We start from the raw sequence: 115,343 nt of genomic DNA, 5'->3' as shown, positions 1-115,343 counted from the left end.
AACTGCTCAGATTGCTTTAGAAACGATGGCAGGTAAAGGAACAGAGATTGGTCGCACATTTGAAGAGCTTGCAAAAATTATGGATGGGGTTACTTTGAATGAAAAATTATCTGTCACTTTCGATACTTGTCACACAAATGATGCAGGATACGATGTGAAAAATGATTTTGATGGTGTAATGACTGAATTTGATCGAGTAATCGGGCTGGATCGCTTAAAAGTGTTGCACATCAATGATTCTAAAAATCCACAGGGCTCACATAAAGATCGTCATGCAAATATTGGTTTTGGAACGATTGGCTTTGATGCGTTGAACACAATTGTTCACGATTCTCGCTTTGAACATGTATCAAAAATTTTAGAAACACCTTACGTTGGAAAAGATAAAAAGAAAGCTTATGCACCGTATGGTAAAGAAATCACAATGTTCAAAGAACAAAGATTTGAGCCAACTCTCTTTCCAGAACTACTTGAAGAAGTATAAACTCAATTGTAAAATTATAAAATAGATAGTATGAAACAAAAAGAATCCGCAAAATCAAACGATTTTTGCGGATTCTTTTTTGTGATTTAAATGAAGCATTGTGACAAATTTCAAGATGTTGAAATTTGGTCGTAGCTAAATGTTTTGTACTGTAACGCTTTGCGCTACAACCTCATTTACGGTGTTCCCCAAGCAACTCCTCGAAATAGCTTGCACTCACTTCAAAATGTGAAGAACTATTTGAGTGACTGCTCGCTATCTTGTCGGAGCTGAACGCTTGGCGCCACAACCTCATTTACGGTGTTCCTAAAGCAGCTTCTTCGGCAATAAGCCCACCTTTCATAAAAATATGCGAAACTATTTTTAGAAAAGTTTCCTTATTGCTTGAAGCTGAACGCTTTATACCACAGCCTTATTATCCTTCTTCTTGCATAACTTCTTTTAGATATTGTTCATGTTTCTTGTTTCCTTGATACAATTCAATGATGGTCCAAGCTAGCAATAACAGGACTGCCACAATAATTGCATAGGCAATATTGTCAGCCAACGAGATTTCTGAAATCGTTGCTTGGCTACCAAAGAAACTTTCGATTTGTCCGGGTAATCCTCGTAAATTGAGATAAGTCAGACTAATGACAGAAAACCAACCTAAAATTTTGATTACGAATGAATTTTTGAATTGTTTTCCCATTTCTACTTGACTATTAGTCATCATCAATAAAGGAATCATTGAGAATGGTAAAGCAAAAGCCAAGAAGACTTGTGATTCATTCATCAGATTATTTAATGCTTCATGTTCAGCAATGGCACTTTTTCCGCTAGTTAACATGACACAGATCAGAACAGGAATAACTGAAAGTAAACGAGTTACTAAACGACGCAACCAAACTGGAATACGCATATGGATAAAACCTTCCATAATAACTTGTCCAGTCAAAGTACCCGTAATCGTTGAGTTTTGACCAGAAGCAAGTAGGGCAACCGCAAATAAAGTAGAAAGTATTCCTGATTTTGCAACTTCACCCAAAATCCCATTACTCATCGTGGCCGGATTTGATAAGGCTTCATAAAGGCCAAAGAAAGAGGGATCTTCTACAGTTCCAGTTTTGAAAACAGCAACACCCATAATCAATAGAAGAGCGTTAACAAGAAAGGCCATGGATAATTGAATGTTAGAATCCCAAGTAGTAAAACGCACTGCACGAGCTACATCTGCGTTGTCATCATGGTTGATTTTTCTTGTTTGTGAAACAGCTGAATGGAGATATAAATTGTGTGGCATCACTGTTGCTCCAATGATACCTAAAGCACCAGTCAATGGTGTCTGTCCACCAATTGCAGGACTGTCAGCAAAAGTGTGACTGTTTGGAATGAAGCCTGCAAATAGAGCTTTCCAATCGGGATCAGACAAAGCAACTTGATAAACGAAAACGAATAAAATCACTAAAATCAAGCAAACAACAATTGCCTCAATTTTTCGAAAACCAACTTTCGTTAACAATAAAAGTAAGAAGACATCAAAAACAGTAATGAAAACAGCAACGACTAATGGAATTCCAAAGAGAAGATACAGAGCAATTGCTGCACCAATGACTTCAGCAATATCAGTTGCCATGATAGCTAATTCTGTCAGTACCCAGAGGATAATACCTAATGTTTTACTGGTACGAGCTCGAATGGCTTGTGCTAAGTCCATTTGGCTAACAATACCTAATTTGGCTGCCATGTATTGAAGAAGCATGGCAATCAAACTTGACATTAAAATGACTGACATGAGTAAATATTGAAAATTTTGTCCACCTGTAATAGAAGTTGACCAGTTACCTGGATCCATATAGCCAACAGCTACTAAAGCGCCAGGACCTGAATAAGCAAGTAAAGTTTTGAAAAAGCCTTTTCCCTTCGGCACTTCAACTGTACCATTGACTTCGGCCAAGGATAAGCCGTTTGTATGTTCAATTAAACGGTGTTTATGTTGGTTTGAATTTTCCACAATCAAACCACCTTTCTGTTTTGATTTTACGACTACATTTTACACCTAATTAAATAAAATTCAAGAAAAAAATTCGGTTAGCCTAAAATTAATAATAAGGCGCACCTTCTTAGGGGAGGATGGGAAAAATCCGAAAGAAAATGGGTGTACAAGGAATTTTTATCCAATTTTTTACGTATTATTCAGAAAACAGCTTTTCTTTTTATAAAATCTTTAGTAAAATGTTTTATTGAGAGCAATTCGGAAAAGGAAAGGAGAGATTTACATGGTATCAACAGGTATTGTCGTACTTATCGCTGTAATCGCGTTACTAATCGGCGCAATAGGTGGATTCTTTTTTGCGCGCAAATATATGCAAGACTATTTAGAAAAAAATCCTCCCGTTAATGAGGACATGTTACGATCAATGATGATGTCAATGGGGCAAAAACCATCTGAAAAGAAAATTCGTCAGATGATGCAGCAAATGAAGAACCAAGGCAAAAAATAGGTTCTCCTTCCAAAATGACACACGTTAAGCGGGCTGATTTTTTTCAGCCTGCTTTTTTTGATTGCAGTTGTTAGAAAATTCAGATAATTAAAACTGGATGCTCTTGAGAAAAAACAAAGGAGGCATAAAATGTCGATTTTTAGAAAACTTGGTTGGTTTTTTAAACAAGAAAAAAAGCATTATTTCGTAGGCGTATTCTCGTTGATGATTGTTGCACTTGTCCAACTAGTTCCACCAAAAGTCATCGGACTAATCATTGATGAAATCGCAGATAAAAAAATTTCATTGTCGACGATTGCCTTTTGGATTGCCATCTTATTAGTGGCAGCCGTTCTTCAATATCTTTTTCGTTACATTTGGCGTATGAACATTTGGGGAAGTGCCGCACGACTTGAGAAAGAGTTGCGTCAACGTTTATTCAAGCACTTTACTAAAATGGATACCCTCTTTTATCAAAAATATCGAACGGGTGACCTGATGGCACACGCAACAAATGATTTAAATGCAATCCAAAATGTGGCTGGTGCAGGAATTTTGACTTTTGCAGATTCAGTAATCACTGGAGGTGCGACAATCATTGCGATGATTTTATTTGTTGATTGGCGACTGACGCTGATTGCACTGATTCCGTTACCGTTGTTGGCTGTAACGTCGCGTGTATTGGGTACCAAGCTTCATGATGGATTTCGTGAAGCACAAGAAGCCTTTTCATCGATTAATGATAAAACACAAGAAAGTATCACGGGGATCAAAGTAATCAAAACGTTTGGTCAAGAACAAGAAGATTTGGTGGATTTTGAAACAAAGATTGCAGAGGCAATTGAAAAAAATAAACGAGTGAATTTTTTAGATGCCTTGTTTGATCCATTTATTACACTGATTATTGGTATTTCTTATGTTTTGACGATTATTCTTGGAGGAAAATATGTTTTAGAAGGAACGATTACAATTGGCCAGTTGGTTTCTTTCATTAGTTATATTGGGATGCTGGTGTGGCCAATGTTTGCGATTGGACGTTTATTCAATGTGTTGGAAAGAGGAAATGCTTCTTACGATCGTGTAAACGAGCTACTACATGAGAAAACGCATATTGTTGAGCAAATAGGCGCCATTCAAACACCAGCCAAAGGTGAGTTGACTGTTGCAATTGATTCATTCAGTTATCCTGAAGAACAAGGACCTGCATTAGAAAAAATTGATTTTACAGTTCATGAAGGGGACACTTTGGGGATTGTAGGAAAAACAGGTGCTGGGAAAACAACGATTCTTAAACTTTTGATGCGTGAGTACGACCAATATCAAGGAAAATTGATGATTGGTGGAAAGGATATCAAAGAGTACTCTTTGGATGCTTTATTGCAATCAATTGGCTATGTTCCACAGGATCATTTCTTATTCTCCATGACGATTCGTGAAAATATTCGTTTTTCTAATCCAGCATTGCCAGAAGATGCAGTAGAAAAAGCTGCAACTATGGCATTTATTAATAATGAAATCAAAGAGTTACCAAAAGGGTATGACACATTGGTTGGTGAACGTGGCGTGTCCTTGTCAGGAGGACAGAAGCAACGAATTTCCATTGCACGAGCATTAATTCAAAATCCAGAGTTGTTGATTTTAGATGATGCGTTATCGGCTGTCGATGCTAAAACAGAAGAAGCGATTCTTCAAAATTTAAAGTCGAATCGTAAAGAAAAAACGACAATCATTGCTGCCCATCGCTTAAGCAGTGTGATGCATGCCAAAGAAATCTTAGTTATCGATCAAGGAAAGATTGTAGAACGTGGAACACACGAGGAGCTATTAACGTTAGGTGGCTGGTATCAACAAATGTGGGACAAGCAACAACTAGAAGCAAAAATTGAGGGAGGTGAGGCGTAATGGACGAAAATTATCAATCGGAATGGACCAAATCCATTCCTTTAAAAGAACAGAAACAGATTATCAAGCGATTGCTGGTTTTTGCCAAACCATTTAAGCAAACATTCATTGTGGCTATCTTATTTGCGTTAGGTTTATCTGTTATTAATGTCATTTTGCCAAGAATCATCCAGTCGTTTATGGATAACCATTTAGCAAATCAATCAGCGACAACCCAAGTCATCTTGTTTTTTGCGGGGTTGTATTTATTCGGAGTTATTGTCAAAAGTATTATCTGGTTTTTCCAGTGGTATTTATATTCAATGGCTTCATTAAAGACCTTCCAGCATATTCGGGTAAAACTATTTGAAAAGCTTCATACATTAGGTATGCGCTATTTTGACCAGACACCAGCAGGTTCAATCGTGTCGCGTGTCACGAATGATACGGAAACATTATTTGAATTCTGGTATGTATTCTTGATGATTCTGACGGGAATCTTTGCAGTGATTTCTTCATTAGTTGCAATGATTCAGATCAATGTGAAAATTACACTTTGGACATTAATCTTTTTACCAATTTTAGGTGTAGTTATTTGGTATTATCAAAAATTCAGTTCTCGGATTTATCGGAACATGCGTGAAAAACTGAGTCAGTTGAATACCAAGTTAAATGAATCAATTTCTGGAATGAAAATCATTCAGCAATTTCGGCAAGAAGCTCGTTTGGCCAATGAGTTTGAAGAAGTAAATGATGATTATTTGGCGACTCGCTATGCGATGATCAAAACGAATTCAATTTTGTTGAGTCCAATCATCAATTTTTTATATGCGTTAGCGATTGCGCTTGTCTTAACTTTATTTGGGATCGATGCCCTACACTCTCCAGTGGAAGTGGGATTGATTTATGCGTTTACGACATATGTTCAAGGTTTCTTTAATCCAATGTCACAAATGATGGACTTTTTAAGTGTCTTTACCGATGGAATCGTTGCTGGAAGTCGAATCTTAAAAATTATGGATACGACAGAATATGCGCCACAACAAGAGGAACATGCCAGCGGTGAAATTATCAATGGCAAAATCGAATTTAGAAATGTTAGTTTCTCTTATGATGGAAAAAACAATGTTTTAAATAATATTTCGTTTGTTGCAAATCCTGGTGAAACAGTGGCTTTAGTTGGACATACCGGTAGTGGGAAAAGCTCAATCATCAATGTTTTGATGCGCTTTTATGAATTTTATGAAGGTGAAATTTTGATTGATGATCGTGACATCCGATCTTATCCAATCAATGAACTTCGAGAAAAAATGGGGTTGGTTCTCCAAGACGCATTTTTATTCTACGGCGACATTGCTGGGAATATCCGAATGTTTAACGACAAGATCACAGATGAACAAATTCGCGAAGCGGCTGAGTTTGTCCAAGCGAATCGATTTATTGATGACTTGCCGCAAGGGTATCATTCGAAAGTGATTGAACGAGGCGCGAGTTACTCCAGCGGGCAACGCCAGTTGATTACTTTTGCACGGACGATTGTGACAGATCCTAAAATTCTTGTGTTGGATGAGGCGACAGCAAACATTGACACGGAAACAGAGGGTTTGATTCAAGAAGGTTTGGCTAAAATGAGGCAAGGACGAACAACAATCGCTATTGCTCACCGACTGTCGACCATTCGTGATGCAGAACTTATTTTAGTTTTAGATAAGGGGAAAATTGTTGAACGGGGAAATCATGAAGAACTGTTACAAATTGGCGGTTTATATGCAGATATGTATCAACTACAAAGCAGTTAACCAATAGTAAAAATAAAGCAAGCAATGAAGAGGGCCTAAACAGGTCCATTCATTACTTGCTTTTTTTATTGCAAAAAAGAAACATTTTTTGCGTAAAGGATCAATTGGGTAAAAAGGAATCCTTCACTTGAAAGTTTTCCCCGTGGTTCTCTTGCATGATCGCAGAGCTGATTGGACGTTTATCAACTTTTTGTCCAACAGCGATCAGATGGTTCAAGTTTTGTTGATAATTTTCAGCAAAGACACAGCCATAAAGTACATCTAGCAAATAGCAGATTGACGTATTGATTGTAAAATTCCCGATTTTTGAATAGAGTCGTTCCCGAGTTGTCAAACGTAGGACAACGGTACTTAAAGTGGAAAGACTGGACTCGCCGATGCTGGTCAAAGCTAAAATTGGCACATTTTTTTCGCGTAAAATGTGCGCGGTTTTTAAAATCATCTGATTCTCACCAGTATAAGAAATCAGTAAAGCACATGTGTCTTCATCACAGTTATACGCTTCATAAGATGATTCACCAAATGTGGTAACAATATGAACATCCATTTTGATACGTTTCATTTTTAAAATGAAGTCTTGGGAGATTAATGTATTGGCATTGCTGGCAAAAATGACGATTTTTTTTGCTTTGAGTAGTAACTGTTTTGCTTGTTGTAAGTCATCATGATGAATCAATGAAAGCGTATCTTGAATCGTTGTTTGTTCCAAAGAAGCTAATTTGTTTGCGATTGTCATGATTCCTTCCTCACCTGTAAAAGGCAGATTGGCATCAACTTCTTGAAAGTTTCTTTCTAAATATTCAGCTTCAGCTAAAAAAGTATCACGTAATTCAAGCCAGCCATTGAATTCCAGTTTTTTTGCCACGCGAATCAAAGTTGAAGGATGAACGAAAGATTGATTCGCAATTTCTTGAATCGTCAGTTGCGCAACTTGTTGCGTGTTCTCAAAGAGGAAGTGAACAACTTGTGTTTCGGCAGGTGAAAAAGTAGTTTGTTTGATTTTTTCTCGTAAAAGCATCGAACGCCTCCTTTTTACATGAATTATATCTTTTTTGTGAATGGATTGTAAACGTTTTTAAATTATTCTATAGAGAAATCAGTAAAGTTTAAGAAATATTAAGCGCTAGACAAAGTGATATTTACAAAATAAACCAAAAAAACCTCGATTTTTGTAAATGATTCTGCAAAATCAAGGAGGTGTCTTGAGAATTTCTTTTACAAAAATGATAATGAAGATGTAAACAAAATTGAAGGAGTGAGCACATGACAAAAGGAATCAAGATTGCGACGATTGGCGGCGGCAGTAGTTACACCCCTGAATTAATGGAAGGCTTTATCAAACGCTATGAAGAATTACCAATACGTGAAATTTGGTTGGTTGATGTTGAAGCGGGGAAAGAAAAACTAGAAATTGTTAGTAAAATGGCCCAACGGATGTGGGATGCAACCCCTTATGATGTGAAAATCTATGCGACACTTGACCGTGAAGAAGCGTTAAAAGATGCCGATTTTGTAACAACTCAATTTCGAGTGGGGCAACTAGATGCACGTGTGAAGGATGAACGAATTCCTGCTTATTATGGCATGATTGGTCAAGAAACAAATGGCGCTGGTGGGATGTTTAAAGCTTTTCGTACCGTTCCTGTGATTTTGTCTGTGGTTGAAGACATGAAACGTTTATGTCCGAATGCATGGCTCATCAATTTTGCGAATCCAAGTGGTATGGTAACGGAAGCAGTTGTTCGTTATGGAAAATGGGATCGGGTCATTGGTTTATGTAATGTGCCTGTTATGGCGATGATGACTGAACCAGAAATGCTGGGTGAAAAGAAAGAAGATTTGATTTATAAATTTGCAGGTTTAAATCATTTCCATTGGCATAAAGTTGCAGATAAAACGGGGAAAGACATCACAGATCGCCTGATTGACCGACTTTATGATGAAGATAATGGTTTGCCAAAAAACATTTTCGATATTCCATTTTTCAAAGAACAATTAAAACAAATGCAAATGGTTCCTTGTGGCTATCACCGTTATTATTATCGCGAAGAAGAAATGCTAGCTCATGCACTGGAAGAATATCGGACAATCGGTACTCGTGCCCAACAAGTGAAAGAAACAGAGGCAGAGTTATTTGAGCTTTACAAAGATCCAAAACTTGACCATAAACCTGAGCAGTTACAAAAACGCGGAGGCGCTTATTATTCAGATGCGGCTTGTGAAACGATTGCCTCAATTTATGGAAATAAAGAGACTCAAATTGTCGTTTCCACGAAAAATGAAGGTGCTGTTCCTGATCTGCCAGCAGATTGTGTCGTAGAAGTAACTGCTTATGTTGGTGCTCAAGGTGCGCGAAATGTTGCCTTTGGTTCATTAGCACCAGCTGAAAGAGGTTGGTTACAAGTAATGAAAAATATGGAATTGTTAACCATTGAAGCTGCCGTAACTGGCGACTATGGAACGGCATTACAAGCATTTACAATCAATCCGTTGGTGCGTTCAGGAGAAACAGCGAAACGAATCATGGATGAACTGTTTATTGCACATCAAGAGTATTTACCACAATTTAGTGAAACAATTGAACGATTAAAACAAGAAGGCATTGAGGTACAAGATGAAGTAGCTCGTGAGTTAGACGCAGTGAAAGTTTGAGGGGAATCGTCATGACGAAAAAAATTGTCTTTTTAGATGTAGATGGAACGCTAGTGAATTACGAAAATGATTTGCCTGAGTCAGCCATCAAAGCTATTCAAGAGACACGAAGAAAAGGAAATTTAGTTTTTACCGTAACGGGTCGCAGTAAAGCCGAGATGTATCAAGATATATTGGATATTGGCTTTGACGGGTATATTGGCGGTAATGGGAGCTATATTGAGTTTGAAGACAAAGTGCTAAAAGAAGCGACCTTGACCTTGGAAGACACAACTAAAATTGTTGATTGGCTAAAGCAAAAGGGCCTGGAATTTTATTTGGAAGCTAATAGCGGACTGTACGCTAGTGCCTTTTTTGAAGACCGTGGTGAAAAGACGATTCAAGAGTATTCACAACGAAAAGGGAAAGGACAGGCGACTGTTCGAGAAGTTTTTCCAGAGATGCTCTTTGGCGCAGACCTATACCGAGAAGATGTGAATAAAATCAGTTTTATCTTGGATAGCTATGAAGACTATTTAGAGGCAGTAGCAACCTTCCCAGAATATAAGCTTGGTACTTGGGGCGGCGCTGGTGAAACAGCTTTGTTTGGTGATATTGCACTAAGTGGTATCAACAAAGCAGTAGCAGTAGATGAACTATTAACTCATTTGCATATTGCTATAGAGAATAGTTTCGCATTTGGTGATGCGAAAGTTGATATTCCGATGCTAGAGCATTGCGGCACTGGGATAGCGATGGGGAATGGTGGCCCAGAAATCAAAGAAATGGCTGATTACATTACGGAATCTGTTGATAATGATGGCATTTGGTTAGCATTCAAGCATTTTGAACTGATCTGAGAACAAGAAGACAAGATGATGAATGGAATAGTTGAAAAGAAAAGGGGAAAGACAAATGGGTTTTAGAAAAGATTTTTTATGGGGTGGCGCAACAGCTGCCAATCAATGTGAGGGTGGCTACGATGAAGGTGGACGTGGCCTAGCTAATGTGGATGTGGTACCAATTGGTGAAGATCGTTTTCCAGTTATTACAGGTCAAAAATCAATGCTTGAATTTGACGAAGAACATTTTTATCCAGCAAAAGTAGCAATTGATATGTATCATCGTTATAAAGAAGATATTGCCTTATTTGCAGAAATGGGCTTTAAAACATATCGTTTATCAATTGCTTGGAGTCGGATTTTTCCAATGGGTGACGAAAAGGAGCCAAATGAAGAAGGACTAAAATTTTACGAAGATGTGTTTAAAGAATGTCAAAAGCATGGTATAGAACCACTAGTGACAATCACTCACTTTGACTGCCCAATGCATTTGATTAAAGAATATGGTGCATGGCGTTCACGTGAAGTAGTTGGTTTCTATGAAAATCTATGCCGAGTTATTTTTAACCGTTATAAAGGGTTGGTTAAATATTGGCTAACTTTTAATGAAATCAATATGATTTTACATGCACCGTTTATGGGCGCAGGTCTTGTTTTTGAAGAAGGTGAAAATGTTGAACAAGTAAAATATCAAGCAGCACATCACGAATTAGTAGCAAGTGCAATTGCAACAAAAATTGCGCACGAAGTGGATCCAAATAACCAAGTAGGTTGTATGTTAGCCGCAGGTGCAAATTATCCATACACATGTAAGCCAGAGGATGTGTGGGCATCACGCCAAGCAGACCGCGAAAATTATTTCTTTATTGATGTTCAGTCACGTGGAGAATATCCTGCTTACGCATTAAAAGAAATGGCACGTGAAGGTATCGAATTAAAAATGGAACCTGGTGATTTGGACTTACTTAAAGAACACACGGTGGACTTCATTTCCTTCTCTTATTACTCTTCTCGTGTATCGACAACAGATCCTAAATTATTAGAACAAACTGCAGGAAATATTTTTGCTTCTGTTAAAAACCCTTATTTAGAAGCAAGCGAATGGGGTTGGCAAATTGATCCATTAGGGTTAAGAATTACAATGAATGATATCTATGATCGTTACCAAAAGCCACTTTTTATTGTTGAAAATGGCTTAGGTGCGGTAGATGAACCTGATGAAAATGGGTATGTTGTTGATGATTATCGCATTTCTTATTTAGCAGCTCATATCCAAGCAATGAAAGATGCTGTTGAGTTAGATGGAGTAGATTTATTGGGCTACACGACTTGGGGCTGTATCGATTTAGTATCAGCCGGAACAGGTGAAATGAAAAAACGCTATGGCTTTATCTATGTAGATCGAGATAACTATGGTGAAGGAACGTTAGCCCGTACGAAGAAAAAATCATTTGATTGGTATAAAAAAGTAATTGCCTCAAATGGTGAAGACTTAGCGAATGAATAATTAACTGAAAAGTCTATTGTTTTTGCGCCTTTTGTTCGAGTATAATGTACATATTCGAAAAGGTAAGCAGAACAATAGACTTTTTTTGATGTTGGCTGTAAAGTAAGCTTACTTGATTTTAAACGGAGGAATGTACATATGTATGATGTAATTGTCATTGGCGCAGGCCCTGCTGGAATGACAGCTGCCTTGTATGCTTCACGCTCAAATTTATCAGTTGTGATGATTGAGCAAGGCGCGCCTGGTGGTCAAATGAATAACACAGCAGAAATCGAAAATTATCCAGGATTTGAGTCAATTATGGGCCCTGATCTTGCGTATAAAATGTATGAAGGCGTCTCAAAATTTGGTACAGAAAATGCCTATGGGATCGTCCAAGATATCAGAGATCATGGTACGTACAAAGAAGTCATCTGTGAAGATAAAACGTATGAAGGAAAAACAGTCATCATTGCTACTGGCTGTGTCCACCGTAAACTTGGTGTTTCTGGTGAAGAAGAGTATGCAGGTCGCGGCGTTTCTTACTGTGCAGTGTGTGACGGTGCGTTTTTCCGTAATAAACGATTAGTTGTGATCGGTGGTGGAGATTCTGCAGTTGAAGAAGCGATTTACTTAACGCAATTTGCTTCTGAAGTTGTGATCGTTCATCGTCGTGATGAATTACGTGCGCAAAAAATTATCCAAGAGCGTGCCTTTGCCAATGAAAAAATTTCATTTGTTTGGGACACAGTTGTTGATGAAATCATTGGAAATGAAATGGTGGTAACAGGTGTTAAAGCACATAATGTGAAAACAGGGAATGAAGTAGCTTTAGCAGCTGACGGTGTCTTTATCTATGTTGGTCTTGATCCACTAACAGATCCGTTCAAACAAGCTGGCTTAACCAATGCCGCTGGTTGGATTCCAACTGATCAAGAAATGAAAACGAATATGCCAGGTGTTTTTGCTGTAGGGGATGTGCGTGAAAAAGATTTACGACAAATCACGACAGCAGTTGGTGATGGTGGGATTGCTGGGCAACAAGTGTTCAAGTATTTAGAAACTTTAGCAGAATCCACTACACAAGCATAAACTTATTATGTTAACAAAATAAAAAAGCTCAATCAAAAGTGTATCCTCATTTTTGGTTGGGCTTTGTTTTTATTTATCCATTGAAAATCCTAACTGATATCATTTTTTCTCGTTGTGACTTTCATCTAATCTTAGTGAATGCTATACTAAAACAGAATTCATATTTTAGAAAGAGGTGTTATTTTCATGTCTTGGGAACAAGTTTATGAACAATGGGCAAATGAAGTGAACCTAGAAGAAAATTTAAAACAGCAATTAACTGTATTGAGTCAGGATTCTAAACAATTAGAAGATGCTTTTTATACGCCTTTAGGATTTGGTACAGCAGGAATGCGTGGTATTTTAGGCCCTGGTATTAATCGTATGAATATTTACACAGTCCGCCAAGCAACTGAAGGACTCGCTCGTTTTATGGATGCACAAGATCCTGAAACAAAACGTCGTGGTGTAGCAATCGCATATGACTCACGTCATCAATCACCGGAATTTGCAATGGAGGCTGCGAAGACCTTAGCCAAGCACGATATTCCATCTTTTGTTTTTGAAAGTTTACGACCAACACCAGAATTATCTTTTGCTGTTCGTCACTTGAATGCGTTTACTGGCATCATGATTACGGCTTCTCATAATCCTGCTGCTTATAATGGTTATAAAGTTTATGGTGAAGATGGTGGACAAATGCCACCAGCAGATGCCGATGCATTGACTAAATATGTACGTGAAGTTAGCAATCCGCTGAAAGTCGAAGTGATGTCAGATGAAGAAGTGGAACACAGTGGTCTGATTTCAATTATTGGCGAAGAAGTAGACAACGCCTATTTAGCAGAAATGAAGGCTGTAACGATTGACCACGAATTGATTGAAGAAATGGGTAAAGACTTAAAATTGGTTTATACACCTCTTCACGGAACCGGGAAAATGTTAGGCGAAAAAGCCTTAAAACAAGCTGGTTTTGAGCAATTTGTTTTGGTGCCTGAACAAGCCATTCCAGATCCTGATTTTACAACGGTTAAATCTCCGAATCCGGAAGAACATTCTGCTTTTGAATATGCAATCCGTCTAGGTGAAAAAGAAGGCGCTGATTTGTTGATTGCAACAGATCCAGATGCCGATCGTCTTGGTGCTGCCGTTCGTTTACCTGATGGTTCGTACGAAGTATTAACAGGAAACCAACTTGGCGCAATCATGATTCAATACATCTTAGAAGCACATCAAGCAAGAAAGACGATGCCAGCGAATCCAGCGGTGTTGAAATCGATCGTATCAAGTGAATTACCAACTGCAATTGCAAAAAACTATGGTGCAACGATGTTCAATGTGCTAACTGGGTTCAAATTTATTGCTGAAAAAATCCAACAGTTTGAAGAAGACCATTCACATACATTTATGTTTGGCTTTGAAGAAAGCTATGGCTATTTAGTTAAACCATTTGTACGTGATAAAGACGCAATCCAAGCATTAGTTCTATTGGCAGAGGTTGCTGCTTTTTACAAGAAACAAGGAAAAACATTGTATGATGGGTTACAATCAATTTTTGAAACGTATGGTTACTATGCAGAAAAAACGATTTCTGTTACCATGAGTGGTCAAGAAGGATCAGCTAAAATCGCAGCGTTAATGGAGAAATTCCGTCAAGAAGCACCAACTGAATTTGCAGGTGCCAAAGTATTGCAGACAGAAGACTTCAAGAAATTAACAAGAACAGATGCAGCTGGAAATGTTGAAGCATTAACAACACCACCTTCTGATGTCTTGAAATATATGTTAGAAGAACAAGGTTGGGTAGCAATTCGACCTTCTGGTACAGAACCAAAGATCAAATTCTACATTGGAGTTAAAGGAAACTCGCAAGACGATGCTGAAGCAAAAATTGCAGCTTATGAAGCAAGCATCCAAGCAATTACAAAAGACTAAGGAATTTGAGACTGACGGAAAAAGTGGTAAACTTTAGAAGTCAGTCTTTTTGGATAGTTGGAGGTGAAGCCTTTGTCAGAGGTTCAAGGAACAAAAATTGAAAAGATCAGTCAGCTATTTAAAATGTTAAGCGATCCAACACGTTTAAAAATTTTATTGTATCTAAAAAATGGTGAACAAAATGTGACAGCTATCAGCCAAGCGGTGGAAATGGAACAATCAGCTGTTTCGCATCAGCTGCGATTACTCCGAGAAAATAAAATCGTTCGTTCTCGCCGTGAAGGAAAAGCAATCTTATATGTGCTGGATGACTCCCATGTTTTAGATATCTTAGAGCAGACTGTCAAGCATGTGGAGCATGACTAAGTCAGAAAACAAAAAGTATTTGAAACAGTAATCCAGTCTAAGAAATAAAAGCCAAATGATTTTGCTCGAAAAAAGGTGAGCCCAAACCGTTATCGGATGTGGGCTCACCTTTTTCGTTGGTGCGAATTAAAATAAGAATCAGGGAATCAATCGGAAGTTTCAGAAGACTCTGTTCCATAATAGCTGTGGTCTTCTAATTCAAGTGCATTTAAAATCAGAGAAGCAGTTTCTTCAATAGAAAGCGAGGCGACATTGATTACTACACAGCCCAGTTTTTGATAAAGATCATTTGCGAAGTCTAATTCTGCACGAATCTTTTCAATATCAGAATAAGCAGTATCTGGATTTAACCCATAAGAGCGCATGCGTTCCTTACGAATGCTGTTTAAAATATCGGGATCATTGGTTAGACCGACAATTTTTTTAGGATCTACTTCCCACAATTGCTTTGGAATATGTGCTTGTGGAATCAAAGGTAAATTTGCAACCTTTAAATTTTTGTTGGCTAAAAATAGACTCAAAGGTGTTTTGGAAGTACGAGAAACGCCAAGCAAAACAACATCTGCTTCTAAAAATCCTCGAGGGTCTTTACCATCGTCATATTTCACTGCAAATTCCATTGCTTTGATGCGTTTGAAATAGTTTTCATTCAACAAATGAAGTGCGCCGGGTTGACGCGTTGGTTGAATCCCGGTTCGTCGTTCGATTTCGGCTACAGGTGGCGTCATGATATCAAAGCTGAACAATTCGTTTTCATCACAAAATGTTCGAGCTGTGTCGATCAATTCTTGATTGATCAAGGTGTGGAGAACGATGGCTTGTTCTGTCAAGGCATCATTTAATGCATTGAGTAAAGTTTCTTTGTCAGTGACAAATGTTCGACGAAATAAATTGAATTCGACACTTGGATACTGAGCCATTGTTGCTTGTGCTAATTTGGTTGCTGTTTCACCAGCAGAATCAGAGATGACAAAAAAAGTAACTAATTCAGTTGAATCTGAAGCCATAAGAAAAACCTCACTTGCTTTTTTTTTTGCTTTATTATACCATACTCTGGAATACGTACTTCGTAATCGTTTTGATTTGGAGGAAGAGGAATGAAAAAGCAAACATTAATTGAACAATCTTTGGAAACACTCAAAAATAACGGATTTAAATACACGAAAAAAAGAGAAGCTTTGTTGACTTACTTGGTAAAGCGTAATCGCTATGTCTCTGCTAAAGAAGTCTTTGACTATATGAACGAAACATTCAAAGGTGTAAGTTACGATACGATTTACCGCAACTTGCATGATTTTGCTGAACTTGATTTATTGGAAGAAACCGACTTGAATGGGGAAATGAAATTCCGCTTTCATTGTTGTCAGGGCGAAATCGGTCACCATCATCATTTTATCTGCACTGTATGTGGGAAGACGAAAGAAATCCATATGTGCCCAATGAACTATTTTGAAGAACAACTTGGTGGGTGCACGATTGAAGGTCACCGATTTGAAATCTTTGGGCGTTGTGAAGATTGTCAATGATTCGATAAAATAAAATAACAACTAATAAATCAAAAAAAAAGAAAGAATCCCTTGACGGTCAAAAGAGCATTAGCTATAATGTTTAAAGGACAGTTTGTTTTTTGGGATAATTATTTCAATAGCACTACGGTTACTTTTTAAGCTCGGAGGGAGGGAATTAACATGTCAAAAACAGTCGTTCGCAAAAACGAATCACTTGACGATGCTCTTCGTCGCTTCAAACGTTCCGTGTCAAAAGCGGGTACTTTACAAGAATCTCGTAAACGTGAATTCTACGAAAAACCAAGCGTGAAACGTAAGAAAAAATCTGAAGCAGCTAGAAAACGCAAAAAATTCTAGTTCTTTGATGAATTGGAGCTGGTAGTGTGTCACTACTAAGTAGATTGAACGATGACATGAAAGCAGCGATGAAGGCAAAAGAGAAAGAAACTTTGCAAGTCATTCGTATGATTAAGTCATCAATACAAAACGAGCAAATCAAAGTAGGCCACGACTTGACGGAAGATGAAGAATTAACAGTGTTGTCTCGTGAGATGAAACAACGTCGTGATTCTTTACATGAGTTTGAGCAGGCAGGACGCGATGATTTAGCTGATAAAGTAAAAGGCGAAATTGTAATTGTCGAAAAGTATATGCCAGAACAACTTTCTGATGATGAAATTCGACAACTTGTTCAAGACGCTATTGCACAAACTGGTGCTTCATCTGTTAAAGAATTTGGCAAAGTAATGGGAGTTATCATGCCTAAAGTCAAAGGAAAAGCAGACGGAAATCAAGTAAATGCAATCGTAAAAGAACTATTACAAGCTTAATTTTGTAATCTGAACCGCAGACAGAAATGTTTGCGGTTTTTTTCTGTTGTTTGAGTTTGAAGAAAAAGGTGTGTCAACGCCCCGCTTTTTATTTGCTATATAGTTTTCTATGAGTGTGGTAAAATAGACAAGAAATGAAAGAGATAAAGGAGATGTCTATTTTTGACAGAAGAGTCCATTTCTTTAGAGATTAGATTAACAGCGGCTGACGATGCCAGCTTACTTTTTGGTGCGCATGATAAACACATCAAACTTATAGAAGATGCAACCGACACCGTTATCAATACGCGTGGTGAAACAATTCAACTAATTGGAACAAATGAACAAGTGAAATTGGCTAGTTCAGTTATCCGCACACTACAAGAACTGATCAAACGCGGAATCCATATCAGTACACCAGATGTGGTAGCGGCGATAAATATGGGGCGAAAAGGTACCTTAGATTACTTCATCGAGATGTATGAAGAAGAAATTGTGAAAGACAGAAATGGTAAACCTATCCGGGTAAAAAATAGTGGACAAAAGAAATACGTTGAGTCCGTCAAACACCATGACGTCGTTTTTGGTATTGGACCTGCTGGAACTGGGAAGACTTTCTTAGCGGTTGTGTTAGCAATTGCCGCATTAAAAAAAGGCGAAGTCCAAAAGATTATTTTGACTCGACCAGCTGTTGAAGCAGGAGAGAATCTGGGCTTTTTACCCGGGGATCTGAAAGAAAAAGTTGATCCTTATCTACGTCCTGTTTATGATGCACTTTACCAAATCTTCGGGTTGGAACATACGAACCGTTTAATGGAACGAGGCGTAATTGAAATTGCACCTTTGGCGTACATGCGTGGTCGAACATTGGATGACGCATTTGTTATTTTAGATGAGGCACAAAATACGACTGTGGCTCAAATGAAGATGTTTTTGACTCGTCTTGGTTACCAATCGAAAATGATCGTCAATGGAGACACTAGTCAAATTGACTTGCCGAGAGGGACATTGAGTGGCTTAGTTCATGCTGAACGTACGTTGAAGCAAATCAAAAAAATTGATTTTGTTAATTTCGAAGCCAGCGATGTTGTGCGACATCCAGTAGTTGCTGAAATTATTCAAGCGTACGAAAAAGCCGATCTTCATCAAGAATAAGCTTTGCTTAGGAGGATAAGCACATGTTGAATAAAACAATCCAGCAACTGCAAGCAAAATTAGGAAAAGTGTTTTTGCCCTTGCTGTTAGCTGTGTTTTTTGTGATCGTTTGTGGGGTGACTTTTAGTAGTGTCAAACAAAAAGCAAACGATTTTAGAGAAGGACAAGTAGCTGAAGAAAGTATTCGTGCAACCAAAACGATTGAGAATACAGAAGAGACCGAGCAAAAGAGAAAATTGGCAGCCGAAGCAGTCACACCAGAGTACACCTATCAACAAGATTTAGCAGCTGATCAAAATGACCGAATCAAGCAACTGTTTGATTTGATTAACAAAACAAATGATACAATCGACAAGGCGTATGATGAGAAAGTCAAAAAGGCCAGTGACGATGCTAATATTCCTAAACCAACGATTGATGAAAGAATTGCAGCACTGAAGAAGAATTTTGAAACAGTGAACGTAGAAGATGTCGCGTTTTACCAAAAGTTACCTAGCAATTTTTATACACTCATTTTCGGTATGACAGAGGATGAATTGTCGACTGTTCGTGATGAAAGTCTGAAATTAATCGATGAACAAATGAGTAAGCAAGTAAGAGAAAGCGATGTTGACACATTTAAGCAAGAGGCACAGGATAAAATCCAATATCTCAATGTTACCTCTGCGCAACAACAAGTACTGAACTACTTGGTGGATCAAGGAATCGTAGTGAATGATGTTCTTAATGAGAAGAAGACCGAAGAACTGAAAGCTACTGCACGGGAAGCTGTTCAGCCTGTAATGATTTTCCAAGGAGAAATCATTGTACGCGAAGGAAATCAAATTGATGCAGCCGCAATGAAAAAATTAGAATTATTGGGACTAACCAATCAAACAACTTCGATTTTTCCGCTAGTTGCAATGATTTTAGCCGTGTTGCTTCAAATTGTTGTTTTGACTTACAATTCATTGCAATTTCAAGATTCAGATAAACGGACGGAATATGTGTTGTTTTATGTAACAGCAATGTCTTTAAGTATTATCATGATGAAATTTTTCCAATTATTCCAAACGGAACAAGCAACTTATATCCCGTTGTTTTACCCAGCGGCGTTTACCCCATTGGTCTTAAATTTCTTCCTTAATCGAAGAGCCGGGATTATGGCAGCACTTTTCCAAGCGGTAACAGCGTTATTTATCTATTATGGTTCTATTGGGACAAATACCTTAACCGTGTTATTAGTTTCGTATCTGTTTTCTGGTTTGATGGGGACAATCGTTCGTCGTCAACGAATTTCTGAACAAGGATTACCAGCGGTTTTATGGGTAATTATCTTCCCAACGTTGATGAATATCATCTTGATTGTTTATCAAGGTATGAGCTTTAGTGATGGAACAACTTGGTTGACTTTAGTTTGTGGTGTAACAGGTGCACTGTTATCTTTCTTATTAACGATGGGCTTGCATCCTTACATTGAATTAATGGTGACAGATGATAGTGTGATTGTCTTAAATGAACTAAGTAACCCAAATCATCCACTATTGAAACAACTATTAGAAGAAGCGCCGGGAACGTATCATCATAGTATGATGGTAGCTAATCTAAGTGCAAATGCAGTAGCAGAAATTGGTGGTCGCTCGCTATTAACCCGAGTGGCTTGTTACTATCATGATATTGGTAAAATTAAACATGCTAGTTTTTTTGTTGAAAACCTACCGTCTGGTGCTGAAAATCCACATAATTTCCTGTTGCCAGAAGATAGTAAACAAATTATTTTTGGTCATGTGACTGATGGTGCTAAAATTTTAGAAGAATATGGTATGCCTGAAATGGTCATTGACATTTGTAACCAACATCACGGAACGACATTGATGCGGTATTTTTACGTGAAAGCAAAGGAACGTAACCCTGAAATAACAGAGGAGCAGTTCCGCTATCCGGGGCCAAAACCACAAACAAGAGAAGCTGGGATTGTCAATATTGCCGATAGCTGTGAAGCAGCTGTACGTGCAATGGATCATCCAACAGGTGAAAAAATCGAACAATTTGTTCATAACTTGATTGCAGAACGCATTTCAGATGGTCAGCTAGACGAGACAGGTTTAACATTGAAAGAAATTCGCAAAGTTGAGAAATCATTGATTAGTGGATTAAGTAGTACGTTCCACTCGCGAATCAAGTATCCAAAAATGAAATCAGAAGCTGAAAAATTAAAAGAAGAGCAAGCACAAACACAAGAATAATCTAAAAAGTGAGTAAAGAAAGAAGCGATGACTAATGGATATTACATTCATGGATGAAACAAACAAAGTACCTGAGGAGAAGATGCAAGAAATCGACGAACTACTCCAGTTTGCAGCCGATTATTTAAAATTGCCTGAAGAAACTGAAATGTCAGTGACTTTCATGGATAATGATGCGATCCAAGTAATCAATCGTGATTATCGAGGAAAAGATGCACCAACTGACGTCATTAGTTTTGCTTTGGAAGAAGAAGGCGAAGACGAGATCCCAGTTATTTTTGAAGATGGAGAGAATCCAATGCCACGTGTTCTTGGCGACATTATGATCTCAATCGAACGCGCTGCAGAACAAGCAGAATCATATGGCCATTCATATGATCGCGAATTAGGTTTCTTAGCAGTACATGGTTTCTTACACATCAACGGGTATGACCACATGACCCCTGAAGACGAGAAAGAAATGTTTGGGTTACAGAAAGAGATTTTGGATGCTTATGGACTTAAAAGATAAACAGGTTGAGAAGAATAAACATTTTATGACTTCTGTGGAATTTGCCATTCAAGGAGTAAAAACGGTTTTTGATGAAGAACGCAACATGAAAACTCATGTTGTGTTCGGCATCTTTGCATTGATTGCTGGCGTTATTTTTCAGCTTAGTCAGAATGAATGGCTGTGGCTGTTTTTAGCTATTTTTTTAGTGTGGATTGTTGAAATTTTAAATACTGTTTTTGAAAATGTTGTCGATATGTTTACGGACTTTCATTTTCACCCGATCGGGAAAAAAATTAAAGACATGGCTGCGGGAGCGGTTTTATTGACGGCTTGTTTTGCGGTGATCGTAGGTTTGATTTTATTTGTTCCCAAAATTTATCAATTATTTTTTTAAAGAAGAAGGAGAAACAATATGCCAGAACATAAATCAGGATTTGTTGCCATTGTTGGACGCCCTAACGTTGGTAAGTCAACACTTTTGAATCGAATCGTTGGTCAAAAAATTGCCATCATGAGTGACAAAGCACAAACAACTAGAAATAAAATCCAAGGAGTCTACACGACACCAGAAGCACAATTGATTTTTATTGATACGCCAGGAATTCATAAACCCAAACATCGCTTAGGTGACTTCATGGTCGAAGCAGCTTACAGCGCACTGAAAGAAGTAGATGCTGTATTATTTATGATTAGTGCGGATCAAAAGCGTGGCCGTGGGGATGATTTTATTATTGAACGACTAAAAAATGTAACATCACCTGTTTATCTAGTTATCAATAAAATTGATAAAATCCATCCAGATGAGTTGTTAAGTATTATCGAAGATTATTCTTCACAGATGCCATTTGCTCAAGTAGTGCCGATTTCTGCAACTGAAGGAAACAATGTGGATCGTTTGATGGAAACTTTAGTGGATGAAATGCCAGAGGGTCCGCAATATTTCCCAGAAGATCAAATAACAGATCATCCAGAATATTTTGTTGTTTCAGAATTGATTCGAGAAAAAGTACTGGTATTGACTCGTGACGAAGTTCCTCATTCCGTAGCAGTCGTTGTTGATTCGATGAAACGTAATGAAAATGATAAAATTCAAATCCAAGCAACGATCATTGTTGAACGTGATAGCCAAAAAGGAATCATCATTGGCAAAGGCGGAAAAATGTTGAAACAAATCGGAACAAAAGCGCGTAAAGATATTGAAAGTTTACTCGGTGATAAAGTTTTCTTGGAACTTTGGGTAAAAGTTCAAAAGGATTGGCGTGACAAAAAAGTCTATCTCCAAGACTTTGGTTACCGTAAAGACGAATACTAAAATCAGTAAAAAAAACGGATCTGGACAGGTAGCAATACTTTTTCCAGATTTCTTTTTTTGAGGAGGGGAATCGATTGAGTCAATTGGTTGAATCAAAAGGCTTGATTATTTCTAGTCGCAACTATAAAGAAAAAGATAAATTGGTCAAGATTTTTACAGAATCAGCGGGGAAAATGATGTTTTATGTCAAAGGTATCCATCGACAAAACCAGCCATTAGCACCTGCTATTCGACCGTTTACTCAAGCTGTTTATATTGGCACCTTTAAAAGTGAGGGTCTATCTTTTATCACGAGTGTCAAAGATGTTCATGCCTATCGTAAAATTCAAGAAGATATTTTTTTGAGTGGCTATGGGACTTATTTGTTAAGTTTGGTTGATGCAGCAATTGAAGATCACCAATATGATCCGAATCTTTTTCATTTTACGCAACAAGCGTTGGAAAGAATGAATCAAGGAGACGATGCAGAAATCATCACCAATATTTTTGAGATCCAAATCTTACAACGATTTGGGATTGCACCGATTTGGACGCATTGCGCGGTTTGCGGTGAAACACAAGGAAAATTTGATTATTCTTCAAAATATGGCGGTGTGATTTGCGAACGTCATTGGTCCCTTGATCCAAGAAGGTATCACGCGGATCCTCGAGCTGTTTATTTTGCACGTATGTTTTCTGCTATTTCTTATGAGAGAATCAACGGAATCCATTTAAAAGAAGAAACGAAGCAAGCGATTCGTCAATTGATTGATCAGCTTTATGAAGAATATGTGGGGATTCATCTTAAAAGCAAAAAATTTATTGATCAAATGAAATCATGGGAGCATGTGCTCAAACCATTAGAGAAAAAAGGTGACGCCCCAGCTACTGAGCAAGAAGAAGTAGCTGAGGAACCCGAGTCACCTTTGTCAGCTGATCCTACAGATCATGAGTGAGCCGAGAAAAAAAGAAATTTAATTGGTCAATAAAAAAATTTGACAAAAGAGTAACGAAACGGCTATTATTAACCGTAGATAAAAATAGTACGTTGATCAAGAAGAGTAAAAAATACGTGGGTAAAAGCGAGTTCGGGAGAGTGTGAGCCGAATACAATCGATTTTTGAAGTGGCGCTTGGGAGTACGTGAAACGAAGCTGCCGAATGTTTATTCGGAAGTAGGGTGGAACCGCGAATTTATTCGTCCCTATGTCTGTAGTCAGACATAGGGACTTTTTGTATTTTTAGGAGGAAATCAAGATGCAATTTGACATGGAAATTCCGGCAACAGAGTTTAAAGAAAACCGAATCAAAGTTCTTTCGAGTGTCGCATTGGCAGTCAGCGTTGTTGATGACCAAGAACAAGTGAAAGAAAGCTTTACCACCAGACCAGAAGAAACGATTTATTCAATTGCTGCAGAATTAGCTGAGACAGACGTTGTTCGTGTGAAATTGATTCCAGGTTCAGTCGTCGCATTTTATCCAGTCGTGCAAGCTTTGTAAGAAATGAAAGGGGTACTATACTATGAGTAAAAAATTAAGCGTTCAAGACATGATTTTAACATTACAAAAATTTTGGGCATCAAATGGTTGTATGCTAATGCAAGCCTATGACACAGAAAAAGGTGCCGGAACAATGAGTCCTTACACATTTTTACGTGCCATTGGACCAGAACCTTGGAATGCGGCTTATGTGGAACCTTCACGTCGTCCAGCAGATGGTCGCTACGGTGAAAATCCAAACCGTTTGTATCAGCATCATCAATTTCAAGTCGTGATGAAGCCTTCACCAGAAAATATCCAAGAATTATATTTGGAAAGTTTACGTTTATTAGGCGTTGACCCACTAGAACACGATATTCGCTTCGTTGAAGATAACTGGGAAAATCCTTCAATGGGTTGTGCTGGTGTTGGTTGGGAAGTTTGGTTAGATGGAATGGAAATCACACAATTTACGTACTTCCAACAAGTAGGTGGCTTACCATGCAAACCAGTAACTTCAGAAATCACTTACGGGTTAGAACGTTTAGCTTCTTATATCCAAGAAGTGGAAAGTGTTTATGATCTTGAATGGTCAGCAGGCGTGAAATATGGTGAGATTTTCAAACAACCTGAATATGAGCACTCAAAATATTCATTTGAAGTCAGTGACCAAGAATTATTGTTACAAAATTTTGATCGTTTTGAAAAAGAAGCGAATCGTTGTATTGATGAAAACCTTGTTCATCCAGCATATGATTACATCTTAAAATGTAGCCACACGTTTAATTTACTTGATGCACGTGGCGCTGTTTCAGTTACAGAACGTGCTGGCTATCTTTCTCGAATCCGAAATATGGCTCGTGCGGTAGCAAAAATCTTTGTTGCAGAACGTGAAAAACTAGGGTTCCCACTATTGAACAAAAACACAGCAAATCCAGAAACAGTTAAGGAGGCTGAATAAGATGGCAAAAGACTTATTATTAGAAATTGGACTAGAAGAAATGCCCGCTCATGTAGTAACACCAAGCATGAAGCAACTAGAAGAAAAAACAGCAAAATTTTTAGATGAACATCAATTGACTTATGATTCAATCGAAACATTTTCAACACCGCGTCGTTTAGCAATCAAAGTAGTAAATGTTCCTGAACGCCAAGCAGACAGTGAAGAAGAAGTCAAGGGACCAGCAAAAAAAATTGCATTAGATGCTGATGGAAATTGGTCAAAAGCAGCCGAAGGGTTTGTTCGTGGGCAAGGACTAACAACAGCTGATATTACTTTTAGAGAATTAAAAGATGTTGAATATGTTTATGTTACAAAATACACGCACGGAAAACCTGCAATTGAAGTTTTAGCTGGGTTGGCAGATGTAATTAAAAGTTTAACTTTCCCTGTAACAATGCACTGGGCAAATTTTGATTTTGAATATATTCGTCCAATTCATTGGATCGTTGCGTTGTTAGATGATGAAGTCATTCCATTTAGCGTATTAGATGTTGAAACAGGTCGTACTTCTCGTGGACATCGTTTCTTAGGCGAACCAATCACTTTTGACCATGCGAAAGAATATGAAGATAAATTGAATGAACAGTTTGTGATTGCTTCACCACAAAAAAGAGAAGCAATGATTGTTAGCCAAGCACAAAAACTAGCAGAAAAAAATCATTGGGTAATTGACCTTGATCCAGAATTGCTTGAAGAAGTAAATAACTTGGTAGAATATCCAACTGTTTTTGCTGGTGATTTTGAAGAAAAATATCTTTCTGTACCAGAAGAAGTCTTGGTAACTTCAATGAAAGAGCATCAACGTTACTTTGAAGTTCGAAATGACCAAGGAATGTTATTACCTCACTTTATTTCCGCTCGCAATGGAGATGCTGTCAAATTAGACAATGTTATTAAAGGAAATCAAAAAGTATTGACTGCACGTTTAGAAGATGCTGAATTTTTCTACAATGAAGACAAGAAAGTTTCAATCGCAGAAGACGTAGAAAAACTGAAATCAGTTACTTTCCATGAAAAAATCGGTAGCATTTATGAAAAAATGCAACGTGTTCAAATCGCTGCCCGCATTATTGGGGAAGAAGTTGGGTTATCTGAATCAGAATTAACAGACCTTCAACGAGCTGCCGAAATTTATAAATTTGATTTAGTGACGAATATGGTCGGTGAATTCCCTGAACTGCAAGGAATCATGGGTGAAAAATATGCGTTACTTGAAGGTGAAAAACCTGCAGTTGCGAAAGCGATTCGTGAACACTACATGCCAATTTCAAGCGAAGGTGAACTACCAGAATCAGTTATTGGTTCGGTTTTAGCAGTTGCAGACAAGTTAGATAGTATCTTTTCTTTCTTTGCTGTAGGAATGGTACCAAGTGGATCAAACGATCCATATGCTTTACGTCGCCAAGCTTATGGTGTGGTTCGTATCGTTGAATCAAAAGGATGGAGCTTCCCGTTAGCTAAATTGCAAGAAGTTATTGATGAAGAAATCAGTAAAGATCTAACACGTTTTGGAATTGACTTAGCCAGTGGTCAAGGCGAAGTTCTTTCATTTATCAAAGGACGTCTACGCCAATTATTAGTCACTAAAGAAATTCGTCACGATGTGATTGACGCAGTATTGAATGCGGAACAAAAAGATTTAACAAAAGTCTTTAGCGCAGCACAATTATTTAAAGAACATTTGAATGATGCAGATTTCAAACCATCTATGGAAGCTTTGACACGTGTCATCAACTTAGCGAAAAAAGCAGAAACAACAGAAGTTGGTGTAGTAGACCCCGCATTATTTGAAAATGAAGCAGAATCAGCATTGAATGAAGCTGTGAATGAGTTAAAAGCTAATTTTGCAACACAAACATTAGGTGAAAGCTATGAAAGCTTAGTCCAATTGCGCCCATTGATTGAAGAATATTTTGATCAAACAATGGTTATGGCGGAAGATCAAGCAGTACGTGCCAACCGTTTAACTCAATTGAAAGAAATTGCATTTATGGCGTTGTCTTTGGCAAGCTTGGATAAGATTATGACAAAATGAGGTTGTGGTACCAAGCGTTAAGCTTCAAGCAATAAGAATACTTTTCTAAAAATAGTTTTCCATATTTTAAGAAAAGAGGACTTATTGCCAAAGAAGCTGCTTGGGGAACACCGTGAATAAGGTTGTGGCGCCAAGCGTTCAGCTCCAAAAAAATAATGAGCAACTGACAAAAATAGCTTTTCATGTTTTTGGACAGTTATGAATTATTTTGAGGAGTTGCTTGGGGAACACCGTGAATAAGGTTGTGGCACCAAACGTTCAGCTTCATTGAGATAGCGGGCCCATACTTTTTCAAAAAAATAAGTTTATTTAGAACTGAGACAATGAAATTTGTCTCAGTTTTTTTGCATTAGAAGCCATTATCAAGCAATAAGTGTCATAATTTTATCAACTGGTATCAGTCTGGTACTTTTCTGAAATGAAAAAAAATCCTTGATAATACTGATAATGTATAATTTTTTTTAAAAAAAGGTTTGACAAAATAGAGAAATATTTTTATTCTTGTCATGTGGTTATAACCAGTTAGAGGAAGGAAAAAATAATGGAGAGCTCAAGCAAAGGAAAATCATTATACTATCAACTTGTTGATGTATTAAAAGATCGAATCGAAACGCAGATGACAGCACACGATCAACTGCCATCTGAACGAGAATTATGTCAACATTACGGCGTTAGTCGCACGACTGTTCGCTTAGCTTTACAAGAATTAGAAACACTAGGTTGCATTTATCGCCGCCATGGTAAAGGTACATTTGTCTCTGATCTATCTGTGAAATCATCCAACTTAGCTGGAGCATACAGTTTTACAGAAGCAATGAAAGAATTAGGCAGACTACCTAAGACAGTTATTTTAGAATTTCGTCAAATCGAAGCAACAAAGAAAATTGCCCAAGCTTTGAATATAATGCTTGGTGAACCAGTGTTTAAAATCAAACGATTACGATTGGCAGATGCAGAACCCTTGATGGTAGAACGTTCTTACTTGCCAGTTAAATTATTTATGAATTTAGATTTACCGTTACTTGAAAGTAAACCCTTATATGATGTTTTCTCACAAGACTACAATCAAATCGTCCAGTTTGCAGATGAAGAATTTTATGCGAGCATCGTTCAAAAGAAAGACGCCGATTTATTACGTATCGCAGATAGTGCACCTGTATTACATTTGATTCGGTCGACGTACAATCATAAAAATGAAATTATCGAATACACAGTCAGCGTTGCCAGAGCAGATCAGTTCCATTATAAAATTCGGCACGTACGTAGTAATTAAGGAGGAAGTCAAATGCTTGAACAAAAAACAAAGTTGAAAGAGCTAGGTGCAGCAATCACGGCTAGTGAAATTCAACAGCAACCAGAATTATGGCAAGAAACCGTTACAATCATGAAGGAAAAAAAAGAAAAACTCAAAGAATTTTTTGAAAAAATGGATGAAGCAGCAGACGGAAAACGTATCCGAGTGATTTTCACTGGAGCGGGAACGTCTCAATATGTTGGAGATACAATTGTTCCTTATTTGAATGGACATGGTGAAACACAAAAGTTTATTTTCCAAAGTATTGGAACAACTGATATCGTTGCTGCACCACAAGATTATTTAATTCCAGACGAACCCACATTACTTGTATCGTTTGCACGCAGTGGGAATAGCCCTGAAAGTTTAGCGGCAGTTGAGCTCGCAAATCAAGTTGTTTCGACGATTTTTCATTTAACGATTACTTGTGCAGCAGAGGGAAGTTTGGCTAAAGCAGCAGAAAAAGATGCAAACAACTTTTTATTATTGATGCCTGAAAAATCAAATGATGCTGGTTTTGCAATGACTGGAAGTTTTACGTGCATGATGTTAAGTGCCTTACTGATTTTTGATCAAACACCGGATGAAACAAAGGAAAAATATGTAACCGTTTTATCAACGCTGGGTAAGGATATCTTAAACAGAGCAACTGAGATTAAGGAATTGATTTCGCCAGATTTTCAAAGAATTGTTTATCTAGGATCAGGTAGCTTAGCAGGTTTGGCAAGAGAAGCACAACTTAAAATTTTAGAATTAACTGCGGGAAAAGTCGCTACTAGTTTTGATTCTTCCATGGGTTTTCGTCATGGACCTAAATCATTTGTAAATGACGAAACGCTCGTCTTTGTATTTGTCAACAATCAGCCTTACACACGAACCTATGATTTAGATATTTTAGAAGAAATTCACGGAGATAAAATTGCGAAACAAGCGATTGCGATTGCTCAACCTGGAAAAATAAACTATTCTGGTCAAACTTTCCAAATCGAAGCAACTGAAATTCGTTTGCCTGATGGGTACCTATCTTTAGCGATGATCTTAGTTGCACAACTGATTGCATTGTTGACATCCATCAAAATCGGAAATACCCCAGATACTCCTTCACCAAGCGGAACCGTTAATCGTGTTGTTAAGGGAGTAACGATTCACGACTATCCAGGAATTTAAAGAAAAGAGGAGAAAATAAGTGAACTTGACAACAGAAAAACAAGCAGCAATGAATCGATTATCCACAGAAACCGGGAAAATCAGTGCATTAGCAATTGATCAACGTGGTGCACTGAAAAAAATGATGAATGCACTAGGAATGGATGCGACAGCAGAACAAATCAGCGAATTTAAAACCCTCGTTTCAAGTGAACTGACACCTTTTGCTTCTGCTATTTTGTTAGATCCAGAGTATGGCTTACCTGCGGCAAACGCTCGTGACGAACAAGCAGGCTTGTTATTAGCTTATGAAAAAACGGGGTATGATGCGACGAAACCAGGGCGTCTACCTGATTTGCTCGAAGATTGGTCTGCCTTACGTTTAAAAATAGCGCAAGCAGATGCTGTTAAATTCTTACTATATTATGACGTAGATGAAGACCCAGCAATCAATCATGTAAAACATGTTTTTGTCGAACGTTTAGGAAGTGAGTGCGCAGGAGAGGATCGTCCTTTTTACTTAGAATTGGTTTCTTATGATGCAACAATTACAGATAGTAATTCAATTGAATATGCGAAAATCAAACCCCATAAAGTCATTGAGATGATGAAAGAATTTTCACGGCCAAACTATAAAGTGGATGTATTAAAAGTCGAAGTGCCTGTCAATATGAATTACGTTGAGGGGTTTGCTACTAGCGAAACATGCTACACACAAGTTGAAGCACAAGAATTCTTTAAAGAGCAAAGTGAAGCAACGAATTTACCATTTATTTTCTTAAGTGCAGGAGTGTCAACGAAATTATTCCAAGAAACGTTGGTCTTTGCCCACAAATCTGGTTCGGACTTTAACGGTGTTCTTTGTGGCCGAGCAACTTGGAAAGACGGTGTAAAAGCCTATGTTGAGAGTGGTCGAGCAGGCGCAATTGATTGGTTGCAAACGACTGGTCGGGCAAACATCGAGGAATTAAATGAAGTTGTGGAACAAACAGCGACACCTTGGTATGAAAAAGCATAACAGTTTCATTTTAATTGAAGGAAAAGTAAGCGGTTTCGATTGCTTTTTATAGTAACATCACATATTTAAAAATAGAAGGGAACGAAGCAAAATGGCAATTATTGGCGTACGGATTGATGGCAGACTGATTCATGGACAAGTAGCGAATTTGTGGACAACAAAATTAAATATTACGCGAATCATGGTAGTGGACGACGAGGTAGCAACGAATGCAATCGAAAAAAGTGGTCTAAAGCTTGCTACACCAGCCGGGGTAAAGTTAAGCGTGTTACCAGTAGAAAAAGCAGCAACTAATATTTTAGCTGGAAAGTATGATTCGCAACGATTGCTGATTGTTGCAAAGAAGCCAGATCGTTTATTGAAGTTAGTTGAATTAGGCGTTCCTTTAACAGAAATCAATGTTGGCAATATGTCTCAAACAGATGAAACTCGATCGATTACTAAGTCAATCAATGTTGTAGAAGAAGATGTGTCCGTATTTAAGCAGTTGGCAGCCAAAGGTGTACACCTGATTGCCCAAATGGTCCCAAGTGACAAAGCCGAAGACTTTATGAGTCTGTTAACAAAATAGGAGGAATAATTCATGGATATTCAATGGTGGCAGATCTTATTATTATCATTATACGCAGGCTATCAAATTTTAGATGAGTTACAAATTTATTCGTCAATGAGTGCACCCGTGTTTGCAGGTTTATTTGCAGGTTTAGTGATGGGTGACTTGCAATCCGGTCTTATTATTGGTGGTAGTATGCAGTTAACAGTGTTAGGTGTTGGGACATTTGGTGGTGCCTCTAAGATTGACGCAAACTCAGGGACGATTTTAGCGACGGCATTCTCTATCTCGCTTGGAATGAATCCTGAGCAAGCGATTGCAGCAATTGCTGTGCCGGTAGCTAGTTTGATGATCCAATTAGATATTTTAGCTCGCTTTGCAAATACGTATTTTGCACATCGAATTGATCGACATGTTGAAACAATGAATTATAAAGCAATTGAACGAAACTTCTTGATGGGTGCCTTACCTTGGTCACTTTCTCGATTAGTTCCTGTCTTCTTAGCTTTGGCTTTTGGTGGCGGCTTAGTTGAAAATGTTGTTGGTGTGTTAAATGGTGACCTAAAATGGCTAGGTGATGGTTTGTCTGTAGCCGGAGCTGTTTTGCCAGCAGTTGGGTTTGCTATCTTATTACGTTATCTACCTGTTAAGAAACATTTTCCATATCTTGTTTTAGGTTTCACGATTACTGCATTGTTAGCAACACTTTTCTCAAACGTTCAATTACTTGGAACAAGTGTCGCAAGTGTAGTGAAAGAAATGCCAGGAACGTTTAACTCATTACCAATGTTAGCTGTTGCTTTGATTGGATTTGCATTAGCAGCAATTAGTTATAAAAATGGTCAGAACAATCACAATCAAAAACCAGTAGCAAGCGAGCAAGTAGAATCAGCTGAGGGGGAAATCGAAGATGACGAAATCTAATTATAAATTGACAAAGGAAGATTTTAAACAAATCAATCGAAGAAGCTTATTCACCTTTCAACTAGGTTGGAACTATGAACGGATGCAAGGTTCAGGTTATTTGTATACGATTTTACCTCAACTTCGTAAAATTTATGGTGATGATACACCTGAATTAAAAGAAATAATGAAAACGCATACGCAGTTTTTTAATACGTCAAACTTCTTTAATACGATTGTAACTGGTATCGACCTTGCAATTGAAGAGAAGGAAGGCATTGCAGCAAAACAAACCGTTTCTGGGATGAAAGCTGGGTTAATGGGACCTTTTGCCGCAATTGGTGACTCGATCTTCGCAGCACTTATTCCAACTATTTTTGGTGCATTGGCTGCGAACATGGCAATCAATGGAAATCCAGCGGGTGTTTTCATTTGGATCGCGGCTCAAATTGCAGTCATGGTCTTTCGTTGGAAGCAATTGGAGTTTGCCTATAAGGAAGGAATTTCCTTGGTAACAACAATGCAATCGCGGCTCACTGCGTTAACTGATGCAGCAACTTTACTCGGTGTCTTCATGGTGGGCGCTTTAGTAGCAACGATGGTCAATGTAAAATTTTCTTGGGCACCAAGCATTGGTGATGTGACGTTAAACATGCAAAATAATATTGATATGATTTTACCTAAGCTTTTACCAGCAGCAATCGTTGGTGGTGTGTATTGGATGTTAGGTAAGAAAAATATGACATCTACACGCGCTATCTTTATTGTTTTGATTGTCTGTGTTGCGTTATCAGCCCTTGGTGTGATTTCAAAATAATGGGGTGTAAGAAATGAGTCAAGAGTTAGTTTTGATTAGTCATGGTCAATTATGTGAAGCCTTGAAAAAAAGTACAGAAATGATTATGGGACCACAAACAGCAATTCATACGGTGTCGTTGTTAGAATCAGATGGAGTAGAAGACTTTAAAGAAAAATTTTTACAAGTCACAGATGAATTAGACTCCTATGTTGTCTTTTGTGACTTAATGGGAGGGACGCCCTGCAATGTCATCTCTCGTATGATTATGGAAGGCGCAGCGATTGAACTTTATGCAGGGATGAATATGCCAATGGTGATTGAGTTTATCAATGGGACATTGCTTGATACACCTGTTGATTTTATTACTTCCGGTCAGCAAAATATCGTTTCTGTTAATCAAATGATTGCACTGACGAATGAAGAAGAGGATGAATAAAATTATACATCATGAAAAAGAGTGGCTGATCGAAGGATCAGCCACTCTTTTTCTTGTTGAAAGTAAAATGCTTGAAATAAAAATTTTAGTTACGGTTTTGTTTACCAGCATTTCGTTTTTTTGATGAATTATTTCTTTGTTGTGTATTGACTTGTTTAGGTGCTTTTTTCGTTTCAGCAGGTGTGACGTCTTTTCGAGGTGTCACGACTTGCTTGGGCGGATTTTGTTTCAATTCTTCAGCCACTTGAGCTTTTAAACGAGGCTTCATCAAAACGTTCGTAATGAATGTTTGAATACAACTAAAGATACCACCAACTACCCAGTACAGCGTAACGCCGGCTGGTGCACTAATTGACATAAAGACAATCATTGCTGGTGAAACAATCAGCATCGTACGCATGGTTTTCTTTTGCTCTTCGGGAATACCAATCGTTGAGATATATCCTTGAAGCAAATAAGCAATACCAGCGATAGCAACTAACACTAAACTTGGTGAGCCAAGATCGATTCCGTAAAAGCTTGATTCGCGGATTCCTTCAGTATAACGGGCAGTAAAGTAAAGTGCTGAGAAGATAGGCATTTGGATTAGCAAGGGTAAGCAACCAATTCCACCAGTCATACTCATCCCATTATCTTTATATACTTGTTGCATCTCTGCTTGTGCAGCGACTTGTTCTTCACGAGTCGTAGCAGCTTTTAACTTTTCTTGTGCAGCTGATACTTGTGGTTTTAACGCTTGCATTTTTTCTGATTGGATCATTGTTTTTTTCGATTGGCTAATACCTAAAGGCAGGATTACTAACCGAACGATAATAGTCAAAACAATAACGGCCCAGCCATAAGACCAATTAAAATTTTCTACTAAATAGGTAATTGCTTGCCCCATCGGATGAACAAGAACTCGATAGACAAAACCTGATGTGTCAGGATTTCCATGCGAGTCAGTTCGAACACAACCGGATAAAAAAAGTAGGACAGTAACTAGTCCAGATCCCAATAACCAATTTTTCCATTTATTCATAAAATACTTCCTCTTCCATAATTTTTACACAAAATTAACTATACTAAAAAAAATTTCATAATTCAATCAACTTCATAGAAAAGTCATAGAAATGTTCGGAAACTGTCCCCAGAATACACAGAAAAAATAAAGAGGAAAATCAGAAACCTGTTTTTTCCTTTTTCATGAAGTTCTTAGTAGATGACGTCAAAACTTGTTCGGTTATCCATCCACGGATTGTCTTGTAAATCGAGATAGGTCACTCGACCAGCAGGACTGGGTGAATCTTTGATCTCTTTAATGAAGCTTTCTACTTGTTCATCCTCGCCTGCGGCCTCTATTGTAACGGAACCATCTTCTTCATTTTTTACTGTTCCATAAATTCCTAAACGATCTGCAACCATTTTTGTTGTGTAACGAAAACCAACACCTTGGACGCGACCTTGGACATTCATTTTGACTTTACGCATAAGTTGTCACCCGCTTTCATTTTCTTATCTTTATGATAACTATTTTTTATGAGAGAAACAAGTTACAGCCTTGAATACATGCTATAATCAAGTGAGGTGAAAAAGGTGAAAGAAATTCAATCCGCAAAAAATCCACGAATCAAAGAATTGAAAAAATTGCATAAGAAAAAATATCGCGAAGAAAATCGCGCTTATCTTTTAGAAGGTTTTCACTTGATTGAAGAGGCAGTGGCTGCAAATGCTGTCATCAAAGAAATTTATGTTACCCAAAAAGGTCAAAGAGAATGGCAAACTTGGCTAGAGAAACTAGCTGAGATTGAATTATTTTTCGTAACAGATGAAGTCATGCAAGCCTTATCTGATTTACCAACACCACAGGGAATCCTTGCTGTTGTAGCACGTGAAGCAATGGAACCACCAGTTTTTTCGGGTGGCTGGTTGTTGCTAGATAATGTCCAAGATCCCGGAAATGTGGGGACGATGATTCGAACAGCTGACGCTTTTGGCTTAGCAGGCGTGTTGCTTGGCCAGGGAACAGCTGATTTATACAGTACGAAAGTGTTAAGAAGTATGCAAGGCAGTAATTATCATTTGCCTGTTATCCAGATGGACTTATCACTTGCTGTTCAGCAACTAAAAGAGCAGGGGATTATGATTTATGGAACAGAGTTGAATGAAGCAGCAACTGCGTTGAATGAAGTAGAAAAACCGGCTAATTTTGCCATTATTATGGGAAATGAAGGACAGGGAGTTAGCCAAGAATTATTGAACTTCACAGATAAAAATATCTATATACCAATGAGTGGAAATGCTGAATCATTGAACGTAGGTGTGGCGACAGGTATCTTGTTGTACCACTTTGCAGTTTAGTTAAGGAACTATTAAGCTTTCTTATTTTACTGCTCTGTAGCTAGAATCTTATCGTTTCAGGTGATATACTATGGTCAATTTCAGAAATAACGAAAATCAAAAGGTGGCAGATTGAAAATATGACAGAAAAATGGCGTGAAGACGAAGAATACATGTCTTATGTAGCAGATCTTTTGGAAACAGATGCAGTGAAAAAATTAGCCGACTACACGCAACATGTCCACTCAACACGATTGGAACATTCCATTAGTGTTTCTTATTATAGTTATTTATTAGCGAAAAAATGGGGCGGGGATGCTAAGGCAACAGCAAGAGCTGGGCTTTTACATGATCTGTTTTATTACGACTGGCGAACGACTAAATTTGATGAAGGTTCACATGCGTATGTACACCCAAGAATTGCTGTGAAAAATGCAGAAAAAATCACGGAACTATCTGATTTAGAACGTGATATTATCTTGAAACATATGTGGGGAGCAACCATTGCACCACCCAAATATAAAGAAAGCTACATTGTGACATTTGTTGATAAGTATTGTGCAGTGAAAGAAGCTGCTCAACCAATGACTAGTAGCATGCGTCAAAAATGGCAACATTATTTTGGAAAAGAACAATCTATTTAAGACAAAAAGCATAGGGCAGCGATCGTAATTGATCGTTGTCTTTTTTTCTATCGAAAGAGCAAGAAAACAGCGAATAATCTGTTTTTCTGCTCTCTTTTTGATTGCCTTAATGGAATAATCATTTTGTATATGAATAACGATTAAGAAAAATAAAATAATAACTATGATTTGCAATACAAAAAAAGAAAGCGGTCAAAAAATCCCGTGTGTAAACGCTAACAATTGTTGGCACATAACGGTTTATATATTTTTTTTTGATAGTTAAGTAAAAAGTTTGAAAGAAACAAGTTTTTTATTTTTTTATAATTAAGTATGGTTGGAGGCCAGTTCAATCAAATCACAAAAAGACAAGAAAGGAGTAGCATATGAGAAATATTTTAAAAATGATGAGTGTTCTACTGCTATTTTTTTGTGTAATAGGGATTACAAATGAAATAAATGCAATAGAGCAGAACTATGACTCAAATGGACAAGCGAGTTTTTATGGTAAATATGAGTACGAGAATAAAAATGATTCAAATAATTCTGGATCTGATTGGGTAGCAGGATCTAATAATTATTTATCAACTGGCCAAGTCATATTACCAAGTACAGGAGATTATACTTATCCAGCTTTTACGCATGTGGGGGTTATTCTGTTAATCGGAGTAAGCATTTTTATTTTTATGAAAAAGAGAAAAGGGGAATTTGATAGATGAAAAAGATGGTTAAATTGATGTCAACTACTTTGCTATTCAGTTTGATGGCACACTCGATTCAAGTGGCTGCAGAGGAAACATTTCCAAAAGAATACAACTCAGAAGGAATTATTACTTTTGAAGCAGGGGACGAAGAGGTAACACCCCCAGTCGATCCGGAAAATCCAGATCCAACAGATCCTGTAGATCCAGTGGATCCTCCAGGACCAGGAACAGGTGGGGCATTATCGATTGATTATGGTTCAAAATTTAAATTTGGTGTACAAAAAATCTCTACAGCAGATAAAGTGTATTACGCAGCACCAGATGAAATGACAGATGGTTCTAAAAAACCGACTTATGTCCAAGTTACCGATAAAAGGGGGACGTTGGCAGGATGGAAGCTAAGTCTTTCACAACCAGAACAATTCAAAACAGCATCAGGTGAAGAGTTAGTTGGCGCACAGTTAGCATTTACAAAGGGACAAGCTGCTTCATTAGTTGACGCAAAATATACACCAACAACTGTGAACGCTGATTTAATATTGACACCTGGAGCAAGTAATACGCTTGCAATCAATGCGAAAGAAGGAACTGGCGTTGGAACATGGGTTTATCGTTTTGGTGCCAATGAAGAAGAAAACAAAGACGCTGTTCAACTTTCAGTACCAGGGAAATCGGTCAAATTAGCACAACAATATTCAACAAAATTAGTATGGTCTTTGGAAAATACACCAAATAACTAAGTTTGAGGAGGAGAGTATCAATGAAAAAGCAACTCATCGGTCTGTTAGCTTTTAGCACTTTAGGACTGTTAGCGCTATCTATCGAAGGATATGCAGCAGAAAACAAACAGTATGAATCAAATGGAATCGTAGAGTTTATTCCTAATTTAGATCCAACAGATCCACTTGATCCAGAAAATCCAGATCCAGAAAAACCAGTAAATCCAATCGATCCAACAGATCCAGATGGACCAAATCCAGGAACAAATGGACCATTGTCAATTGACTATGCTTCTAGTTTAGATTTTGGTAAAAATCGTATCTCCAATAAAGATCAAGTTTACTTTGCCAGAGCACAAGCTTATCAAGGTGACCAAAAAGATACGGCGAACTTTGTTCAGATTTCTGACAATCGCGGAACAAACGGTGGTTGGACGTTGACAGTTAAACAAGAGACTCAATTAACTTCGACAACACAAACATTGAATAATGTTTTAACGGGTGCACAAATTACTTTAAATGATCCAACAGTGAATAGTAATGCACAAAACGTAGTAGCTCCTGATGCAAAAGATAATATTGCTTTAGTACCTGGACAGGAGTCTGTTGTGACAACAGCCAAAGCAGAAGCTGGTGCTGGAACTTGGGCAACCTATTGGGGAGCTGTAGAAGAAGTAGAAGAAGTTGATGAAAATGGTGATGCACAAAAGGTAAATGTTACAAAGGCTATCCAATTAGCTGTACCTGGTTCAACGCCTAAAGATGCGGTTAAATACCAAACAAAATTAGTTTGGACGTTAACGGATGTTCCAGGAATTTAGAGATTAGGGGGAAAGAGATATGTTCAAAGGAAAAATAGTTACGCTAATGTTAAGCGGCATATTAGCGACCAATATCTCTCCTATTGTCAATACATTTAGTTCAGACTCTATTACAAACAGTTCTGAAACCACTCAAAATGAATTACCTGATACAGACATTTCAAAACGATTAAACACGGATATTTCTGATCAGCAAACAGAAACGAGCGACATTCCGACAGCTGATTCAACCCGTGAGACACTTTCTTCAAGTGAAAATGGGAATGAAAGTACTACAGAATCAAGTGATACTACAAAGAAAACGTCTAAAGTAGAAGAAAAAAATGAGGGCAATGCGCTAATCACTACAAGAGAAGCAGCTATTGACGGTGTAGAAGTATCCAGTTGGAGTACATTTGTTCAAGCTATTAGAGACGAAGCAGTCACTAAGATTATTTTGACAGGTGATTTTGACAATCCCAGTAATACAGATACATCTTTAACCAACTATTCGAGAAAAAATGACTTAGAAATAGATGGTAGAGGTCATCGAGTGGATTTCAAAAGTACATCTATTCAGCTGGGTTCGCCAACAGGATCAGGGAATTTTCATATGCATGATATCGTGCTTAATCAACGTTACGGTGGAGCAAATAGTGAAGACATTGTGGGCACTCGTTTAAATTACACTAATGGCGGGAAATGGCGATATCGTTTTGGCAATATTACAACGGAACCCGATGTCCAAAGGCTGGCAAGAGCCTCTTATTCTGAAGTAACCGTATATGGAAAAATGGACATCGATACACGTGCGGAAAACTTCTATTTAGGTAGTTTGAAAATGGAAGATGGTACCAATTACAAAGGGAATGTAAATTATTACAATTTCTCGATTTTTTGGTATAACGTTGCTGCTGCAGATACATCCACAGGTGCAAGCAAAGAATTTACGATTGGAAAAAATTGTCGTGTCGATTTAACACAAAGTCAGACAACGGGTACGACTTATCCAGCAGTTTATTCATATTATCAAGCATTGACGGTGGGAGAAAATAGTACATTTAATGTAAATATGCCCGGAAATGCTGTTCGATTTGATATGGATGGTGCAGGAATGACTATAAAAGCAGGGGCAATCGTTAACTTAACTAGTAAACAAAATTCTGGTTCAGTTGTAGCTTATAGTAATGACAATAATTATTTGATTGTTGAACCAGGGGCTTACTTTTACACGATTGGTGTAAGTAATCAGCCACTGATTAATTTGTCTGCCAATGGACTAGGTACGGGAAATGTTAGAAGACAAAATAACAAGTTTATTTTGAGTAGTCCTGCTCAATACGACATTCGTAATTTAAGAGATGGCTACACAGCAGTTCAAGTTGCTATGGGAAATTATACGGATAATCTTTTTCAGATTGTCGATTCTGATATTGATTTGTGGAAGTTAGCTACCCAACCTCTAGGCCCCTCAGATGAAACATATACAAAAGTAGCTCAATTTTCAGTAACCGGTAATGGCTCAAATGAACAAATTAGTGCTACTACCTCGGGATTGAATTCTTTTTCTCAAAAAAATTATCGTAGAATCTCAGGAATGAACCAAAACCCTGTCGTTGAGTGGGTTCCTGTTACAGATGCAGATAAAACAATTAAAGCCAGAGTGATTATCGGTTATGTGCCGGATAACAATGGATTAAATGCTGACGGAGAAGTTAGCTATATTCCTGTTTATGCTTCCAAAAATCAAGCAAATGTGACAATTACTGATACCCACGGGAAAGTAACGAAAGATTTATTGACAGATGAAAATGGCTATGCAAGTTATCAATCAGAATCATTTAATCTTGCAGAAAAAGATATGCATGCAACAGCGCAAAGAGGTCCATGGATTTCGGAAGAAGCATCAAAATATCTTGTAATTGATGTTACACCTCCAGAACCAGCCATTATCGATAGTGGTGAAACCTTATCACCTTTGGTCAAAGAGCTATCAGGAACTGGTGAAGCTGGGGCAATCGTTACGATAACACTAAATGGTGAAAAGCAAACCAATACTACGAATGTTTCTAGTGAAGGAAAATGGACGTTGTCCCTTTCAAATCTAAGTTTAAAGAAAGATGATGTACTACAAATCTTTTTACAGGATACAAGTGGCAAAATAACACAAATTCCGGATCCACCAAAAACGAATACTGAAGTTGGGAACATTCAGCCTGCAGAAGAATATGCTTACCGCGATGCTGTCTTTAAAGCTGCAACAAAAATAGTTGTCATAGGAACCTTAGAACTGAAGGCTGTACCTGAAACATTTGATTTTGGTACGCAAAAAGTTAGCAGTATCCGAACAAAATATACACCCAATGTAATTGGAAACTTAATTGTTTCTGATACGCGGGGAGCTGAAAAAAATCCTTGGCGAATTACGTTGAAAGAAAAATCTCCTTTAGTTTCGGACCATAATAGCTTAGCGGGACAATTTTATTACACGAATGATGTGGAAACAATCAATATTACTAGTGAATCAATTCCCGTTGAAGAAGGTAAGCTAACAGAAGATGGCGAAACAAATTTATCAGACGGTTGGAATGATACAGAGGGACTCAGTCTGAAAATACCGATAGAAAAACAATTGTTAGGGACTTATAAAGGAACTTTAGAATGGGCGCTTGAAGATGTCCCATAATCAAAAGAATGGAGCAAATAAAATGAAAAAATCAACTAAATTATTTATGTCAACAATTATCCTAGGCGCACTAACTGTACCAGTAACTACTTTTGCAGCTGACGGTGGCGTTTATACTTCAAACGGTGTGGTAGAATTCGTACCAAATGAAGACCCAACCGATCCAGTTGACCCTACGGATCCAACAGGTCCAGTAAATCCAATCGATCCAACGGATCCAGATGGACCAAATCCTGGAACAAATGGTCCACTATCAATTGACTATGCTTCAAGTTTAGATTTTGGTGTACAAAAAATCACTTCGAAAGACCAAACTTACTTTGCTGCATCACAAAAGTATAACACCTTAGATGCAGAGGGTAATCCATCAACTGAAGTGAAAGAGGGCCCCAATTATGTTCAAGTGACTGATAATCGTGGGACAGAGGCTGGCTGGTCATTGAAAGTGAATCAAGAAGGTCAATTTACATCTACTTCAGGAAAAGAACTAACTGGTGCAACAATTAGTTTCAAAAATGGGCGTGTAGTGACAGCATCTGATTCAGGTAAACCAGTTGGACCAGAAACAATCGTTTTAAATGCAGATGGTTCACAATCTGATGTTATGGCAGCCAGTGTAGGAAACGGTGCTGGAACGTACCTTTACACTTGGGGAACTGCTACAACAGCTAGTGAAAGCATTGAACTAAGTGTCCCAGGTTCAACAACAAAATATGCTGAAAAATATTCAACTAAGTTAACATGGACACTGACTGACGTACCAGGAAATTAATGCCTTGAGAGACGAGAAATCATTCTCGTCTCTTATCTATTGGTAAGGAGTGGTTTGATTGAAACGAAAACAAATACTATTCACAATTGCACTAGTTATTTTAAGTGTTTTTGCTAGCAGTAAAACGATAGCTGCCAGTGAATTCAATTTCGCGGTTACGCCGATAACACCTGCAAATCAAATTGACAAGGAAAAAACTTATTTTGATATCCAGCTCGAACCAAATCAACAAGAAAAGTTAAACGTTAATTTGCGAAATGATACGGATAAAGAAGTTAAAATTGATGTTTCACTAAATAGTGCTACGACTAATTCAAATGTAGTAGTTGAATATGGAAAAAATGAGATAAAAAAAGATAGTAGCCTAACATTTAATCTGGAAGATTATGTGGACTATCCAGAAACAGTTACCTTGAAACCTCATAGTAATCAAACCGTTACCTTCCAAGTTACGATGCCAAATGAAACATTTGATGGCGTACTGGCTAGTGGGATTACATTTAAAGAAGTTCAAGATGAAGAGAAACAAAAGGAAAAAGATGAACAAGGATTATCAATCAAAAATGAGTATTCTTATGTTGTAGCTTTACTGATGCGCCAAAACTTAAATGAAGTGGCACCTAATTTAATTCTTCATGAGGTTGAGCCTGGGCAAATCAATGCTAGAAATGTCATTTTAGCGAATATCCAAAATGATCAAAAAACGTATATCAACCAAGTGAGTATTCAAACCGAAATTACAAAAAAAGGTCGCTCAGAAGTTTTATACCGTGAAGATAAAGAAGATTTACAGATTGCACCAAACAGCAACTTTTCTTTTCCTACTTCTCTAGGTGGTGCTGCCTTGGAACCAGGTGAGTATCATCTAAAAATGACTGTATTTGGAAATGAAAATGAGTCAGGAAAGTTTACTAGAGAAAAAGAGAACACGACTGTTAATTACACCAACCATTGGGAATTTGAAAAAGATTTTACAATTGCTGGTGATGTTGCTCAGAAGTTAAATGCGAAGGATGTCACAATCAAAAAAGATAATACTAAACTTTATATCCTGATAGGAATCATTTTCTTGTTATTGATGTTGTTGCTGATACTTTGGTTGATTTGGAGAAAGAAAAAACATGAGGAAGAACAAACTTAAAATCATTATCAATTTACTTTTTATTATGGGTGTATGTTTGATTTCTTTTCCTATTATTAAAAATACAATTACAATCGTAAAAATTCAAAAGACAAAAGTAGTAACAAAGGAAGAACTGCCAGTAGTAAACCCGAATGAACGAATCGTTTTACCGACAATTGAAAGTTATCTAACAGCATCTTCCAAAAATCTTGGAACAGCTATCGGAGAACTAAACATTCCCAGCCAGAAAATAAAAATACCTATTTTTGCTGGTTTAAACAATCAACAAATGTTATTTGGTGTAGGGGCTATGTATCCAGAGCGTAATGTTCTAAAGGATAACTTGGTACTTTTGGGTCATCATTTAAGCATGACGGAGCTACTATTGGGCAATATTCAAAATTTACAAGTCAATGACAAAATCACTGTGACCTATCTAACGAACAAGATACAATATCGAGTAATTAAAAAGGAAACAGTCAATGAAACGAATCTTAGTGTTTTAGAAAGTACGAACATACCTCAGTTAACACTCATTACTTGTGATAAGCCTGAGCTTACTGATAAACGAATTGTAGTGACTGCAAAACTAGTTGATCGGGAAGAACAAGAAACTTTACAGAATACTAAGAATAATGTGACACCAAATAAAAAAATATTACAAAGGAGTATCGTGAAATATAGCTTAATACCTCTTTTCATAATGTTCACTGCATTAGGTATAGGTAGCTATGTGATTTGGCGATACGTATAAAATGATGAATCAGTATAAAAATATTTTATTGTAGAGTTCTATTATTCTCTCCCTTTTAAAAGCAACAAGTGTAGTATATGGAGAAGAAAATCAGTATCCTATTTATGACCCAACAAACCCTAATCAACAAGTCCAACCACTGGAAAATACACATGAAAATGAAGCCGTTGTTTCAATCGAAGATAGTTCTGAAACAGTATCTGAAACACAAGAGAGTAGTAAGGAATCGAAAGAAATACAAAAATCTTCTGCTACAACTTCAGTAACAAATGAAAAGGCTCAAAAGAAACCAACTAAGAAAATTTATTTAACGAAAGAACTATTTAATGTCAACAAAGATGTTATACAAAATGGTGGTCTTGATGGTGACGACCCAGACCCCGATAATCTATTTTATTTCCAATTGATTGATGAATTAGTGGGAACAGCAATATATGGAAGAAAGAGCTGATTACTAATGAATTATGAGTTTTTTTTGAGCAAAGAGGACTATCGCAGTTATTCCTTACTTAAATATTTGGAAGAAAGCTCAAATTTGTCAGAATCAATACTGAAAATCCAAGAGGAATTATCATTATCAACTTTCCTTTTGAAAAAAACGATTGAAAACTTAAATGATGATCTTGATGAGCTAGGTATAAGTGAACATTTAAAGATTCTTGCGACAGGTACAGAAGTTTCTTTAGAGATTGATGGCCATTATTCTAGTGGTTTTTTATTGTCAAATTATATCAAACGATCCATTTATTTAGATTTATTGATTGAATTTTTTCGAGAAGATTACACTACCCTTGAAGTTTTTGCAGATGAGCACCATATCAGTTATTCTTCAGCGTATACTATCTTGCAAGAGCTAAAAAAAGTGTTGAAGAAGCATCAGATTTTTTTTGATAAAAAAAATTATACGGAAATCGAAGGAATATTGTCATTTTCTATTATCAATTATTTCTGGTTACAGATATTTCTTATACGAAAGTTTATCCGGGAGATGTCATCGATCAAACAAATCAATTTATTTTTTTATTAAGTAATGAATATTCTTTGTCTGTTTATGAAAAGAAAAAATTATTTCATTATCTATCTGTCAATTTATTAGCAGAGAAGTCAAAAGAGTTAGAGATTTGTAAAAACATTATCCATTTTTTCTCTGAAGAAGACGTTACAAAAATAAAAAAGTTATTAAAAATATCTTCAACTACTTTTGGCTATCTAGTTCTGATTTGGCTTTATCTGAATGATAAAGTAGATCGAACGTATATCGAAAACAATAAAGACGAGGGTATCGAACAGTTAAATGATCACTTTATCCAAAAAATTGAAGAACGATTTAAGCCGCTTCAAGAAGAAAATACTTGGGAAATTCGTAGAGAACTAAGTAAAATTCATTTTAATATTCTGTATTATCCTATCAATAAATTTGATGAATTTACTATTAATATTTATTTTTTTAGGCAAAATTATCCGGAGTTCTACTTCTATTTGTTAGATTATGTCAAGTTATTAACGGAAGAGTACAAAGAATTATCTCGAGATAAAATTTTTCTGTTTTTTAGTTACTTGATGTTAGTAATCAATTATATACCGATCAAATTGATTTCTGATCCGGTAAAAGTCGGTATCGATTTTTCTTACGGATCTGCTTATAACCAATTCATCAAGAAAAACTTAGGTTTATATATCAATCTAAATGTAGAGGTCGTTGATGATGAACAATCAGCTTATACAGATGTAGTTATTACCAACATGAATAATTTGTATGGGGAAAGTTCTCCACAAGTTGTCGTCTGGTTAAATCCACCTCGCCCCGTCGATTGGGGAAATCTTACCAAGATTTTGTTGAAAATCCAAGAGGAAAAATATAAGAATAGTCAAAACAACTAATACTCGTACAAGTATTGTTACCAAAAAAAGACTTTTAGCTATTGATCAGTAGCCAAACATCGAAAAATGTTTTTTAGCCAAAAAGATGGAACAGAACGCAAGCACGTTTTGTCCATCTTTTTTATTGTCTGAAGTTTGATTATGGAAGAGAAAAGAGTCGATGTGTTCAAAAATGTGGAGAGCGTCTGAAACCTGTCGAAGGAATCTGGATATGTTTCTTTGAAGAGGGACACATCACAAGCAATGATTGACGAAAAAGCGAAATTGGTGTTTACTTACAGATGACCATTTAAGCAAGTACATAGATCAATACCATTAAAGGGGGTGATGATGAGATGCACACTAACGTATCTTATTTAAAAGAGTTGGGTTTGAACAAGTAACGACATGCTTTGTTGAAACAACTTTTTTCTTCAAAGTATGACTTTTGAAAGAAGAAAGGACTCTTAAAATGAAACAAACAATCCAACCATATCAATATTATTTTATTCAACGTGAAGTAGAACAATTACTTAATGCTTATTCTTCTGTGAACGATCCGAAAACGGTTCAAACAGTTCAAGCATTAGCAACTGAAAAAATTCATTCTGTCATTCAGGAAGAATTACCTGAGATCACCGATTTTTTAGCAATCGTAATGAATGTCACGCTAACACGAGCAAAAGCGGAGCGTGCGTTGGAAGAACTGAAATCCTATGTCATACCTTTTGAGCAACCTTCGAAGCAACAAGTTGACAAAATTTTTCGGAAAGTGAAAAAGCTGAAACAACCAACCTGGTCAGCATATGATCTTAGAGAACACACTTATGTAGGGTTCAACGATCCGGGAAGTCAAAGAAAGTATTTGCTTTACTATGAAGAAGGAAAACTCCAAGGAGATTACGGCAGTCTATCACCAACCATTACAAAAGGAATTTGTGCTATTTGCCAGAAAACATCGAATGTTTCACTCTTTCTTTCAACGACAAAGTCTGGTTCAGACGGTACCTATACAAAAAAAGGCAATTATATTTGTCATGATAGCGATATGTGTAATCATCAATTGGTACAACTTGAGCCATTTTATGAATTTGTTCACCGCGTGAAAAAAGAACGATAGTTGATTGTAATTTTCAGAAAATCATGCTATATTTTTAAATGAAGTGAATAGGTGATGGTGTTCGCCTTTAAACGTTTATCAATAAACTAATGACGCCTACTAAAAAACGGGATAAGTGTCCTCTTTTTTAGTAGGTGTCTTTTTTTTAGGAGGAGTTTTAATGGAAAAACAAACAACAAATGTGTTAAGAATAGGAGGCTATATGCTGAAGTGGCTACTGATTACGGCCATTTTAGGAGTGGTAATGGGAAGCCTTTCAGCATTTTTCTTAAACAGTTTAACGTTTGTAACTAATTTGCGCTTGACCCATACGTGGCTATTATTTCTTTTACCCGTAAGTGGTGCTATTTTTGCTTATTTATATACAAATTATGGTGGGAATTCAAGTCGTGGAAATAATTTAGTTATCGATCAAGGTAATGGTGGGGAAGAAAGAGTTCCGCTACGATTGATTCCATTGACTTTATTTGGAACAATCACGACTCACTTATTTGGTGGATCAGTTGGTCGTGAAGGAACGGCTGTTCAAATGGGGGGCGCATTAGCAGATAACTTATCACGTGTATTTAAACTGAATCAGTTAGAGCGAGAAATCTTGATTATCAGTGGAATCAGTGCAGGATTTAGTTCTGTTTTTGGCACACCTTTGGCAGGAACCTTGTTTGGCTTAGAGGTTTTAGCAATTGGGAAAGTTCGGACAGAGGCTTTATTTCCAAGCTTTTTTGCAGCTATTTTTGCAAATCTCATGGCAGAAAGTTTTGGAATTGTTCACGTCCATTATCCAATGGGAGAAATTCCTGCGTGGAGTGGTAGTTTATTTGGTAAATTGATGTTGGCAGGAATTGTCTTTGGTCTTTGTGGCTGGGTATTTAGTCGTTCAATCGTCTTTTTGAAAAAAGTCTATGCTAATTGGTTTACGAATCCTGTTTTACGAAACTTTATGGGTGGAGCAATTGTTGTTTTGGTAGCTGTTGTCTTGCAAACACAACGTTATCTTGGCTTAAGCTTACCTTTACTGCAAGATGCTTTTAATGGTAATGCGCACCCCTTTGATTTTTTAGGAAAACTGGGTTTTACTATTTTATCTTTGGGCGCTGGATTCCAAGGTGGGGAAGTAACACCCCTGTTTGAAATTGGTGCAACATTAGGTGCAAGTTTGGCACCAATCTTACATGTCTCTGTTCCATTTTTAGCTGGACTTGGTTTCATTGGTGTGTTTTCTGGTGCGACGAATACACCAATAGCTTGCTTTATTATGGGAGTTGAATTGTTTGGTAGTGAAGCAGCCGTGTATTTCTTTTTGATTTGTCTAGTTAGCTTTATGTGTTCTGGCAACAATGGTATTTATTCTGCACAACAGGTTAGTATAAAAAAGGGAATCTTTTTTACACCTGTTCTTGAATCATTCCGCAATAAAAGGAAATAAAAAAGCAAGTCGAGGTCAGTTCGGACTTCGACTTGCTTTTTGTTTTGTGGATATTTTTTGTTGAGTAATTAAGGTTTGGAGCTACAACCCTTTATTCACGGTGTTCCCAAAACAACTCCTCAAGATAGCTTGCAACCACTTCGAAATATGAAAAGCTATTTTGAGTGTCTGCTCACTATCTAGTCGGAGCTAACCGTTTTGCGCCACAACCTAATACACGGTGTTCCCCAAGCAACTTCTTCGGCAATAAGTCCTCTTTTCATAAAAATATCCTTACTGCTTGAAGCTGAACGCTTGGCACCACAACCTAATACACGGTGTTCCCAAAACAACTCCTCAAGATAGCTTGCAACCACTTCGAAATATGAAAAGCTATTTTGAGTGTCTGCTCACTATCTAGTCGGAGCTGAACGCTTGGCACCACAACCTTATACACGGTGTTCCCAAAACAACTCCTCAAGATAGCTTGCAACCACTTCAAAATATGAAAAGCTATTTTGAGTGTCTGCTCACTATCTAGTCAGAGCTAACCGTTTTGCGCCACAACCTAACTAAACAGTGTTACCAACACCAGCAACAAATCAAAAGCGAAAATCAACGAACACATAATGAGATGGCGCTTTTTATTCAGCATCAAGATTGCAATGTATTCTCTTAGAAAAGCATTTGGCAGATAATATAAAGCTGTCTTTGAACCAATTCCGTTTGCTTTGAGTTGTGCTTGTCGCGCATAAAGTCCTGCACGAAAAATATGATAGTTATTTGAACTGAAGATTGCTTGGTAAGGGCCTTTCATTAAACGATCCATGATTTCCTTAGAAAAACGCATATTTTCTAAAGTAGTCGTTGAATTTGTTTCAACAATAATCTGTTCTTCCGGAATGCCTTTTTTCAACGCGTAATTTTTCATTGCAACAGCTTCAGGCAACTTCTCGTCAGCTCCTTGTCCGCCAGACATCAATAATTTTGGTGGATTAAGTGTTGCTCGCTCTTGCGCTCGATAAAAGGCAATTGCTTTATCAATTCGTTGACCAAGTAAAGGTGATACTTTTTCACCACCCAAAAGTCCAGCACCTAAAACGATGATGAAATCTTGGTTGAACCGTGGACGATTGAATTGATATAGAACAGAAATCGTCAAGAAATTATAAAATACGACAAACAAGTAGAATAAAATCATGGGTACAACACTGAATAAAACGTTTGCCCACTGTGGCAGATATTGAAGTAAGAAAAGTTCAGTTAACAAAAAGATGGTTAAGAAAACACCAAGCAATAATGTCAACAAATTCGCTAGTGAATGTGATTCTTTTTTTAATACCACGATGCCATTCCAAAATAAAACGACAATCAATATATATAATCCAAACAACAGGATTAAAAGAAGGGGAATAGCAATCAGTGCAAGCAATCCACCAATGAAAACATTCTCTGTTTCAAACAAAAGCATGACTAAGTAAATACCGAAGCTGATCAGAAATAAATTAAACAACCACCCATTCAGTAGTCGCCTTTTCTCCGTAAAATAAAAAAAGGCAAAGACACTAAAAAAGAATAAGGGAATCATAAAAAAGAGTGAGTGATAGGAAATTTCTAATACAATCAAGTAAGTCAGTAATACACCAAAGGACCATGTACTACCATAGAAAAAAAGTGCAGGATCTTTTTGTTTTTTCCGCCAATAATAAATACCAACAATGCCTAAAAAATAGAGAGCCATAAAAGCTAGATCTCTGGTTAAATTCATAAGTTCAACTCCTTTTTCATTCATTAAGTATAACGAAACTTCTCTAAAAAAGCTTTTAATAAAACTAAAAAATTGAAAGAAGATGAGCGAAATAAAAAAGCGTGAGAGCCGTTGTCGTGTGACAAACGTTTCTCACGCTTAATGAATTGTAGATTACTTTAATTAGGAGATTAAAAAAGATTTGTAAAGAATTCAGCGACATGTCGCCAACCAAGAACGAAAATATTCGCTTTTTCAACTTTAGCAGTTGTGATGATATCAGTTGCAGGTGCATCTTTTTCATCTAAATAGCCAAGTTTGTCATCTGCTAAAGTGATTGTGGCAGTACCGACTTTTGTTCCTTTGTCTGCAGGTGCTTGAATTTTTTGATCGGTTAATGAATCTTTTGCAAGTGTAGGTGTAATGGTTAACTTTCCTGTATCCATGTCATTACGAACCCAAACTTTAACTGGTGACTTAAGTGCGACTGGAACAGTTTGTTCTTTACCGTCAAGAACATCGATTGTTTTCATGTCTGGAATACTTGCGCCAGCTTTACCTAATTCTTTTTCTGACCAGTTGTCATAGCAGTAGTCCATTAAGTTTGCAGTAGCAGTAAAGCGAGCACTTGGATTTTCTTCATGGCCATCAGCATTTAATACAACGGTGATTACACGACGATCATCTTTTTTGATCGTACCAACAAAACAGGCACCGGCCAAATCAGTTGTTCCAGTTTTTAATCCATCAACGCCTTCTTTGTGGTTGATAAATCCCGGAAGCATCCAGTTCCAGTTAACCATCTCAACTGGGGAAACCGTATCTTCACCAAACATTTGAGTCGCAGTACTAGTGACTTCTAAAATCTCTGGATAATCTAGAATCAGGTGACGAGCAACAATAGCGACATCACGTGCAGAAAGCTGATTTTCGTCTGTTTCAGAGCTTCCTGGGTAGCGATTATCCCCCAAATAGCTATTATTTAGTCCAGAAGCATTGACTAAAGTAGCATCTGTGATACCCCATTTTTTTAATTGTGTTTGCATCAACTCAACGAATTTAGGTTCACTACCAGCAATTTTTTCAGCAAGTGCAACAATTGATGCGTTAGCAGATTGGATTGCAGCAGAATCAAAAAGTTCTTTGACAGTATACGTGTTTTCCTTGTGCAATGGCACATTTGATAGATCTGGTGTAACACTTAATTCTTCCGCATAATCTGAAATGGATACTTCATCATCCCAAGCAAGCTTTCCCTGTTTAACTTGGTCAAGGATAATGTAAAGACCAATGATTTTTGTGACTGAGGCAATTCCCATCGGTGTATCACCATCTTGGTTATACAAAATCTTGCCGGTTTCGGCATCAATTGCAAAGGCCGCTTTGGCGCCAACAGAAAACGTGTCGTCAGCCCTAACAGTTAATGTGGGGAAAAGGGAGGCAACACATAAGATGAGGCTAGCAAGCAGAACAACTAACCGTGTTTTTTTTATGGACATATTCAGTCTCCTTATCGATTTCTTTTCGTACAAATTAAAATTTTATCAGAGAGTGTGGGGACTTTCAATGTTTCTGAAAAAAACTTTAGATGTTAGTAAATCAGGAGACGTAGAGTCAAAATTATAGTAGAAATCAATCGTTTTTTACACGTATTTTAACTGGTTGTGGGTCAAGTTCAACGACACGACTAGCGACAAATGCGAATAAGCTCATCATACTCAATAAACTAAAAATAATTAGTAATTGCATCTTTTTCACCTCATTTAAGTTAGTGATCAATCCATTTTTTGAAGTTTTTCTATTTGATAACTTAATCATAATAGTAAATTTTGAATCATTTGCTGAGAAGTTTAGAGGAAAGAATGGTTTAAATGTGAACAAAACATGAATTATTGAGAAATGAGAAAACGCTTGCGGGTTGCAATTCGTTTTATTGGGTTGAAAAAAATTGTTGTGGTAGACTTTAAATGTAGGAATGATTTTTTTAGGAGGGATGCGTTTATGACAAAAATCGATAAAGAATTGTTGTCTCAATTAGCTTCAGAAGGTGCAAAAGGTCCGTTTGTAACAATTATGTTGAATACACACGTTTCACATCAAGATGTTGAAAAAGATCAAATCAAATTTAAAAATTTTGCGAAAGAAGCCAAAAAACGTTTTGAAAAAAAATACTCAAAACATGAGTGGACTCCATTTAAAGAAAAGATTGAGGAAATCCTAAATGATGCTTCATTTTGGCGTAGTGGCACAAAAAGTGTGGCAGTTGTCTTAAATGAAGAGCAATCGTATATTTACCGTTTAAGTATTCCAGTTGATGATCAATATTATGTTAGTGATTTACCTTATTTATTGGCAATCATTAAAAATGCGCAATTCAACTATTCTTATTATTTATTAGGGTTGAATCGCGATTCCATGAAGTTGTATGAAGTAAGCAACAAGTTGGTCAAAGAAATCGAATTACCAGAAGATGCACCAGTAGATATCGTAACAGCTTTGGGCGACGAGTTAACAGGTGGAAATCTAAACTTTATTACGAGTGGTAAAGCAGGGAATTCAAAAGAAGGTGTGACGTTCCATGGAGTCAGCACGAAAGATGAAGAAGTCAAAATCGATTGGATTAACTATTATCAAGCGGTAGATAATTATTTACGTGATACATTTGAAAATCCAGAAAAATGGCCAATTTATTTATTTGCCTTACCTGAAAATCAAGCTGTTTTCAAAAAAGTAGCAAAAAATCCAGACTATCGTTCAGATGTTGCTGTCTCAGCTTCACCAGCGCAATTGTCATTAAAAGATATTGAGGTTGGCGCGCAACGTTTGTCAAAAGAATTGGCAGATAAAGAAGCTGAAAGTTATAACAAATTGTTGGATAAAAAATTCATTGATCAATTAGTGGATATTGTTCCAGCGGCGAAAGAAGGTAAAATTTCGCATTTGTTTATTGCAACTTCTAATTTAGTCGATGGCTTTGGTGAAGATCCGGAAACGGAATATGATCGCCGTCAAGTTTTAAATCAATTGGCGGATGATGTCATTGAAACTGGTGGACAAGTCTTTATCTTAGATCAAAAAGAATCGCCAGATGAAAAGAGTTTGGTGGCAATTTTGCGCTATTAAGGAAGGTTGTAGCACAAAACGTTTAGCTTCGACAAGATAGTGAGCAGCCATTCAAAACAGCATCTCATGTTTTGAAGTGGATGAAAGCTATGTGGAGGAGTTGTTTTGGGAACACCGAGAGAAAGGTTGTGGCTCCAAGCGTTCAGCTTCAAGCAATAAGGAATTTTTTCTAAAAATAGCTACTCATGTTTTTATGAAAAAAAGACTTATTGTCGAAGAAGCTGCTTGGGGAACACCGAGAAAAAGGGCGCGAATGAAGCCCATCCACTTTAATAGATAACAAAAAGGATTTTTGATTTGACCACGAAAATAAGGCTGAAAATAGTGCACAAAGAACAGTTAAGAATGACCTGCTTTTAAGTATTAGAAAAGGCTTGCTGTGTTATTTCTCTTATTTTTACTATGGACAAGAAGTCAGACGTTACGCTGGCTTCTTGTTCTTTTTTTTTGCGTATCCGTTTCCTTTCTTAATAATCAAAAAACTTCAAAGAAAATTGTTCGAGTTCTACTTAAGGTGGGAATTGTGAAAAAAATGGAGTTTTTTTAAATAAATGTTCTAAAATTCTAGCTATTCCAATAGATGTATGGTATATTAATAGTCGTAGTTTCTGTTCGGTAATTATGGTAGCTTGTTTCAAATAAACATCTTCCAGATATTCACCATACAAGTAATTGCAAAATATGTGTTTGAAACACAAGGAGGATTTTTATTATGGAAACAGGTACAGTTAAATGGTTTAACTCAGAAAAAGGATTTGGATTTATCACTGCAGAAAACGGAAACGACGTATTCGTTCATTTCTCAGCTATCCAAGGCGACGGATTCAAAACTTTAGAAGAAGGCCAAGCAGTAACTTTTGATGTTGAAGAAGGTCAACGTGGACCTCAAGCAACTAACGTTACTAAAGCTTAATTAACCTATAAATTAAATAAAAGCTTGGAGTAGTTATCTTTTGATAATTATTCCAAGCTTTTTTATTGTGTCAGAGTTGATTCTTTTTTTTGATCCAATCAGTAACGATTCAATTTTTTACAGAAAAAATAAAAGGGAGAGGCTAGGATAAAAATTCTCAGCCTTTTTTTGTTACGAAAGTTAGCCAGCAAGGAAAAAAATCTTTGAGAAGGGAAGAAAAGGTGGATAAAAAAAGTGTGAATCATTTTTGAACGTTCGTTCTTTCTTTTTAAGGTGAAACACTTTTGTCGCAGCCTCTTCTTTGTAGTATAATTTCAAAAGAAACACCCGTACTAAAAAAGTAAATGAAGCGGCAAGAGAAGAGGAAATTATTTTGAAACCAACAACTTATGCAGTCGTCGATATTGAAACGACTGGGACGAACCCAAAAGAAGATCGTATTATTCAATTTGGCTGCGTCATGATTGAAGCTGGTCGAATTACTTCCCGCTTTTCGATCGACATTAATCCGGGGCGAAAGATTTCAAAACAAATCCAACATTTAACAGGAATTTCGAACCAACGCGTCCAGCGTGCGCCTTATTTTGAAGATGTCGCACCGACGATTTACAATCTCTTAGCAGAAACAGTATTTGTCGCACATAATATTTACTTTGATTATAAATTTTTGAATCAAGAATTGATGCGGTGTGGTCTTCCAGAATTAAAGATTCCGGGGATTGATACGGTTGAATTAGCGCAGATTTTTTTACCAACAGAACCAAGTTTTCGCTTGAGCGATTTATCTGAAAGTTTAGGATTTATTCATGAAAATCCACATCAGGCAGACAGCGATGCGGAAGTGACTGGTCAGCTCCTTTTACTGATTGAAGAACGCATGCGTCAGTTGCCATTAGTTACGTTGGAAGAAATCGTTCGGCTAAGTAAATACACTGGGATGGATACGAGCCGATTCATCGCACGTGTTGTTGAAGAGATGAAACAGCAAGTCCAGCCATTAGATGATTCGATTGAGATTATTGATGGGATTGCACTACAGAAGAAACAAGTGGAGCTGTTTTCCCAGGTTCACTACGGTAAACAAACTTATCCAAGAAAAAAACAGGCAAAAGAGCGAATGTTTGGCGAAACATTGATGTATCGTAAAGAACAAAATCGTTTGATGAATGCAGTATATGATCACTTCACTAAAAAAGAGGAACAAAAAAACTTGATGATCGAAGCTGCGACTGGAATGGGGAAAACGATTGGCTACTTGTTACCACTAAGCTATTTGGCAACACCTGAGAAACCAGCTATTATTAGTACTGTTTCACTAGTCCTTCAGCAACAAATCGTCGAGAAAGACATTCCTTTGCTAAACCAATTACTGGATCAACCGATTCAAGCAACAATCATCAAAAGTTTTCGTCATTATATTGATCTTCAACGGTTGAAAGCGACACTGAACGAAGCACCAAGTCAAAAACAATATGCATTGTATCAAATGTCGGTTTTAGTTTGGCTGACACAAACACAAACCGGTGATTTAGATGAATTACATTTGACGAATTTGAACCATGTCTTTTTCCACGATATTGCTCATCGTGGCGTTCATTTTTTAGCACCAAATCAGCCATTTTACGAACAAGATTTTGTTCGCTTTTTATTGAAAAAAGCAAAACAAAGTAATTTTTTGATTGTTAATCATGCATTTTTAGTCCAAGAAACGTTGCGTAAAGAGCCATTACTACCTGAGAGCCCCTATTTGTTGATTGATGAGGCGCATCATTTGCCTGAAATTGCTGAGAAAATCAATGATCGAAGATTGAGTGTGGCACATTTTTATAAACAAGTACAGCAGTTGAATGATGAAGGGCAATTGTTTGATCGCATGAGCAGTTATTTGCCAGATAATCATGAAGTGACTCGTTGGTTACAGATTTACCGGCAGGAATTAGTTTCTTTATGTGAGGCACAGTTCACGATTGCAGAAGGTCTGACGGAGTTGTTGAACCAAAACGGAAACAGTCATCAAGAAGAGGTCATGGTAACGAAAGAATTATTAGATGAATTACCATTTGAGGCAGGGATTGCGATTGATCATCTGCAATTATTCTATCGGGAAATTTATCAGCTTCATGAACAATTGAAATTAAGTTTGGAAATCATTCAAGAAAGCTGGTCAAATCAAATGCGCTTGGATCTAGCCAATTTGTATGCTTTATTTGACCAATTAGATACGCAACAACAATTTATGGAGCAATGGTTGGAAGATTGGCGTGAACAGTTGATTCACTGGGTCGTGCTTGGAACTGGTCCACAGCAATTGATGTTTCATCTACATGATTTTCAAGCAGCGTTATTACCTACAACAGTTTGGTATCCAAGATATCAACACATTCTTTACATTGGTGGTACTTTGAAAATTGGACCGGATCGGAATTATCTTTCAAAACGACTGGGTATTGAAGGCACACCATTGAAAGTAATTGCCTCACCATATGATTATGAAAGCCAAGCCAGAATTTATTTGCCAACAGAAGCACCCGCAGTGAATCAGGTAACAAGTCAGGAATATATCGAATACTTGACCAAAACACTAACGGGATTGATTAAACGAGAACAGCGACCTATTTTAGTCTTGTTCACCTCGCATGATATTTTGCAACAAGTCTATCAAAAAATGCATATGAGAATGCTGGAACAAGGCAGAGAAATATTAGCACAAGGATTTGGTGGAAGTCGCGAAAAATTATTGAAGCGATTCATGTTGTCAGAAATGAGTGTCCTTTTTGGTGCTGATAGCTTTTGGGAAGGTGTCGACTTGCCCGGAGATGCGCTCCAAATTGTTGTTGTCACACGACTACCTTTTGATAATCCAAAACGACCAATGGTAAAAGCTAGAAATGCCTATCTTGAATCAGAAGGAATCAATCCTTTTTATCAGGAATCAGTGCCTAAAGCAGCTTTGAAATTACGCCAAGCGTTGGGACGACTGATTCGGACTGAAACTGATCGTGGTGTGTTATTGATTTTAGATCGTCGGTTGTTAACGGCAAGATATGGTGGAAGAATTTTACGTTCTCTACCGAAAAAAGTAAAAGTCCAAGAAGAACCAATTGATGTAATCTACCAAGAAATCAGTGAATTCTTAACAAAAAACGAAGAATAAAGTCAAAGTAATCTTCCTATTTTGAGAGAAAAATCTGGTATAATGAAATGCAATGAAGATAAAGGAGCGACGATCCTTGAAGAAAGAATCAAAAAGAGAAAGAACCATTAATCGCGTGTTGCTTAGTTTGATCGTATTTTTACTAGCAGTAATCGTCTTTAGTTCGATTTTTTATTTGCGATCAAATCGCCCTTATGCACAGGCGGAAAAAGAAGCAACAGCTCTTGCAAAAAAATATGCGAATTTGGAAAATGTCGATCAGTTTTACTGGTATACGCGTGAAAAAACTTATTTTTCACTAATGGGGACGAATGACAAAAATCAAAAAATTGTAGTCGTCATTCCAAAATCTGGTGATAAGGTGAAAATCTTGGATCAAAATAAAGGTTTAACAGAAGAAGAAGCCAAACAAAAAATCCAAGAAGCACATCCAGAAGCCGTAATTGAAAAAGCAACACTAGGGATTTTTGAAGATCAGCCTGTTTGGGAAGTTGTCGCTAAAGGTACGGACAATTCATTAAGTTATTACCTTATTACATTTGAATCAGGCGATGAAGTGAAAACCATTCAAAATATTTAACTGTGAAGGGATGAAAAGGATGGAACTATCTAAGAGAGCACAACGTTTAGAGCCTTCTGTAACACTTGCAGCGGCAGCCAAAGCAAAAGCACTGAAAGCCCAAGGTAGAGATATCTTAAGCTTAACAGTAGGTGAACCAGACTTTGCAACACCTGAGAATATTCAGGAAGCTGCAATCCAAGCAATCAAAAATGGGAAAGCAAGCTATTATACACCAACTGCTGGAATTCCAGAGTTGCGCCAAGCAATTGTTGATTATTTAAAACAGCATTACCAACTTGATTATCAATCTTCACAGACCATTGTTACTGACGGAGCAAAGTTTGCCTTATACACGCTCTTTCAAACAATTCTTGATCCCTCAGATGAAGTAATTATCCCTGTTCCTTACTGGGTAAGTTATGGGGAGCAGGTCAAATTAGCCGAAGGTGTCCCAGTCTTTGTTCGTGGAGAAGAAGCAAATGAGTTCAAAGTGACAGTGGAGCAGTTAGAGGCTGCTCGTTCTGAGAAAACGAAAGCGGTGATTATTAATTCACCGTCTAATCCGACAGGGATGATTTACACCAAAGAAGAACTGTTGGCGATTGGAAAATGGGCCGTTGCAAATAATATTTTGATTGTTGCAGATGATATTTATGGTCGTTTAGTTTATAATGGCAATGAATTTACTCCAATTGCCATATTAGGTGAAGCAATTCGTGAACAAACAATTATCATCAATGGTGTTTCAAAAACATATGCCATGACTGGTTGGCGGATTGGGTATGCAGTTGGTAATCAAGCAATCATTGACGGAATGATCACGATTGCATCACAATCGACTAGCAATCCAACAGCAGTCAGTCAGTATGCTGCAGTTGAGGCATTAAGAGGAGAACAGGATACGGTAGAAGAAATGCGTCAGGCGTTTGAAGAACGTCTCAACCGTTTGTATCCATTAGTGGCAGCATTGCCAGGAGTCAAACTTGCGAAACCGCAAGGCGCTTTCTATCTGTTCCCTAATGTGAAAGAAACGTTAACTATTTGTGGGTATAGCAATGTGACAGAATGGGTCGAAGATCTGTTAGAAGAAACAGGCGTTGCTTTAGTTACAGGTGAAGGATTTGGTGCAAGTGAAAATGTTCGTTTGAGCTATGCGACAAATCTTGGAACGCTTGAAGAAGCTGTGTTAAGGATTGCTCAATTTATTGAGAGTAAAAGTCAAAATGAATCCTGAAAGTAAAACAGGAAGAAAAAAGGAGAGTCATTCGTGGAACAAATTCAAATTATTGATTCGAAAAACCATGTAGGAGAAACTGTGACAATTGGTGCATGGGTTGCTAACAAGCGCTCAAGCGGAAAAATTGCCTTTCTTCAACTAAGAGATGGAACAGCCTTTTTCCAAGGCGTAGTTGTCAAAAGTGAGGTACCAGAAGAAGTTTTCCAAACAGCTAAGAACTTACATCAAGAAACAGCAATCACTGTTACTGGTGAAATTCGTGAAGATAGCCGTTCAAAATTTGGGTATGAAATTGGCATTACTAACATCGAAGTTGTTGGTGAAAGTCATGATTATCCAATCACACCGAAAGAACACGGTACAGACTTTTTGATGGATCACCGCCATTTATGGTTGCGCTCATCACGTCAACATGCAATTATGCAAATTAGAAATGAAATCATTCGTGCAACGTACGAATTTTTCAATGCGAATCAATTTGTTAAAATTGATCCACCAATTTTGACTGGTTCAGCACCAGAAGGCACAACCGACTTATTTGAAACAAACTATTTTGATCAAAAAGCGTATCTTTCTCAAAGTGGTCAATTATACATGGAAGCTGCTGCAATGGCATTTGGAAAAGTCTTTTCATTTGGACCAACATTCCGTGCAGAAAAATCAAAAACACGTCGTCACTTAATTGAGTTTTGGATGATTGAACCAGAAATGGCCTTTACTCATCAAGAAGAAAGCTTGGAAGTCCAAGAAAAATATGTGGCTTTCTTAGTACAAAGTGTCTTAGATAATTGTGATTATGCTTTAGATGTACTGGAACGTGATAAAGAAGTCTTGAAGTCTTATACTAAATTACCTTTCCCACGTATCACGTATGATGATGCGATTGAACTATTGAAGAAAAATGGATTTGATGATATTGAGTGGGGCGAGGACTTCGGTTCACCACACGAAACGTTTATTGCAAATTCATTTGAACAACCTGTTTTCATTTTGAACTATCCAAAAGCAATCAAACCTTTCTACATGAAACCACATCCTACACGTGAAGATGTTGTGATTTGTGCAGATATGATTGCGCCAGAAGGTTACGGCGAAATCATTGGAGGCAGTGAACGTGCAACTGATTACGAATTTTTACTAGAACAAATTCGTGAACATGGCTTAGATGAAAATGAATATTCTTGGTACCTTGACCTACGTAAATATGGCTCTGTACCTCATTCAGGTTTTGGTTTGGGTCTAGAACGTACGGTTACTTGGATTTCAGGAATTGATCATGTGCGTGAGGCAATCCCATTCCCTCGTTTGTTGAACCGTATTTATCCATAAAGGTTGTGGTTCCAAGCGATTAGCTTCAAGCAATAAGGATGCTTTTCTAAAAATAGTTTTCCATATTTTTGTGAAATTTAGACTTACTGGGAGGAAGTTGCTTTAGGAACACTTTAAATAAGAACGCAACTTAATAAAAAGAGTTTAAAAAGGAAGCATGACGAAACTTTCATGCTTCCTTTTTGGCATTTTATGCGATAATAGATTCAAGTAACTTTGGCAAAGGAGAATAGTATGAGCTGTTTAGGAAATATTTTATGGTTTATTTTTGGTGGATTAGTTGGTGGACTTGGCTGGCTGATTGCCGGTGTATTATGGTGTATAACAATTGTTGGAATCCCAATTGGGTTACAATGTTTTAAACTTGCTTCTCTATCTTTTGCTCCATTTGGAAAAGAAGTCGTTTATCATCAAAGTGGTTTTTCATTGATTGTCAATTTGATTTGGTTGATTGTATCAGGTCTCCCTTTGGCGCTAACACACGTTGTAAGTGGCTTGATTTTGTGCATTACGATTGTGGGAATCCCATTTGGTAAGCAATCATTCAAATTAGCTCGTTTGGCATTGATGCCATTTGGAGCAGAAATTGTTCCAAGTAATCACTATTATTTTGAGTAACGATCAAATAGCGGACAAAACGGAAATCGTTTTGTCCGCTATTTTTGACAAGAAAAGAAAAATGTCAAATAAAAGAAAAAAAGAGAAGGCTTCCAGTTGACATATGAATGCACATTCATTTATAATTACTTATGAAGAGTTATTCATGTGTATTGCAAGGAGGGAAAGAAAATGAATAAAGATTATCGATTAGATGGCTTAGATTGTGCAAATTGCGCAATGAAAATTGAAAAAAAAGTACAGACAATTGAAGGTGTGAAGGAAGCAAATGTAAACTTTACTACTGGTAAGTTGCGAATTGTTGCAAACGAAGCAGATTTAGCAACAGTTGAAACGAAAACGAAGCAAGCAATTAAAGAAATCGAACCGGATGTGGCGGTTAGTGAGATTACAAATAATCACCAAGACGGAGACGGACATAATCATGAGCATGATAATAGTCGAAATGATTTGCTTCGTATTCTTATCTCTGCATTAGGAATGGGCCTTTTGATTTGGTTCTCGCCAACTGGTATTGTTCGCCTAATTGGTTATCTCCTTATTTATGGATTAATTGGTTTTGATGTAATAAAAAAAGCTGTTATGAATATAACCAAGGGTCAGATTTTTGATGAAAACTTTTTGATGGCGATTGCGACAATTGGTGCAATGATTATTGGCGAATATCCTGAAGCAGTTGCTGTAATGCTATTTTATCAAGTAGGTGAATATTTCCAAGGATTTGCGGTCAAACAATCACGAAGATCTATTCGTGAACTGATGGCCATTCGCCCCGATACAGCCCGTGTCCAAACTTCTGAAGGCTGGAAGAATGTTTCACCAGAAGCAGTTGAGTTAGGACAACAAGTCTTAATCAAGCCTGGTGAAAGAGTCCCACTAGATGGAAAGATTATTGAAGGTGAATCTATGGTTGATACTTCTGCCTTAACTGGAGAATCTGTTCCGCGGAAAGTAACCAGTGGAGAAATGATTCTCAGCGGTTTTATCAATAAAAATCAACCTATCGTAATGAGTGTTGAGAAAACTTATGGTGAATCAACAATCAGTAAGTTATTGGAATTAGTTGAAAATGCTAGTAGTAAGAAAGCACCAGCCGAAAATTTCATCACTAAATTTGCGCGTTACTATACACCAATCGTAGTTGTTTTAGCGGTATTGTTAGCAATCGTGCCACCATTAGTGGTTCCTGGTGCCGTATTCTCTGAATGGATTTATCGAGCATTGACGTTCTTAGTTATTTCTTGTCCTTGTGCTTTAGTGATTTCTGTCCCATTGAGTTTCTTTGGCGGGATAGGTGGCGCAAGTAAGATTGGAGTATTGGTTAAAGGAAGTAACTACCTTGAACTACTTGCAGAAACAGAAACAGTCGTTTTTGACAAAACGGGGACGTTAACTAAAGGTGAATTCTCAGTTCAAACAATTGAAACAACGATGGATCAAACAACTTTTATGCAATATGTAGCGAGTGCCGAACAATATTCTACACATCCAATCGCTCAATCAGTCTTGGCTGCTTACCAAGGTCCTTTATTGGTGAGTGAACAAGTAGAAGAAATTGCTGGTGAGGGAATCTCAGCAGTGATTGATGCTCATGATATTTTAGTTGGTAATCAGAAATTGATGGCGCGTAAACAAATTGCATTTTCTACGAGTGAAGAAGTTGGAACATTACTTTATGTTGCGATTGACCAAAAATATGTCGGCTTCCTATTGATTGCAGACGCACTAAAAGAGGATGCAATTGAAACAATGAATAAGTTGAGAAAAGCTGGCGTCAAAGAAACAGTCATGTTGACAGGTGATGCGAAAAAGATTGCTGATTCTGTAGGTAAAAAAGTAGGAATTGATCAAGTTTATAGTGAATTGCTTCCTCAAGATAAAGTTGACAAATTAGAAATGATTCTTGCAAAAAGTTCTGGCAAAGTAGCTTTTGTGGGTGACGGAATCAATGATGCTCCCGTTTTAGCAAGAGCAGATGTCGGAATCGCCATGGGCGGATTAGGAAGCGATGCGGCAATTGAAGCAGCTGATGTTGTAATCATGAACGATGAACCTTCAAAAATTGCAGACGCGATGCGAGTAGCTCGTAAGACATTACGAATTGTGAAACAAAATATTGTCTTTGCAATTGGTGTGAAAGTTCTAGTTTTACTACTTGGTGCATTAGGCTTTGCCTCAATGGGTGATGCTGTTTTCGCAGATGTCGGGGTAACGGTGATTGCTGTTTTGAATGCAATGAGATGTTTGCGAGTGAAAAAATTAAATGAATGAATATTGATAAATTAAATATGCGTAAAAAAGTTTTGTTATCGCTCTAAAAAATAACGTATGTTCGAATCCAAGAGATCACTGTTGCTGGTCTCTTGGATTTTTTTCATGTAATTTTAAAAGAAGTCGCAGCAAACAAAAATGTATTTTCATTTTTCAGAAAATTATGTCTTGCAAGTATCATAAGACGAAAACTTTTTGAACAAAAAATATTTTTCTGGTTTTATGATGAAAAAATAATTTTAAAATGATGTGTTTATGATAAAAGAATGCACACTTAAAATAACAAACTATTGCGACAGTTAAAAAAAGTGATTATTATTACATGGTGCAATAGATACTTTATATCAAAGGAGAGAGACAATGAACGACAAACAACTGCGCTGGTTCACAGTTGCATTGATTGCATTCAATATGGTCTGGGGTATGGGAAATGTTGTGAATAACTATGCACAACAAGGGATTTCCGTTATTACTTCTTGGCTATTGATTCTTGCAATCTATTTTATTCCTTATGCTTTGATTGTTGGCCAATTAGGTTCAACATTTAAAGATAGTAAAGGTGGCGTAAGCTCTTGGGTTGAAAATACAACTTCCAATAAACGACTAGCTTATTACGCTGCATGGACTTATTGGGTTGTGCATATTCCTTATTTGGCACAAAAACCACAAGCAATTTTGATTGCCGCTGGCTGGGCAGTCCAAGGAAATGGAGATATCGTGAATACGATGTCTGTTCAATTAGTTGCTATTATTTCATTAGTAATCTTTTTAGCGTTCTTATACTTATCAACTAAAGGATTATCAACATTGAAAGTAATCGGTGGATTAGCAGGAACTGCGATGTTCGTGATGTCATTACTATTCATCTTACTAGCAGTGACAGCACCATTCATCAATCCAACAATGGAATTTGCTACACCACATATGAATCAAGTGAAAACATATATTCCGACATTTGATTTTAGTTACTTCACAACCGTTTCAATGTTAGTTTTCGCAGTAGGTGGAGCAGAAAAAATCTCTCCTTACGTAAACTCAACAAGAAATCCTGCAAAAGAATTTCCAAAAGGAATGATTTTCTTAGCAGCAATGGTTGGTGTTTGTGCAGTATTAGGTTCAGTTGCAATGGGTATGCTATTTGCAAGTGACAATATTCCCAAAGACTTAATGGCAAATGGTGCTTACAGTGCCTTCCAAATTTTAGGTAATTACTATGGAATTGGAAATGCACTAATGATTATCTATGCGTTAACAAATATGGTTGGGCAAATTTCTGCTTTGGCCTTCTCAATTGACGCGCCACTAAAAATCTTGTTAGCTGATGCTGATCCAGAGTTCGTACCAAACTGGTTGCGTAAACGTAATCGTAAAGGGACTTTGGTCAACGGTTATTTCTTAACAGGGATTTTAGTAAGTATCATTATCTTACTACCAATTTTCGGTATCAAAGACATGAATGAATTAGTTAAATGGTTGACTAACTTAAACTCAGTTGTAATGCCAATGCGTTATCTATGGGTATTCTTGGCTTACATGATGTTGAATAAAGCATATAAAAAATTCACTTCAGAGTATAAATTTGTTAAGAATCCTAAAATCGGTTATATCTTCGGTGCATGGTGTTTTGCATTTACAGCATTTGCTTGTATCTTAGGTATGGTTCCAAAAATCGAATACGCAGCTGATCCAAAAGCTTGGTGGTTCCAATTGATTTCAAATATCATTACACCAATTGTGTTGATTTTACTAGGAATGATCTTACCTGCGATTGCACGTCGTGATAAGAACAAAGAAGTTCCTGTATCAGAAACAATTCCACAAGCATAATTCAGTAATTAAGTAATAAAAATGAAAGAATAAGTTGCCATAGGGTCTGACAAGCTAACTAGTGATTAGTTTGTCAGATCCTATTTTTTTGTGTATCGTAAAAACTATACATATTCATAAGTAGGAATGAAATCAAGAAAATAGAGAGGGAGGATTTATCAATGAATTATTTGATCATGGGCAATTCTGGTTCAGGGAAGTCAACATTTGCTCGGAAACTTCAACAAGTAACAGGAGCCAGTTTATTGCCACTGGATTTTTTGTGGCATCAAACAGACTATAGCGAAGAGGCTCAAATTTGGTTTCAGGCAGAGCAAGAAAAGTTTATCCGCACAAATGAAAACTGGATCGTGGATGGCAATTATTTAGGAACAAGTGACTTACGGTTCCAACATGCGGACATACTTATCCTCTTAAAAGTACCACGTCTACTGTCCTTGTTTCGAGTAATTTCTCGTTCAATCAAACGAAAAAATAATCCAGCTTCTAGACCAGATATGCCAAAAACATTTCAGGAAAAATTTGATCGAGAATACTTAGATTTTCTTCTCTACATTTGGCGATTTCCCAACAACCAAGCAGTGAGACTAGAACAAATTTTGCAGGAGCAACCCAATGAACTACAAGTAATCATTCTAAAAAGCAAAAGAGATCAAAAAATTTTCTTTCAAAAATTAATCGAGCAAAAAAGAAGTAAAGAGAGTTGACAGTTTTTGTTTACAGTTGTAAACTAAGTTTGTCTTTAAAGATTACAAGTGTAAACGAAGAGGGGTGAAAGCAATGGTAAAAACGAAAATGCCTGTTAAAATTAGTGATTCTGAGTGGGAAGTAATGCGAGTGATTTGGACATTGAACCAAACGACTGCGCAAGAGATCACTCAAATTTTAGCGGATTCAATGGACTGGAAAGCTGCTACTGTCAAAACGTTACTGGGCCGACTAGTGAAAAAAGAAGTTGTGTGGACGCAGCAAGAGGGGAAAAAATTTATTTATCATCCGGCAGTTTCTGAAATGGAAACGGTTCGTAGCGCAACAGAAAATTTATTTTCACATATTTGTGCAAAAAAAGTTGGTGAGACGATTGCTGACCTAGTGGAAGAAGCCACTTTGACACAAGCAGATATCGATAAAATTATGGAACAGTTGCAACAAAAAGAACCAGTGGCAACAATTGCTTGCAATTGTATCCCCGGACAATGTACGTGTAAATCATAAGGAGGAATTTAGGATGAAACAACAATTTTCAATTCAAGGTATGAGCTGTCATCATTGTGTAGCAAAAGTTGAAGAAACACTTCAAACATTACCAGGTGTTCAAAAGGTAAAAGTAAATCTGAAAAAAGCGAAGGGCATGGTCAAATTCGACGAAAGTCAAATTCAATCAGACCAAATCAAAGAAAAAATTACAACACTAGGATATCCTGCAGAGGTGATTGAATGACTGAAACACCACAAATGACTACCTTGGTGATTACTGGTATGACTTGTGCAAACTGCTCTGCACGAGTGGAAAAAGAATTAAAAGAACAACCAGGAGTGATTTCGGCAACGGTCAATTTAGCAACGGAAAAAGCAAGTGTCAAATATGCTGAGACTTCTTCTGAGGCATTGATTCAAAGTGTCGAAAAAATTGGGTACGGCGCAATTTTATATGACGAAGAACACAAACAAAAAATTGCTGAAGAAAAAAAAGCGTACTTACGAAAAATGAAACGAGATTTATTTTTAAGCGCACTCTTAACTTTTCCATTAATGGCATCAATGATTGCCATGATGTTAGGAAATCATGGCGCACTTGTTCAATTTTTCCATCAACCAATGGTTCAACTGCTTATGGCGTTTCCCGTCCAGTTTTACGTGGGTGCACGTTTTTACCAAGGTGCATATCATGCACTGAAAACCAAGGCACCAAACATGGATGTTTTGGTCGCTCTTGGAACGACTGCTGCTTTTCTATTAAGCATTTATAACGGATTTTTTTCAAGTACAACCAATGATTTGTATTTTGAAAGTAGCAGTATGATCATCACCTTGATTTTATTAGGAAAATATTTAGAGCATACAGCCAAAAGCAAGACAGGCGATGCTATCAAGCAATTGATGTCGCTACAGATGAAGACAGCTCAGAAATTAGTTGATGGTGTCGAAGAAACGATTGCGATCGAAGACGTTACAGTGGGAGATTGTTTAGTGATTCGCCCTGGTGAGCAAATTCCGACAGATGGGAAAATCATTTACGGAAGTAGTGCGATGGATGAAAGCATGTTGACAGGGGAAAGTTTGCCGGTGGAAAAACATCTTGGTGACGCCGTTTTTGGAGGAACAGTGAATACGACTGGTCTAGTACAAATTCAAGTTTCCCAAGTCGGTAGTCAAACCGTGTTAGCTCAAATCATTCAAATGGTAGAAGATGCCCAAGGAAGTAAGGCACCAATTCAACAAATTGCTGACCGTATTTCTGGTATTTTTGTACCTGTAGTCTTAGTTGTTGCTTTCTTTACGTTGGTTTTAACTGGATGGCTTACAGGTGATTGGCAATTGGCTTTGATTCACAGCGTATCCGTTTTAGTGATTGCTTGTCCTTGTGCCTTAGGATTGGCAACACCAACAGCAATTATGGTTGGAACAGGTGTCGGCGCACGAAATGGTATTTTGATTAAAGGCGGCGAAGCGTTAGAAGAAGCGGCGGGACTTACGAGTATTTTATTAGATAAAACAGGAACGATTACACAAGGAACACCTCAAGTAACTGATGTGATTGGTTCAACAGAAGTTGTTAAACTCTTTCATAGTTTGGAACAAGCTTCCGAGCATCCTTTAGCAAAAGCAATCAATGATTATAGCAAAAAAAACGGGATTGCTCCTTATGAAGTGAGTGAATTTACTGCACATCCGGGCGCCGGAATCAGTGGGAGAATCAATCAGCAAGAATATTTTGCTGGGACAAAAAAACGCTTAGCTCAATTAAGCCTATCAGTTGCGTCATTGGAAGAACAAGCGCTACACTTAGAACGAGAAGGAAAAACAGTCATGTATTTGGCTGATGAGAAGCAAGTTTTAGGATTGATTGCAGTAGCTGATGCAGTAAAACCAGAAGCAAAACAAGCAATTGCAAAACTTCAAGCACAAAAAATCGAAGTGTACATGGTGACGGGTGACAACAAACTTGCTGCTAATGTGATTGGTAAACAAGTAGGTCTTGATTCAGATCATATTTTTGCGGAAGTACTGCCAGATGAGAAAGCCGCTTATGTTCAACGATTACAACAAACGGGTCAGAAAGTCGGCATGGTTGGTGATGGAATCAATGATGCCCCAGCCCTTGCTTTAGCTGATGTTGGTTTAGCGATGGGAAGTGGAACGGATATTGCCATGGAAACAGCTGATGTTACTTTGATGAATAGCAATTTAATGGCTGTTGAGCAAACGATTGACCTATCTCGTGCTACGTTGAAGAAAATCAAACAAAATCTTTTTTGGGCTTTTGTTTACAATACAATTGGGATTCCGTTTGCTGCATTTGGTTTGTTGAATCCGATTATCGCTGGTGGCGCGATGGCATTTAGTTCAGTCAGTGTGCTACTTAATTCATTGAGTTTGAATCGAAAAATGAAAAAATAATTGAAGTGAAGAAGGGATCGAGATGAAAGAATCAGAAAAACAGAATGAATTGTCGAAACACGATCATGAAAAAATGATGCAGGATCAGATGTCTCACGATGAGCAGCATTCAGCGAGTCAGGAGGCTCATGAAAAGCAAGAAATGGACAAGCAAAAGCATCAGCATGACATGAGTGGAATGGATCACTCGAAGCATGAAGGAATGAATCACGAACATGATATGAGCGGAATGGATCATTCAATGCATGGACATATGCATGACCATGATATGGGTGGGATAGATCACTCGAAGCATGAAGGAATGAATCACGAACATGATATGAGCGGAATGGATCATTCAATGCATGGACATATGCATGACCACGATATGGGTGGGATGGATCACTCCATGCATATGGGGAATTTTAAGCAGAAATTTTGGTTGTCCCTTGTTTTAGCTATTCCAATCATTCTTTTGTCACCAATGATGGGCTTGGAACTGCCTTTTCAAATCAGCTTTCCTGGTTCTGAATGGGTTGTCCTTGTTTTAGCTACGATTCTCTTTGTTTATGGTGGTCAACCATTTTTAAGTGGTGCCAAAATGGAATTGGAGCAAAAGAGTCCGGCAATGATGACCTTGATTGCAATGGGGATTTCTGTTGCATATATTTATAGTTTGTACTCTTTTATCGCGAATTTAGTTAACCCACATGCACATGTGATGGACTTTTTCTGGGAATTAGCTACTTTAATCGTCATTATGTTACTGGGCCATTGGATTGAGATGAATGCTGTTTCAAATGCAAGTAATGCGTTGCAAAAGCTAGCAGAGTTATTGCCTGAATCAGTTAAGCGAATCAAGGAAGATGGGACGGAAGAAACAATTTCTTTGAAAGAAGTTCATGAAGGTGATCATCTAGTCGTGCGCTCAGGAGATAAAATGCCGACAGATGGCATCATCATCAAAGGAAGTACGATTGTCGATGAATCAGCTGTTACGGGTGAATCAAAAGGAGTCAAAAAACAAGTTGATGATCGCGTAATTGGCGGATCAGTCAATGGTGAAGGTACGATTGAAATCAAAGTTACGGGTACAGGCGAAAATGGATACCTTGCGAAAGTAATGGAAATGGTTCGTAAAGCACAAAGTGAAAAATCAAAATTAGAATCTTTATCAGACAAGGTTGCTAAGTGGTTGTTTTACGTTGCGTTGATTGCAGGGATCTTAGCATTTATTATTTGGCTAGTTGTAGCCGATTTACCTACCGCGTTAGAACGAATGGTGACGGTCTTTATTATTGCGTGTCCCCACGCACTAGGTTTGGCAATTCCTTTAGTTGTAGCTCGTTCAACATCAATTGCTGCAAAAAACGGCTTGCTGTTGAAAAATCGCAATGCTTTAGAACAAGCCACTGATTTGGATGTCATCATGTTAGATAAAACCGGAACCTTGACGCAAGGAAAATTTACGGTCACAGGTGTTGAAATGCTAACTGATTCTGTAACGAAACAGGAAGCACTTGAAATGATTGGTGCGCTAGAAGCAAATGCCAACCATCCATTAGCAATCGGGATCATGAGCTATCTGCAAGAGCAAAAAATTACACCCGCTAAAGCTGAAAATTTGAAAAATTTAGCAGGTGTTGGCTTAGCTGGCACGGTGAACAATCAGGAAGTCAAAATCGTGAATGAAAAAGAAATCAAACGACTTGGCTTCGTTGTAAAATCAGAGTTACTCCATAGCTATCAAGAACAAGGAAATACGATTAGCTTTTTACTTTTAGCAGACCAATTGGTGGCAATGATTGCACTAGGTGATGTCGTGAAACCAGAAGCAAAACAATTTATCCAAACATTGAAAGATCGCAAAATCACACCAGTCATGTTGACCGGTGATAATGAAAGTGCTGCTCAAGCAGTAGCACATTATTTAGGAATCGATGATTTTTATGCGGGATTGTTGCCTGATGATAAAGAGAAAATCGTGCAAAATTATTTGCAACAAGGTAAAAAAGTCATTATGGTTGGTGACGGGATCAATGATGCACCAAGTCTAGCTCGTGCAACAATCGGTATGGCAATTGGTGCCGGAACAGATGTGGCAATTGATTCAGCAGATGTCGTTTTAACCAATAGTAATCCCAATGATATTTTGCATTTCTTAGATTTAGCAAAACAAACAAGAAGAAAAATGATTCAAAACCTTTGGTGGGGAGCAGGCTACAATATTATCGCAATTCCTTTGGCTGCCGGGATTTTAGCGCCAATTGGTATTTTATTAAGCCCAGCTGTTGGTGCTGTCTTGATGTCACTCAGCACAGTCGTAGTTGCTTTGAACGCGTTGACTTTGAAAATCAAATAAGTTAGTTAGATAAACCAAGGGGTGATGAGCTTAGGCCATCACTCCTTTTTTGATTAATCCAAAGCTTGTTTGAAATAATCGTGCTTTGGCTTCAAGCTCGATTTTTACTTTTTCAATTTCTTTTAATGAAAGTGTTTGACTTTCGTGGATTTTCTTTTTCGACTTTTGTAAAAGTTCACTCATTTGTAGAACCTCCATTCATACAAAAAATAATTAGTTAGGTACCGAATTATTTTCTTGTTTCGATTATAGTTCGGTACCTAACTATATGTCAAGAAGTTTTCTAAAAAAGAATAGATTAGATGTGAACTACATAAAAATTTTGTGGACGCTTTGGGTTCTTTGTTATACTTTAATAGTGACTCTTCAGATGATCATCTTGAAGTGTAAGGAAGTGGGGAGGAAAATCACTTGGTAGAAAACATAACGACCAAAAGCTTGGGACTACGAAAACTTGGACATAAATTGAGCCAATTGATTATGCCAAACCTAAGTATTTTTATTGCTTGGGGATTTCTTTCTTTTCTAACGCCTTATTTTTCTGGAGAATTAGCCCAGAGGCTGAATGAAGTGAGCGAGTGGATGCTTCATTTGTTATTACCGATTTTGATTGGTTATCTAGGTGGGAAAATTACTGGGAATCAACGTGGAGCAATTGTTGGGGCAATTGCTACGCTAGGAATCATTGTTGGTTCAACTGCGCCACAAATTGTGGGGGCCATGATTATGGGAACGTTAGCAGGAAAAGTGTATGATTTTTTTGAAAATAAAGTTAAAGAACAGTTTACGATTGGATACGAGATGTTGATTCATAATTTACTTGTAGGAATCATCGGTGGTGTATGTTGTCTGCTGGGAATGATTGTGATTACGCCTCTCATTTCTTCGGTTAGCCAAATGATTTCACAAGCTATTCTTTGGTTGACGGAAATGAAAATGCTTACGTTAGCTCATGTCTTGTTGGAACCACTCAAAGTATTGTTTTTTAATAATATTATCAATCATGGAATTTTGACACCACTTGGCATTGAATTTACTCAACAAGAAAACTCATCGATTTTATTCTTGATGGAGGCGAATCCGGGGCCTGGGATTGGTGTGTTGCTTGCGATTCTTTTTCAGGGAAGAAGAGAAACCAAAACCAATGCAGGGAGTGCGCTAATGATCCAAGCTATTGGTGGTATTCATGAAATTTATTTCCCTTTTGTATTAATCAAACCAAAACTTGTATTGGCAGTCATTTTGGGCGGTGCTAGCGGAACCTTTCTGTTTCAGTTATTGCATGTAGGGTTAAGTGCGCCAGTCTCACCGGGCTCATTAATCGTTATTTTGACGAATACGCCGACAAATCAGCTTTTAGCCGTTAGCTTTGGCATTTTAGTGAGTATTCTAGTGACGTTTAGTTGTGCATTGTTTTTACTAAGGAAAGAAGCAGTGAATGTTGAACAAGAAAAGTCAAATGATGAGGAACGTGAAGAAATGCAACTAGCGAAAAATAAAAAAATTATCTTTGCTTGTGATTCGGGAATGGGCTCAAGTGCGATGGGTGCTGCGCTATTAAAGAAACAACTACAAGTCGCAAACTTACCTGCAAGCGTTGATTATGCTTCGATTTATCAAGTCAAAGATCAACCAGATCAACTAATTATTGTTCAAAGTGAACTGACAGTGCTCGCACAACAGCAAGCACCAAATAGCCAAATTCTCTCCTTGGATCACTTTTTGGAAGTAGAGAATTCTTTACCAAAGATTAAAAGCTTTCTTTTAACAACTACTCACATGGAGAAATCCGCAGAAATTGCCATAGAAATGGACAGAAACGAAACTGAAAAGGTCGTGTTTTTATACGCTGAAAATATTCGAGGCTCACAAACGATGGGCATGACGATCCTAGCACAATTAGCGAAGAAACAGGGACGCTCACTTTCCATTAGCAAGCTACCAATTGAACAGTTAGTAGGCGAAAAAGAAACCATTTATGTTGCTACAACTGCTTTCTTCCACAAGTATCCCCAGTTAGCAGAACTCTCCAAGATTGTTTTAGTTGAACATTTCGTTTTAACAACAACCTATGAACAATGGATGAAAGGAGGAGTTGAGCATGTACTTGTCCACAAGGGAAAAACAATTGATTAGTGAGTTGTTACACAGTTCCACACCAGTGTCCGTAGATCGAATGATGACGGTCTTAAAAGTTAGCAAGCGAACAGTTTATCGTGAGCTAGATCAGTTAGCTTTATCGTTGAAAGCAGTTGATGCGCAATTAAAAAAAGTAACACGTGGTTCGTTCTTGATTGATGCGACAACTGAAACCAAGTCGAAACTATTAGCAGAAATCAATGATGAAGGTGGCGAAGAGCTTTCGACATTGGAGCGACAACATGCGATTTTATTAGAGATTTTATTGACAGCACAGCCGTTGAGTTTAGCACATTTTTTGGAAACTTATTTAGTCAGTAATACAACATTTTATGCAGATATCAAGCAACTTGAAGCAAGTATCGAACACTTGCCTTTAAAAATTGTTCGTAACCAAGGATATGAAATCGTTGGCCCAGAAAAATATCGACGTTTATTGGCGGCGAATGTGTTGGAATTGGAAATTAATGAATATGAATTGTTTCATCTGATGAAAGAACAAAAAAGTTCAAATTATTTTTTTCAATTTATTCAGTTAGAAAATTTCTTTTTAGTGAGAAAGATGATTAGTGAAGAGCTGATTGGCAAAAAAAATGAGCTGAGTGACCGCAAATTAGCGCATCTGATTTTGATATTGACGCTGACGATGGATCGGGTGAAAAAAAATCAGTTTTTGACGAATGAAACATATTTAGGTTTAGCCAATAAAGAGTTTTTACAAATCGCCAAGCGACTTTTTGCTATTATCGGAAAAGAAAGCCAACAACTTTATCCAGTGAATGAAATTGTCTTTTTTGCAAGTTTGTTGAATGATTTTTCTAATTCATTTGATAAAGATTTCTTTGATGAACATTTTGATACACAGCTTGCTTATCTAGTAAAACAGCTGATTACATTAGTTAGCGAAGAAACAGATGTACGTTTTTATGAAGATGAAAGTCTTTATAAAATGTTACTAACACATTTGTCTGGGGTATTTTCTCGAGCGATTTTGCAAGAAGAAACGTTGACGAATCCGATTCTTGAAAAAATCATGGTTCAATACGAGGAACTGACTACCGCCATTCGATCCGCAGTTAATCAAGTCTTTCAAGAAAAACAGTTATCCAATGAAGAAATTGCCTATATGGTTTTACATTTTGCTAGTTCACTTGAACGTAGTCCAAAAGAAAGTTCGATCCGTATTGCCGCTTTTTCTCCAAGTGGTTTGGCCTCAACTAGTATGCTAGAAATGCGCTTGAAACGGTATTTTCCTTCGATTAGTCAACTGGAATTTTATCGGATTGCAGATATCAAAAAAGTAAATCTTAAAAAAACATATGATGTGGTCATTTCGACTTCCGTTTTACCGGGATACACAGGAAATTATTTGTTGGTGTCACCCTTATTGTTAGAAGATGAAATCAAACATTTGAAACAAGCTTTTCAAAAAGTGAGAAGCGCTCATCCTTTGCCAGCAGAAAAAACGACTACATCTGAGCCAATTTTAGCAGATCAATACGAACAAACTTTAGCTGTGATGGAAAAAATCAATCAGTTACTTTCTCGCTTTTTTATTCAAGAAATCAGTAATGAAGACAAACTAAGTGAGATTATAAAGCAGGTTCTTTCTTTTTTACCAACGAATTTACTTACAGATGAAAAAGACGTCCAAGAAAAATTAATGCGACGGTATCAACAATCACCAATTGGGATTCCTAAAACAACTATGGGCTTGTTTCACACATCTAGTTCAGCAGTGGCAGCTCCAGTTTTTTGTATCTTCGAGTTGAAGCAACCAATCACAATTGAAGGAATGGACAAGCAATCGATCACGCTTGAACGAATGATGCTAATGCTCGCTCCCTCACCAATTGAGGAAACAGATAGCCGCTTACTAGGAAAAATCAGTGCAGCAATGATTATGAATGACTTGAACTTAGAAATTTTTCAGTCAGGTAATCAAGCAATCGTCTATCAATTGTTGGCAAAAATTTTGATTGATGAGATGAAAAAGTAAAGGAATGAAAAAAGAAACGGAGAGGAGACAAAAATGGAATTAGCCACAGAAAGAATTCAATTGAATCAAACTTTCAGTGATTGGCAAGATGCGCTGACAAATATTGGGGCATGGTTAACTAACCAAGGCTGGGTAAAAGCGGGGTACACTGAATCAATGATCGAACGTCAAGAATTGATGAGCGTTTATATTGGTAACTTTGTTGCCCTACCTCATGGCAACGAAGAACTGGTAGTTAAAGAAGGCATCTCACTTATCCAAGTGCCTGACGGGGTTAACTTTGGAACTAAAGAAGAGCCAAAAATTGCCACAATTCTATTTGCGGTTACCTTCAAAAAGGAACAGCAATTACCAATGTTACAAGAACTGGCATTTTTTTGTGCGGAAATTGAACAAGTGATTGCGTTAAGCGATGCGAAAACTGTGTCAGAAGTGCAAGCAATTTTGGAAAAAAGCACCACTAAGTTTGAGTGAAAATTTATAGTTAAAATGAATGAATATTAGTGAACTGTAAAAGAAGGTTGTGGTGCCAAGCGTTCAGCTTCGAAAAAATAATGAGCAACTGACGAAAAATAGCTTTTCATGTTTTTGAACAGTTATGAATTATTTCGAGAAGTTGCTTGGGGAACACCGAGGCGAAGGTTGTGGCGCAAAACGCTTAGCTCTGACAAGATAGCGAGTAGGCACTCAAAAATAGTTTTTCATCTTTTGAAATGACGCAAGCTATATGGAGGAGTTGTTTTGGGAACACTGAGGAGAAGGCTGTGAAAGAAGTGTTCAACTCCAATAAATAAAAAAATTACCAGAAATTGCTTCTCAAATTTTTAAGCAATTTGAGCTTATTTGGAAGAAGTTACTTCTGGAACACCGTTTATTTTGAAAAAAGAGTACGACAATCGTCGTGCTCTTTTTTTATACTCTCCATGTTTTGGCACAAACCTTTGTGCCAAAGTACGACTATTTATGTATTTAGTAAGCGGATACAATTAAGCCATAAAGAAGAAAAGGAGCTAAAAAAATGGAGCAGACGATGAATACCAAAGAAAAAGTTTCACTGAAAGCACGTGTTCAAAAATTAGGAAGTACCTTGTCTAGTATGGTGATGCCCAACATTGGAGCACTAATAGCATGGGGTGTCCTAACAGCTTTATTTATTCCAGATGGCTATTTACCGAATGAACAATTTGCGACAATGGTTGGTCCAATGCTGACTTACTTGATCCCGCTATTGATTGGTTACACTGGTGGAAAAGTAATCGCAGGTGATCGAGGCTCAGTTGTCGGAGCCATCGCAACGATGGGCGTCATCGTGGGGACAGATATTCCAATGATGCTTGGCGCGATGATTATGGGGCCTTTGGGCGGTTATGCAATAAAAAAATTCGATCAGGTATTTCAATCACGAATTAAATCAGGCTTTGAAATGTTAGTTAATAATTTTTCAGCAGGATTGATTGGTTTTGGTTTAGCTCTAGTTGGTTTTACCGGGATTGGTCCAGTTGTGGATGGCTTGACACAAGCGATGGCCCAAGGTGTAGAAGTTATTTTAAACGCGCACTTAATTCCACTTACGAATATTTTTATCGAACCAGCGAAAATTTTATTTTTGAATAATGCAATCAATCATGGCATTTTAACACCACTTGGAACAGAGCAAGTCGCAACAGCAGGTAAATCAATTTTGTTCTTATTAGAAGCCAATCCTGGCCCTGGCTTAGGTGTGTTATTAGCTTTTACTTTCTTTGGCAAAGGCGCAGCAAAATCTTCTGCACCCGGTGCAATCATTATCCACTTCTTAGGTGGAATCCATGAAATCTATTTTCCATACGTCATGATGAAACCGCTTTTGTTCTTGTCGGTAATTGCAGGCGGAATTTCAGGAAGTTTCATTTTCCAATTATTAGATGCAGGACTACGCGCGCCAGCTTCACCCGGATCAATTATTGCTATTTTAGCAATGGCACCACTTAGTTCTTATCTACCAGTGTTATTAGGTATTGGAGTTGCAACCATCGTTTCATTTGCAATATCTGTAGTTATTTTAAAGGCAGATGCTCGAGAAGAATCAGAAAGTTTTGAGCAATCGGTTCAAGAAATGAAACAAGCCAAACAAACTGCTAAAGGCTTGACTATTCGTCCAGAGACATTTTCATCAACTAAAAAAATTATTTTTGCCTGTGATGCAGGTATGGGTTCAAGTGCAATGGGAGCTTCAATTTTAAGAAAAATGGTTCAGAAAGCTGGTCTGCCACAAGCCGTGACAAATCAAGCGATTAGTCAGTTAGTAGATGAAGAAGGGACGCTAATCATTACCCAAGTTGAATTGCAAGAACGAGCAAAACAAAAAGCACCACATGCACAGTTTGTTGCAGTTGAAAACTTCTTGAATTCACCGAGATATGACGAGGTAATCCAACAATTAAGCCAAAAAGAAACAACCGAAACTAGGGAACTAATGGACGAACCATCAATCGAAATCGGACCACAAGACATGAGTAAAATCCAAAAAATCGTGATTGTCCACGACCAACGAGCAGGATCGGCAACGATGGGAATCAATGTCTTAAAGAAAGTGCTTCAAAAAAATGATATTCAAATTCCATTAAAAAAAATCAAGATTGATGAATTAGCTGATGATGAACATTCATTGGTACTTGCTCAAGAACATTTGACGAAAGAAATTCAAGAGCTTGCACCAAATGCTCTTCACTTACCAGTTGAAAGCATGGTTCAAATCAAACATTATGAAACCATTGCGCAACAGCTTAAAAAATCTGCTTAAAAAAGGAGAAAACAATGAAAGCACTAGATTTTAGTATGATCGAATTAAACCAAGCATTTGCTTCTAAAGAAGAAGCGATTCGTTATTGCGGAGAAAAGTTAGTTGAGGCGGGCTGCGTGGATGAAGCATACATCGACTCAATGATTCAACGTGATGAGATGTTATCTGTCTATATGGGAAACTTTATTGCTATTCCTCATGGGACAGATTCAGCAAAAAAATATGTTAAGAAATCTGGTATCTGTGTAGTACAAGTACCCGAGGGAGTCAATTTTGGAACAGAAAATGAGGAAAAAATTGCGACTGTGTTATTCGGCATCGCAGGTGTCGGAGAAGAACATTTAGCGTTAGTTCAACAAATAGCCTTATATTGTAGTGATGTTGACAACGTTGTTCAGTTAGCAGATGCATTAAGTAAAGAAGAGGTTTGTGAAAATTTAGCGATTGCATAAGGAGAGAGAAAGATGAAAGCAGTACATTTTGGAGCAGGAAATATCGGACGTGGATTTATCGGTGAAGTGTTAGCAGAAAATGATTTTGACATTACTTTTGTGGATGTCAATCGTGAAATCATTGATGCGTTGAATGAAAGAAACGGATATGTTATCGAACTTGCGGATGAGTCAAAGAAACGAATTGAAGTCCAACATGTTTCTGGAATCAATAATCAAGAAAATCCTCAAGCCGTAATTGCTGCGATTGGCGAAGCAGACTTAGTGACAACTGCGATTGGACCCAACATTTTGCCTTTTATCGCAGAATTGATTGCTAAAGGGATTGAGCAACGAGAAAAAGTACAGAATACAACACCTTTAGATATCATTGCTTGCGAAAATATGATTGGTGGTTCAGCATTTTTAGAAAAAGAAGTCCGTAAACATTTATCACAAGTTGATTTTTTAGAGAAGTATATTGGTTTCCCCAATGCAGCAGTTGACCGAATCGTTCCGTTACAAAAACATGAGGATCCGCTGTTTGTTCAAGTTGAACCTTTTAAAGAATGGGTGATTGCAGATCACGAACGAAAAAACACAGCAATCGAATTGGAAGGTGTCCTTTATGTAGCCGAGTTAGAACCTTATATTGAACGCAAGCTATTCAGCGTAAACACTGGACATGCAACAGCTGCTTACACGGGTGCTCTGCTAGGCTATCAAACGATTGATGAGGCAATGCAAGATGCGTTAGTTGTCGCACAACTAAAATCTGTGTTGCATGAAACAGGAAATCTGTTGATTGCGAAGTGGGGTTTTGATGAAAAGCAGCATGAGCAATACATTGAAAAAATTATTCAACGTTTCCAAAACAAATATATTTCCGATGCAATTAGTCGTGTTGCGCGGACACCTTTAAGAAAATTAGGAAATCAAGAACGCTTTACTCGACCAATCTTGGAATTAAAAGAAAGAGATATTGTTTCACCACATTTGACTGCGACGATGGGTATTATTTTTAACTATTATGATCCAAACGATGAACAAAGTTGCGAACTTTATGAAATGAAGCAAACAAAAAATATCGAGGAACTGATCCAAACCGTGACAGGAATCAACGATGCGAAAATGATTGGCGCAATCAAACAAAATGTGGAACGCTACGATAAACAAGTTGCGTAATGAAAAGTTCGACCATTACATCAGATAAAAAAGAGGCTGGGACTCATCAAGTTCCGGTCTCTTTCTAATTTCTAAAACAAGTGAAAGCCACTTGTCTTTTAGTAGCATGAACAATTTAGTTTCGTTTAGAAAAGAAATGAAGTGATTTACTGATTGTTTTAATAATAGTCAGATAAGTTTCTTTATCAAAATGCATCGCTTGATTTTGTCCATAAATAGTTTCTTCATAGTTTTTGGTTAGCTTGATTAAATGTTGATGCATTGAAATCGCCTTTTCGACACGATAACTGTAGTCCTGTAAGCTTTCTGCGCGTTGTCTTGGAAATAGCTTTTCTACATGTGCTAGCAATTGTTGATAGGTTCTTTGACTATCCGAAGCGAAAAAAGCCACTTGGTAATAAAAAATGTGCCAACGAACTTTTTGACGAAAGGAAGGAATGAGTAATGGGACGAGCAAAAATATGAATAGAAAGAAAACGACGAATTTCCATAAAGACCTATCTGCGATTGTTGTATCAGAAAAAATAGGGTTATCTTCTGTTGAAGTTATTGCCTCTGAACCAGTTGTTGAGGAAACTGCTGTCGTTTCGGCTGCTGACGATTGTGACTGACTTTCTGGAACGGCTGTGGGAGTCGTTTCCTGCTCACTTTGTGCAGTTGCTGGGTTTGCAAATGCTGGTGTGGGTTCAAAAGGTAACCAGCCAAAGCCAGGAAAATAAACTTCTGGCCAAGAGTGAGCATTGCTATTTAAAATACTGTATTCCTTGAGCTCATTACTGTGGCTACCTGTTTGATAACCCATAGTAAAACCTTTTGTCCAGCGCGCAGGGATACCAAGTGTACGCAGTAAAACTACCATAGCCGAAGAAAAATTATCACAATAACCAACTTTAGAATCAAATAAAAAGTGATCGACATAGTCACGATTTGCAGGTGTGTGTGGTGTATCGACTTTTGAATAACGGAATTCGCCACTACTTTTCAAGTAATCTTGGATTGCAAGAACTTGATCGAGTAAGGTTGTTTTGGTAGTTGTTATTTCTTCAGCAAGAGAAGTTATTCGTTTTGGTAAATTTTCTGGTAGCTGAAGCTCTGTTTGATGTTCTGCTTGATCTGCACCAGTTAAAACACTATCGACTAACATCTCATAAGTATAAGAAAGATTGGTAATAGTGAATGTCGCTGTGAATGATGATGATTTATCTAAGACAAAACGTTGAGTATCTGGTAAGAAAAATAACGCACTATCCTGCATTAATGGAAATGCCGTAAGACTAGAATTTCCATAAGAGTAGGGAAGAAAAGTCTGTTCTTCTGTTGTCAACTGAAGGGTAGTTGGTTCAGCAACGATTGTTTCTGGATAATTGAGTAATTGGTGTGGCAACTCGTTTATTTTAAAAGAATCTCGACTATTTTCTGTCCAACCAGTACCAGTATAGACTCCTTTATTCTGGATTTTATAATAATGACCAGATTCTTGAACTGCCGTAAAAACGATGTCCGTTTGATCGTAGATTGGTCCCCCAAGAGTTTCATCATTTTCACTGAATCCAGTTCTTGAACGTCCTGCTTCTTGAAATGTACGAATTCTAGCATACAGTCCTTGTTTGTTGAAGAATTCTCTGACAGGAGCGCTCTTTGCTTCAATTATTTGTGTAACTTCAGGTAATCGTGTAGGAATCCAAGCACTAATGCTCAGCGAGCCAAGCAAAATAACCGTAGCAAAGAAGACGAAGAGCCATCGGTTACTCTTTTTTGGAAGTAATGATAACTGACGAATGAAAAGATAACTGAATAAAATGATAACAATAAAAATACACTCAGTTAACAAATCAAATTCGCGGAAAATACTTAACATCATGAAATAAAGCACCAGTGCTAGAAAGGGAAGCGCCCATAAGTCATAATCAATGGTTAGAGTAGCTAATAAATAAACAAGACATAACATGAGAATGAATGCTGGCAATTCAGGAAAGTAATGGAACTGATTGGTGACTAATTCGTTAAATTCGGATTGGATTTGGCTTGTCAGCTCAAAAAACCAATTACTTCTGACTGTTGCTGGAGGAAAATAAACAAACAAGCTAACCAAGATAGCAAAAAAAGCTAAAATTACTCGAATAATTTTAGAAGAAACCAGTCGGATAATCAGACAGAAGATACCAATAGTAGCAATCAACGGTAAACTTGTGGTGAGATCATTCGCAGTTAAAAAAGTTGGAGCGCCTGCACTTAATAGAAAGAAGGCGTAAAAGCTTCGCCACCATTTTTTCGCCGAAAGATTCAACTTGAGCACCTCCTAACTAAGTTTTTTTAATGGAAACTTTCGTTGACTCCCATCTTGTATAAATAGTTGATTATTTTCAAAATAAATGACGATAACGTTGATGGCTTGCTTTCTCCAAGTTGAAAGTTGTTCATGGACTGCTAGAGAGAGTTCTGGAACAAACAGAAGTATCTCCTTGAAATCACGGACACTAAGGTCTGGTTGTTGTAGGTAATCATCTAAAGCACGTAACTGCGCAAAGAAAGCGGGAGAAATTTGTGTACCTTGATACTTCTGTTTAGCAAAAATCAGTTGATTTGGATAAGTTTTCTGGTCATAAGAAGCTAAAAAGGAAAAATATAAATCAAGCATTTTTTCAAAATTTGTTGCCGTTCCCCAAAAGAAACAGATTAAGTCAGTTTGTTGAACAGCAGGCTCATACTCACGAGAAAGCCATTGTTGATAGTAAGCGGAACGCTTCCAATCAATTTGTTTTAACGAATCGCCTTGACGATGCTCTCGAATCCCAGCAAGATTTTGAGAAGGTAAGAAGTTGTTTTTTTGTTGTTTACGTGTCAAAAAGCGCGCTAATTTTTGTGCTTCAGGTAATGTGTTATTTGGTAAGACTAGGGGGGTGAATATTATCTGTTTTGTTTTACTTTTTCGAAATAAACCTAAATAATCATAAGCGATGAATTGGACTGAAATTGTTTCAAAAATTCCTCTTTGTTGTGGCGTCCAAATGACTGATTGTTGTTGTTCTTTTTTTGAAATCATCAAAAAAGTCTGTGCTTCTGGTATAAATTCTTCTGGAAAATGTAATGTTAGGCGTGGTAAAAAAAGTGTTGGGACTTGTGACTTAGCAATGCGAACATTGACTGTTATTGAATTGTCTCGATAAACAAGTGTAGGAACGGTGAGAACCAGCTTGATTTTTGATAGTCGTCTGCTTAAGGAAAGCCAACTGAAAGTAATGTATAAGGTAAAGAGAATGACTAAAAACCAGCCAAATTGTTGATTAAATAAAAGCGTGAAGAGTAAAAATAAAAAATATATTAAAAAAATACTGCTATTAATGAGGTAATTCCAGTACTTTTTCATAACTATTTTACCGGAATTGGGATTTGTTTGAGCATTTCTGCTAAGAGTAACTCAATTTCTTCATCGGTCAACGAACGATCATGAAATAATAGACGATGTTTAAAAACAAATGGCAAGAGAACTTGAAAATCTATTGGTGCAACATATGTCCGCCCCTTGATGACTGCGTGGGATTTAGCCGCTTGAATAAAGGCTAAACTACCACGTGGACTGATACCCAATTTAATTGCTGGATGATTACGTGTAGCAGTGACTAATTCTAGCGCGTATCGTGCGACTGAAGGGTCAAGATACGTTGTTGAGACAATTTGCTTGATAGAAGTGAGGGTCTCTTTGGTGAAAATGACTTTTAATGTCGCTAAAGACTGTTCTTGTGTTTCCAATAATAAAGACAGTTCTTCTTCAAAAGAAGGATAACCAATGTGTAAACGGAATAAAAATCGATCAAGCTGTGCTTCTGGTAACGGATAAGTTCCTTCATATTCAATTGAGTTTTGCGTTGCTAAAACGAAAAAATGATTATCTAAAGGATAAGTTTGATTATCAATAGTAATATGTTTTTCTGCCATGGCTTCGAGTAATGCTGCTTGAGTTCGTGGAGTTGTTCGATTAATTTCATCTGCTAATAAAATAGTAGTGAAAATCGGTCCAGGACGGAATTCGAACTCCTTTGTTTTTGTATTATAAAAAGAAAAACCCAAAATATCCCCCGGTAAAAGGTCTGGCGTAAATTGAACGCGACTAAACTCACCTTGTATTGTTTTAGCCAAAGCTTTTACAAGTAATGTTTTTCCGACACCAGGAACATCTTCAAATAAAAGATGTCCACCAGAAAACAGAGCAACGAGCATTAATTCGATGATTTGTTGTTTTCCCACGATGACTTTTTGAACCTCGGCTATTAAATGATCGACTTTTTCTTTTACTTCATGTATTGTATTTTCGTTATTTTTATTCATTTTTCACATCACCTTCTCATAAAAAACTTGTTTCTTTCATTGTAAAGGAAGCCGTACATTCCTACAAGCAAAGCAGTTTTGCTTAAAATAGTATGTTTTATCGATCTAAATTAAAAAATAAATGAGTTTTTAATGAAATAAATAGAAAATAAAAAATTGTTGAAGCTTTTTGCGTAGTTTATTACGACAGGTTTCTCTTCTCAGTGATCTAATGATGTGTGCAAAAAAGGAGGCAACTGTTTTAGCCAAAAAATGATTTTCCACAAAATTTTGTGATATCCCTGCGAAAAAAGCATACAGAGAAGTAGAGGATCGTAGCTTGGCTGGACCAAAACATATGAAATGGCAAAAATTGTTATCAAAAAATTCACAAAATTTATTTTTGCTGATGAATCAAATGAAAGATCTGACTTGGAAAAAAGCAGATCTTGCAGAAAAATTAGGTGTCGATGTCAAGACAATTGATCGACATTTAAGGCGTTTAGAGGTAATTGATTTTCCTGTACAACTGATTTACCAGAAAAAGTCGGTACGGCTGATTTACAGTTTAGGATACAGTGAACCTTATCTGCTATTTGATTTTTTGATTCATTCTGCATCATTTCGATTGTTGAAAGATTTAATTTTGGAAGAAAAGTATCAAGAAAATTATGATCGACCAACACAAGAACGTTTGCGAAAATGGTTGGGAGAGTATCACCTTTCTTTCTCTTATAAAAAAGGACAGATTTTTGGTTCAGAGAGGAAGGTTCGTTACTTACTCTTTAGTTTTTTGAAAGATTTTCCACATTTTTTTGTTGATGATGGAGAAGAATCTTTTTCGGAAATTTTTATTCGTTTGTTAAAGCAACGAAAACGATTGTCTTCAGTGGAAATTTTAGGAGATAACCAAACGATGTTTTTTGAATTGTTTCCAGAACTACTTTTTCGAGAAGAACAAAAGCTATCCGTAAAAGAAAAAAACTATCTGTGTATTGTGAGATTAAGTTGTAATGTGATTACCAAAAAGCGTTGGGAACGACTAGAACAAACGAAAGACTATCGAAAGCTGACAATTGTTACCGAAAAATTAGATTCGTTTTTTTGGTTAAATAGTGATTTTGAAACGTTCAACAAGCAAAGAATCACGCAAGTTCTTTATCAAGAGTGGTTGCGTTATTCAATTGGAATCCAGGAACGTTTATCGGACGAAGAAGTTCAGGAGTATCAACAAACATTGAATACTTTTCCTAATGCAAAAGAAAAACTTCATCAATTTCGATTAGCAATTCAACAAGCCTTGACGCATCCATCTGTTAGTTGGGGCCTAAATTTATTAAAAACAATGCAAGAACGCGGATACTTAGAAGTGCATCCACCCTCTGTAAAAATTGTTTTACTCTTTCGTTTTGACCATGAAGAAGCAAGACGGTTAGCTAGAATTTTGGATACCGCGCTTCGTCATCGTAAACGGACGTCTATTCATGTGTGTACGAGAAGTAAACCACCACATTATGCAGATTTGATTATTACCGATCATTTTTCACCGTTAGCTTATTCTAAAGAACAGAAAACTTATTTTTACCATTCTTCTCTTGGCGTGGAACAACTGTTAAAGGATCTTGACGAATGGATTTCGCTAAAATTATAGAATCTTCGATGAATAAAACCAAAATTTACTGTGCTATGCTATAATAACCTTGATAAAAAAGGAGGGAACTTCGTTGGAATTAAAGAAATTAGAGGTCCCAACATCTTCGATTACAGAAGTCAAACGATCCCCCATGGATGTATTTGCTCAAGCAAGAGAAGCCGGGACTGGTGTATATATTTTTAACCGAGAAAAAGTGGCAGGTGTTATGCTGACTCAAGAACAATATGAAGCATTAGTTCAAGAATTAGATGACCTACGCGAACAAAAAGTAGCAAACAAACAGCAAATGTCAGAGATGATTGCCGAGGTAAAACCATCATTTGAAACAACTGCAGCGACAACCAATGAACCACCTGTGACATCAGCGGTAGCCGGAATGGAAGAGTTGGTAGAAACACTTCAAAAAGTACTCATTACAGGAATGCCAATCGTAGCAAAAAATTTAGATGAACGAATGGTTTCACTTGGCTTTATCACGAAGAAAACAGGATTTGGCGGTGTCGTTGCCATGTTGGATGAACTAAATGAAACTGGAAAAATCAGTTATCAATTACGAAAAAGACAACAGGACCAATCCGTTATTGCAGAAATTATTGGGGAACAAGAAGCAAATTCTCCTGTTTTTGATAAATTGCTAATCAAGAAAATTTATATTCATGAAGGATAAAAAATAAGAGAGTCGCAACTAATTAGTTGCAGCTCTCTTGTTTTTTTGCGGATTAAAAAGGGTGAAGATGAAAGACTATTTTTGTGCATTCTTTCTAATTGTCGAAAGTGAAACTTTCTGGTTACGACTTTGTTTCGAATATGTAAAGAGAGTTGCCCAAAAAGCGCCAAATGCTTGAGGAACTAAATAAAGAAGCCCGAAAATAAGTACAAGCTGTGTCGGTTCAAAAGGTTGATAGAAAAGTTGCCAGTCAGAAAATTTTAAAGAATATATGTAAGAAACAATAGTGGAAATGATATTTCCAACAAGTAGCAGTCGCATTTGTCCTTTGATCTTCATCAGAAATCCACCAAGGATCGCGAGAAAGATCAGAATAATGAAGCCGGAAACCGAGTGATAATGAAAATCAAGCAATAACACAAGATACAAGTATGGAATCAGGAACAGCAGCAAAAAAATTTTTGACAGGTATTTTGTTAACATAACTAAAAACCTCCTTATACTTGTTTAAAAACCTTTAGTATAGTTATATTTTAAAAAGAAAAAAAACATTAAGCAAACCTTATCACACAATTTGTAGGTTAAATGAATAAACTCTCATTCCCTTATCTCTAAAAAAAAAGTTTTTCCCCCTAATTTTTTTAGAGAGAACATTGTATAGTGATAGGCAAGAAATTTTTATTTTGGGGAGGAAGTAAATGAGACAGAAAATCATGGGTAGACGTAGTTATTTATTTTTTTGGTTTTTTCCACTTCTTTTGCTTCCGTTTACTTGGGTGAATGCAATCGTTCAAGGAGCCGAGGTGTTAGGTTTGATTCAGGGAAGCGGATTTTTAGTAGCACGTAATTTTCCAACATTAACTATTTTTTATTTGCTAGTGAGTGTTAGTTTGTTGATACCAAGGTCTCTGATTAATAATTATAATTGGAAGCTGATTTACTTTTCTTGTATGTTGATTTTTACGTCGATGTTTGCATTATTACCAAGAATGATTATTGGGCCAACAGGACTTAGCCAAAGTGGCTTGAAAGACTTATCCGACTATTCCGCTATGTATTTTTTGACAATCCGTCCATTATTTTATTTGGCGGCTGCGTCATTTATTGTTTCAGTAATCATGTATTTGTTCGTTGAACTGAGAAGACAAGACCGCCAGAAATAGTTTCTTCTATTTAAAAAAGTGTTGAAAACTGTTCTAAAAATTGGCTTTCTTTTGATCAAATAACAGTATAAATAAAGTTTAAAAGGCAATTAAAAAAGAGATGTGAGCTTTGTAGTGAACCCAAAAAGTCTAAGTTTTTGGGCAGTACATTTGCTCACATCTCTTTTAACGTTGGTGACAACAAAGGATAAGTTTTATTGATTTAGCCAATATGTTTTTCCATCAGTTGTACGTTGCATAAATCCATATTCAATTAAGTAGCGGCGAGTCGAAACGAAATCTTCGACGTGTTGTTTCAAAATATCATTGATTGCACGCTCGGAATAATTTTTTTTCGGATCAAATTTTTGTGTTAAATAATTTAAGAGAATGATTTTTCTTTTTTCTTTACTTGGAAAAGTTTGAATAAAGTCATTATCATCTAAATAAGTTTGTAAGATTTTTTCCTGTTCAGCGGACGTGATGTTGTATCGTTCATCTAGCATTCGCGCACCTGTGTGAGGTGAAATGAATGTTTGACCACTTGCTGGTAAAAGCTTCATAAGAGCAGTGAGTCGTTTGGCTTGGCGCTCTTTTTCTTTTAATTTGAATCGATGATTTCTTACCGTTGATGGGGAGATTCCTAGGCGCTGAGCGATCACAGTGTCGCTTAAATTTTTTTCAAACAGTTGGATGATTTCGTATTGACTTTCGGATAACCCTAACGATTCTCTAGATAATTGAAGTAGGGCATGCAAGGGGCCACCATGTGCCAATCGAAGATGTTGTGTGATCGCTCCTTTTGCAGTTTGAAGTGCGCTAGGCGTAGTCAAATCTGGATAAATTTTTTCGAATTGAAAAGTTACGTCACAATAAAGGCACTGATAAGTTTCATGTTCAATTGTCCAGCCATTTAGATAATCTTGTTGTTCATAAAGTAATTCAGTTTCCATATAAAAACCTCCTTGTTTGCGTTTATATTAACATTTTATCGTTTTGTTTGTAAAATAATAAACATAATTATTTTTGGTTTATTTTAGATTTTAAACTTTACAGGAAATTTACAGAAGTTCACGAATTGTTTACAACATCCATATCTGAGCTTTACAGTAACTTGTTACACTTTACTTGTAACTAAGAGAGGAGTATTTGAATGAAAAAATTATGGTATTCTTTAGGCATCATTGGTTTCTTATTAGCAGGTTGTGGTTCGTCAGGTACAAGTACCGACTCAACTGCGCAATCAGATAAAGCAGGTTCAGAACAAGTAAAAATTGTAGCAGTTGGTTCAACTGCATTGCAGCCATTAGTTGATGCTGCACAAGATAGCTTTACCCAAGAAAACTCAAATTATCAAATTTCTGTTCAAGGTGGCGGAAGTGGCACAGGGCTAAGCCAAGTGTCAGACGGCGCCGTGACAATTGGAAACTCAGATGTTTTTGCAGAAGAAAAAGATGGAATCGACGCAACTAAATTGGTTGACCATAAAGTGGCTGTTGTCGGAATGGCACCAATCGTCAATAAAGATACTGGCGTCACAAATGTTTCTCAACAGGAATTGATTGATTTATTTACAGGAAAAATCACAAATTGGAAAGAACTTGGCGGAAAAGATCAAAAAGTCACAGTGATTAACCGTGCAAATGGTAGTGGAACTCGTGCTACTTTTGAAAAATGGGGATTGAATGACGAAACACCTGTGCAATCACAAGAGCAGGATTCGTCAGGAACGGTTCGCCAAATCGTTGCACAAACACCAGGAGCAATCAGTTATCTTGCCTTTTCTTACTTGGATGAAACAACTCAAGCTTTGAGCGTGGATGATGTGAAACCAGAGGAAAAAAATGTGGCAGACAATAGCTGGAAAATCTGGGCATATGAGCATATGTATACAAAAGGAAAACCAGACGCAGCTGTTCAAAAATTCTTGGATTACATGACAAGTGAAGATGTCCAAGAAGGACCAGTTAAAGATCTAGGTTATCTACCAATCACATCAATGAAAGTTGAACGTGATGTTAACGGAGAAATCAAATAAGAATATGAAAAAAACAGCGACGAAAATCGTATCGATTCTCGTCGCTGTTTTTTTTATGTTAGTCACTTCATAAAGTAACTTCGAAAGTGGAGCCCACACCGGGATGACTTTCCATAGTAATCGTGCCGTGTAATAATTTGACATAGTCTTTGACGATTGCTAGACCTAAACCTGTTCCTCCAGAGTGTCGGCTGCGTGCTTTATCAACGCGATAAAAACGTTCAAAAATTCGTTCCTGGTCTTCTTGATCAATTCCAATTCCAAAATCTTGGACAGAAAACCATAAGTGATCATCTACACGATAACGAATAATAATTTGGCCACCTTCTTTTGAATATTGGATGGCATTTTCAATCAAGTTTTTGATAATTGGGTATAAAATTTCTGACTGAATGGTAAATGCGCCATTATTCCCCAGCAGTTTAACACTTAATTTTTTCTGTTTGATAAAGGGTTGGTAGCTTTGAATAATTTGTTCAAAGTAAGATTCTAGATAAATCGTTTGTGATTCATATAAATTTTCACCATCTTTAGATAACTGAATGATTTCGCGAATCAACTGATCTAAACGACGAGCATCTTTTTGCATGATTTCTAAAAAAGTAGTTAATGTTTCTGGATCATCTTTGGCACCATCAAGAAGTGTTTCCGTGAAGCCCATCAATGAAGTAACCGGCGTTTTTAATTCATGAGAAACATTTCCAACAAAATCTTTCTGGACTTTTTCGAGCCGACGAACTTTGGTTAAATCATAAGCTACGCCAAGAATTTGTCCAGTTCCATCTGCATTGATAAAGTAACGTAAACTGATGTCCAACGTTTGATTGCCTTCACTTAATTTGATTTCTTGCTGAACTAACGGATTCGTAGCAGAAACCTGATGAATCAAATGGATTAGCTGAGGTTCTTGAATGACCTCAGCATAAGGTTGCGAGGTCAGATAAGTCGTAACCCCAAGATGCATCTGCATTTTAGGATTTAGTAAACGTAAATGCGATTCGGAATCAATTAGAAAGACGCCAATCATTAATTCGTTCAGCAACGTGTACAACTGTTCTTCAGTGGTTGCGTAAGCACGATACATATTACTCATTTGTTCGCTTAGTGCGTTGATTGTTTGATAAAGTTCTTCCCATTGATCTGAAGTTTGCATAATGACTTCTGTTTCTTCGGGGTCGTTGACCATTTTTTTCAACACAGGTAGTACGGTATGCAAAGGTTCATTTCGCTGATAAGCAAAATAGGCGATCATTCCTGAAAGGATGCAAAAGAAGAGAAGAAAGAACAAGAATACCCAACGACGAAAATTTTCTGTGCGTGGTAAAAATCCGCTTGTTGGCTCGGCAATTCGGATCATGGCTTTTAATTGACCATTTTCTTTAATCGGTAAAGCGACATAGAGAAGCTGTTCATTTAAAGTCACACTTTGACGTAAGGAACTTCCCAATCGCCCACCGTCAAGGACAGCTTTGATTTCGGGACGAGTGTTACGGCTACCTGTCAGGTCATCATCACTGGTATCATACAAAACATTGCCATTAGCATCTAGTAGCGTGATTCGTTCAGAAGATTGATGAACAAATTCTGTCAAGGTTTCTTTGTTTTCCATTGAGTCAGGATTTGCCCAAGTAAGTTGTCGCGTTAATAGTTGTGCTTTCTTGGTCAAGTATTCTTCTTGTTGTTCAATAATTTGCTGTTGAAAATAATTTGAAATCAGTTGCCAACTACCAATAAAAACTGTTAGGAAAACGACCAAGAATAGGATACGTCTTGAGAAAATTTTCCAATTTTTCATAGTCGAGGCTCCTGAAATTTGTACCCAAATCCACGGACAGTTACTAAATATTTAGGATGTTTTGGATCACGTTCGATCTTTTCTCTCAGGTGACTGACATGAACATCGACGATTCGACTTTGACCAGCAAAATCAAAATTCCAGATACGTTCGAGCAAGGTGTCTCGATCAATTACGCGATCTTTTCGTTTCATAAAGTAAACTAACAATTCAAATTCTTTGGGAGTCAGTTCAATCAAACGACCGTCAACAGTGACTTGAAAATTAGTTAAGTTAGCGATGATTTGACCAACTGTTAAATATTCTGGCTCTTCTTCCTCAGCAGGCTTGCTTCGAGGTTCCATTCGACGAAAGATGGCTTTCATTCGAGCTAATACTTCGCGTGGGCTAAATGGTTTAATTAGGTAATCATCGGCACCAATTTCTAAGCCTAAAATTCGATCAATCTGATCATCTTTAGCGGTTAGCATCAAAATGGGTGTATCATTTTTTTCTTGGCGAAGCTTCTGTGTAATTTCCATGCCATCCATTGAAGGAAGCATCACATCTAAAATAATAAAATCAAAGGCTTGATCTAAAGCAAGTTCTAATCCCTCGCGTCCATCCGTTGCACTGGTAACTTGATAGCCTTCTTTTTCTAGGTTAAAGGTTAATAAAGTGACGATGGAAGGTTCATCATCAACAACTAAGATTTTTTTCATAAGCGCTCCTTTAAAACATATTCATGCTTTCCTATTTTAGCATAGAATCAAGGGGAGGGGCTATGTAACCAACTCAATAAATGGTATAATAATTAGGCACTTTGTTGGAAGGAAAGGAAGCGATTCAAATGATTGGTATCAGTGCTTGCTTAGGCGGTGTGTTATGTCGTTATGATGGGCAGCCAAAAGCTGTTTCGCAACTTGTCGCATTGGTTGAAAAACACGAAGCCATCATGGTTTGCCCAGAAGTTTTGGGTGGCTTACCGATTCCCCGAGATCCAGCAGAAATTGTCGGCGGAGATGGGTTTGACGTTTGGAATGGGAAAGCAAGAGTCATAACTTCCAAAGGTGTCGATGTGACAAAAGAATATCAGGCAGGTGCAATTCTTGCTTGGCAAAAATTAAAAGAACAACAGATTGATCAACTCATTTTGAAGGCAAAAAGTCCTTCTTGTGGTAGTAGTCAAATATATGACGGTACATTTTCTGGTACATTAACAGAGGGTGTAGGCGTAGCAACTGCCTATTTTTTACAACAGAAGATGAGCGTTCTATCTGATGAAGATTGGTTAGCACAACAGCAAGAAATTACGAAGATAAATGAGGTGAGTTGAATGGAAATTGAAAAAACAAATCGAATGAACGCACTTTTTGAATTTTACTCGACCTTATTGACTGAAAAACAAATGAATTATATGGAACTGTATTATGCTGATGATTTTTCACTTGGAGAAATTGCAGAAGAATATCAAGTCAGTCGACAAGCAGTTTATGATAATATTAAGAGAACTGGAAAAATTTTAGAAGACTACGAGAAAAAACTGCATCTTTTTTCAAATTACATCGTGCGTGAACAAGCCTTGGAACAACTGATGACTTATGTCACCGAGCACTATCCAAAAGATAATGAACTGATTGGTTCTATCCAGCAAATTCAAGATATCGAAGAGTAACAAACTAGAAACTAATTAAAGGAATGAAGAAAAATGGCATTTGAAAGCTTAACAGAACGTCTGCAACAGGCGATGGGAAAATTAAGAAAAAAAGGAAAAGTATCAGAAGCTGACGTCAAGGAAATGATGCGGGAAATCCGCTTGGCTTTATTGGAAGCCGATGTCAATTTACAAGTAGTCAAAGACTTCACGAAACGTGTGCGGGAGCGTGCTGTTGGAGTAGAAGTTCTTGAAAGCTTGTCACCAGCACAACAAATCGTCAAAATTGTTGATGAGGAATTAACGATTACCTTGGGTTCCGAAACAGCAGAACTAATCAAGTCACCAAAAGTCCCAACTGTTATTATGATGGTCGGGTTACAAGGGGCTGGTAAAACGACCTTTGCTGGAAAATTAGCGAATTTTTTGAAGAAAAATGAAAAAGCACGACCATTGATGATTGCAGGAGACGTGTACCGACCTGCAGCGATTGACCAATTAAAAGTCTTGGGACAACAATTAGATGTGCCTGTCTTTGATATGGGAACAGATGTCAGTCCGGTTGAAATCGTTCGTCAAGGAATGGAAGTTGCCAAAGAAAAGAAAAATGACTATGTCTTGATTGATACGGCTGGTCGTTTACACATTGATGAACTCTTAATGGATGAGTTGAAGCAAATCAAAGAAATCGCACAACCAAATGAAATTCTCTTGGTTGTTGATGCAATGACTGGACAAGATGCGGTCAACGTAGCTGACAGTTTTAATCAACAACTAGGTATTACTGGGGTTGTTATTACAAAACTTGATGGAGATACCAGAGGTGGGGCAGCGTTATCTATTCGTTCAGTAACTGGTGCACCAATCAAATTTATTGGGTCAGGTGAAAAATTAACAGATCTTGAAGTCTTCCATCCAGATCGTATGGCCAGCCGAATCTTGGGTATGGGTGACATGCTGACGCTGATCGAAAAAGCGCAACAAGATTATGACGAGAAAAAAGCGGAAGAACTTGCCCAAAAAATGCGGGAAAATTCTTTTGACTTCAATGATTTTATTGAACAACTGGATCAAGTAATGGGAATGGGGCCATTAGAAGATCTAATTAAAATGATTCCAGGAATGAATCAAGTACCAGGGATTGAAAACGTAAAAGTTGATCCAAAAGATGTAGAACGGAAAAAAGCAATGGTCTACTCAATGACACCTGCCGAGCGAGAAAATCCTGATTTGTTGAACCCTAGCCGTCGTCGTCGTATCGCTGCTGGTTCAGGAAATAGTGTAGTAGAAGTAAACCGCATGATTAAACAATTCAAGGAATCCCGTAAAATGATGCAACAAATGTCGAAAGGTGACATGAATATTCCGGGAATGGACCAAATGTTTGGTACAGGAGTCAAAGGAAAACTTGGAAAAATGGCGATGAATCGCATGGTTAAGAAAAACAAGAAGAAAAAGAAAAAACGTAAATAAGCAATTGCTGAATTGAATGAATTTGAGCTATGACAAACGATTGATTGAAATGTTGTCATAGCTTTTTTGTTAATGAAGGAAAGTGGAGGTAAGGAAAATGAAACGATGTTCTTGGGCAGAAAACACGGCATCAATGAAAGAGTATCATGATACGATTTGGGGTGTTCCGGAATATGATGATCAACGACTTTATCGCAAGCTAATGCTGGATATTAACCAAGCAGGATTAAGTTGGCAAACGATTTTAAATAAAACTGAAGCTTTTGATTCTGCGTATGATCATTTTTCTTTAGAAAAAGTGGCGGCATATGACGAAAATAAAATAGAATCTTTGCTTCAAGATAAAGGAATTATTCGTAATCGAAGAAAAGTTGAAGCTGCTATTCATAATGCTAAGGCCGTTCAAAAAATCCAACAAGAATTCGGAAGCTTTGCTACTTTTTTATGGTCGTTTTCTGATGGTGAAGTGGTGAATCATATGTATCAAACACAAGAAGAAATTCCGACAACGAGTGAACTATCTGATAAAATCACTAAAGAACTGAAGAAACAGGGGTTTAAATTTGTCGGTAGTACCACGATTTATGCATTTTTAGAAGCAGTTGGAATCATTAATGATCATGTCATTGATTGCTTTAGACATTCAGAAGTAAAGCAATCAACGATTCAAGAAGACGAATCAATTGATTGATAAAAATTCGAAGTGAAGGAGAGACATATGCGAAAAATCGTTTTTTACGGAGCTATTAGTTTGGACGGTTATCTGGCAACAAAAGAAGATGATTTACAATGGCTATTTGATACGCCGGCAGGTGAGGAAACAACTTATGAAGCATTTTATGAAACAATTGATACAACGATTATGGGGCGAAAAACGTATGAGGAAGCTAAGAAATCTTTAGGTACAGAATTGTTATACCCGGAAAAGAAAAATTATGTATTTTCGAGAAATCGATCATTGATTCTGCCAGATGCGACAGTAATCAATGATGATCCTGCCTCGTTTGTAGAAAACCTTCGACAAGAATCCGGCTCGGACATCTGGATTGTTGGTGGAGGCTCGTTGCTTAAACCTTTGTTAGAAAAACAGTTGATTGATGAATGGTGGATTCAAATCACACCAGTCTTACTCGGTGAGGGAATTCGCTTGTTTGAACCCGGTGACTATGAAGAAAGACTAGAATATGTTGGTGCACAACAATTTGGTCAGTTTCTTGAATTACATTATCGAAAAAAATAAAAAAGTTGTATGCCAAATAAAAATTTGGCATACAACTTTTTTTGCTGAATTGCTTGAAGCTGAACGCTTTGCGCGACAACCTTTATCCACGGTGCTCCCAAAGCAACTCCTCGATATAGCTTGCAGTCACTTCAAAATATGAAGAGCTATTTTGAGTGACTGCTCGCTATCTTGTCGGAGCTAAGCGCTTTGAGCCACATCCTTTATCCACGGTGTTCAAGGAGTAACTCCTTCAAAATAAGAATAAATTTCACAAAAATTTGAGAAGCAATTTCTGAAAATTTATTCTTATTTATTGGAGCTGTACACTTCTTTCACAACCTTTGTTTTACTTCGTCAATTTTTCCAAGAAGTCAATATACGCATTCACAATTGTTTCAAAGAATTTCATCGTACCATCAATGATTTTTCCATCTTCACCAACTAAGTTTGCAATATTACCAATGTAAGCTTCTGGTTGTTGAAGTGTTGGCACATTTAAGAAGACTAAAGATTGACGGATAATATGGTTAGCACCAAATCCACCGATTCCACCAGGAGAAGCAGTAACAACTAAACCAGGTTTTGTATCCCAAACGCTTTGACCATAAGGACGAGAACCAACGTCTAGTGCGTTTTTCAAGACTGCCGGAATTGAACGATTGTATTCAGGTGAAACAAAAATAACACCATCTAAATCTTTTACTTCGTTACGGAAACGAGTCCAAGCTTCCGGTGCATTTTCTGGTGTTTCAAGATCTTCATTATAAAAAGGAAGATCATCAATTTTAACAAAGACACTTTCATAGCCTTCAGGTAGTAAGCTTGCGAAAGCTTCAGCAACCTTTTTGTTATAAGAATCTTCTCTTAAACTTCCAATAAAAAAGCCAATTTTTTTTGTCATAAATAGAACCTCCTAATAATTATCTTTCATAACTATCTTACAAAAAATAAGTAAAACGAGCAAATAAAAACACTTGCTATTTAAAGATCCAATAAAATAATCGAAAAAAATGTCTACAATCAATAAAAAAAGGAATTTATGAGACTGTAAAGAAAAAAAGCTTTACAGGGTAAAAAAAAACTGTTACACTACATCTTGTGAATAAATCAATGGAGGTGGAAATAAATAATGGCAGTTAAAATTCGTTTAAAACGTATGGGTTCTAAAAAGAGTCCTTTTTACCGTATTGTAGTAGCTGATTCACGTTCTCCTCGTGACGGACGTTTCATCGAAACTGTAGGTACTTACAATCCTTTGAAAGACCCTGCAGAAGTAGTTTTAAAAGAAGACTTAGTTCTTAACTGGTTATCAAAAGGTGCACAACCTTCAGATACAGTTCGTAACATCCTTTCAAAAGAAGGCGTTATGCAAAAACACCACGAAGCTAAATTTTCAAAGAAATAAGGTGAGCGGATATGAAAGATTTAAGTGAGCTAGTCTTAACAATCGTTCGTCCGTTAGTCACTCATCCTGATCAAGTTCGGTTAGAGGTCGTTGAATCGAAAGATTTTTATGAATACAATCTAACTGTAGCACCAGAAGATATTGGTCGTATCATTGGAAAACAAGGACGAGTTGCCAAAGCAATTCGGACTATCGTTTACGGTGTACGAATTAACGCGCCTAAAAAGGTTCGTTTAAATATCGTTGATGATAAGGAATAATCAAAAACTGTTTCGAATTTTTTCGAAACAGTTTTTTTTTTGCTTTCTACGAAAGAATGATGTCCTTAAAAAGTTTCTATCGCAAAGATTACCTTATTCAACCGTAAACGTAAAACGTGGGTAGAACACAAAATGAGTTCAATCTATGTCCCGTATTTTTCTATTTTTTGACATAAAAGTAAAAAAGAATTCATTTTGAAAAACAAAACTAGAATTGACTAAACGCCCATGCTAAAATGAAGCAGAGAAAAAAGAAATGAGGAAAAATTGTGACTGAATATCTAAATGTTGGAAAAATTGTCAATACTCAAGGTTTAAAGGGTGAAGTTCGTGTTATTTCAACGACTGACTTTCCTGAAGAACGTTACCAAAAGGGTGCACAGCTAACTTTGTTCCAAGATGGAAAAGCACCGGTTGAATTGACTATCAAAAGTCATCGTAAACATAAAAATTTTGATTTGTTGAGTTTTGAAGGACACCCATCAATCAATGATGTCGAAAAATATCGTGATGGCATTTTAAGAGTGTCAAAAGAAGAAATTTCAGCGCTAGAAGAAAATGAATTTTATTACCATGAGATCATCGGCTTAGAGGTCTTGGATGAGGCTGGCGAAAAACTTGGAAAAGTAAAAGAAATCCTTTCTCCTGGAGCAAATGATGTTTGGGTAGTTCAACGTGAAAAGAAAAAAGATTTGTTGCTTCCCTATATTGCATCAGTCGTAAAGGAAGTGGATGTAGCTAATGGAGTAGTCCATGTGGAAATTCCAGAAGGGTTGATTGATGATGAAAATTGATGTATTGACCCTATTTCCTAAAATGTTTGAAGGTCCTATGGGTGAATCAATTATTGGGAAAGCTGTTGATAAAGGATTGCTAGACATCAATGTGTCTAATTTTCGTGAGTATTCTGATAACAAACACCAAACAGTCGATGACTATCCTTATGGTGGTGGAGCTGGAATGTTATTGAAAGTTCAACCAATCTATGACAATTTAAAAGCAATTGATGAAGCAAATCCAACTGTCAAGAAGCGAGTGATTTTGTTAGACCCAGCTGGTAAACAATTTAATCAAGCGATGGCAGAAGAATTTTCGCAAGAAGAGCAGTTAGTATTTATTTGTGGTCATTATGAAGGATATGATGAACGAATCCGAACCTTGGTAACAGACGAAGTTTCGTTGGGTGATTACGTTTTGACTGGGGGAGAACTTGGAGCGATGGTTATGATTGATGCCACTGTTCGCTTACTTCCCGATGTGTTAGGAAATCAAACTTCTGCGCAAACAGATTCATATTCTACTGGCTTACTTGAGCATCCGCAGTACACGAGACCTGCTGAATTTAAAGGAATGAAAGTCCCTGATGTATTAACGAATGGTAATCATAAGCTGATTGAAGAGTGGCAATTAAAAGAATCGTTACGTCGAACCGTTCAACGACGCCCGGATCTACTAGCTGACTTAGAACTGACACCGCAGATGGCGAAATTTTTAGCTGAAATCCAGCAAGAGGAGGCAGAGCAGTAAAATACTGTTTGTCATGAAAATTTACTTTACACTCATTTGATAGTGTGATAATATTTTATGGTGAGTGCAAAGCACTTAACTATTACGATGTTCCGCTGTGAGTTCACTCATAAGAATGTTTGGAATAAGGAGAAGAAAACATGAATCCATTAATCGAAGAATTAACAAAAGAACAACTACGTTCTGACATCCCAGCTTTCCGCCCTGGTGACACTGTACGTGTTCACGCGAAAGTTGTCGAAGGTTCACGCGAACGTATCCAGTTATTTGAAGGTGTTGTAATCAAACGCCGTGGTGCTGGAATCAGCGAAACTTACACAGTTCGTAAAATTTCTAACGGAGTGGGCGTTGAACGTACATTCCCAGTACACACACCACGTGTTGCTCAAATCGAAGTAGTTCGTTATGGTAAAGTACGTCGTGCAAAATTGTACTACTTACGTGCATTACACGGAAAAGCTGCTCGTATCAAAGAAATCCGTCGTTAATTTATTATTCGACAAATCTGAGTCCTTGCTTAAGCAAGGACTCTTTTTTTGTATTAAATTGGACACTGCTTTTACAAAGAGTATCTTTAGGCTGGAAAAAGTAGCCAAAATAGAAAAAACGCCTAAAATTCATTTTGAAAACGTTGATTTTGGACGTTTTTTAAATTGAAAAATGTGCTGAGAACGACCGGTTTTCCAGTTTTATCTCACTCTCAAGAGACTTGGGCTCTAAAGTAAAAGTTCATAAGGGGAGATTTCTTTTGCTTTGGTAATAATAGTCGCAATTTGTTCTGGTGTTTCTTCTCCACCTTTTTTGATCCATAAATTGACAACGCCGACAATACTGGATAATAAAATTTCTTTCGCGTAATCGTCGGGTAAATTTTTACGAGAAAATTGAAGACTTTTGGACTTATCTAATTTTGAAAGAACCAGTTCATTTAAAATATCTTTGACCATCTGCATAAAATGTGGATCGCCACCTTCACTAGCCAAAGCCTGAATAAACTCAAAATCATTTTTTATATAGATAAGTGCGTGCAAAATAGATTCATAAGGAATCAATTGGATAGGATCTTCCAAATTTTTAGGGTTTGTATCTAATAACAAAATTTGTTTGAGGTCATAAATAGCCTCCATTTCTAATTTTTCCATTAGATCATATTTATCGACGTAATGAAGATAAAAAGTTCCTCTGTTGATCTGAGACTGCTTTGCAATGTCACTTACTGTCATTGATTCAAAACCTTTTTCGTTAATGAGCTGGATAAACGATTTTTTGATTTTTTCTTTTGTTTGCGTATTTCTTTTCATTTAGATACACGACCTTTTTCCTTAAATGAACAGATAAAAAAATGTGTTCATTGTATTTCTTTTGCTTTGATTATATACTCAACCTGTAATTAAATCAACACGATGTTTATTTAGAGTAATAAGAAGGAGTGAGTTTATGAGTTATATAGAAGTCATGAATAGCTATAAACGTTACCATATGGGAAATACGGAAATTATAGCAAATAACGATGTATCTTTTGAAGTCGAAAAAGGTGAATTAGCGATTATTTTGGGTGCTTCTGGTGCCGGAAAATCAACGATGTTGAATATTTTAGGTGGAATGGATACCAACGATGAAGGGAAGATCATTATTGATGGAAAAGATATTTCTGATTATACCGCGAAGCAACTAACGAAATATCGTCGAGAAGATGTTGGTTTTGTTTTTCAATTCTATAATTTGGTTCCTAACTTAACAGCAAAAGAAAATGTTGAATTAGCTTCAGAAATCGTTAAAGATGCTTCTGATCCAGTTCAAGTTTTGCAAGAAGTTGGTTTGGGTGAACGAATTGATAATTTTCCTGCACAACTATCAGGTGGTGAGCAACAACGGGTAGCCATTGCCAGAGCGGTTGCTAAAAATCCCAAAATTTTGTTGTGTGATGAACCTACAGGGGCACTTGACTATCAAACAGGAAAACAAGTGTTACAGATTTTACAAGATATGAGTCGTGTGAATGGCGCAACAGTTATCATCGTGACGCATAACGCAGCGATCGCACCGATTGCTGACCGAGTGATTCGAATGAGAGATGCAACGGTAAAAAGTGTTGATATTAATCCTCGTCCAAGCAAAATTGCAGATATCGAGTGGTAGGTGAATCGAATGAAAAAAATGTTACGGAAAGATATTTTCAAATCAATTTCTAAATCCAAAGCTCGCTTTTTATCAATCATGGGTCTGATGCTGATTGGTTCATTTGCATTGGTCGGGCTAAAAGTTACTGGACCTAATATGCGATCAACGGGAGAAAATTACTTTAATGAACTAAATGTTTCTGATCTTACTGTGATTGGAACATTGGGGATTGATGACAATGACGTCAAAGCAATCGATCAAACAACTGGTGTTCGCTCGATTGAATATGGGTATTTAAAAGATGTGGTCATTAAGGATACAAAAACAAGTATTCGAATTTTTTCAAAGGGAGAAAAAATTTCTGATTATGAACAGGTAAGTGGCAAACTACCTGAGAAAGCTAATGAAATCGCGTTAGACAATAGTTATGCAGATCAATATAAACTTGGTGATACGATCGAATTTACCGAAAAAGAAGATGTATCTGGTCAAACGATTTTAAAAGAGCATAAATTCAAGATTGTCGGGTTTATTTATTCCGGCGAAATCGTTTCAAGTATTAATCAAGGCGTATCAACAGCAGGAACAGGTTCCTTAAATGGGTACGCGATTGTTCCTAAGAAAACGTTTGATTCTGAAATTTATATGTTAGCACGAATGACTTTTCGTAATTTAGAAAAAGTGGATCCTTATTCTGACAATTATACAGACAAGCTTCAAAAGCATAAGGATGATTTAAGCGAACGTTTAAAAAATCAACCAGAAATCCGCTTAGCAACAATCAAAAAGGAATACCAAGGCCAAATTGATGATGGTCAGAAACAAATCAATCAAGCGAAACAACAGTTGAAAGATACCGAGCAACAATTAAAAGATGCAAAAGGTGAGTTAGCCAATGGCACGCAACAAATTCAAGATGCACAAACAGAACTAACAACTAAAGTGAACGATGCTAATGAACAAATTACAAATGGCAAGTCACAAATCACGACAGCGCAAGCATCAATTGAAGCAGGAGAACAACAGTTAGCAACAGCACAAACACAGCTTGCTGATGGTTCTGGAACATTGAATGAAAAATGGACACAGCTTCAAAATGGAAAACAACAGCTGAGCCAAGCACGTTCAACTTTGACGAGTGCTAATGACCAATTGACCATTGCTGCGAATGCTTTAGCAAGCGGGAAAGAACAACTTGCTGCTGGCTACAATCAAGTCAATGAAAATCAAGCAAAATTGGCTGTGGCAGAAGCTCAAATTACGCAAGCTGAACAAACGCTAGCTACTAAACAACAAGAATATGACACAAAAAATAATGAGTATCAAACGGCATTGAACAAATTTAATCAGCAAAAACAAGAATATACAGCAGGTGTCCAACAACTTCAAACAGCACAAACAGACTTGGACACAAAGAAACAGGAGTTAGAAGCAGGGAAGCAACAATATGTTACAACAATGAATCAATTGACGGATTCAAAAAATGAACTAGAACAAGCTTTAAAAAATCCTGATTTAACAGAAGAAGAACAAGCTGAATTACAAAGCAAACTTGATAATGTCAATGCAAACTTGTCACAAGCACAAGTAGCATACAATCATTTCATAGAAACAGTTTACACGCCAGGTATGCAACAAATTGAAACGACGCAACAAGCTTTAAATACAAAAAAAGCGGAGTTAGACAAAGCCAATCAAAAATTAACTGAGGCTGAACAACAATTAGCAACTTCAAAACAGCAATTAGATGCTGGAGCAGCAGAACTTTCAGCAGCAAATGCTGAAATAGAACAGCAAAAAGCGGCTTTAGCAAATGCAAAAGGACAATTACAGGCAGCACAAGAAACATTGAGTCAAAAAGAAGCATATTTGAATGAAAAAGAAGTCGAATATCAAAGTGGTTTGCAACAATACAATGCAGGTATCGCTTCTTACAACCAAAATCTAGGAACCTATTATGCTGGGTTAAATGAATGGTACGAAGGTGCGGCTATGTTAGATAAAAAGTCTGCAGAGTACCAAGAAAATGTTGATCGACTAGTACAAGCAAAGCATGAATTAGCAACGAAACAAACAGAATTAACAACAGCAAAAGATACATTAGCCACAGAACAAAAGGAAGGCGAACAACAGCTGGCTGATGCGAAAAGTGAACTAGCAAAAAAACAAAAGGAATATGAAGAAAAAAATCAAACATTCCAATCTAAAAAAGAAGAAGCAGAAAAAGAAATTGCCAAAAATCAAGAAAAACTTGATAAAGCGCAAGAGATGGTTGACCATTTGTCTTTACCTACTTATTCGTTAAACAGCCGTCGGGAAATCCCTGGTGGCGAAGGGTATCGAATTTATGGTAGTATTTCAAAAATTGTTGATTCTTTAGCCAATGTGTTTCCAATTTTCCTTTATTTTGTAGCCGCCTTAGTCACTTTGACGACGATGGCACGTTTCGTCGATGAAGAGCGGATCAAGTCAGGGACATTAAAAGCGTTAGGGTATGAAAATAAGGATGTTATTAGAAAGTTCACTTTCTATGGTTTGACTTCCAGCCTTTCTGGTACCATTTTAGGGATTATTTTAGGGCACACATTATTGCCATTGATTGTTTATAATGCGTATCATTCTGGCTTTACACTTCCAAAAATCGAGTTACATTTTCATTGGGGTATCTCATTCGTAGCGATCCTACTTGCTTTGATTAGTTCGGTCGTTCCAGCTTTTGTCGTAGCTTCCAGAGAACTAAAAGAAAATCCTGCACAACTTTTATTACCTAAACCACCTTCCGCAGGATCAAAAATCTTATTGGAAAGAATCAAGCCTTTATGGAATCGAATGAGTTTTACTCACAAAGTAACAGCTCGAAATATTTTCCGTTACAAGCAACGAATGATGATGACCATTTTTGGTGTTGCTGGTGCGGTTGCTCTCTTATTTGCCGGATTTAGCGTCCAACATTCGATTGGTGGAATCAATGATCGCCAATTTGGCAGCCTTATTCATTATGATATGATTGTGGCACAAAATGAGTTTGTTCCAGAGGATCAAGAACAAGCGCTTGATGAACAATTAAGTACTTCTGAAATAAAGCAAAATAAAGCAATCCATTATGAAGAATTGACAAAGGTTGCGGGTTCAAATAAAGATACGCAAGAAATTAAATTAATTGTCCCAGAAAGTACAAATGATTTTTCAGATTATATTAGTTTAGTTGATCGAAAAAGCGGCGATAAATTATCTTTACCTGATGATGGGGTGATTATTTCCGAGCGACTTGCCAAACTCCTAGATGTCAAAACTGGTGACACAGTTACTTTTAAAGATAGTAATCAAAAGGATAAAAAAATGAAAGTTGCTGGGGTTACAGAAATGTACATGGGACACTTTGCTTTTACAAGTAAAGCTGGCTATGAAAATCTATTTGGTACAGATTTCGCAACGAATGCTTATTTGGTGAATTTGAAGAATCCTTCAACTAAAAATACTAAAGAACAAGCAGCTAAATTTATTAACTTAGATAGTGTCGCAGGTGTGGTTCAAAATACGACTTTGATGAACCAAATTGATACGATTGTTCATTCACTAGATAAAATCATGAAAGTTTTGATCGTTGTCGCTGCATTGTTAGGGATTGTTATTCTTTACAACTTGACTAACATCAATGTTTCCGAAAGAATGCGGGAACTTTCAACAATTAAAGTACTAGGGTTCTATGATAAAGAAGTAACACTGTATATTTATCGTGAAACGATTTTACTTACGATTTTAGGAATCATCACAGGTTTTGGAATTGGGGAACTCCTCCACCAATACATTATCAATGTCGTACCACCTGATGATGTGATGTTTAATCCAGCGTTATCTTCAATCAGTTTTATTATCCCAACAATAATTATCGCAGTAGTAACAACAATATTGGCATTTGTAATTAATAGTCGTTTGAAACGGGTAGATATGTTAGAAGCACTGAAATCAGTAGACTAAGGTTGCAAATAGAAGAAGAGGCACGCAGATTTTGTTATCTGTGTGCCTTTTTTGTATAAAAATGGGGAGCGTGTGCAGAAGTAAGCATAACCCCCTAGAAAAAATTATTTAAGTTCAAAAATCAGACACAGCGTAGGCAGTCTAAAAAAATTCATTTATACTTATTGACAGCGCTTTCTCTAAGTGCTAGACTGTGGTTAAATTAATTGAATAAAATACATTCAACTAAAGTGTTACTATTTGGTAGGCAAGATTTAGTTAGAAATGGTAAAGATACCCATCTTTGTCATTTCTAACTAAATCTTTTTTTATTGTTTCAAAATAGTATGAGGAGGAATTTAAATGTTTTTCAAGAAAAATAAGAAAGAAAAGTTATATTCACCCTGTTTTGGTAAACTTATTGATTTGTCAGAGGTAAAAGATGAAGTCTTCTCAAAAAGAATGATGGGGGATGGGTACGCCGTACTTCCAGAAACAAATGACGTTTACTCTCCTGTCACAGGTCAGGTGATGACAATTTTTCCAACGAAACATGCGATTGGTATCCGAACAAGCTATGGAGTGGAAGTCTTAATACATATTGGAATCGATACGGTTGATCTGGAAGGGCTGCCTTTTAAGCTGTATATCAAAGAGGGGCAAATCGTTGATCAACAAACAAAACTTTTAACGGTCGATTTAGCTTTTTTAGAACAAAAAGGCAAAAATTCAGCTGTTATTGTTTTATTAACAAATAGCGATATGCTTAAAAAAATTCGTTTAACGAATGTGGAACAAGTAACTGCAGGAAGCGAGATTGGCAGTGCAGAGTTGAAATAGCCAACTGCATAAGACGAAAAAGAAATAGGTGTGAAATGAAAATTATAAAGGTGTTAAATAATAGTTCAGCAATCGTCTTTGATAAAAAACGTGAAGTTATTGTAATGGGGAATGGCGTTGCTTTTGGGAAAAGAGTAGGAGATTTAGTTAATTCTGAAAAAATTGAAAAAAGCTATGTGGCTACGCCCAATTTTTTTGATGAACATTTTCAAACGTGGTTTGAGAAAATTTCCTATCAAGACGCTGCGTTAGCGTTTGATATTGTTGAGTATTTCAAGGCTAAAGTAGCTTATGGGTTGAATGATATTATTTATTTGTCTCTCTCGGATCATATTAGCTTTTCGATTAAGCGTGCGAAAGAAAAGATATTTGTCCCCAATGCGGTACTTCATGAGGTTCAAATGTTTTATCCTTACGAATATAAATTGGGCAAGTGGGCAATCAAAAAAATCAAGAAAGCAAAAGGCATTTGTTTGCCGGAAGATGAAGCGGGTTTTATTGCAATGCACATCATCAATGCAAGATGGCACGAAGCAAGAACGGAAGAAGACTATGGAAAAATGATTGCTGATATGATTACTATTTTAAACAATATGTATAAGAAAGATTTCAGAAAAGGAAAAATAGATTATCATCGCTTGGTCACTCATTTGAAATTTTTTTTGCATCGAAGAGCGCAAGCGGAGCCAAAAAAAGAAACTTCATTTAAATACTATGATCAGATTATTCAGGATTATCCCGAAGCCTATGAAGGAGCAGAAAAAATCAGTGAGTATGTGACTACTTTTTTTAAGCGAAAGGTGACAAAAGAAGAAAAAATCTATTTAACAATCCATATTAATCGAGTATTGAATAACTAGAGTGTTACTGTTAGGCAGGCAAAATCTGGTGAAAATCGCAGGAGACGTTTCCTGATGACGATTTTTACCAGTTTTTTATTGTTAGAAAAACTAAAATAAAAAAGGAGAAGAACATGAAAATAAAATTTTTACAATTTATTCAAAAACTTGGCAAGTCCTTTATGTTTCCTGTATCATTATTAGCTTTTTTGGGTATGTTTTTGGGATTGGGGAGTTCATTGGCTTCCCCGTCAATGATTGAAAAAGTGCCATTTTTGGGAAATGAGGCGATTCATTTATTCTTTCAATATATGACGACGATTAGTAATTTTGCTTTTGCCAATTTCCCGGCTTTATTTGCACTAAGTATTCCATTAGGCCTAGCTCAAAAAAATAAAGGGGTCGCAGCATATTCTGGGTTTGTTGGCTATATGGTCATGAACCTGTCAACAAATTTTTATCTAACTGCTACAAATCAGCTAGCTCCTTTAGATGCGTTAACTGCTAATAGTCAAAAAGTTATTTTAGGTATCCAAAGTTTAGACACCGGAATAATTGGTGGGATAATCGTTGGGATTTTAGCATACTTTGTTCATGAACGATTTCAACATACGGATTTGCCGGCAGCATTTTCTTTTTTTAGTGGCGAACGTTTTTCTCCTATTATGGTAACTGTTTTTTCTGCTCTACTAGGATTACTTTTGCCATTCATTTGGCCTTTAGTGTCTGGAGGAATCAGAGCAATTGGTCATGTCATTCAAGGAGCAGGTATCTTCGGGCCATTTTTCTATGGTATAGGGATAATGTTGTTGAAGCCATTTGGATTACACCATATTTTAATTTCGACGATCCGTTTTACGGACGTGGGTGGTACACAACTGGTTAATGGAGAATCCGTTTCCGGCGCGTTAAATATTTTTTATTCTCAACTAAATCAAGGATTGCCAATTAGTCCAGAAGCTACAGCATTTCTGGGGCAAGCTTGGATGCCATCTTTCATTTTTGCATTGCCGGCAATTGCCCTAGCAATCTATGTCTGTGCAGCGAAAGATAAGCGAAAAGGAATCAAAGGATTGTTAATATCCGCCGCACTCGTTTCTATTTTTCCAGGAATTTCTGAACCAGTCGAATTTCTTTTTCTTTTTATCGCCTTACCTCTCTATATTTTCCATTCGTTAATGTTTGGGCTAGCGGCAATTGCTGTTTCACTGATTGGAGTTGTTATTGGAAATACAGATGGAGGATTGATTGACTATATCATTTTTGGTGTAATGCAAGGTTCTTATACTAAATGGTGGTTGATAATCCCACTTGGAATTGTCTGGTTTGCCATTTATTTTTTCACTTTTAGATGGTATATTTTAAAATTTGATGTAAAGACACCCGGACGGGAAGAAGACGAAGTTATTGAAGGGTTTGAAGACTTACCACAAGTATTCACTCAAGAAAAAGGAATTCATGATCCAGGGATTATTTTACGAGCACTAGGTGGCGCAGAAAATATCGTTTCGCTTGACAACTGCGTCACACGCTTACGTTTGCAAGTCAATGAGATGGACAAAATTAATGAAAAGATTTTGAAAAAAGCAGGTGCTCTAGGAATCGTAAAAATTAGTGATCAATCACTACAAGTGATTATTGGAGCAAAAGTTCAAGTAGTAAAAGATGGCATTGAAGATTTATTAGTAGGAGGTAAGGGATGAAAGAGTATCATTTTGATGAAATAGCTGATCGAAAAGTGGATCATTGTCGAAAATGGGATCGAAAAATCGTGGAAGAAAAATTTGGCGATGTTCCCGAAAATTTTATTCCGATGTGGATTGCGGATATGGATTTTAAAGCTGCACCAGAAATTAATGAAGCTTTTAGAAAAATAATTGACAATGGTGCGTATGGTTATACTTACACATACGAAGACTTTTTTAACGCGGTTATGAACTGGCAGAAAAAGAGACACGGAAACGAAGTGAACAAAGAATGGATTACTCTTTCTTACGGAACAGTTTCAACAATCCATTATTTATATCAAGCTTTTTGTCCATCAAATGGAAAAGTTATGTTCAACACACCAGTTTACAATCCGTTTTCTTATGCTGCAAAAAACAATCAATTTGAAACAATCCATAATCAACTGATCTATGAAAATTATGCCTATCGTATTGATTTTTCTCTATTAGAGGAGCAACTAAAAGTAGAGAAGCCCCAACTATTTCTTTTTTGTTCGCCACATAATCCATCAGGAAAAATTTGGCGAAAAGATGAATTAGAAAGGATAGCTTTCTTATGTAAAAAATATGGAACACTGTTAGTTGTAGACGAGGTGCATTCTGAGATTATTTTATCTGGTGAGTTTACTTCTGCCTTGCAACTACCCGAAAAATATTTGGATAATCTTGTGGTGCTGACATCACCAAACAAAGCCTTCAATTTAGGTGGATTAAAAACATCTTATTCAATCATACCAGATGAATCAAAGAGAAGTTTTTTCCAGCAACAGTTAAAAATGAATGCGATTACTTCGCCGAATGCTTTTGGTGTAACTGGATTAATAGCGGCCTACGATTATGGTGAGGAGTGGCTGGAGCAGCTGACGTTATATTTAAGACAAAACTATGACTTTTCCAAACAGTTTATTGAAAAAAATATTGCTAATTGGAAGGTAGTACCTGTTGAAGCCTCCTATTTACCATGGATTGATATTTCTGAAACAGGTAAGACGTCACTTGAATGGGTCGACTATCTAGCAAAAAAAGCGGGAGTGATTATTGAGCCAGGGAATAATTTCACCGCAGATGGGAATCAATTTCTCCGAATAAACATAGGTACGTCAAGAGTGATTCTAGAAGAAGCGTTGAAAAGAATCAAAAATTGTCAAGATGAGTTCGGGCCAAAAGGTTCTGAAAAGTAAATAAGCTTGTTAAAAGGCACGCAGATTTTGTTATCTGTGTGCCTTTTATTTATGGACGAAGTTCATAAAATTTTTAATCATGCTCTAGTTTACTCATGATACCTACTTATGAATAGAAAATAGACCAAAATAATAGGTAGTTATTATTTGTTTCTGCTGCTTGAGAGTCTGCTAAACAAATTAATTTAGGAAACTCCTTTGATTAAGGTTGTGAACAAAGTACAATCAAAAAGACTAGGACAAATTAAGTGTCCTGGTCTTTTTTGTGAAGAAAACCAGATATACGTTCATTTTCAATGAGTGAAAGAAGCATCCTCTTACTTTATGTTAGTCGTTTTAAGGCTGTTTTTGAAACGTTTTGCTAATAAAACTCTCACGTTTTTAAAAAAAACGAAAAAAATCTGATAAAAATTTACAGAGAAAATAAATATACTAAGCATATAGAATAAAACAATGTTCTGTGTGCTTAATTCGTTTATGCACAAAATCAAAACAGTAAAATGAGCAGAAGGGAGGAGAAAAAGTGAAAAAGTTTACGAAAATGTTGGTCTTACAAGCAACAGTTTCACTATTCATTGCACCGACAATGTTGGCTTCGCCAGAAATCGTTCAGGCTGTGGCAACAGAGAGTGCGCAAGAAAATCAGAACCAAGTTGGCAATGTTTCGCTCCAAAAAGTTGAACAAGTCGAATCTGGTAATCTTGTTTGGACTGTATTGATTGAAAAATCATCGTCTGAAATGAATCGACAAATGACTTTCACTGTTACTGAACCTACTGATGTGCTTAGTGTTTACCAACCAGATAAAGAGCAACAAGTACAACCAGATAAAAATGGTATTTATCAAATTGGTGAAAATAATCAGCAAGCTCAAACAATGCAACTCGAGATCCAAACGAAAAAAATTCCCCAGCAATTCGATTACACGTTGAAAATTTCCCCAGTGATAAATGAGGGGGAAGAACAAGTTTTATTGAACCAGAAAGAAACGTATGATTTTTCTTTTACGGCAACAGAAGAAACAAGCAGCGAGGAAACGAACACAACAGAAGAAGCGACAACAGCTACTGAAAGCTCGACAAGCGAAGCAGAAGAAACTGCCAGTGAAACGACTGAAACGACAAGTTCTGCTGAATCATCCATGAGTTCATCGACTACGAAAACATCTGAAAGTACGAAGAACACTTCTAGTTCAGCAACACAGCGTGCTGTAGCACCGGCAGTTGCGGCAAAAAGTGCGCGTGTAGCGTTAGGAACTGGTAGTAAAACGATTCCTAAAGGAGCCATTAAACTTAATGGTATTTTTTCTACTATTGTAAAATCTAGAGGAGGTAATGCTGGAGAAATTATTGTTCCCCATGATACCCCTAGTGATAATAATGGGATGCCGTACGATGAAATCCAGCTTTCTGGAAAACAAGTAGCAGTTGGCGTATGGTCTAATGAGAACTACAGATTGGACTTTTCTAAAAGTTTTAAAGGAAGAAATTATGTGAATTTTGGACAAGGAAATTCTGACGGCTTTGCTTTTGTTATGCAAAATGATTCAAATAAGAATCAAGCTTTAACGGCGGCAAACGCCGAATCTGATGGACAAAATTTAGGTGTCTATGGAGGGACGAATTCGACAGGAAAAAATATTCCTGCCGACGGACCTCAGCAATTTGCCATTAAAAATTCTGTCGCAGTTGAATTTGATCTATATCAGAATGCAAGTTTAAATGCTTATTACAAAGATGGTAGTTATTATGATGGGAAAACGGGATTAACAGATGCTACTAACCTTGAAGTTCCTCATATAGCTTATTCTTTTCCAGGTAATCTAAGCAAAGGGTATTTCTCAGCCAATAAGAACGGAACGACTTGGTGGGGGACAGGTGGAAATGATCATGCATTAGACCTAATCAAACATAGTTATGCAGCTGCAATTAATCATCATGGTTTTACCAAAATAGATGGTGTTTTAAGTAGCAGTAATGATGGGGGAAGTTGGTATGAATTCCAATATAGTTTTGATGAGCCAAGTAAAACTTTTTCGTATAGTTTAGTTAATCCAGTAAATGGTTCAACAACTCCTGTGGTTTCTATTCCTTGGGATGATTTACAATCAGAGTTAAAGTTATCTGACAATGGAATGAAAGCATATTGGGGATTTACTGGTGCTAATGGTAAGAATGATGGACAAACTAAGTTCATTTTCACCCAAGTCCCAGTAGATCTAGGAGCAACCGTAAGTAATGATGTAGCAACTAATGGTACTTCTATTGTTGATAAAAACGACTCAGCAGAGTACACGGATTCATTACCATCAGCTGAATATGGCGAAGAGGTGACCATGAAGTCTAACTTTGCAATAGAAGCAGATGCCGAGGACGTTTACGATGTAACAAAATGGGAATCTTATTTAGATCCAAATTTGTACGATCTTTCGAAAGGTATCAAAAACATCAAAGTAAATAATAAAGAAGTCGCCGGGGTCACAGGTTCCGTAAGTGATGAAGGAATTGTGACAGTGAACTTTAATCCAAGCAGTAATGTTGGTATTGGTCAAAACAGTACCTTTGAATACACAGCAACTCTGAAATCAAAGGGGTCAATAACAAAAACTTATTTCAACAGTCAGATTTCAGCTAGAGAAAATACTATTGGTGATATACGAAGTTTTCAAGGTGATGAAGTTCCCTACTGGGTTGTGCCACAACCGGAACACCCAACAGTTTTATCTTGGGAAACACCTAATGTAGTGACTGAAAAAACAGAAACAAAAGATCGCTCAGAAGTAGCAGATGGTTATGATTTAACTTTCTATTGGAAAGATGAAGATGATGGTGATATTTTAAATTTCACAATCAATCGAAATGATCCTGATGCAACAAATGAGTTCGCTCAAATTGTCACAACAGGTTCAACCGAGTTTAATAGCCATAGCTGGCATATTCCTGCAGATAAAATTGTTCCAGGGGTGAACGATTATACGATTACCATGAAACGTGGCGACGAAGTTCAAACGTTGAAATTGAAATTAGATGTCACTGGAAAGCTTTCCTTTGAGACTGCACCAGACATGTTGAGTTGGACGGGAAGAAAAGCGAGTGAATCAAAAGGAACCTTGGCTAGGGATAGCGGGAACCCAATGACGCTCAGTGTCTTTGACAGTCGCGAAGATACCTCAACTTGGTCATTATATGTACAGGCTGAGTTGACAGATGCTACTGCACCATTTGATTTCGTCTTTAAAAAGGATGCCTCAAGTGCCGAACAAACAATCATGTCAGACCCTGTGCTTGTTATGCGCAAAGGGGACGTGACACCAACGGACTTTATGACTACTAAAACATGGAATGAATCAGAAGGTGTCTTACTTCAAAGTGGTAATTATATGCGTGTCGGCGATTACAGTGGTAAAGCTGTCGTGAAGTGGAACCTTTACGACACAGAAGTACCAGAGTAGGGGGGCGAAGGAATGAAAAAAAGAATCATTCAGAGCTTGATGATCGTATTTGGACTTTTTCTATTTAGCAGTCTGGATACTTTTGCCAGTGAGCAACCTAACTTTGATATGGATGAACAGCAAGTCACTTTTCGGATCGTCAATGAAAAAAATGAACAACCTGGAGTAATAGATGGAAATAATAATCATTCATTACTGCCTAAGACCAACGAAACTAGCGTATTTATTCTTTCGTTTATTGGCACATTATTCATCGGAGTGGTGTTCTTGATTTTCTGGTTGAGAAGGAGGCGAGACGAAGATGAAGAAACGAATTGAGTTTATTTTCATCGGATTACTACTTTGTCTTTTGCTCCCAACTCCAGCTTTTGCTCAAGAAATTTTAGGAGAAGAAGATCAGACACCGATGAATGTCACGATTGTGGAAAGCCCAATCAAGTTAGAAAAAGTGACTGCGCCAACTTTTGGAACCTATCAAAAGTCCGCTCACGAACAAGAGATTCAAGCAACTAGTGACCTATTGATTGCTGTCAGGGACCAACGGGAAAATAAAAAAAGCCCTTGGCAATTGACCTATCAGCTTTCAACATTTACAAACGGTCAAGAATACCAAGTGAAAGTATTACTCGGACAAGGAAAATTAAGCACGAATCAATCCGGTGAAGTCGTTCAGGCTACACCGCAGAAAATCGCTGCCGATCCAAATGAGGCTGGGACAATCTTAGAAGCTTATTCTTCTCAATCAACTGAGTACTATTATCAAATTGATAAACAAAAGATTCATTTGGAACTGCCAGCGGATTTACCTACTGGGGAGTTTGTTGGCAAACAATTAGTTACTTTGTTAAATACACCGGAAATAGATTAGTTTTTATAACTAATTTTTTATAACAATCAAATTTAAAGGAGATTATTAAAATGAAAAACACAAAAATCGTAAGTATGACATTAAGCGCAATGGTATTAGCAACTTTAGGAGCAACAAGTGTTCAAGCACAAGAAGTAGTCGATCAAAAAGGTGAAACACCTACAGAAGTTGTCATCACTGATAACGACGATCCAACAGATCCTCTTGACCCAACAGATCCAGATCAAAAAATGTTAACTTTGGAAAAAGTACCAGCTGCCTATAACTTCGAATCAAAACTACAAAATGCAACATATAACTTGACTGCTGATTTAACAGATGAAACAATCGAAGTCTTCAATGACCGCATCGATCGTGAATGGTCTGTTAAAGCCAACATTGCTTCTAATAAATTAACTCGTTCTTCTGATTCAAAAGAATTTACCGTTGATTCATTCCAAATTAATGGAACAGAAGTTGCTGCAACAGGTGCTGAAGGAATCGTAGCGAAAGCTGAAGCTACTAAAACAGCTGCAAACAACACTGGTTTGATTGAAACAGCTGTTGACAATGTGTCAATCGGTTTTACTGATGCAGATCGTGTATTAGTTGCAGGTGATACATTAGCTGGAAGCATCCAATACCAACTATACAACACAGCAGACGCAAAATAATTAGTAACAACAAGTAATAAATGAACGAATGACGAGGAGCTGCGCATTTGCGCGGCTTCTTTATTCAATGTTTAAAATAAGGAGAAATCAAGAATGTTCAAACAAATAAAGAAGTCGCGAAAGATAGTAAGTAGTTTCCTTTTGTTGTTGAGTTTGCTTTTGACAGCACCATTGCCAACATTTGCACAAGAAGATGCTGGTGAAGTCGGCTATGATATCCAAGCAGTCATTCCAGAGAACCAAATCGACAAAGAAAAAAGCTTTTTTGATTTACGAATGGAACCAGCACAAGAACAAACGATTCACGTGAAGATCAACAATACTTCCAACGCGGATTCAACGTATAAAATCAACATCAATCAAGCATACACAAATAGCCAAGGATTTATTGATTACAATGAGAAAAAAGAATCAGAGAAAAATAAATATCCTTACGCAATTGATTCGATTGCCAAAGTAGCAGATACAGTAACTGTTCCTAAAAAGAGTAGCAAAGAAGTACCGATTACTTTGACAATGCCAAAAGACCAATTTGATGGTCAAATTTTAGCAGCAATTCAAGTAGTGAAAGAAACAGCTAAAGACCAAAAAGGAATTGTCAATAGTTATGGTTATATTTTAGGTTTAAAATTAACGGAAACAGATACAGAAGTACCACGAAAGTTAACGTTAAAAAAAGTGGAACCTGCTATTTCATTTGGAAAAACGAGTGTTGTAGCTATTTTAGACAATCCAACTATGGATGCTTATGGTCACTTAAAATATGAAGCAACTGTAAAAAATCGTAAAACGAACAAAGAAGTGCGTCATGTTACTTATGACAATGATATGCAATTAGCACCAAACTCAACCTATCGTTTTGCAATTGACTGGGAAAAAGAACCATTAACAGCGGGTGAATACAGCTTGCATCTGCGTGTGACAGATGCGAAAGACAATGAATGGATTTTTGATGAAAACTTCACAATTTCAGATAAACAAGCAAAAGAAATCAACGAAGCAACGATTGATGCCGGTAAGAAAGCAACTATTCCAATGTGGATTTATCTAGTCTTTGGAATTCTCCTTGCAGTAATCCTGCTAGGAATTTTCTGGATTATTCTTCTTAAGAGAAGGAAAAAAGAGGAAGAATCGGAAACAGAAACGAAATAAGATTCTATACAAAAAACTGCAAACGAAGTTGGACAGTCAGATGTCTGAACTTTGTTGGCAGTTTTTTTAGTATTTTATTTTTTATTAGAAGGTTTAATATTCATTTAATTACGTATTATTTGGAGGTTTTACCTTGTCAAAAAAGCAGCAACCCCAAACAAAATGA

At 37.1% G+C, this 115,343-nt stretch carries 104 protein-coding genes and 1 riboswitch (1 of these 105 running past the window's edge); of the genes, 87 read left to right on the top strand and 17 right to left on the bottom strand.

What is annotated here, in order from left to right; translation table 11 throughout:
• A protein-coding gene (locus tag AB3I20_RS06830) for a deoxyribonuclease IV (protein ID WP_067483845.1) crosses the window boundary here: on the top strand, positions 1–484 show its 3' portion. The gene continues 410 nt to the left of window position 1, outside the view; the window shows 484 of its 894 coding nt (coding positions 411–894); its start codon lies beyond the left edge, outside the window; its stop codon occupies positions 482–484.
• A 415-nt stretch (positions 485–899) separates the two neighbouring features.
• Here the strand turns inward: AB3I20_RS06830 and AB3I20_RS06825 are convergent, their stop codons facing one another.
• On the bottom strand, positions 900–2,480 hold the full coding sequence (locus AB3I20_RS06825; protein ID WP_368027144.1) for an Nramp family divalent metal transporter: 1,581 nt from the start codon (positions 2,478–2,480) through the stop codon (positions 900–902).
• Between the two features lie 262 nt (positions 2,481–2,742).
• On the opposite strand from AB3I20_RS06825, the gene AB3I20_RS06820 reads away from it, so the two are divergent.
• The 3 genes from AB3I20_RS06820 to AB3I20_RS06810 all read left to right on the top strand — a co-directional run bounded on the left by AB3I20_RS06820 (position 2,743) and on the right by AB3I20_RS06810 (position 6,626).
• Positions 2,743–2,967: a YneF family protein gene (locus AB3I20_RS06820; protein WP_071868695.1), complete on the top strand. Its 225-nt coding sequence runs from the start codon at positions 2,743–2,745 to the stop codon at positions 2,965–2,967.
• A gap of 129 nt (positions 2,968–3,096) precedes the next feature.
• Positions 3,097–4,848 carry an ABC transporter ATP-binding protein gene (locus AB3I20_RS06815; RefSeq protein ID WP_067483849.1) on the top strand — a complete coding sequence of 584 codons (1,752 nt, stop codon included), beginning with the start codon at positions 3,097–3,099 and terminating at the stop codon, positions 4,846–4,848.
• Positions 4,848–6,626 carry an ABC transporter ATP-binding protein gene (locus AB3I20_RS06810; protein ID WP_368027123.1) on the top strand — a complete coding sequence of 593 codons (1,779 nt, stop codon included), beginning with the start codon at positions 4,848–4,850 and terminating at the stop codon, positions 6,624–6,626. The genes AB3I20_RS06815 and AB3I20_RS06810 overlap by 1 nt, the downstream gene beginning before the upstream one ends.
• 100 nt (positions 6,627–6,726) lie before the next feature.
• Here the strand turns inward: AB3I20_RS06810 and AB3I20_RS06805 are convergent, their stop codons facing one another.
• Complete coding sequence (locus AB3I20_RS06805) at positions 6,727–7,644, bottom strand: MurR/RpiR family transcriptional regulator (RefSeq protein ID WP_368027122.1); 918 nt, start codon at positions 7,642–7,644, stop codon at positions 6,727–6,729.
• A 245-nt stretch (positions 7,645–7,889) separates the two neighbouring features.
• On the opposite strand from AB3I20_RS06805, the gene AB3I20_RS06800 reads away from it, so the two are divergent.
• The 6 genes from AB3I20_RS06800 (at position 7,890) to AB3I20_RS06775 (ending at position 14,957) form a co-directional block, all read left to right on the top strand.
• Positions 7,890–9,278 (top strand): 6-phospho-beta-glucosidase, encoded by a 1,389-nt coding sequence (locus tag AB3I20_RS06800; RefSeq protein WP_067483855.1) that lies wholly within the window; start codon positions 7,890–7,892, stop codon positions 9,276–9,278.
• An 11-nt stretch (positions 9,279–9,289) separates the two neighbouring features.
• Entirely contained in the window at positions 9,290–10,117 is an 828-nt protein-coding gene (locus tag AB3I20_RS06795) for a Cof-type HAD-IIB family hydrolase (protein WP_067483857.1), read from the top strand.
• Positions 10,118–10,172: 55 nt separating this feature from the next.
• Positions 10,173–11,606, top strand: a complete 1,434-nt coding sequence (locus tag AB3I20_RS06790; RefSeq protein WP_067483859.1) for a 6-phospho-beta-glucosidase — start codon at positions 10,173–10,175, stop codon at positions 11,604–11,606.
• Positions 11,607–11,744: 138 nt separating this feature from the next.
• The gene (gene trxB / locus AB3I20_RS06785; RefSeq protein ID WP_067483861.1) at positions 11,745–12,677 is read left to right on the top strand and encodes a thioredoxin-disulfide reductase; all 933 of its coding nucleotides are present in this window, start codon (positions 11,745–11,747) and stop codon (positions 12,675–12,677) included.
• A gap of 186 nt (positions 12,678–12,863) precedes the next feature.
• Positions 12,864–14,591 (top strand): phospho-sugar mutase, encoded by a 1,728-nt coding sequence (locus AB3I20_RS06780; RefSeq protein WP_368027121.1) that lies wholly within the window; start codon positions 12,864–12,866, stop codon positions 14,589–14,591.
• Between the two features lie 72 nt (positions 14,592–14,663).
• Complete coding sequence (locus AB3I20_RS06775) at positions 14,664–14,957, top strand: helix-turn-helix transcriptional regulator (protein ID WP_067483865.1); 294 nt, start codon at positions 14,664–14,666, stop codon at positions 14,955–14,957.
• A gap of 146 nt (positions 14,958–15,103) precedes the next feature.
• Here AB3I20_RS06775 and AB3I20_RS06770 read toward each other — a convergent pair whose 3' ends face one another.
• Positions 15,104–15,964 (bottom strand): pyruvate, water dikinase regulatory protein, encoded by an 861-nt coding sequence (locus tag AB3I20_RS06770; protein WP_067483867.1) that lies wholly within the window; start codon positions 15,962–15,964, stop codon positions 15,104–15,106.
• A gap of 90 nt (positions 15,965–16,054) precedes the next feature.
• On the opposite strand from AB3I20_RS06770, the gene AB3I20_RS06765 reads away from it, so the two are divergent.
• The 19 genes from AB3I20_RS06765 (at position 16,055) to AB3I20_RS06675 (ending at position 33,103) form a co-directional block, all read left to right on the top strand.
• Complete coding sequence (locus AB3I20_RS06765; protein WP_067483869.1) at positions 16,055–16,483, top strand: Fur family transcriptional regulator; 429 nt, start codon at positions 16,055–16,057, stop codon at positions 16,481–16,483.
• A gap of 162 nt (positions 16,484–16,645) precedes the next feature.
• The gene (gene rpsU, locus AB3I20_RS06760; RefSeq protein ID WP_002356740.1) at positions 16,646–16,822 is read left to right on the top strand and encodes a 30S ribosomal protein S21; all 177 of its coding nucleotides are present in this window, start codon (positions 16,646–16,648) and stop codon (positions 16,820–16,822) included.
• A gap of 26 nt (positions 16,823–16,848) precedes the next feature.
• Positions 16,849–17,295 (top strand): GatB/YqeY domain-containing protein, encoded by a 447-nt coding sequence (locus AB3I20_RS06755; RefSeq protein WP_071868699.1) that lies wholly within the window; start codon positions 16,849–16,851, stop codon positions 17,293–17,295.
• 162 nt (positions 17,296–17,457) lie between these two features.
• Positions 17,458–18,429 carry a PhoH family protein gene (locus AB3I20_RS06750; RefSeq protein ID WP_368027120.1) on the top strand — a complete coding sequence of 324 codons (972 nt, stop codon included), beginning with the start codon at positions 17,458–17,460 and terminating at the stop codon, positions 18,427–18,429.
• A 23-nt stretch (positions 18,430–18,452) separates the two neighbouring features.
• Entirely contained in the window at positions 18,453–20,654 is a 2,202-nt protein-coding gene (locus AB3I20_RS06745) for an HD family phosphohydrolase (protein ID WP_368027119.1), read from the top strand.
• Between the two features lie 34 nt (positions 20,655–20,688).
• Entirely contained in the window at positions 20,689–21,165 is a 477-nt protein-coding gene (ybeY, locus tag AB3I20_RS06740; protein ID WP_067483877.1) for an rRNA maturation RNase YbeY, read from the top strand.
• Complete coding sequence (locus AB3I20_RS06735) at positions 21,149–21,541, top strand: diacylglycerol kinase family protein (protein ID WP_172843720.1); 393 nt, start codon at positions 21,149–21,151, stop codon at positions 21,539–21,541. Before ybeY ends, AB3I20_RS06735 begins: the two co-directional genes overlap by 17 nt.
• Positions 21,542–21,559: 18 nt before the next feature.
• Complete coding sequence (era, locus tag AB3I20_RS06730) at positions 21,560–22,459, top strand: GTPase Era (RefSeq protein WP_067483882.1); 900 nt, start codon at positions 21,560–21,562, stop codon at positions 22,457–22,459.
• A 74-nt stretch (positions 22,460–22,533) separates the two neighbouring features.
• Positions 22,534–23,394: a DNA repair protein RecO gene (gene recO / locus AB3I20_RS06725; RefSeq protein WP_067483884.1), complete on the top strand. Its 861-nt coding sequence runs from the start codon at positions 22,534–22,536 to the stop codon at positions 23,392–23,394.
• A 300-nt stretch (positions 23,395–23,694) separates the two neighbouring features.
• Positions 23,695–23,937 carry a hypothetical protein gene (locus tag AB3I20_RS06720; RefSeq protein WP_271015204.1) on the top strand — a complete coding sequence of 81 codons (243 nt, stop codon included), beginning with the start codon at positions 23,695–23,697 and terminating at the stop codon, positions 23,935–23,937.
• 22 nt (positions 23,938–23,959) lie between these two features.
• Positions 23,960–24,877, top strand: a complete 918-nt coding sequence (gene glyQ, locus AB3I20_RS06715; RefSeq protein ID WP_067483888.1) for a glycine--tRNA ligase subunit alpha — start codon at positions 23,960–23,962, stop codon at positions 24,875–24,877.
• 1 nt (position 24,878) lies between these two features.
• On the top strand, positions 24,879–26,954 hold the full coding sequence (glyS, locus tag AB3I20_RS06710; RefSeq protein ID WP_218658119.1) for a glycine--tRNA ligase subunit beta: 2,076 nt from the start codon (positions 24,879–24,881) through the stop codon (positions 26,952–26,954).
• A gap of 541 nt (positions 26,955–27,495) precedes the next feature.
• A complete protein-coding gene (locus tag AB3I20_RS06705) occupies positions 27,496–28,227 on the top strand; it encodes a GntR family transcriptional regulator (RefSeq protein ID WP_067483891.1) in 732 nt (243 codons plus the stop codon).
• Positions 28,228–28,239: 12 nt separating this feature from the next.
• Positions 28,240–29,415 carry an SIS domain-containing protein gene (locus AB3I20_RS06700; protein ID WP_067483893.1) on the top strand — a complete coding sequence of 392 codons (1,176 nt, stop codon included), beginning with the start codon at positions 28,240–28,242 and terminating at the stop codon, positions 29,413–29,415.
• A gap of 25 nt (positions 29,416–29,440) precedes the next feature.
• The gene (lacD, locus tag AB3I20_RS06695; protein ID WP_067484145.1) at positions 29,441–30,412 is read left to right on the top strand and encodes a tagatose-bisphosphate aldolase; all 972 of its coding nucleotides are present in this window, start codon (positions 29,441–29,443) and stop codon (positions 30,410–30,412) included.
• Positions 30,413–30,503: 91 nt separating this feature from the next.
• Positions 30,504–30,983, top strand: a complete 480-nt coding sequence (locus tag AB3I20_RS06690; protein WP_067483894.1) for a PTS sugar transporter subunit IIB — start codon at positions 30,504–30,506, stop codon at positions 30,981–30,983.
• 12 nt (positions 30,984–30,995) lie between these two features.
• On the top strand, positions 30,996–31,889 hold the full coding sequence (locus tag AB3I20_RS06685) for a PTS sugar transporter subunit IIC (protein ID WP_067483895.1): 894 nt from the start codon (positions 30,996–30,998) through the stop codon (positions 31,887–31,889).
• On the top strand, positions 31,876–32,685 hold the full coding sequence (locus AB3I20_RS06680) for a PTS system mannose/fructose/sorbose family transporter subunit IID (protein WP_067483896.1): 810 nt from the start codon (positions 31,876–31,878) through the stop codon (positions 32,683–32,685). Before AB3I20_RS06685 ends, AB3I20_RS06680 begins: the two co-directional genes overlap by 14 nt.
• A gap of 13 nt (positions 32,686–32,698) precedes the next feature.
• Positions 32,699–33,103, top strand: coding sequence for a PTS sugar transporter subunit IIA (locus tag AB3I20_RS06675; protein ID WP_086270637.1), 405 nt, complete (start codon positions 32,699–32,701; stop codon positions 33,101–33,103).
• A gap of 85 nt (positions 33,104–33,188) precedes the next feature.
• Here AB3I20_RS06675 and yidC read toward each other — a convergent pair whose 3' ends face one another.
• The gene (yidC, locus tag AB3I20_RS06670) at positions 33,189–34,124 is read right to left on the bottom strand and encodes a membrane protein insertase YidC (protein WP_067483898.1); all 936 of its coding nucleotides are present in this window, start codon (positions 34,122–34,124) and stop codon (positions 33,189–33,191) included.
• Positions 34,125–34,297: 173 nt separating this feature from the next.
• Positions 34,298–34,573: an acylphosphatase gene (locus AB3I20_RS06665; RefSeq protein WP_067483900.1), complete on the bottom strand. Its 276-nt coding sequence runs from the start codon at positions 34,571–34,573 to the stop codon at positions 34,298–34,300.
• 105 nt (positions 34,574–34,678) lie between these two features.
• Here AB3I20_RS06665 and AB3I20_RS06660 point away from each other — a divergent pair, with 105 nt between their 5' ends.
• The 13 genes from AB3I20_RS06660 (at position 34,679) to AB3I20_RS06600 (ending at position 48,009) form a co-directional block, all read left to right on the top strand.
• Positions 34,679–35,443 carry an RNA methyltransferase gene (locus AB3I20_RS06660; RefSeq protein WP_071868703.1) on the top strand — a complete coding sequence of 255 codons (765 nt, stop codon included), beginning with the start codon at positions 34,679–34,681 and terminating at the stop codon, positions 35,441–35,443.
• 119 nt (positions 35,444–35,562) lie between these two features.
• Positions 35,563–36,066, top strand: a complete 504-nt coding sequence (locus AB3I20_RS06655) for an HD domain-containing protein (RefSeq protein ID WP_067483904.1) — start codon at positions 35,563–35,565, stop codon at positions 36,064–36,066.
• A gap of 365 nt (positions 36,067–36,431) precedes the next feature.
• Positions 36,432–36,764, top strand: a complete 333-nt coding sequence (locus tag AB3I20_RS06650; protein WP_071868704.1) for an LPXTG cell wall anchor domain-containing protein — start codon at positions 36,432–36,434, stop codon at positions 36,762–36,764.
• Positions 36,761–37,489, top strand: coding sequence for a WxL domain-containing protein (locus AB3I20_RS06645; RefSeq protein ID WP_270660435.1), 729 nt, complete (start codon positions 36,761–36,763; stop codon positions 37,487–37,489). Before AB3I20_RS06650 ends, AB3I20_RS06645 begins: the two co-directional genes overlap by 4 nt.
• 20 nt (positions 37,490–37,509) lie before the next feature.
• The gene (locus AB3I20_RS06640; RefSeq protein ID WP_075491417.1) at positions 37,510–38,289 is read left to right on the top strand and encodes a WxL domain-containing protein; all 780 of its coding nucleotides are present in this window, start codon (positions 37,510–37,512) and stop codon (positions 38,287–38,289) included.
• A 19-nt stretch (positions 38,290–38,308) separates the two neighbouring features.
• Positions 38,309–40,954: a pectate lyase-like adhesive domain-containing protein gene (locus AB3I20_RS06635; protein ID WP_368027118.1), complete on the top strand. Its 2,646-nt coding sequence runs from the start codon at positions 38,309–38,311 to the stop codon at positions 40,952–40,954.
• A gap of 22 nt (positions 40,955–40,976) precedes the next feature.
• Positions 40,977–41,726: a WxL domain-containing protein gene (locus tag AB3I20_RS06630; RefSeq protein ID WP_075491415.1), complete on the top strand. Its 750-nt coding sequence runs from the start codon at positions 40,977–40,979 to the stop codon at positions 41,724–41,726.
• 58 nt (positions 41,727–41,784) lie between these two features.
• Positions 41,785–42,867, top strand: a complete 1,083-nt coding sequence (locus AB3I20_RS06625; protein ID WP_270344652.1) for a DUF916 and DUF3324 domain-containing protein — start codon at positions 41,785–41,787, stop codon at positions 42,865–42,867.
• A complete protein-coding gene (locus AB3I20_RS06620; protein WP_071869154.1) occupies positions 42,848–43,603 on the top strand; it encodes a class A sortase in 756 nt (251 codons plus the stop codon). Before AB3I20_RS06625 ends, AB3I20_RS06620 begins: the two co-directional genes overlap by 20 nt.
• A 457-nt stretch (positions 43,604–44,060) precedes the next feature.
• On the top strand, positions 44,061–44,630 hold the full coding sequence (locus tag AB3I20_RS06615; protein ID WP_368027117.1) for a helix-turn-helix domain-containing protein: 570 nt from the start codon (positions 44,061–44,063) through the stop codon (positions 44,628–44,630).
• A 14-nt stretch (positions 44,631–44,644) separates the two neighbouring features.
• Complete coding sequence (locus AB3I20_RS06610) at positions 44,645–45,484, top strand: hypothetical protein (RefSeq protein WP_368027116.1); 840 nt, start codon at positions 44,645–44,647, stop codon at positions 45,482–45,484.
• Between the two features lie 451 nt (positions 45,485–45,935).
• The gene (locus tag AB3I20_RS06605; RefSeq protein WP_067483924.1) at positions 45,936–46,583 is read left to right on the top strand and encodes a FusB/FusC family EF-G-binding protein; all 648 of its coding nucleotides are present in this window, start codon (positions 45,936–45,938) and stop codon (positions 46,581–46,583) included.
• A 41-nt stretch (positions 46,584–46,624) separates the two neighbouring features.
• Positions 46,625–46,689: riboswitch (Fluoride riboswitch) on the top strand.
• Between the two features lie 54 nt (positions 46,690–46,743).
• Positions 46,744–48,009: a voltage-gated chloride channel family protein gene (locus tag AB3I20_RS06600; RefSeq protein WP_270345137.1), complete on the top strand. Its 1,266-nt coding sequence runs from the start codon at positions 46,744–46,746 to the stop codon at positions 48,007–48,009.
• A gap of 547 nt (positions 48,010–48,556) precedes the next feature.
• Here the strand turns inward: AB3I20_RS06600 and AB3I20_RS06595 are convergent.
• The gene (locus AB3I20_RS06595; RefSeq protein ID WP_071869151.1) at positions 48,557–49,756 is read right to left on the bottom strand and encodes a YdcF family protein; all 1,200 of its coding nucleotides are present in this window, start codon (positions 49,754–49,756) and stop codon (positions 48,557–48,559) included.
• Positions 49,757–49,926: 170 nt separating this feature from the next.
• Positions 49,927–51,234, bottom strand: coding sequence for a serine hydrolase (locus tag AB3I20_RS06590; RefSeq protein ID WP_067483930.1), 1,308 nt, complete (start codon positions 51,232–51,234; stop codon positions 49,927–49,929).
• Between the two features lie 502 nt (positions 51,235–51,736).
• On the opposite strand from AB3I20_RS06590, the gene AB3I20_RS06585 reads away from it, so the two are divergent.
• From AB3I20_RS06585 to copB, 14 genes are all read left to right on the top strand, one after another.
• Positions 51,737–52,858 carry a hypothetical protein gene (locus tag AB3I20_RS06585; RefSeq protein WP_067483932.1) on the top strand — a complete coding sequence of 374 codons (1,122 nt, stop codon included), beginning with the start codon at positions 51,737–51,739 and terminating at the stop codon, positions 52,856–52,858.
• 712 nt (positions 52,859–53,570) lie between these two features.
• Positions 53,571–53,771, top strand: coding sequence for a cold-shock protein (locus AB3I20_RS06580; RefSeq protein ID WP_002288762.1), 201 nt, complete (start codon positions 53,571–53,573; stop codon positions 53,769–53,771).
• 373 nt (positions 53,772–54,144) lie between these two features.
• A complete protein-coding gene (locus tag AB3I20_RS06575; RefSeq protein WP_071869147.1) occupies positions 54,145–56,925 on the top strand; it encodes a helicase C-terminal domain-containing protein in 2,781 nt (926 codons plus the stop codon).
• A 52-nt stretch (positions 56,926–56,977) separates the two neighbouring features.
• Complete coding sequence (locus AB3I20_RS06570) at positions 56,978–57,505, top strand: DUF5590 domain-containing protein (RefSeq protein WP_071869146.1); 528 nt, start codon at positions 56,978–56,980, stop codon at positions 57,503–57,505.
• Between the two features lie 19 nt (positions 57,506–57,524).
• Positions 57,525–58,721 (top strand): pyridoxal phosphate-dependent aminotransferase, encoded by a 1,197-nt coding sequence (locus tag AB3I20_RS06565; protein WP_284590759.1) that lies wholly within the window; start codon positions 57,525–57,527, stop codon positions 58,719–58,721.
• A 33-nt stretch (positions 58,722–58,754) separates the two neighbouring features.
• Positions 58,755–60,053 (top strand): asparagine--tRNA ligase, encoded by a 1,299-nt coding sequence (gene asnS, locus AB3I20_RS06560; RefSeq protein WP_067483937.1) that lies wholly within the window; start codon positions 58,755–58,757, stop codon positions 60,051–60,053.
• 234 nt (positions 60,054–60,287) lie between these two features.
• Complete coding sequence (locus tag AB3I20_RS06555) at positions 60,288–60,671, top strand: YccF domain-containing protein (RefSeq protein WP_067483938.1); 384 nt, start codon at positions 60,288–60,290, stop codon at positions 60,669–60,671.
• Between the two features lie 171 nt (positions 60,672–60,842).
• Positions 60,843–62,942 carry a heavy metal translocating P-type ATPase gene (locus AB3I20_RS06550; RefSeq protein WP_071869144.1) on the top strand — a complete coding sequence of 700 codons (2,100 nt, stop codon included), beginning with the start codon at positions 60,843–60,845 and terminating at the stop codon, positions 62,940–62,942.
• Between the two features lie 360 nt (positions 62,943–63,302).
• Positions 63,303–64,769 carry an amino acid permease gene (locus AB3I20_RS06545; RefSeq protein ID WP_067483942.1) on the top strand — a complete coding sequence of 489 codons (1,467 nt, stop codon included), beginning with the start codon at positions 63,303–63,305 and terminating at the stop codon, positions 64,767–64,769.
• Between the two features lie 161 nt (positions 64,770–64,930).
• A complete protein-coding gene (locus AB3I20_RS06540) occupies positions 64,931–65,476 on the top strand; it encodes a topology modulation protein (RefSeq protein ID WP_095803473.1) in 546 nt (181 codons plus the stop codon).
• A 73-nt stretch (positions 65,477–65,549) separates the two neighbouring features.
• Entirely contained in the window at positions 65,550–65,984 is a 435-nt protein-coding gene (locus AB3I20_RS06535) for a CopY/TcrY family copper transport repressor (protein ID WP_067483945.1), read from the top strand.
• A 13-nt stretch (positions 65,985–65,997) separates the two neighbouring features.
• Entirely contained in the window at positions 65,998–66,210 is a 213-nt protein-coding gene (gene copZ, locus AB3I20_RS06530; protein ID WP_368027115.1) for a copper chaperone CopZ, read from the top strand.
• Entirely contained in the window at positions 66,207–68,390 is a 2,184-nt protein-coding gene (locus AB3I20_RS06525) for a heavy metal translocating P-type ATPase (RefSeq protein ID WP_368027114.1), read from the top strand. Before copZ ends, AB3I20_RS06525 begins: the two co-directional genes overlap by 4 nt.
• Positions 68,391–68,532: 142 nt before the next feature.
• Positions 68,533–70,731: a copper/silver-translocating P-type ATPase CopB gene (gene copB, locus AB3I20_RS06520; RefSeq protein ID WP_368027143.1), complete on the top strand. Its 2,199-nt coding sequence runs from the start codon at positions 68,533–68,535 to the stop codon at positions 70,729–70,731.
• Between the two features lie 30 nt (positions 70,732–70,761).
• Here copB and AB3I20_RS06515 read toward each other — a convergent pair whose 3' ends face one another.
• A complete protein-coding gene (locus AB3I20_RS06515; protein WP_169819337.1) occupies positions 70,762–70,914 on the bottom strand; it encodes a hypothetical protein in 153 nt (50 codons plus the stop codon).
• A 297-nt stretch (positions 70,915–71,211) separates the two neighbouring features.
• On the opposite strand from AB3I20_RS06515, the gene AB3I20_RS06510 reads away from it, so the two are divergent.
• From AB3I20_RS06510 to AB3I20_RS06485, 6 genes are all read left to right on the top strand, one after another.
• Positions 71,212–72,867: a PTS transporter subunit EIIC gene (locus AB3I20_RS06510; protein ID WP_082904095.1), complete on the top strand. Its 1,656-nt coding sequence runs from the start codon at positions 71,212–71,214 to the stop codon at positions 72,865–72,867.
• Positions 72,833–74,869 (top strand): transcription antiterminator, encoded by a 2,037-nt coding sequence (locus AB3I20_RS06505; protein WP_368027113.1) that lies wholly within the window; start codon positions 72,833–72,835, stop codon positions 74,867–74,869. The genes AB3I20_RS06510 and AB3I20_RS06505 overlap by 35 nt, the downstream gene beginning before the upstream one ends.
• Positions 74,870–74,902: 33 nt before the next feature.
• Positions 74,903–75,343, top strand: a complete 441-nt coding sequence (locus AB3I20_RS06500) for a PTS sugar transporter subunit IIA (RefSeq protein WP_075491404.1) — start codon at positions 74,903–74,905, stop codon at positions 75,341–75,343.
• 544 nt (positions 75,344–75,887) lie between these two features.
• Complete coding sequence (locus AB3I20_RS06495) at positions 75,888–77,651, top strand: PTS mannitol transporter subunit IICBA (protein ID WP_075491403.1); 1,764 nt, start codon at positions 75,888–75,890, stop codon at positions 77,649–77,651.
• A 14-nt stretch (positions 77,652–77,665) separates the two neighbouring features.
• A complete protein-coding gene (locus tag AB3I20_RS06490) occupies positions 77,666–78,103 on the top strand; it encodes a PTS sugar transporter subunit IIA (RefSeq protein ID WP_067483960.1) in 438 nt (145 codons plus the stop codon).
• A gap of 12 nt (positions 78,104–78,115) precedes the next feature.
• Positions 78,116–79,267 (top strand): mannitol-1-phosphate 5-dehydrogenase, encoded by a 1,152-nt coding sequence (locus AB3I20_RS06485; RefSeq protein ID WP_067483962.1) that lies wholly within the window; start codon positions 78,116–78,118, stop codon positions 79,265–79,267.
• A gap of 115 nt (positions 79,268–79,382) precedes the next feature.
• Here the strand turns inward: AB3I20_RS06485 and AB3I20_RS06480 are convergent, their stop codons facing one another.
• The 3 genes from AB3I20_RS06480 to AB3I20_RS06470 are packed head-to-tail and all read right to left on the bottom strand — an operon-like array spanning position 79,383 to position 83,593.
• Positions 79,383–81,554 (bottom strand): transglutaminase family protein, encoded by a 2,172-nt coding sequence (locus AB3I20_RS06480; RefSeq protein ID WP_368027112.1) that lies wholly within the window; start codon positions 81,552–81,554, stop codon positions 79,383–79,385.
• Between the two features lie 12 nt (positions 81,555–81,566).
• Positions 81,567–82,634 (bottom strand): DUF58 domain-containing protein, encoded by a 1,068-nt coding sequence (locus AB3I20_RS06475; protein ID WP_368027111.1) that lies wholly within the window; start codon positions 82,632–82,634, stop codon positions 81,567–81,569.
• Positions 82,635–82,636: 2 nt separating this feature from the next.
• On the bottom strand, positions 82,637–83,593 hold the full coding sequence (locus AB3I20_RS06470; protein WP_231885413.1) for a MoxR family ATPase: 957 nt from the start codon (positions 83,591–83,593) through the stop codon (positions 82,637–82,639).
• A 337-nt stretch (positions 83,594–83,930) separates the two neighbouring features.
• Here AB3I20_RS06470 and AB3I20_RS06465 point away from each other — a divergent pair, with 337 nt between their 5' ends.
• Positions 83,931–85,223: a hypothetical protein gene (locus AB3I20_RS06465; RefSeq protein WP_071869155.1), complete on the top strand. Its 1,293-nt coding sequence runs from the start codon at positions 83,931–83,933 to the stop codon at positions 85,221–85,223.
• 73 nt (positions 85,224–85,296) lie between these two features.
• Positions 85,297–85,893, top strand: coding sequence for a prevent-host-death protein (locus AB3I20_RS06460; RefSeq protein ID WP_067483967.1), 597 nt, complete (start codon positions 85,297–85,299; stop codon positions 85,891–85,893).
• A 75-nt stretch (positions 85,894–85,968) separates the two neighbouring features.
• On the opposite strand, the gene AB3I20_RS06455 is transcribed toward AB3I20_RS06460, so the two are convergent.
• On the bottom strand, positions 85,969–86,376 hold the full coding sequence (locus AB3I20_RS06455; RefSeq protein ID WP_067483968.1) for a hypothetical protein: 408 nt from the start codon (positions 86,374–86,376) through the stop codon (positions 85,969–85,971).
• Between the two features lie 215 nt (positions 86,377–86,591).
• Between AB3I20_RS06455 and AB3I20_RS06450 the strand changes: the two genes are divergently transcribed.
• On the top strand, positions 86,592–87,056 hold the full coding sequence (locus tag AB3I20_RS06450; protein ID WP_067483970.1) for a hypothetical protein: 465 nt from the start codon (positions 86,592–86,594) through the stop codon (positions 87,054–87,056).
• 194 nt (positions 87,057–87,250) lie between these two features.
• Here AB3I20_RS06450 and AB3I20_RS06445 read toward each other — a convergent pair whose 3' ends face one another.
• The gene (locus AB3I20_RS06445) at positions 87,251–87,988 is read right to left on the bottom strand and encodes a DUF2087 domain-containing protein (protein WP_067483972.1); all 738 of its coding nucleotides are present in this window, start codon (positions 87,986–87,988) and stop codon (positions 87,251–87,253) included.
• A 200-nt stretch (positions 87,989–88,188) separates the two neighbouring features.
• On the opposite strand from AB3I20_RS06445, the gene AB3I20_RS06440 reads away from it, so the two are divergent.
• Positions 88,189–89,073, top strand: a complete 885-nt coding sequence (locus AB3I20_RS06440; protein WP_071869133.1) for a phosphate ABC transporter substrate-binding protein PstS family protein — start codon at positions 88,189–88,191, stop codon at positions 89,071–89,073.
• Between the two features lie 67 nt (positions 89,074–89,140).
• On the opposite strand, the gene AB3I20_RS06435 is transcribed toward AB3I20_RS06440, so the two are convergent.
• Together AB3I20_RS06435 and AB3I20_RS06430 are read right to left on the bottom strand one after the other, a co-directional pair.
• Positions 89,141–90,868, bottom strand: a complete 1,728-nt coding sequence (locus AB3I20_RS06435; protein WP_368027110.1) for an ATP-binding protein — start codon at positions 90,866–90,868, stop codon at positions 89,141–89,143.
• Positions 90,865–91,569, bottom strand: a complete 705-nt coding sequence (locus AB3I20_RS06430) for a response regulator transcription factor (RefSeq protein WP_067483978.1) — start codon at positions 91,567–91,569, stop codon at positions 90,865–90,867. Before AB3I20_RS06430 ends, AB3I20_RS06435 begins: the two co-directional genes overlap by 4 nt.
• A gap of 128 nt (positions 91,570–91,697) precedes the next feature.
• On the opposite strand from AB3I20_RS06430, the gene AB3I20_RS06425 reads away from it, so the two are divergent.
• The 5 genes from AB3I20_RS06425 (at position 91,698) to AB3I20_RS06405 (ending at position 95,214) form a co-directional block, all read left to right on the top strand.
• Positions 91,698–92,183 (top strand): DUF523 domain-containing protein, encoded by a 486-nt coding sequence (locus tag AB3I20_RS06425; RefSeq protein ID WP_140444153.1) that lies wholly within the window; start codon positions 91,698–91,700, stop codon positions 92,181–92,183.
• Positions 92,184–92,522 carry a putative DNA-binding protein gene (locus tag AB3I20_RS06420; protein WP_071869132.1) on the top strand — a complete coding sequence of 113 codons (339 nt, stop codon included), beginning with the start codon at positions 92,184–92,186 and terminating at the stop codon, positions 92,520–92,522.
• 33 nt (positions 92,523–92,555) lie between these two features.
• Entirely contained in the window at positions 92,556–93,974 is a 1,419-nt protein-coding gene (gene ffh, locus AB3I20_RS06415; RefSeq protein WP_067483982.1) for a signal recognition particle protein, read from the top strand.
• A 97-nt stretch (positions 93,975–94,071) separates the two neighbouring features.
• Positions 94,072–94,665: a DNA-3-methyladenine glycosylase I gene (locus AB3I20_RS06410; RefSeq protein ID WP_071869131.1), complete on the top strand. Its 594-nt coding sequence runs from the start codon at positions 94,072–94,074 to the stop codon at positions 94,663–94,665.
• Between the two features lie 27 nt (positions 94,666–94,692).
• Positions 94,693–95,214, top strand: a complete 522-nt coding sequence (locus AB3I20_RS06405; RefSeq protein WP_067483987.1) for a dihydrofolate reductase family protein — start codon at positions 94,693–94,695, stop codon at positions 95,212–95,214.
• A 328-nt stretch (positions 95,215–95,542) separates the two neighbouring features.
• Here AB3I20_RS06405 and AB3I20_RS06400 read toward each other — a convergent pair whose 3' ends face one another.
• On the bottom strand, positions 95,543–96,097 hold the full coding sequence (locus AB3I20_RS06400) for an NADPH-dependent FMN reductase (RefSeq protein ID WP_067483989.1): 555 nt from the start codon (positions 96,095–96,097) through the stop codon (positions 95,543–95,545).
• Positions 96,098–96,325: 228 nt separating this feature from the next.
• On the opposite strand from AB3I20_RS06400, the gene rpsP reads away from it, so the two are divergent.
• The 5 genes from rpsP (at position 96,326) to rplS (ending at position 98,876) form a co-directional block, all read left to right on the top strand.
• Complete coding sequence (gene rpsP / locus AB3I20_RS06395; protein ID WP_005875628.1) at positions 96,326–96,601, top strand: 30S ribosomal protein S16; 276 nt, start codon at positions 96,326–96,328, stop codon at positions 96,599–96,601.
• An 11-nt stretch (positions 96,602–96,612) separates the two neighbouring features.
• Complete coding sequence (locus tag AB3I20_RS06390; protein WP_067483991.1) at positions 96,613–96,861, top strand: KH domain-containing protein; 249 nt, start codon at positions 96,613–96,615, stop codon at positions 96,859–96,861.
• Positions 96,862–97,130: 269 nt separating this feature from the next.
• Entirely contained in the window at positions 97,131–97,655 is a 525-nt protein-coding gene (gene rimM / locus AB3I20_RS06385) for a ribosome maturation factor RimM (protein WP_368027109.1), read from the top strand.
• On the top strand, positions 97,645–98,388 hold the full coding sequence (gene trmD / locus AB3I20_RS06380; RefSeq protein WP_067484148.1) for a tRNA (guanosine(37)-N1)-methyltransferase TrmD: 744 nt from the start codon (positions 97,645–97,647) through the stop codon (positions 98,386–98,388). The genes rimM and trmD overlap by 11 nt, the downstream gene beginning before the upstream one ends.
• Positions 98,389–98,528: 140 nt before the next feature.
• On the top strand, positions 98,529–98,876 hold the full coding sequence (gene rplS, locus AB3I20_RS06375; RefSeq protein ID WP_067483995.1) for a 50S ribosomal protein L19: 348 nt from the start codon (positions 98,529–98,531) through the stop codon (positions 98,874–98,876).
• Between the two features lie 228 nt (positions 98,877–99,104).
• On the opposite strand, the gene AB3I20_RS06370 is transcribed toward rplS, so the two are convergent.
• Positions 99,105–99,689, bottom strand: coding sequence for a TetR/AcrR family transcriptional regulator (locus AB3I20_RS06370; RefSeq protein ID WP_067483996.1), 585 nt, complete (start codon positions 99,687–99,689; stop codon positions 99,105–99,107).
• 136 nt (positions 99,690–99,825) lie between these two features.
• On the opposite strand from AB3I20_RS06370, the gene AB3I20_RS06365 reads away from it, so the two are divergent.
• The 11 genes from AB3I20_RS06365 (at position 99,826) to AB3I20_RS06315 (ending at position 115,177) form a co-directional block, all read left to right on the top strand.
• Complete coding sequence (locus AB3I20_RS06365; protein ID WP_270344842.1) at positions 99,826–100,527, top strand: ABC transporter ATP-binding protein; 702 nt, start codon at positions 99,826–99,828, stop codon at positions 100,525–100,527.
• A gap of 9 nt (positions 100,528–100,536) precedes the next feature.
• Positions 100,537–104,487, top strand: coding sequence for an FtsX-like permease family protein (locus tag AB3I20_RS06360; RefSeq protein WP_368027108.1), 3,951 nt, complete (start codon positions 100,537–100,539; stop codon positions 104,485–104,487).
• 342 nt (positions 104,488–104,829) lie between these two features.
• Positions 104,830–105,306, top strand: a complete 477-nt coding sequence (locus AB3I20_RS06355) for a PTS glucose transporter subunit IIA (RefSeq protein WP_067483999.1) — start codon at positions 104,830–104,832, stop codon at positions 105,304–105,306.
• A 35-nt stretch (positions 105,307–105,341) separates the two neighbouring features.
• Positions 105,342–106,166, top strand: a complete 825-nt coding sequence (locus AB3I20_RS06350) for a PRD domain-containing protein (protein ID WP_368027107.1) — start codon at positions 105,342–105,344, stop codon at positions 106,164–106,166.
• Between the two features lie 113 nt (positions 106,167–106,279).
• Positions 106,280–107,848 carry a maltose/glucose-specific PTS transporter subunit IIBC gene (malX, locus tag AB3I20_RS06345; RefSeq protein WP_368027106.1) on the top strand — a complete coding sequence of 523 codons (1,569 nt, stop codon included), beginning with the start codon at positions 106,280–106,282 and terminating at the stop codon, positions 107,846–107,848.
• Positions 107,845–109,053 carry a MalY/PatB family protein gene (locus AB3I20_RS06340; protein WP_368027105.1) on the top strand — a complete coding sequence of 403 codons (1,209 nt, stop codon included), beginning with the start codon at positions 107,845–107,847 and terminating at the stop codon, positions 109,051–109,053. Before malX ends, AB3I20_RS06340 begins: the two co-directional genes overlap by 4 nt.
• Before the next feature lie 523 nt (positions 109,054–109,576).
• On the top strand, positions 109,577–112,504 hold the full coding sequence (locus tag AB3I20_RS06335) for a hypothetical protein (protein ID WP_368027104.1): 2,928 nt from the start codon (positions 109,577–109,579) through the stop codon (positions 112,502–112,504).
• 12 nt (positions 112,505–112,516) lie between these two features.
• Complete coding sequence (locus tag AB3I20_RS06330) at positions 112,517–112,822, top strand: LPXTG cell wall anchor domain-containing protein (RefSeq protein WP_285701116.1); 306 nt, start codon at positions 112,517–112,519, stop codon at positions 112,820–112,822.
• Entirely contained in the window at positions 112,806–113,372 is a 567-nt protein-coding gene (locus tag AB3I20_RS06325; RefSeq protein ID WP_067484007.1) for a hypothetical protein, read from the top strand. Before AB3I20_RS06330 ends, AB3I20_RS06325 begins: the two co-directional genes overlap by 17 nt.
• A gap of 50 nt (positions 113,373–113,422) precedes the next feature.
• Positions 113,423–114,025 carry a hypothetical protein gene (locus tag AB3I20_RS06320; protein ID WP_368027103.1) on the top strand — a complete coding sequence of 201 codons (603 nt, stop codon included), beginning with the start codon at positions 113,423–113,425 and terminating at the stop codon, positions 114,023–114,025.
• Between the two features lie 93 nt (positions 114,026–114,118).
• Positions 114,119–115,177: a DUF916 and DUF3324 domain-containing protein gene (locus AB3I20_RS06315; RefSeq protein WP_368027102.1), complete on the top strand. Its 1,059-nt coding sequence runs from the start codon at positions 114,119–114,121 to the stop codon at positions 115,175–115,177.
• The last annotated feature ends 166 nt before the right edge of the window (positions 115,178–115,343 follow it).

It is taken from the genome of Enterococcus sp. C50, from assembly GCF_040887505.1.
Lineage (GTDB): Bacteria > Bacillota > Bacilli > Lactobacillales > Enterococcaceae > Enterococcus_B > Enterococcus_B thailandicus.
This window is presented reverse-complemented; position numbering and strand designations above follow the sequence as displayed.

Bases quoted from the DNA above. Each gene is read 5' to 3' on its own strand.
- AB3I20_RS06650 (WP_071868704.1), top strand. From the start codon at position 36,432: ATGAGAAATATTTTAAAAATGATGAGTGTTCTACTGCTATTTTTTTGT.
- era (WP_067483882.1), top strand. From the start codon at position 21,560: ATGCCAGAACATAAATCAGGATTTGTTGCCATTGTTGGACGCCCTAAC.
- AB3I20_RS06605 (WP_067483924.1), top strand. From the start codon at position 45,936: ATGAAACAAACAATCCAACCATATCAATATTATTTTATTCAACGTGAA.
- copZ (WP_368027115.1), top strand. From the start codon at position 65,998: ATGAAACAACAATTTTCAATTCAAGGTATGAGCTGTCATCATTGTGTA.
- AB3I20_RS06400 (WP_067483989.1), bottom strand. From the start codon at position 96,097: ATGACAAAAAAAATTGGCTTTTTTATTGGAAGTTTAAGAGAAGATTCT.
- yidC (WP_067483898.1), bottom strand. From the start codon at position 34,124: ATGAATAAATGGAAAAATTGGTTATTGGGATCTGGACTAGTTACTGTC.
- AB3I20_RS06795 (WP_067483857.1), top strand. From the start codon at position 9,290: ATGACGAAAAAAATTGTCTTTTTAGATGTAGATGGAACGCTAGTGAAT.
- AB3I20_RS06655 (WP_067483904.1), top strand. From the start codon at position 35,563: ATGACAGAAAAATGGCGTGAAGACGAAGAATACATGTCTTATGTAGCA.
- AB3I20_RS06405 (WP_067483987.1), top strand. From the start codon at position 94,693: ATGCGAAAAATCGTTTTTTACGGAGCTATTAGTTTGGACGGTTATCTG.
- glyQ (WP_067483888.1), top strand. From the start codon at position 23,960: ATGAGTAAAAAATTAAGCGTTCAAGACATGATTTTAACATTACAAAAA.
- AB3I20_RS06590 (WP_067483930.1), bottom strand. From the start codon at position 51,234: ATGTCCATAAAAAAAACACGGTTAGTTGTTCTGCTTGCTAGCCTCATC.
- AB3I20_RS06350 (WP_368027107.1), top strand. From the start codon at position 105,342: ATGAAAATTATAAAGGTGTTAAATAATAGTTCAGCAATCGTCTTTGAT.
- AB3I20_RS06680 (WP_067483896.1), top strand. From the start codon at position 31,876: ATGACGAAATCTAATTATAAATTGACAAAGGAAGATTTTAAACAAATC.
- AB3I20_RS06720 (WP_271015204.1), top strand. From the start codon at position 23,695: ATGCAATTTGACATGGAAATTCCGGCAACAGAGTTTAAAGAAAACCGA.
- rpsU (WP_002356740.1), top strand. From the start codon at position 16,646: ATGTCAAAAACAGTCGTTCGCAAAAACGAATCACTTGACGATGCTCTT.
- AB3I20_RS06585 (WP_067483932.1), top strand. From the start codon at position 51,737: ATGACAAAAATCGATAAAGAATTGTTGTCTCAATTAGCTTCAGAAGGT.
- AB3I20_RS06770 (WP_067483867.1), bottom strand. From the start codon at position 15,964: ATGGCTTCAGATTCAACTGAATTAGTTACTTTTTTTGTCATCTCTGAT.
- AB3I20_RS06445 (WP_067483972.1), bottom strand. From the start codon at position 87,988: ATGGAAACTGAATTACTTTATGAACAACAAGATTATCTAAATGGCTGG.
- trmD (WP_067484148.1), top strand. From the start codon at position 97,645: ATGAAAATTGATGTATTGACCCTATTTCCTAAAATGTTTGAAGGTCCT.
- AB3I20_RS06340 (WP_368027105.1), top strand. From the start codon at position 107,845: ATGAAAGAGTATCATTTTGATGAAATAGCTGATCGAAAAGTGGATCAT.
- AB3I20_RS06685 (WP_067483895.1), top strand. From the start codon at position 30,996: ATGGATATTCAATGGTGGCAGATCTTATTATTATCATTATACGCAGGC.
- malX (WP_368027106.1), top strand. From the start codon at position 106,280: ATGAAAATAAAATTTTTACAATTTATTCAAAAACTTGGCAAGTCCTTT.
- AB3I20_RS06815 (WP_067483849.1), top strand. From the start codon at position 3,097: ATGTCGATTTTTAGAAAACTTGGTTGGTTTTTTAAACAAGAAAAAAAG.
- AB3I20_RS06745 (WP_368027119.1), top strand. From the start codon at position 18,453: ATGTTGAATAAAACAATCCAGCAACTGCAAGCAAAATTAGGAAAAGTG.
- AB3I20_RS06820 (WP_071868695.1), top strand. From the start codon at position 2,743: ATGGTATCAACAGGTATTGTCGTACTTATCGCTGTAATCGCGTTACTA.
- AB3I20_RS06515 (WP_169819337.1), bottom strand. From the start codon at position 70,914: ATGAGTGAACTTTTACAAAAGTCGAAAAAGAAAATCCACGAAAGTCAA.
- AB3I20_RS06450 (WP_067483970.1), top strand. From the start codon at position 86,592: ATGAGACAGAAAATCATGGGTAGACGTAGTTATTTATTTTTTTGGTTT.
- AB3I20_RS06570 (WP_071869146.1), top strand. From the start codon at position 56,978: ATGAAGATAAAGGAGCGACGATCCTTGAAGAAAGAATCAAAAAGAGAA.
- AB3I20_RS06665 (WP_067483900.1), bottom strand. From the start codon at position 34,573: ATGCGTAAAGTCAAAATGAATGTCCAAGGTCGCGTCCAAGGTGTTGGT.
- AB3I20_RS06440 (WP_071869133.1), top strand. From the start codon at position 88,189: ATGAAAAAATTATGGTATTCTTTAGGCATCATTGGTTTCTTATTAGCA.
- AB3I20_RS06805 (WP_368027122.1), bottom strand. From the start codon at position 7,644: ATGCTTTTACGAGAAAAAATCAAACAAACTACTTTTTCACCTGCCGAA.
- AB3I20_RS06330 (WP_285701116.1), top strand. From the start codon at position 112,517: ATGAAAAAAAGAATCATTCAGAGCTTGATGATCGTATTTGGACTTTTT.
- AB3I20_RS06645 (WP_270660435.1), top strand. From the start codon at position 36,761: ATGAAAAAGATGGTTAAATTGATGTCAACTACTTTGCTATTCAGTTTG.
- AB3I20_RS06555 (WP_067483938.1), top strand. From the start codon at position 60,288: ATGAGCTGTTTAGGAAATATTTTATGGTTTATTTTTGGTGGATTAGTT.
- AB3I20_RS06430 (WP_067483978.1), bottom strand. From the start codon at position 91,569: ATGAAAAAAATCTTAGTTGTTGATGATGAACCTTCCATCGTCACTTTA.
- AB3I20_RS06535 (WP_067483945.1), top strand. From the start codon at position 65,550: ATGGTAAAAACGAAAATGCCTGTTAAAATTAGTGATTCTGAGTGGGAA.
- AB3I20_RS06485 (WP_067483962.1), top strand. From the start codon at position 78,116: ATGAAAGCAGTACATTTTGGAGCAGGAAATATCGGACGTGGATTTATC.
- AB3I20_RS06580 (WP_002288762.1), top strand. From the start codon at position 53,571: ATGGAAACAGGTACAGTTAAATGGTTTAACTCAGAAAAAGGATTTGGA.
- AB3I20_RS06490 (WP_067483960.1), top strand. From the start codon at position 77,666: ATGAAAGCACTAGATTTTAGTATGATCGAATTAAACCAAGCATTTGCT.
- AB3I20_RS06505 (WP_368027113.1), top strand. From the start codon at position 72,833: ATGTACTTGTCCACAAGGGAAAAACAATTGATTAGTGAGTTGTTACAC.
- AB3I20_RS06410 (WP_071869131.1), top strand. From the start codon at position 94,072: ATGAAACGATGTTCTTGGGCAGAAAACACGGCATCAATGAAAGAGTAT.
- AB3I20_RS06465 (WP_071869155.1), top strand. From the start codon at position 83,931: ATGAAATGGCAAAAATTGTTATCAAAAAATTCACAAAATTTATTTTTG.
- AB3I20_RS06510 (WP_082904095.1), top strand. From the start codon at position 71,212: ATGCCAAACCTAAGTATTTTTATTGCTTGGGGATTTCTTTCTTTTCTA.
- AB3I20_RS06810 (WP_368027123.1), top strand. From the start codon at position 4,848: ATGGACGAAAATTATCAATCGGAATGGACCAAATCCATTCCTTTAAAA.
- copB (WP_368027143.1), top strand. From the start codon at position 68,533: ATGGACAAGCAAAAGCATCAGCATGACATGAGTGGAATGGATCACTCG.
- ybeY (WP_067483877.1), top strand. From the start codon at position 20,689: ATGGATATTACATTCATGGATGAAACAAACAAAGTACCTGAGGAGAAG.
- AB3I20_RS06325 (WP_067484007.1), top strand. From the start codon at position 112,806: ATGAAGAAACGAATTGAGTTTATTTTCATCGGATTACTACTTTGTCTT.
- AB3I20_RS06545 (WP_067483942.1), top strand. From the start codon at position 63,303: ATGAACGACAAACAACTGCGCTGGTTCACAGTTGCATTGATTGCATTC.
- AB3I20_RS06595 (WP_071869151.1), bottom strand. From the start codon at position 49,756: ATGAATTTAACCAGAGATCTAGCTTTTATGGCTCTCTATTTTTTAGGC.
- AB3I20_RS06690 (WP_067483894.1), top strand. From the start codon at position 30,504: ATGGCAATTATTGGCGTACGGATTGATGGCAGACTGATTCATGGACAA.
- AB3I20_RS06620 (WP_071869154.1), top strand. From the start codon at position 42,848: ATGAGGAAGAACAAACTTAAAATCATTATCAATTTACTTTTTATTATG.
- AB3I20_RS06525 (WP_368027114.1), top strand. From the start codon at position 66,207: ATGACTGAAACACCACAAATGACTACCTTGGTGATTACTGGTATGACT.
- AB3I20_RS06500 (WP_075491404.1), top strand. From the start codon at position 74,903: ATGGAATTAGCCACAGAAAGAATTCAATTGAATCAAACTTTCAGTGAT.
- ffh (WP_067483982.1), top strand. From the start codon at position 92,556: ATGGCATTTGAAAGCTTAACAGAACGTCTGCAACAGGCGATGGGAAAA.
- AB3I20_RS06700 (WP_067483893.1), top strand. From the start codon at position 28,240: ATGCTTGAACAAAAAACAAAGTTGAAAGAGCTAGGTGCAGCAATCACG.
- AB3I20_RS06765 (WP_067483869.1), top strand. From the start codon at position 16,055: ATGAAAAAGCAAACATTAATTGAACAATCTTTGGAAACACTCAAAAAT.
- AB3I20_RS06705 (WP_067483891.1), top strand. From the start codon at position 27,496: ATGGAGAGCTCAAGCAAAGGAAAATCATTATACTATCAACTTGTTGAT.
- AB3I20_RS06425 (WP_140444153.1), top strand. From the start codon at position 91,698: ATGATTGGTATCAGTGCTTGCTTAGGCGGTGTGTTATGTCGTTATGAT.
- AB3I20_RS06320 (WP_368027103.1), top strand. From the start codon at position 113,423: ATGAAAAACACAAAAATCGTAAGTATGACATTAAGCGCAATGGTATTA.
- AB3I20_RS06780 (WP_368027121.1), top strand. From the start codon at position 12,864: ATGTCTTGGGAACAAGTTTATGAACAATGGGCAAATGAAGTGAACCTA.
- AB3I20_RS06790 (WP_067483859.1), top strand. From the start codon at position 10,173: ATGGGTTTTAGAAAAGATTTTTTATGGGGTGGCGCAACAGCTGCCAAT.
- AB3I20_RS06370 (WP_067483996.1), bottom strand. From the start codon at position 99,689: ATGAAAAGAAATACGCAAACAAAAGAAAAAATCAAAAAATCGTTTATC.
- AB3I20_RS06470 (WP_231885413.1), bottom strand. From the start codon at position 83,593: ATGAATAAAAATAACGAAAATACAATACATGAAGTAAAAGAAAAAGTC.
- rplS (WP_067483995.1), top strand. From the start codon at position 98,529: ATGAATCCATTAATCGAAGAATTAACAAAAGAACAACTACGTTCTGAC.
- AB3I20_RS06540 (WP_095803473.1), top strand. From the start codon at position 64,931: ATGAATTATTTGATCATGGGCAATTCTGGTTCAGGGAAGTCAACATTT.
- AB3I20_RS06455 (WP_067483968.1), bottom strand. From the start codon at position 86,376: ATGTTAACAAAATACCTGTCAAAAATTTTTTTGCTGCTGTTCCTGATT.
- AB3I20_RS06635 (WP_368027118.1), top strand. From the start codon at position 38,309: ATGTTCAAAGGAAAAATAGTTACGCTAATGTTAAGCGGCATATTAGCG.
- AB3I20_RS06355 (WP_067483999.1), top strand. From the start codon at position 104,830: ATGTTTTTCAAGAAAAATAAGAAAGAAAAGTTATATTCACCCTGTTTT.
- trxB (WP_067483861.1), top strand. From the start codon at position 11,745: ATGTATGATGTAATTGTCATTGGCGCAGGCCCTGCTGGAATGACAGCT.
- AB3I20_RS06475 (WP_368027111.1), bottom strand. From the start codon at position 82,634: ATGAAAAAGTACTGGAATTACCTCATTAATAGCAGTATTTTTTTAATA.
- AB3I20_RS06630 (WP_075491415.1), top strand. From the start codon at position 40,977: ATGAAAAAATCAACTAAATTATTTATGTCAACAATTATCCTAGGCGCA.
- rpsP (WP_005875628.1), top strand. From the start codon at position 96,326: ATGGCAGTTAAAATTCGTTTAAAACGTATGGGTTCTAAAAAGAGTCCT.
- AB3I20_RS06495 (WP_075491403.1), top strand. From the start codon at position 75,888: ATGGAGCAGACGATGAATACCAAAGAAAAAGTTTCACTGAAAGCACGT.
- AB3I20_RS06365 (WP_270344842.1), top strand. From the start codon at position 99,826: ATGAGTTATATAGAAGTCATGAATAGCTATAAACGTTACCATATGGGA.
- AB3I20_RS06435 (WP_368027110.1), bottom strand. From the start codon at position 90,868: ATGAAAAATTGGAAAATTTTCTCAAGACGTATCCTATTCTTGGTCGTT.
- AB3I20_RS06600 (WP_270345137.1), top strand. From the start codon at position 46,744: ATGGAAAAACAAACAACAAATGTGTTAAGAATAGGAGGCTATATGCTG.
- AB3I20_RS06390 (WP_067483991.1), top strand. From the start codon at position 96,613: ATGAAAGATTTAAGTGAGCTAGTCTTAACAATCGTTCGTCCGTTAGTC.
- AB3I20_RS06675 (WP_086270637.1), top strand. From the start codon at position 32,699: ATGAGTCAAGAGTTAGTTTTGATTAGTCATGGTCAATTATGTGAAGCC.
- AB3I20_RS06315 (WP_368027102.1), top strand. From the start codon at position 114,119: ATGTTCAAACAAATAAAGAAGTCGCGAAAGATAGTAAGTAGTTTCCTT.
- AB3I20_RS06640 (WP_075491417.1), top strand. From the start codon at position 37,510: ATGAAAAAGCAACTCATCGGTCTGTTAGCTTTTAGCACTTTAGGACTG.
- AB3I20_RS06615 (WP_368027117.1), top strand. From the start codon at position 44,061: ATGAATTATGAGTTTTTTTTGAGCAAAGAGGACTATCGCAGTTATTCC.
- AB3I20_RS06420 (WP_071869132.1), top strand. From the start codon at position 92,184: ATGGAAATTGAAAAAACAAATCGAATGAACGCACTTTTTGAATTTTAC.
- AB3I20_RS06800 (WP_067483855.1), top strand. From the start codon at position 7,890: ATGACAAAAGGAATCAAGATTGCGACGATTGGCGGCGGCAGTAGTTAC.
- AB3I20_RS06565 (WP_284590759.1), top strand. From the start codon at position 57,525: ATGGAACTATCTAAGAGAGCACAACGTTTAGAGCCTTCTGTAACACTT.
- AB3I20_RS06735 (WP_172843720.1), top strand. From the start codon at position 21,149: ATGGACTTAAAAGATAAACAGGTTGAGAAGAATAAACATTTTATGACT.
- glyS (WP_218658119.1), top strand. From the start codon at position 24,879: ATGGCAAAAGACTTATTATTAGAAATTGGACTAGAAGAAATGCCCGCT.
- AB3I20_RS06550 (WP_071869144.1), top strand. From the start codon at position 60,843: ATGAATAAAGATTATCGATTAGATGGCTTAGATTGTGCAAATTGCGCA.
- AB3I20_RS06360 (WP_368027108.1), top strand. From the start codon at position 100,537: ATGAAAAAAATGTTACGGAAAGATATTTTCAAATCAATTTCTAAATCC.